The 115,343-nt window shown below is 70.7% G+C and carries 94 protein-coding genes and 2 pseudogenes (2 of these 96 cut by a window edge); 55 read left to right on the top strand and 41 right to left on the bottom strand.

Annotation, left to right across the window (positions count from 1 at the left end):
* A protein-coding gene (locus MQP27_RS11910; protein WP_242764735.1) for a copper resistance CopC/CopD family protein crosses the window boundary here: on the bottom strand, positions 1-676 show its 5' portion. Its footprint begins 641 nt before the window's first position; the window shows 676 of its 1,317 coding nt (coding positions 1-676); the start codon lies at positions 674-676; its stop codon lies off the left edge, out of view.
* A complete protein-coding gene (locus tag MQP27_RS11905) occupies positions 673-1,275 on the bottom strand; it encodes a hypothetical protein (RefSeq protein ID WP_242764733.1) in 603 nt (200 codons plus the stop codon). The genes MQP27_RS11910 and MQP27_RS11905 overlap by 4 nt, the downstream gene beginning before the upstream one ends.
* A 386-nt stretch (positions 1,276-1,661) precedes the next feature.
* Here MQP27_RS11905 and MQP27_RS11900 point away from each other — a divergent pair, with 386 nt between their 5' ends.
* The 3 genes from MQP27_RS11900 to MQP27_RS11890 all read left to right on the top strand — a co-directional run bounded on the left by MQP27_RS11900 (position 1,662) and on the right by MQP27_RS11890 (position 7,752).
* On the top strand, positions 1,662-6,191 hold the full coding sequence (locus tag MQP27_RS11900) for a bifunctional nitrate reductase/sulfite reductase flavoprotein subunit alpha (protein WP_308289926.1): 4,530 nt from the start codon (positions 1,662-1,664) through the stop codon (positions 6,189-6,191).
* A gap of 21 nt (positions 6,192-6,212) precedes the next feature.
* The gene (locus tag MQP27_RS11895; RefSeq protein WP_242764731.1) at positions 6,213-7,166 is read left to right on the top strand and encodes an XdhC family protein; all 954 of its coding nucleotides are present in this window, start codon (positions 6,213-6,215) and stop codon (positions 7,164-7,166) included.
* Between the two features lie 124 nt (positions 7,167-7,290).
* Positions 7,291-7,752, top strand: coding sequence for a molybdopterin-dependent oxidoreductase (locus MQP27_RS11890; protein WP_242764729.1), 462 nt, complete (start codon positions 7,291-7,293; stop codon positions 7,750-7,752).
* On the opposite strand, the pseudogene MQP27_RS11885 reads toward MQP27_RS11890, so the two are convergent.
* Positions 7,703-8,466: pseudogene (locus MQP27_RS11885) on the bottom strand (xanthine dehydrogenase family protein molybdopterin-binding subunit); the annotation flags it as partial. The gene MQP27_RS11890 and the pseudogene MQP27_RS11885 sit on opposite strands and share 50 nt — an antisense overlap.
* Before the next feature lie 83 nt (positions 8,467-8,549).
* On the opposite strand from MQP27_RS11885, the gene MQP27_RS51365 reads away from it, so the two are divergent.
* The 3 genes from MQP27_RS51365 (at position 8,550) to MQP27_RS11870 (ending at position 11,183) form a co-directional block, all read left to right on the top strand.
* Complete coding sequence (locus MQP27_RS51365) at positions 8,550-8,972, top strand: PucR family transcriptional regulator (RefSeq protein WP_242764727.1); 423 nt, start codon at positions 8,550-8,552, stop codon at positions 8,970-8,972.
* A 15-nt stretch (positions 8,973-8,987) separates the two neighbouring features.
* Entirely contained in the window at positions 8,988-9,917 is a 930-nt protein-coding gene (locus tag MQP27_RS11875) for a LysR family transcriptional regulator (RefSeq protein WP_242764724.1), read from the top strand.
* Positions 9,918-10,022: 105 nt separating this feature from the next.
* Positions 10,023-11,183, top strand: coding sequence for an NAD-dependent formate dehydrogenase (locus MQP27_RS11870; RefSeq protein ID WP_242764722.1), 1,161 nt, complete (start codon positions 10,023-10,025; stop codon positions 11,181-11,183).
* A gap of 19 nt (positions 11,184-11,202) precedes the next feature.
* Here the strand turns inward: MQP27_RS11870 and MQP27_RS11865 are convergent, their stop codons facing one another.
* From MQP27_RS11865 to MQP27_RS11850, 4 genes are all read right to left on the bottom strand, one after another.
* Positions 11,203-11,874 (bottom strand): class I SAM-dependent methyltransferase, encoded by a 672-nt coding sequence (locus MQP27_RS11865; RefSeq protein ID WP_242764720.1) that lies wholly within the window; start codon positions 11,872-11,874, stop codon positions 11,203-11,205.
* Positions 11,875-12,005: 131 nt separating this feature from the next.
* On the bottom strand, positions 12,006-12,632 hold the full coding sequence (locus MQP27_RS11860) for a DUF305 domain-containing protein (protein ID WP_242764718.1): 627 nt from the start codon (positions 12,630-12,632) through the stop codon (positions 12,006-12,008).
* Between the two features lie 88 nt (positions 12,633-12,720).
* Positions 12,721-13,122 carry a DUF6153 family protein gene (locus MQP27_RS11855; protein WP_242764699.1) on the bottom strand — a complete coding sequence of 134 codons (402 nt, stop codon included), beginning with the start codon at positions 13,120-13,122 and terminating at the stop codon, positions 12,721-12,723.
* A 571-nt stretch (positions 13,123-13,693) separates the two neighbouring features.
* A complete protein-coding gene (locus MQP27_RS11850; RefSeq protein ID WP_242764698.1) occupies positions 13,694-14,200 on the bottom strand; it encodes a DUF5990 family protein in 507 nt (168 codons plus the stop codon).
* A gap of 105 nt (positions 14,201-14,305) precedes the next feature.
* On the opposite strand from MQP27_RS11850, the gene MQP27_RS11845 reads away from it, so the two are divergent.
* From MQP27_RS11845 to MQP27_RS11830, 4 genes are all read left to right on the top strand, one after another.
* The gene (locus MQP27_RS11845) at positions 14,306-14,932 is read left to right on the top strand and encodes a hypothetical protein (protein WP_242764697.1); all 627 of its coding nucleotides are present in this window, start codon (positions 14,306-14,308) and stop codon (positions 14,930-14,932) included.
* Positions 14,933-14,970: 38 nt separating this feature from the next.
* Positions 14,971-15,711 carry a YcnI family copper-binding membrane protein gene (locus MQP27_RS11840; RefSeq protein ID WP_242764696.1) on the top strand — a complete coding sequence of 247 codons (741 nt, stop codon included), beginning with the start codon at positions 14,971-14,973 and terminating at the stop codon, positions 15,709-15,711.
* A 117-nt stretch (positions 15,712-15,828) separates the two neighbouring features.
* On the top strand, positions 15,829-16,539 hold the full coding sequence (locus tag MQP27_RS11835; RefSeq protein ID WP_242764695.1) for a hypothetical protein: 711 nt from the start codon (positions 15,829-15,831) through the stop codon (positions 16,537-16,539).
* 49 nt (positions 16,540-16,588) lie between these two features.
* A complete protein-coding gene (locus MQP27_RS11830; RefSeq protein WP_372511173.1) occupies positions 16,589-17,287 on the top strand; it encodes a sigma-70 family RNA polymerase sigma factor in 699 nt (232 codons plus the stop codon).
* 286 nt (positions 17,288-17,573) lie between these two features.
* Here MQP27_RS11830 and MQP27_RS11825 read toward each other — a convergent pair whose 3' ends face one another.
* Positions 17,574-18,089 (bottom strand): MarR family winged helix-turn-helix transcriptional regulator, encoded by a 516-nt coding sequence (locus MQP27_RS11825; protein WP_242764693.1) that lies wholly within the window; start codon positions 18,087-18,089, stop codon positions 17,574-17,576.
* Between the two features lie 144 nt (positions 18,090-18,233).
* Here MQP27_RS11825 and MQP27_RS11820 point away from each other — a divergent pair, with 144 nt between their 5' ends.
* On the top strand, positions 18,234-18,746 hold the full coding sequence (locus MQP27_RS11820; protein WP_242764692.1) for a YceI family protein: 513 nt from the start codon (positions 18,234-18,236) through the stop codon (positions 18,744-18,746).
* Between the two features lie 25 nt (positions 18,747-18,771).
* On the opposite strand, the gene MQP27_RS11815 is transcribed toward MQP27_RS11820, so the two are convergent.
* A complete protein-coding gene (locus tag MQP27_RS11815; protein ID WP_242765082.1) occupies positions 18,772-20,472 on the bottom strand; it encodes a hypothetical protein in 1,701 nt (566 codons plus the stop codon).
* A 256-nt stretch (positions 20,473-20,728) separates the two neighbouring features.
* Here MQP27_RS11815 and MQP27_RS11810 point away from each other — a divergent pair, with 256 nt between their 5' ends.
* The gene (locus MQP27_RS11810) at positions 20,729-21,118 is read left to right on the top strand and encodes a cell division protein SepF (protein WP_242764691.1); all 390 of its coding nucleotides are present in this window, start codon (positions 20,729-20,731) and stop codon (positions 21,116-21,118) included.
* Between the two features lie 147 nt (positions 21,119-21,265).
* Here MQP27_RS11810 and MQP27_RS11805 read toward each other — a convergent pair whose 3' ends face one another.
* Entirely contained in the window at positions 21,266-21,877 is a 612-nt protein-coding gene (locus MQP27_RS11805; protein ID WP_242764690.1) for a hypothetical protein, read from the bottom strand.
* Between MQP27_RS11805 and MQP27_RS11800 the strand changes: the two genes are divergently transcribed.
* The 3 genes from MQP27_RS11800 (at position 21,830) to MQP27_RS11790 (ending at position 23,975) form a co-directional block, all read left to right on the top strand.
* Positions 21,830-22,990 (top strand): AAA family ATPase, encoded by a 1,161-nt coding sequence (locus tag MQP27_RS11800; RefSeq protein WP_242764689.1) that lies wholly within the window; start codon positions 21,830-21,832, stop codon positions 22,988-22,990. The genes MQP27_RS11805 and MQP27_RS11800 overlap by 48 nt on opposite strands.
* Positions 22,987-23,325 (top strand): nucleotide pyrophosphohydrolase, encoded by a 339-nt coding sequence (locus tag MQP27_RS11795; RefSeq protein WP_242764688.1) that lies wholly within the window; start codon positions 22,987-22,989, stop codon positions 23,323-23,325. Before MQP27_RS11800 ends, MQP27_RS11795 begins: the two co-directional genes overlap by 4 nt.
* A 179-nt stretch (positions 23,326-23,504) precedes the next feature.
* Entirely contained in the window at positions 23,505-23,975 is a 471-nt protein-coding gene (locus tag MQP27_RS11790) for a DUF6099 family protein (RefSeq protein WP_242764687.1), read from the top strand.
* A 201-nt stretch (positions 23,976-24,176) separates the two neighbouring features.
* On the opposite strand, the gene MQP27_RS11785 is transcribed toward MQP27_RS11790, so the two are convergent.
* Positions 24,177-24,338: a hypothetical protein gene (locus tag MQP27_RS11785; protein WP_242764686.1), complete on the bottom strand. Its 162-nt coding sequence runs from the start codon at positions 24,336-24,338 to the stop codon at positions 24,177-24,179.
* A 245-nt stretch (positions 24,339-24,583) separates the two neighbouring features.
* On the opposite strand from MQP27_RS11785, the gene MQP27_RS11780 reads away from it, so the two are divergent.
* Positions 24,584-25,507 (top strand): LLM class F420-dependent oxidoreductase, encoded by a 924-nt coding sequence (locus MQP27_RS11780; protein WP_242764685.1) that lies wholly within the window; start codon positions 24,584-24,586, stop codon positions 25,505-25,507.
* Positions 25,508-25,583: 76 nt separating this feature from the next.
* On the opposite strand, the gene MQP27_RS11775 is transcribed toward MQP27_RS11780, so the two are convergent.
* Positions 25,584-27,353 carry a tannase/feruloyl esterase family alpha/beta hydrolase gene (locus MQP27_RS11775; RefSeq protein WP_242764684.1) on the bottom strand — a complete coding sequence of 590 codons (1,770 nt, stop codon included), beginning with the start codon at positions 27,351-27,353 and terminating at the stop codon, positions 25,584-25,586.
* A 229-nt stretch (positions 27,354-27,582) separates the two neighbouring features.
* On the opposite strand from MQP27_RS11775, the pseudogene MQP27_RS11770 reads away from it, so the two are divergent.
* From MQP27_RS11770 to MQP27_RS11755, 4 genes and pseudogenes are all read left to right on the top strand, one after another.
* Positions 27,583-29,256: pseudogene (locus MQP27_RS11770) on the top strand (carboxylesterase/lipase family protein).
* A gap of 98 nt (positions 29,257-29,354) precedes the next feature.
* Complete coding sequence (locus MQP27_RS51360; RefSeq protein ID WP_242764683.1) at positions 29,355-30,791, top strand: PHB depolymerase family esterase; 1,437 nt, start codon at positions 29,355-29,357, stop codon at positions 30,789-30,791.
* 119 nt (positions 30,792-30,910) lie between these two features.
* Positions 30,911-32,374: a 3' terminal RNA ribose 2'-O-methyltransferase Hen1 gene (locus MQP27_RS11760; RefSeq protein ID WP_242764682.1), complete on the top strand. Its 1,464-nt coding sequence runs from the start codon at positions 30,911-30,913 to the stop codon at positions 32,372-32,374.
* On the top strand, positions 32,371-34,914 hold the full coding sequence (locus tag MQP27_RS11755) for a polynucleotide kinase-phosphatase (RefSeq protein ID WP_242764681.1): 2,544 nt from the start codon (positions 32,371-32,373) through the stop codon (positions 34,912-34,914). Before MQP27_RS11760 ends, MQP27_RS11755 begins: the two co-directional genes overlap by 4 nt.
* 28 nt (positions 34,915-34,942) lie before the next feature.
* Here MQP27_RS11755 and MQP27_RS11750 read toward each other — a convergent pair whose 3' ends face one another.
* Together MQP27_RS11750 and MQP27_RS11745 are read right to left on the bottom strand one after the other, a co-directional pair.
* Positions 34,943-35,833 (bottom strand): diacylglycerol kinase catalytic domain-containing protein, encoded by an 891-nt coding sequence (locus MQP27_RS11750; RefSeq protein ID WP_242764680.1) that lies wholly within the window; start codon positions 35,831-35,833, stop codon positions 34,943-34,945.
* 366 nt (positions 35,834-36,199) lie between these two features.
* Positions 36,200-37,336 (bottom strand): SPFH domain-containing protein, encoded by a 1,137-nt coding sequence (locus MQP27_RS11745; RefSeq protein WP_242764679.1) that lies wholly within the window; start codon positions 37,334-37,336, stop codon positions 36,200-36,202.
* Between the two features lie 130 nt (positions 37,337-37,466).
* On the opposite strand from MQP27_RS11745, the gene MQP27_RS11740 reads away from it, so the two are divergent.
* Positions 37,467-38,690 carry an arginine deiminase gene (locus MQP27_RS11740; protein WP_242764678.1) on the top strand — a complete coding sequence of 408 codons (1,224 nt, stop codon included), beginning with the start codon at positions 37,467-37,469 and terminating at the stop codon, positions 38,688-38,690.
* A gap of 60 nt (positions 38,691-38,750) precedes the next feature.
* Positions 38,751-39,758, top strand: coding sequence for an ornithine carbamoyltransferase (gene argF / locus MQP27_RS11735; protein ID WP_242764677.1), 1,008 nt, complete (start codon positions 38,751-38,753; stop codon positions 39,756-39,758).
* Positions 39,759-39,769: 11 nt separating this feature from the next.
* Here the strand turns inward: argF and MQP27_RS11730 are convergent, their stop codons facing one another.
* The gene (locus tag MQP27_RS11730; RefSeq protein WP_242764676.1) at positions 39,770-40,222 is read right to left on the bottom strand and encodes an ATP-binding protein; all 453 of its coding nucleotides are present in this window, start codon (positions 40,220-40,222) and stop codon (positions 39,770-39,772) included.
* Positions 40,223-40,494: 272 nt separating this feature from the next.
* On the opposite strand from MQP27_RS11730, the gene MQP27_RS11725 reads away from it, so the two are divergent.
* Together MQP27_RS11725 and MQP27_RS11720 are read left to right on the top strand one after the other, a co-directional pair.
* Entirely contained in the window at positions 40,495-41,322 is an 828-nt protein-coding gene (locus MQP27_RS11725) for an enoyl-CoA hydratase family protein (protein WP_242764675.1), read from the top strand.
* A gap of 7 nt (positions 41,323-41,329) precedes the next feature.
* Positions 41,330-43,597 (top strand): bifunctional salicylyl-CoA 5-hydroxylase/oxidoreductase, encoded by a 2,268-nt coding sequence (locus MQP27_RS11720; protein WP_242764674.1) that lies wholly within the window; start codon positions 41,330-41,332, stop codon positions 43,595-43,597.
* 22 nt (positions 43,598-43,619) lie between these two features.
* Here MQP27_RS11720 and MQP27_RS11715 read toward each other — a convergent pair whose 3' ends face one another.
* The 5 genes from MQP27_RS11715 to MQP27_RS11695 all read right to left on the bottom strand — a co-directional run bounded on the left by MQP27_RS11715 (position 43,620) and on the right by MQP27_RS11695 (position 48,823).
* Positions 43,620-44,834, bottom strand: coding sequence for a sulfate adenylyltransferase subunit 1 (locus tag MQP27_RS11715; protein ID WP_242764672.1), 1,215 nt, complete (start codon positions 44,832-44,834; stop codon positions 43,620-43,622).
* 2 nt (positions 44,835-44,836) lie between these two features.
* Positions 44,837-45,739, bottom strand: coding sequence for a sulfate adenylyltransferase subunit CysD (cysD, locus tag MQP27_RS11710; protein WP_242764671.1), 903 nt, complete (start codon positions 45,737-45,739; stop codon positions 44,837-44,839).
* On the bottom strand, positions 45,736-46,287 hold the full coding sequence (gene cysC / locus MQP27_RS11705; RefSeq protein WP_242764670.1) for an adenylyl-sulfate kinase: 552 nt from the start codon (positions 46,285-46,287) through the stop codon (positions 45,736-45,738). Before cysC ends, cysD begins: the two co-directional genes overlap by 4 nt.
* 91 nt (positions 46,288-46,378) lie before the next feature.
* Positions 46,379-47,215, bottom strand: a complete 837-nt coding sequence (locus MQP27_RS11700) for a PaaX family transcriptional regulator (protein WP_242764668.1) — start codon at positions 47,213-47,215, stop codon at positions 46,379-46,381.
* 15 nt (positions 47,216-47,230) lie between these two features.
* Positions 47,231-48,823 (bottom strand): AMP-binding protein, encoded by a 1,593-nt coding sequence (locus MQP27_RS11695; protein ID WP_242764665.1) that lies wholly within the window; start codon positions 48,821-48,823, stop codon positions 47,231-47,233.
* Positions 48,824-48,946: 123 nt separating this feature from the next.
* On the opposite strand from MQP27_RS11695, the gene MQP27_RS11690 reads away from it, so the two are divergent.
* Positions 48,947-50,155 carry an acyl-CoA dehydrogenase family protein gene (locus MQP27_RS11690; protein ID WP_242764664.1) on the top strand — a complete coding sequence of 403 codons (1,209 nt, stop codon included), beginning with the start codon at positions 48,947-48,949 and terminating at the stop codon, positions 50,153-50,155.
* Positions 50,152-50,550, top strand: a complete 399-nt coding sequence (locus tag MQP27_RS11685) for a RidA family protein (protein WP_242764662.1) — start codon at positions 50,152-50,154, stop codon at positions 50,548-50,550. The genes MQP27_RS11690 and MQP27_RS11685 overlap by 4 nt, the downstream gene beginning before the upstream one ends.
* 39 nt (positions 50,551-50,589) lie before the next feature.
* On the opposite strand, the gene MQP27_RS11680 is transcribed toward MQP27_RS11685, so the two are convergent.
* Positions 50,590-50,784, bottom strand: coding sequence for a DUF5999 family protein (locus tag MQP27_RS11680; protein ID WP_242764660.1), 195 nt, complete (start codon positions 50,782-50,784; stop codon positions 50,590-50,592).
* Positions 50,785-51,015: 231 nt separating this feature from the next.
* On the opposite strand from MQP27_RS11680, the gene MQP27_RS11675 reads away from it, so the two are divergent.
* On the top strand, positions 51,016-51,474 hold the full coding sequence (locus MQP27_RS11675) for a DUF6299 family protein (RefSeq protein WP_242764658.1): 459 nt from the start codon (positions 51,016-51,018) through the stop codon (positions 51,472-51,474).
* A 171-nt stretch (positions 51,475-51,645) separates the two neighbouring features.
* On the top strand, positions 51,646-52,512 hold the full coding sequence (locus MQP27_RS11670; RefSeq protein ID WP_242764656.1) for a PaaX family transcriptional regulator: 867 nt from the start codon (positions 51,646-51,648) through the stop codon (positions 52,510-52,512).
* A 314-nt stretch (positions 52,513-52,826) separates the two neighbouring features.
* Here MQP27_RS11670 and MQP27_RS11665 read toward each other — a convergent pair whose 3' ends face one another.
* Genes MQP27_RS11665 through boxC form a run of 4 tightly spaced genes read right to left on the bottom strand, consistent with a single transcriptional unit; the run spans position 52,827 to position 58,266 of the window.
* Positions 52,827-53,684, bottom strand: a complete 858-nt coding sequence (locus MQP27_RS11665; protein WP_242764654.1) for an amidohydrolase family protein — start codon at positions 53,682-53,684, stop codon at positions 52,827-52,829.
* The gene (locus MQP27_RS11660) at positions 53,681-55,204 is read right to left on the bottom strand and encodes a benzoate-CoA ligase family protein (protein ID WP_242764652.1); all 1,524 of its coding nucleotides are present in this window, start codon (positions 55,202-55,204) and stop codon (positions 53,681-53,683) included. The genes MQP27_RS11665 and MQP27_RS11660 overlap by 4 nt, the downstream gene beginning before the upstream one ends.
* Positions 55,205-55,214: 10 nt before the next feature.
* Positions 55,215-56,636 (bottom strand): benzoyl-CoA 2,3-epoxidase subunit BoxB, encoded by a 1,422-nt coding sequence (gene boxB, locus MQP27_RS11655; protein ID WP_242764650.1) that lies wholly within the window; start codon positions 56,634-56,636, stop codon positions 55,215-55,217.
* 4 nt (positions 56,637-56,640) lie between these two features.
* On the bottom strand, positions 56,641-58,266 hold the full coding sequence (gene boxC / locus MQP27_RS11650; protein WP_242764648.1) for a 2,3-epoxybenzoyl-CoA dihydrolase: 1,626 nt from the start codon (positions 58,264-58,266) through the stop codon (positions 56,641-56,643).
* Between the two features lie 197 nt (positions 58,267-58,463).
* Here boxC and MQP27_RS11645 point away from each other — a divergent pair, with 197 nt between their 5' ends.
* Together MQP27_RS11645 and MQP27_RS11640 are read left to right on the top strand one after the other, a co-directional pair.
* Positions 58,464-59,525 (top strand): NAD(+)/NADH kinase, encoded by a 1,062-nt coding sequence (locus MQP27_RS11645; protein WP_242764646.1) that lies wholly within the window; start codon positions 58,464-58,466, stop codon positions 59,523-59,525.
* Between the two features lie 77 nt (positions 59,526-59,602).
* Positions 59,603-60,502, top strand: coding sequence for an alpha/beta hydrolase (locus MQP27_RS11640; RefSeq protein ID WP_242764644.1), 900 nt, complete (start codon positions 59,603-59,605; stop codon positions 60,500-60,502).
* Here the strand turns inward: MQP27_RS11640 and MQP27_RS11635 are convergent.
* The 3 genes from MQP27_RS11635 to nsrR all read right to left on the bottom strand — a co-directional run bounded on the left by MQP27_RS11635 (position 60,499) and on the right by nsrR (position 62,684).
* On the bottom strand, positions 60,499-60,927 hold the full coding sequence (locus tag MQP27_RS11635; protein ID WP_242764642.1) for a hypothetical protein: 429 nt from the start codon (positions 60,925-60,927) through the stop codon (positions 60,499-60,501). The two genes, MQP27_RS11640 and MQP27_RS11635, sit on opposite strands and share 4 nt — an antisense overlap.
* A 36-nt stretch (positions 60,928-60,963) precedes the next feature.
* The gene (locus tag MQP27_RS11630; RefSeq protein ID WP_242764640.1) at positions 60,964-62,163 is read right to left on the bottom strand and encodes a globin domain-containing protein; all 1,200 of its coding nucleotides are present in this window, start codon (positions 62,161-62,163) and stop codon (positions 60,964-60,966) included.
* A gap of 77 nt (positions 62,164-62,240) precedes the next feature.
* Positions 62,241-62,684 carry a nitric oxide-sensing transcriptional repressor NsrR gene (gene nsrR, locus MQP27_RS11625; protein ID WP_242764638.1) on the bottom strand — a complete coding sequence of 148 codons (444 nt, stop codon included), beginning with the start codon at positions 62,682-62,684 and terminating at the stop codon, positions 62,241-62,243.
* 105 nt (positions 62,685-62,789) lie between these two features.
* On the opposite strand from nsrR, the gene MQP27_RS11620 reads away from it, so the two are divergent.
* Positions 62,790-63,605, top strand: a complete 816-nt coding sequence (locus tag MQP27_RS11620) for an SDR family NAD(P)-dependent oxidoreductase (protein ID WP_242764636.1) — start codon at positions 62,790-62,792, stop codon at positions 63,603-63,605.
* Between the two features lie 118 nt (positions 63,606-63,723).
* Here MQP27_RS11620 and MQP27_RS11615 read toward each other — a convergent pair whose 3' ends face one another.
* Together MQP27_RS11615 and MQP27_RS11610 are read right to left on the bottom strand one after the other, a co-directional pair.
* Positions 63,724-65,253 (bottom strand): helix-turn-helix domain-containing protein, encoded by a 1,530-nt coding sequence (locus MQP27_RS11615; RefSeq protein WP_242764634.1) that lies wholly within the window; start codon positions 65,251-65,253, stop codon positions 63,724-63,726.
* Positions 65,254-65,317: 64 nt separating this feature from the next.
* On the bottom strand, positions 65,318-65,515 hold the full coding sequence (locus tag MQP27_RS11610) for a DUF4236 domain-containing protein (RefSeq protein WP_242764632.1): 198 nt from the start codon (positions 65,513-65,515) through the stop codon (positions 65,318-65,320).
* Between the two features lie 254 nt (positions 65,516-65,769).
* On the opposite strand from MQP27_RS11610, the gene acnA reads away from it, so the two are divergent.
* Positions 65,770-68,487 carry an aconitate hydratase AcnA gene (gene acnA, locus MQP27_RS11605; protein WP_308289923.1) on the top strand — a complete coding sequence of 906 codons (2,718 nt, stop codon included), beginning with the start codon at positions 65,770-65,772 and terminating at the stop codon, positions 68,485-68,487.
* A gap of 127 nt (positions 68,488-68,614) precedes the next feature.
* Here the strand turns inward: acnA and MQP27_RS11600 are convergent, their stop codons facing one another.
* Genes MQP27_RS11600 through MQP27_RS11590 form a run of 3 tightly spaced genes read right to left on the bottom strand, consistent with a single transcriptional unit; the run spans position 68,615 to position 71,309 of the window.
* Positions 68,615-69,223 carry an LOG family protein gene (locus MQP27_RS11600; protein WP_242764628.1) on the bottom strand — a complete coding sequence of 203 codons (609 nt, stop codon included), beginning with the start codon at positions 69,221-69,223 and terminating at the stop codon, positions 68,615-68,617.
* On the bottom strand, positions 69,214-70,569 hold the full coding sequence (locus MQP27_RS11595; RefSeq protein ID WP_242764626.1) for an FAD-binding protein: 1,356 nt from the start codon (positions 70,567-70,569) through the stop codon (positions 69,214-69,216). The genes MQP27_RS11600 and MQP27_RS11595 overlap by 10 nt, the downstream gene beginning before the upstream one ends.
* A complete protein-coding gene (locus MQP27_RS11590) occupies positions 70,566-71,309 on the bottom strand; it encodes an isopentenyl transferase family protein (RefSeq protein WP_242764624.1) in 744 nt (247 codons plus the stop codon). The genes MQP27_RS11595 and MQP27_RS11590 overlap by 4 nt, the downstream gene beginning before the upstream one ends.
* A gap of 169 nt (positions 71,310-71,478) precedes the next feature.
* On the opposite strand from MQP27_RS11590, the gene MQP27_RS11585 reads away from it, so the two are divergent.
* The 5 genes from MQP27_RS11585 (at position 71,479) to MQP27_RS11565 (ending at position 77,433) form a co-directional block, all read left to right on the top strand.
* Entirely contained in the window at positions 71,479-72,171 is a 693-nt protein-coding gene (locus MQP27_RS11585; protein WP_242764622.1) for a thiamine pyrophosphate-binding protein, read from the top strand.
* A 68-nt stretch (positions 72,172-72,239) separates the two neighbouring features.
* On the top strand, positions 72,240-73,121 hold the full coding sequence (locus MQP27_RS11580) for a transketolase family protein (RefSeq protein ID WP_242765080.1): 882 nt from the start codon (positions 72,240-72,242) through the stop codon (positions 73,119-73,121).
* 645 nt (positions 73,122-73,766) lie between these two features.
* A complete protein-coding gene (locus tag MQP27_RS11575; RefSeq protein ID WP_242764620.1) occupies positions 73,767-74,492 on the top strand; it encodes a response regulator transcription factor in 726 nt (241 codons plus the stop codon).
* Positions 74,489-76,024 carry a sensor histidine kinase gene (locus MQP27_RS11570; RefSeq protein WP_242764618.1) on the top strand — a complete coding sequence of 512 codons (1,536 nt, stop codon included), beginning with the start codon at positions 74,489-74,491 and terminating at the stop codon, positions 76,022-76,024. Before MQP27_RS11575 ends, MQP27_RS11570 begins: the two co-directional genes overlap by 4 nt.
* A gap of 950 nt (positions 76,025-76,974) precedes the next feature.
* Positions 76,975-77,433 (top strand): HD domain-containing protein, encoded by a 459-nt coding sequence (locus tag MQP27_RS11565; protein ID WP_242764616.1) that lies wholly within the window; start codon positions 76,975-76,977, stop codon positions 77,431-77,433.
* 6 nt (positions 77,434-77,439) lie between these two features.
* Here the strand turns inward: MQP27_RS11565 and MQP27_RS11560 are convergent, their stop codons facing one another.
* Positions 77,440-77,976 (bottom strand): Uma2 family endonuclease, encoded by a 537-nt coding sequence (locus MQP27_RS11560; RefSeq protein ID WP_242764614.1) that lies wholly within the window; start codon positions 77,974-77,976, stop codon positions 77,440-77,442.
* A gap of 252 nt (positions 77,977-78,228) precedes the next feature.
* Here MQP27_RS11560 and MQP27_RS11555 point away from each other — a divergent pair, with 252 nt between their 5' ends.
* Entirely contained in the window at positions 78,229-79,302 is a 1,074-nt protein-coding gene (locus MQP27_RS11555) for a lytic polysaccharide monooxygenase (protein WP_242764612.1), read from the top strand.
* Positions 79,303-79,607: 305 nt separating this feature from the next.
* Complete coding sequence (locus tag MQP27_RS11550) at positions 79,608-82,880, top strand: GH92 family glycosyl hydrolase (RefSeq protein ID WP_242764610.1); 3,273 nt, start codon at positions 79,608-79,610, stop codon at positions 82,878-82,880.
* Here the strand turns inward: MQP27_RS11550 and MQP27_RS11545 are convergent.
* The gene (locus MQP27_RS11545; protein ID WP_242764608.1) at positions 82,861-83,865 is read right to left on the bottom strand and encodes an acetylxylan esterase; all 1,005 of its coding nucleotides are present in this window, start codon (positions 83,863-83,865) and stop codon (positions 82,861-82,863) included. The two genes, MQP27_RS11550 and MQP27_RS11545, sit on opposite strands and share 20 nt — an antisense overlap.
* Positions 83,866-84,069: 204 nt before the next feature.
* Here MQP27_RS11545 and MQP27_RS11540 point away from each other — a divergent pair, with 204 nt between their 5' ends.
* From MQP27_RS11540 to MQP27_RS11515, 6 genes are read left to right on the top strand one after another with little or no spacing between them, the layout of a single operon-like run.
* Positions 84,070-85,035: an ABC transporter permease gene (locus tag MQP27_RS11540; protein ID WP_242764606.1), complete on the top strand. Its 966-nt coding sequence runs from the start codon at positions 84,070-84,072 to the stop codon at positions 85,033-85,035.
* Positions 85,029-85,901, top strand: a complete 873-nt coding sequence (locus MQP27_RS11535; RefSeq protein ID WP_242764604.1) for a carbohydrate ABC transporter permease — start codon at positions 85,029-85,031, stop codon at positions 85,899-85,901. The genes MQP27_RS11540 and MQP27_RS11535 overlap by 7 nt, the downstream gene beginning before the upstream one ends.
* A gap of 46 nt (positions 85,902-85,947) precedes the next feature.
* Positions 85,948-87,603, top strand: coding sequence for an ABC transporter substrate-binding protein (locus MQP27_RS11530; RefSeq protein WP_242764602.1), 1,656 nt, complete (start codon positions 85,948-85,950; stop codon positions 87,601-87,603).
* Positions 87,600-89,114 carry a GH39 family glycosyl hydrolase gene (locus MQP27_RS11525; RefSeq protein WP_242764600.1) on the top strand — a complete coding sequence of 505 codons (1,515 nt, stop codon included), beginning with the start codon at positions 87,600-87,602 and terminating at the stop codon, positions 89,112-89,114. The genes MQP27_RS11530 and MQP27_RS11525 overlap by 4 nt, the downstream gene beginning before the upstream one ends.
* A complete protein-coding gene (locus MQP27_RS11520) occupies positions 89,111-89,791 on the top strand; it encodes a hypothetical protein (protein WP_242764598.1) in 681 nt (226 codons plus the stop codon). Before MQP27_RS11525 ends, MQP27_RS11520 begins: the two co-directional genes overlap by 4 nt.
* Complete coding sequence (locus MQP27_RS11515) at positions 89,788-91,809, top strand: beta-galactosidase (protein WP_242764597.1); 2,022 nt, start codon at positions 89,788-89,790, stop codon at positions 91,807-91,809. Before MQP27_RS11520 ends, MQP27_RS11515 begins: the two co-directional genes overlap by 4 nt.
* Here MQP27_RS11515 and MQP27_RS11510 read toward each other — a convergent pair.
* Positions 91,803-93,758, bottom strand: coding sequence for an alpha-glucuronidase (locus MQP27_RS11510; protein ID WP_242764595.1), 1,956 nt, complete (start codon positions 93,756-93,758; stop codon positions 91,803-91,805). The two genes, MQP27_RS11515 and MQP27_RS11510, sit on opposite strands and share 7 nt — an antisense overlap.
* Positions 93,759-93,779: 21 nt before the next feature.
* Positions 93,780-97,583 (bottom strand): GH92 family glycosyl hydrolase, encoded by a 3,804-nt coding sequence (locus MQP27_RS11505; RefSeq protein WP_242764592.1) that lies wholly within the window; start codon positions 97,581-97,583, stop codon positions 93,780-93,782.
* Between the two features lie 370 nt (positions 97,584-97,953).
* On the opposite strand from MQP27_RS11505, the gene ngcE reads away from it, so the two are divergent.
* The 9 genes from ngcE to MQP27_RS11460 all read left to right on the top strand — a co-directional run bounded on the left by ngcE (position 97,954) and on the right by MQP27_RS11460 (position 110,061).
* Complete coding sequence (gene ngcE, locus MQP27_RS11500; protein ID WP_242764590.1) at positions 97,954-99,399, top strand: N-acetylglucosamine/diacetylchitobiose ABC transporter substrate-binding protein; 1,446 nt, start codon at positions 97,954-97,956, stop codon at positions 99,397-99,399.
* Between the two features lie 67 nt (positions 99,400-99,466).
* A complete protein-coding gene (locus MQP27_RS11495) occupies positions 99,467-100,402 on the top strand; it encodes a carbohydrate ABC transporter permease (RefSeq protein WP_242764588.1) in 936 nt (311 codons plus the stop codon).
* A gap of 15 nt (positions 100,403-100,417) precedes the next feature.
* The gene (locus MQP27_RS11490) at positions 100,418-101,353 is read left to right on the top strand and encodes a carbohydrate ABC transporter permease (protein WP_242764586.1); all 936 of its coding nucleotides are present in this window, start codon (positions 100,418-100,420) and stop codon (positions 101,351-101,353) included.
* A 225-nt stretch (positions 101,354-101,578) separates the two neighbouring features.
* Positions 101,579-102,778 (top strand): ROK family transcriptional regulator, encoded by a 1,200-nt coding sequence (locus MQP27_RS11485; RefSeq protein ID WP_242764584.1) that lies wholly within the window; start codon positions 101,579-101,581, stop codon positions 102,776-102,778.
* A gap of 133 nt (positions 102,779-102,911) precedes the next feature.
* Positions 102,912-104,012, top strand: a complete 1,101-nt coding sequence (locus tag MQP27_RS11480; RefSeq protein WP_242765078.1) for a substrate-binding domain-containing protein — start codon at positions 102,912-102,914, stop codon at positions 104,010-104,012.
* Between the two features lie 186 nt (positions 104,013-104,198).
* Entirely contained in the window at positions 104,199-104,999 is an 801-nt protein-coding gene (locus MQP27_RS11475; protein WP_242764582.1) for an ATP-binding cassette domain-containing protein, read from the top strand.
* The gene (locus tag MQP27_RS11470) at positions 104,996-106,291 is read left to right on the top strand and encodes a sugar ABC transporter permease (protein ID WP_242764580.1); all 1,296 of its coding nucleotides are present in this window, start codon (positions 104,996-104,998) and stop codon (positions 106,289-106,291) included. Before MQP27_RS11475 ends, MQP27_RS11470 begins: the two co-directional genes overlap by 4 nt.
* Positions 106,292-106,481: 190 nt before the next feature.
* Positions 106,482-108,398 (top strand): 1-deoxy-D-xylulose-5-phosphate synthase, encoded by a 1,917-nt coding sequence (gene dxs / locus MQP27_RS11465; protein ID WP_242764578.1) that lies wholly within the window; start codon positions 106,482-106,484, stop codon positions 108,396-108,398.
* A gap of 139 nt (positions 108,399-108,537) precedes the next feature.
* Positions 108,538-110,061 carry an amino acid permease gene (locus MQP27_RS11460; RefSeq protein ID WP_242764576.1) on the top strand — a complete coding sequence of 508 codons (1,524 nt, stop codon included), beginning with the start codon at positions 108,538-108,540 and terminating at the stop codon, positions 110,059-110,061.
* Positions 110,062-110,086: 25 nt separating this feature from the next.
* On the opposite strand, the gene MQP27_RS11455 is transcribed toward MQP27_RS11460, so the two are convergent.
* Both MQP27_RS11455 and MQP27_RS11450 read right to left on the bottom strand, forming a co-directional pair.
* Positions 110,087-110,461 carry a PIN domain-containing protein gene (locus MQP27_RS11455; protein ID WP_242764574.1) on the bottom strand — a complete coding sequence of 125 codons (375 nt, stop codon included), beginning with the start codon at positions 110,459-110,461 and terminating at the stop codon, positions 110,087-110,089.
* A 45-nt stretch (positions 110,462-110,506) separates the two neighbouring features.
* Positions 110,507-111,397: an NAD(P)-dependent oxidoreductase gene (locus MQP27_RS11450; protein WP_242764572.1), complete on the bottom strand. Its 891-nt coding sequence runs from the start codon at positions 111,395-111,397 to the stop codon at positions 110,507-110,509.
* 142 nt (positions 111,398-111,539) lie between these two features.
* On the opposite strand from MQP27_RS11450, the gene MQP27_RS11445 reads away from it, so the two are divergent.
* Positions 111,540-112,556 carry a DUF8189 domain-containing protein gene (locus tag MQP27_RS11445; protein ID WP_242764570.1) on the top strand — a complete coding sequence of 339 codons (1,017 nt, stop codon included), beginning with the start codon at positions 111,540-111,542 and terminating at the stop codon, positions 112,554-112,556.
* A gap of 91 nt (positions 112,557-112,647) precedes the next feature.
* Here the strand turns inward: MQP27_RS11445 and MQP27_RS11440 are convergent, their stop codons facing one another.
* Both MQP27_RS11440 and MQP27_RS11435 read right to left on the bottom strand, forming a co-directional pair.
* Complete coding sequence (locus tag MQP27_RS11440; RefSeq protein ID WP_242764568.1) at positions 112,648-114,774, bottom strand: 3-hydroxyacyl-CoA dehydrogenase NAD-binding domain-containing protein; 2,127 nt, start codon at positions 114,772-114,774, stop codon at positions 112,648-112,650.
* Positions 114,771-115,343: the final stretch of a thiolase family protein gene (locus MQP27_RS11435; protein WP_242764566.1), read on the bottom strand. Its footprint extends 648 nt past the window's final position; only the last 573 of its 1,221 coding nucleotides appear in the window; its start codon lies off the right edge, out of view — the gene reads right to left on this strand; its stop codon occupies positions 114,771-114,773. Before MQP27_RS11435 ends, MQP27_RS11440 begins: the two co-directional genes overlap by 4 nt.

The raw sequence follows: 115,343 nt of genomic DNA, 5'->3' as shown, positions 1-115,343 counted from the left end.
CCTGGGTGCCCAACAGGTCGGCGTAGGCGGCCCGTCGGAACACCGCGCCGAGCGAGCCGAGCGTCCCGTACGCCTCCTGGAGCCCCGGCGCGAGCAGGCTCGCCGCGAGTCCGGTGGCCCACGAGAGGGTGAGGACGCGGCGGGTACTGCGGTCCAGCGCGCCCTGCGGCCACAGCAGCGCGAGGAAGGCCAGGCCGCCGACGTACACGGCGAGAGCGAGGTAGCCGGCCCAGCGGACGGCGGCCCAGACGGTACGCACGGTCTCGGAGGGTTCCGGGGCCGCCGGGGCGGCGGCAGCGGGCGCGGCCTTCGCGGTGAGGCGGAAGGAGAGCGTCCCGGAGGTCGGATGCCCGTCCTCCATGTCAAGTACCTGCCAAGTTAGGGTGAGGTCGCTCCGCCCGGACGTCTTCGGGACGGTGACCTCGACGGCCCGGCCGCCCCCACCGCTGCGGGAGACGGCCAACTGCCTGCCGCCCACGGTGACATGGACGTCGTCGAGCTCCACCGGCTCGCTGAAGGTGAGCCGCACGGCGGCCGGGGTGCGCGCGAGCCGGGTGCCGTCGGCCGGGGCGGAGGACTCCAGCTCCGTATGGGCCGACGCGGCCGGCGCGGCGAGCAGCAGGGCGGCGAGGGCGGTCAGCAGGACGGTGAGGAGCGAGCGCGTACGGCGTCTCACGGCAGCACCTCCGAGAGGAGCGAGGGCGAGGCGGCCACGCCGACGCACAGGGAGGAGAGGGAGTCCGGCGACTTCGAGGGGGACGGGGAGGGGGTCGGTGCGAGCAGGCTGTCGAGGAGGCCCGTCACCGGGGTGGCCAGACCGTTCAACAGGGGCTTCACGAGCCGGACTTCGCCCTCGTCGCAGCTGTCCGTGGCGGTGGGGGAGGGGGTGGGGGTCGGCGCGGGGGAGGATGAGGACGAGGGTGAGGGTGCGGGGGCGGTCGTAGGGCCGGCGCCGTGATCGTGGCCGCCGCTGCCGCCCGTGGACGGCGTGCTGTCGGCCACGGGGATTCCGGCGGCACCGCCGCCTGCCCAGTAGCCGCCGCCCGAGGTCCCGGCGGTGGTGTCGGGCGGGCCGGTCTCGGAGCGGGACGTGGGCCGGTGGGGTGTCGGCGAGGCCCCGGATGCCGGGGGTGAGGTCGTGGTGACGGTCGTGGGTGCCGGGGCTCCGATCCCCGAGGCGTATCCGAGGACGACGACCACGGCGGCGACGAGCGCGCCCGCCACGATCTCGTCGCGATGGTCTCCTGGCCAGGACGCCCTGGCGAAGAAGGACATGGTCCCTCCTGACGCTGTGCGTGAAACGGCGGTGACCAGGAGTGCACCGACGTGACGATTCCCGTCCGCTACGCGTCAGTTAATCGGCCGTTTCATTGCCTCATTTTCGGCTGGGGGTGCGCTGTGAGAACGGACCTCCCCGCCCCAATCCGCGCATTGCATTCCGTGAAGAAAGAGCAGGGAACGTGAATTCGAACGCGCACGGCATTTCTTTCTTCACGGAATCCGCGTGAATGCATATGCGGACCTCTCACACCGCCCCTCGGGCCCCTGTGCGTCACGTGTAACCCCTGACGACGGACTCAGGAGACACCCGTGTAATGGGCATTTCGTACCGTCGGTGAAGATCCACCCGCACGGAACGAGCAGGAGAGGCAGGGGTGCCCGTGGCCGCGCCGGACTCGCGGAACGCCGACACGACGACGGTCACGAAGGTGCGCACGGTCTGCTCCTACTGCGGGGTGGGCTGCGGTCTCGTCCTCGACGTCGGCATGGGCCCCGACGGCCGCCGTACGGTCCTGAAGGCCTCCGGCGACAAGGAGCACCCGGCGAACTTCGGCCGGCTGTGCACCAAGGGCGCGACCACCGCCGACATGCTCGCCGCACCCGGCCGGCTGACCACCGCCCTGGTCCGGCCCGAGCGCGGCGAGGAGCCGGTGCCGTCCGGCGTCGGCGCGGCGATCACGGAGACGGCCGGGCGGCTGCGCGCGATCATCGACGAGCACGGGCCCGACGCCGTCGCCCTCTACGTCTCCGGACAGATGAGCCTGGAGGCGCAGTACCTGGCGAACAAACTCGCCAAGGGATTCGTCCGGACCAATCAGATCGAGTCCAACTCACGGCTGTGCATGGCCAGCGCGGGAACCGGCTACAAACTGTCCCTCGGCGCCGACGGGCCGCCCGGCTCGTACCAGGATCTCGACAAGGCCGACCTCTTCTTCGTCATCGGCTCCAACATGGCCGACTGCCACCCGATTCTTTTCCTGCGGATGATGGACCGGGTGAAGTCGGCCGGCGCCAAGCTCATCGTCGTCGACCCGCGCCGCAGCGCCACCGCCGAGAAGGCCGACCTGTTCCTCCAGATCGAGCCGGGCACCGATCTCGCCCTCCTCAACGGGCTGTTGCACCTGCTGTACGAGAACGGGCACACCGACCCCGAGTTCATCGCCCGCCACACCGACGGCTGGGACGAGATGCCCGCGTTCCTCGCCGACTACCCGCCCGCCACCGTCGCCGAGATCACCGGCATCCCCGAGGACGACATCCGCGAGGCGGCCCGGCTGATCGGCGAGGCGGGGGAGTGGACCAGCTGCTGGACGATGGGCCTCAACCAGTCCACGCACGGCACCTGGAACACCAACGCCCTGGTGAACCTGCATCTCGCGACCGGCGCCATCTGCCGGCCGGGCAGCGGGCCCTTCTCCCTCACCGGACAGCCCAACGCCATGGGCGGCCGGGAGATGGGCTACATGGGCCCCGGGCTCCCCGGCCAGCGCTCCGTCCTCGTCCCCGAGGAGCGGGAGTTCGTCGAAAAGCTGTGGGGACTGGAAGCGGGCGCGATCCGCGCCGACGGCGTCGGCAAGGGCACCGTCGAGATGTTCCGGAAGATGGCCGACGGCGCGATCAAGGCCTGCTGGATCATCTGCACCAACCCCGTCGCCTCCGTCGGCAACCGCAAGACGGTCATCGAGGGCCTGGAGGCCGCCGAGTTCGTCGTCACCCAGGACGTCTTCGCCGACACCGAGACCAACGCCTACGCCGACGTCGTGCTGCCCGCCGCCCTGTGGACCGAGACCGAGGGCGTCCTCATCAACAGCGAACGCAACCTCACCCTCGCCCGCCCCGCCGCCGACCCGCCCGGCGAGGCCATGGCCGACTGGCGGATCATCGCCGCCGTCGCCCGCGAGATGGGGTACGAGGACGGCTTCTCGTACGACAGCGCCGAGGAGATCTTCGAGGAGATCAAGCGGGCCTGGAACCCGAGGACGGGCTGGGACCTGCGCGGGGTGACGTACGAGCGGCTGCGCGAGACACCGGTGCAGTGGCCGGCGCCGAGCGCGGACGGGCCCGACCGCAATCCGATCCGGTACGTCGGTGACGACGGCACCCCGACCTTCCCGACGGCGAGCGGACGCGCCGCCTTCTTCGCCCGCCCGCACCTGCCCGCGGCCGAGATGCCGGACGACGACTACCCGTTCGTCCTCAACACCGGGCGCCTCCAGCACCAGTGGCACACCCTCACCAAGACGGCGAAGGTGCCCAAGCTCAACAAGCTCAACCCCGGGCCATTCGTGGAGCTGCACCCGCGGGACGCGGCCGAACTCGGCGTCACCGACGGCGACTCGGTGGAGGTCGCCTCCCGGCGCGGGCGGGCCGTGCTGCCCGCGGTGGTCACCGACCGTGTACGGCAGGGGAGTTGCTTCGCGCCCTTCCACTGGAACGACCTGTTCGGCGAGTACCTCAGCGTCAACGCGGTGACCAGCGACGCGGTCGACCCGCTGTCCTTCCAGCCCGAGTTGAAGGTCTGCGCGGTGTCGCTGACCAAGGTGTCGACGCCGGTGACGGTACGAACTCCGGTCGCGGAGCGGACGGTTGAGGCGACCGGGGAACTCGTGCCCGTCGCAGCCACCTCCGCCGAAGGTGTGTTCGGGCTCGAACCCGCCCCGCCGCCGGTGCTGACCGCTCAGGAACGCCAGTACCTGGTCGGCTTCCTCGCCGGCATCCCCTCCGGCGTCTCCGGCGTGCCCGTCCTCCCGCCCGACGCGCCCTTCAGCCCCGAGCACGCCCTGTGGGTGAACGGCGTACTCGCCGGGATGTACTCCAGGACGGCGACCCCGGCAGCACTGCCCACGCCGTCCACCGGAGCCGTCGTGGTGGGCCGTGAGGTGGTCGTCCTCTGGGCCTCGCAGACCGGCAACGCCGAGGACTTCGCCGCCGCGACCGCCGAGCGGCTCAAGGCCCTCGGGCACGCCCCGTCCCTGCTCGGCATGGACGAGGCCGACCCCGCGGCGCTGCCGCCCCGCGCCGACCTGCTCCTGATCACCAGCACCTTCGGCGACGGCGACGCCCCCGACAACGGCTCCGGCTTCTGGGAGACCCTCGCCGCCCCCGACGGGCCCCGCATGGAGGGCCGACGCTACGCCGTCCTGGCGTTCGGCGACTCGTCGTACGACGACTTCTGCGGCCACGGCCGCCGCCTCGACCAGCGCCTCGACGAACTCGGCGGCCTGCGGCTGGCACCGCGCACCGACTGCGAACCGGACTACGAGGACGCGGCCCACGGCTGGCTGGACCGGGTACTGACAGCGCTGTCCGGCACGGCGGAAGGGGGCGCGGGGGCTGTCGGGCCGGCGGGTGCAGGGGAAGGGGACGCGGGGGCTGTGGGTCCCGTGGGAGCGGCAGGAGGGCTGGCGGGCGCTGCGGGGCTCGCGGGTGCGCCGGAAGGGAATGCGGGCGCTGTGGGACTCGCGGGGCCGCCAGGAGGGCTGGCGGGTGCGCCGGGCGGGATCGCGGGTGCTGCGGGGCTCGCGGGTGCGCCGGAAGGGAATGCGGGCGCTGTGGGACTCGCGGGGCCGCCAGGAGGGCTGGCGGGTGCGCCGGGCGGGATCGCGGGTGCTGCGGGGCTTGCCGGTGTGCCGGGCGGGCTCGCGGGCGTGGGCGACGAGCGTGCCGGTGCGGTGGGTGGCCTTGCGCCTGCCGGGGAAGGGAGCCCCGCCCTCGCGCCGCCCGTCGCGTCGGCCCCCGCCGCCGCTCCGGCCCCCGGCGCTGCTCCGACCCCCGCCCCCCGCTCCAGGAAACCCGCCCCCGTCCTCGCCCGTCTCACCGGCAACCGTCTCCTCAGCCTCCCCGGTGCCGGCAAGGAGGTGCGTCGGTTCACCTTCGACACCCGCGACAGCGAGACGCCGCTGCTGTACGAGGCGGGCGACGCGCTGGGCGTCCGGCCGCTCAACTCCCGTGCCCTGGTGGAGGAGTGGCTGAGTGTCACCGGCCTCGCCCCGGACAGCCCGGTCGAGGTGAGCGGCGTCGGTGAACTCCCCCTCCACGAAGCCCTGTTGCGCCACCTCGACATCACCCGCATCACCCCGGGCCTCCTTCGCTTCGTCACCGAACGGGCCCGTGACCCACGGGAGTTGAAGAAGCTCATGCGCCCCGACAACAAGGACGGGCTGGCGCGGTGGTCATGGGGCCGGCAAGCTGTGGACGTCGTCGCCGAGCACGGGGTACGGGCCGAGGCGCGCGAGTGGGCGGAGGTGCTCGGCCGCCTCCAGCCGCGGCTGTACTCCATATCGTCGAGCCCGCTGACCGACCCCCACCTGGTCTCGCTCACCGTCTCCGTCGTCCGCTACGAGAACCTCGCCGGCCGGGCCCGCCAGGGCGTCTGCTCCCCGTTCCTGGCCGACGCCGAGCCGGACACCCCGGTCCCCGTCCACGTCCAGCGCTCCGCCCACTTCCGCCCGCCCGCCGACCCGGCCACCCCGATGGTGATGGTCGGCCCCGGCACGGGCGTCGCCCCCTTCATCGGCTTCCTCGAACAGCGGCGCGCACTCGGCCACCGGGGCCCCAACTGGCTGTTCTTCGGCGAACAGCACCGGGCCACGGACTTCTACTACGAGGAGGAGCTCACCGGCTTCCTCGCCGACGGCACCCTCGACCGCCTCGACACCGCGTTCTCCCGCGACCAGCGCGCGAAGGTCTACGTACAGGACCGGATGCGCGAGCACGGGCCGCAGCTGTGGTCCTGGCTCCGGGACGGCGCGCACTTCTACGTCTGCGGCGACGCCTCCCGGATGGCGAAGGACGTCGACCAGGCACTGCGGGACATCGCCATGGTGCACGGGGGGATGGACGCGGCGGGGGCGGCGGCGTACGTGAAACAGCTGTCGGCCGAGAAGAAATACGTCAGGGACGTCTACTGACCTGCGGACTACGCTGAATCCATGCGTGAACTGGCGAGGACGGCACGGCAGTGGGCGGCCCAGGGACGTACGGCGGTGCTCGCGCGGCCCGTCACCGAGCGGGGCTTCGGGGCCTGGCGCCCCGGGGACGCGCTGCTGATCGACGCCGACGGGAACTGTCACGGCACGCTCTACCGCGGCGCCTTCGACCGGCAGCTGGCCGCCGAGGGCGCCGGGCTCGCCGCCGGGCACACCGCCCGGGTGTGCGCCGTCGCCGTGCACGACCAGGGCGTACGGGACGCGGGGCTGACCTGCGGGGGACAGGCCGAGATCCTGCTCCAGCCGCTGCCCGCCGTGCCCGCCCGCTGGTGGGAGCTGCTCGCCGCCGGGGCCGACGTCGCGCTGATCACCCGGCTCGACGAGCGGCGTACGCATGCCGTCAGTACCGTCGTGACGCCCGGCGGGAGCACCGACGGGCCGGACGTGCCGCCGCAGGCCGCCGCCCAGGCCCGGGAACTGCTCGGCCGCCGGCGCGCCGGGCGCGAGGTGCACGCCACCGACGCCGGGCTCGTCCTCATCGAGACCTGCCCCGCGATCCCCCACCTCGTCATCGTGGGCGGCGGAGAACTGGCCGAACTCCTCGTCGCCCAGGCCGGGTTGCTGCGCTGGCAGGCCACGGTCACCGCGACCGCCGAGGACGCGGGCAAGCTGCTCGCCGAGCGTCCGGCCGCCGCCTGTCTGGTCATGCTGAGCCATGAACCCGACGTCGACGTGCCGACCCTCCACACCGCGCTGAGCTCCGGGATCCCGTACGTCGGCGCGCTCGGCTCCCGGCACACCCAGGAGCGCCGGGCGGCCGGACTCGTCGAGGCGGGCCTCGGCGAGGAGCACCTCGGGCGGATCCACGGGCCGATCGGCCTGGACATCGGGGCCCGTACGCCCGAGGAGACCGCCATGGCGATCTGCGCGGAGGTCCTCACGGCGCTGGTGCGCTAGGCGCAGATGCGATGTGATCGTGGCTTGTTGCTGTGCACAAGCTCGGCCGAGCCCTGTTTTGGGGGTGCAGCTGCGTTTGTCCGGTGTCGCCGTCCGGGTACCGTCTTGCGGGAGGTGGTAGCCCGTGAGCCAGACCCTGACGCAGCCCGTCGCCGAGCTCGCCCTGACCGGTGATCTCGCCCGCCCGGCCCGGCTGACCGTGCCCGATCTGCTCGGCTGGCCGCAGCACCGGGTGAAGGTCGCCTTCGAGTGCCGCACCAGCGGCACCCAGCACCACCGCTTCACCGGGCCACGGCTGTACGACGTGCTGTCGGCCGCGGGCCCCGGCTTCGACCCCGTCCGCCGCAAGGACCGGCTGCGCTTCCTGATCGCCGTCAGCGGCACGGACGGCCACCACGCGCTGCTCTCCTGGGCCGAGATCGACCCCGACTTCGCCGACGCGCCGGTGCTGCTCGCGACCGCCGTCGACGACACCCCGCTGGACCGCGCCGGCCCCCAGCTGGTGCTGCCCCAGGACCGGTGCGGGGCCCGCTACATCAGCGGGATCCGGGCGATACGGGTGGACGGACGGTATCCGCGTCCCTGAGGGCCGGCCACACCCGGTCCCGGGTCAGCGGCAGCTGGGTGAAGCGCACGCCCGTCGCGTCCCGCAGGGCGTTGGCGAAGGCCGGGGCGACCGGGGTGAAGGGGCTCTCGCTCATCGACTTGGCGCCCAGCGGGCCGACCGCGTCCGCCGTCTCCATGAAGTGGACCTCGGTGCGCGGCACGTCCGCGTACTGCGGAAGCCGGTAGCGGCGGAACGCCGCCGTCTCGACCTCGCCCCGCGCGTCGACGCGGACGTTCTCGAAGAGCGTCGCCCCGAGCGCCTGCGCGACCCCGCCCTCCACCTGCCCCCTGCACTGCATCGGGTTCATCACCTCGCCCGCGTCCGCCGCGTGCACACTGCGCAGGATCCGGATCTCACCGGTGTCCGGGTCCACGGCCAGCCGGAACCACTGCGCGTTGAAGGCGACCGAGCGCGGGGTGCCGCCGAAGTGCCCGTCGGCCGCGAACTCCATCCCCACGGCCCGCCCCGCCTCGTACAGCTCCTTCAGCGGCAGCCGCCCGCCCGGATGCAGCACCGCCTCCTCCCCGAGCCGGCACTCGGCGCGCACCACCCGCAGCTGGGCGGCGGCGAAGTCGAGGAGCTGGTCGGCGAGGGCGCGGGAGGCGCGCAGGGTCGCCTTGCCCGCGACGACCGTGCCGGTGGAGGCGAAGGCGCTGTGTCGTGGCGTACGACATCGGTGTCGGACTGGCGGACGGCGCCGGCGGGGCTGAACCGGCGGGCGGAACGCGGCGTTCGGGGGCAGTCGTGTCGGTGTTCGGGTGGGTGGGTTTCGTGGTGTGTCCGCCGGTGCTCTCGACTCGGCGCTCGCGGAAGCCCGTTACGCGCTCGCCTCCGTCCGCACCACCAGCCCCCACAGCTCCGCCCTCGGCGACGCCTCCGCGCTCAACGGGCGCTCGACGCTGCTCACCGGCATACCCGCCGAGGTGCGCGCTGCCTACAGTCACACCGTGCTCGGCCCGCTGCTCCAGCCCCGCACCTCCTCCACCGCCGTCCTGCTGGAGACCCTGGAGACCTTCCTCGGCCACGACGGCTCCTGGGCGCGTACCGCCGAGGCCCTGCATCTGCACGTCAACACCGTCCACTACCGCATCGGCCGCATCGAGCACTTCACCGGCCGAGACCTGTCCAGCCTGCGCGACCGCCTCGACCTGTGGGCCGCGCTGCTGTGCCGCACGGAGACCGTCACCCCGGCCGGATAGCCTCGCGGAGGCCGCATGCTGCTGCGCCAGCTCGAATACCTCGTCGCCCTCGCCCGCGAACGCCACTTCGCCCGCGCCGCGGCCGCCTGCTACGTCTCCCAGCCGTCCCTGTCCGCGGCGATCCGCCGTCTGGAACACGAACTGGACGTGCCGATCGTGCGACGGGGCAGACGGTACGAGGGACTGACCCCCGAGGGCGAGGTCGTGCTGGCGTGGGCGCATCGCATCCTCGCCGAACGGGACGCCCTGCGACAGGAGTTGTCGGCCCTGCGCGGCGGCCTCACCGGCACCCTGAGGCTCGGCGTCGTACCGACCGCCCTACCCGTCGCCTCCCTCCTCACCACCCCCTTCTGCGAACACCACCCGCGCGCCGGCGTCGCCATGGAGTCCCTGTCGTCCGCCGAGATCACCCACGGGCTCACGGAGTTCGAGCTCGACGCGGCGATGACCTACCTCGACGACGACACCCTGCGCCAGGTGCACCGCCTCCCGCTCTACGAGGAGCGGTACGTCCTGCTCACCCCGGTCCACGGCCCGCTCACCGGCGCCGCCCGCGCCCGCTGGTCCCAGGCCGCCGCCCTCCCGCTGTGCCTGCTCAACCCCCGTATGCGCAACCGCCGCATCATCGACGAGTGCTTCGCCGCCGACGGCGCCACCGCCGCGCCCGCGATCGAGTCGGACAGCGTCGCCGGGCTCTACGCCCACCTCCCCGGCGGCCGCTGGTCCAGCGTGATCTCACACGCCTGGCTGCACATGTTCGGCGTCCCGGACGGCATGCGGGTCGTACCGCTGGAGGGACCGGCGCACGGCCCGCGCGTCGGTCTCGTCGTCGCCGCCGGCGAACCCCGGTCCGTGCTGGCCGAGGCGCTGTTGAAGGTCGCGAGGGAGGCGGGCGTCCGGGACGCGCTGGACGAGCTGCTGCGGACCTATCTGAAGGAGAGCTGATAGCCGCGCTCTATGCCGACATAACAAAGAACGCTTTGACCAGGGCATTCGGCGGCGAGGATCGTGAACGGCACCTTCCCGCAACGCCAGTTGAGGAGCCGCGACATGGCCAAGGTGCTCTGCGTCCTGTACGACGACCCGACCGACGGCTATCCGACCACGTACGCCCGCGACGACCTCCCCGCGATCGACCACTACCCCGGCGGCCAGACCACCCCCACCCCCGAGGCGGTCGACTTCACCCCGGGCCGGCTGCTGGGCAGCGTCTCCGGCGAACTCGGCCTGCGCTCCTTCCTGGAGAAGGCCGGCCACACCCTGGTCGTCACCTCCGACAAGGACGGCGCCGGATCCGCCTTCGACCGTGAGCTGGCCGACGCGGACGTCGTGATCTCGCAGCCGTTCTGGCCGGCGTATCTGACGCCCGAGCGGATCGCCGCCGCGAAGAACCTCAAACTCGCCATCACCGCCGGCATCGGCTCCGACCACGTCGACCTGGACGCGGCCGTCGCGCACGGAGTGACCGTCGCCGAGGTGACGTACTCCAACAGCATCAGCGTCGCCGAGCACGTCGTCATGATGACGCTGTCCCTCGTGCGCAACTACCTGCCCTCGCACCAGGTCGTCCTCGACGGCGGCTGGAACATCGCGGACTGCGTGGCACGGTCGTACGACCTCGAAGGCATGCACGTCGGCACGGTCGCCGCCGGACGGATCGGGCTGGCGGTGCTGCGCCGCCTCGCACCCTTCGACGTGAAGCTGCACTACACCGACCGGCACCGGCTGCCCGAGGAGACCGAGCGCGAGCTGGGGCTCACCTTCCACGCCACCGCCGCCGACATGGTGCCGCACTGCGACGTCGTCACCGTCAACGCGCCGCTGCACCCCGAGACCGAGGGCCTCTTCGGCGACGAACTGATCGGCACGATGAAGCGCGGCGCCTATCTCATCAACACCGCGCGGGCCCGGATCGCCGACCGGGACGCCGTCGAACGCGCCCTGAGGAGCGGGCAGTTGGCCGGGTACGCCGGGGACGTCTGGTTCCCGCAGCCCGCCCCCGCCGACCACCCCTGGCGGACCATGCCGCACCACGGCATGACCCCGCACATCTCCGGCTCCTCCCTCTCCGCGCAGGCCCGCTACGCGGCCGGCACCCGCGAGATCCTGGAGTCCTGGCTCGCGGGCCGCCCGATCCGCGACGAGTACCTGATCGTCGACGGCGGCCGCCTGGCCGGCACCGGCGCCCACTCGTACTCCGTCAAGCGCTGACCCGCTCCCTCCCTCCCTCCTACCTGGCCTGGGTGATCCGCCAGAGCCTGCGCGGCAGTTCACCCTCCTCGAAGGCGTGCACGCCGTGCATGTGCCAGCCCTTGGCCAGGGCGTGGATCAGGTCCGCGTCGAAGAAGTGGACGGCGAAACCGCCGTGTTCGTAGATGTTGTCGCCGTGGGAGATCCCCGCGCCGAAGTGGGCGTCGCCGGTGTGGCGGACGGTGTACACGAGCAGCCCGCCGGGGCGCAGCACGCGGCCGATCTCGTCCACCGCCGCACGGATCTCCCGGGTGGACAGCGCCATGCACAGCAGCATGTGCGCGAACACGGCATCGACCGAGCCGTCGGGCAACGGCAGCGGTTCGCGTACGTCGTGGACCGTCGTGGTCACGCGCTCGCCGAGGCCCGACTCCTTTGCGGCCGCGGTGAGTTGGTCGAGAGCGGTGGCGCTGAAGTCGGTCGCGTGCACGGCGAAGCCCTCGCGGGCGAAAAACAGCGCGTCCCGGCCGTGCCCGGCGCCGAGTTCGAGGACCGTGCGGGCGCCCGCCGCGCGGAAGGCACCGGCCGCGTACCGGGCGGGCTCGGAGGGATCGGTGCCGTACATGCGCGGGTGCTCGGTGTAGGTCGACTGCCAGTGGGCGCGCTGGGCGTCGGCGACGGAGCCCTCGTCGGGCTGTTCCTGATCACGCATGATCGCCTCGTCGGTTCGTGAGGAAGTTCGGGAGGAAGTTCGGGAGGGAGTCCGGGAAGGAGTCCGGGAGGAAGCTCGGGAGGGGCCGGGGAGGGGCCGGCGTGGGTGCCGGCCCTTCCTGGGTCCTGGGGTCAGCTCTTGCCGAGGAGCTTGTTCATCTCCGTGATCTCGGCGGTCTGCGCGGTGACGATGTCGTCGGCCAGGGAGGTGGCCGGGCCGTACGAGCCCTTGCTCTTCTCCGCCTCGGCCATCTCCACCGCACCCTTGTGGTGCTCGATCATCATGGTCAGGAACATGGTGTCGAACTCGGCCCCGGACGCCTTCTCCAGCGCCGTCATGTCCTTGGTGTCCATCATTCCGGTCATCCCGGAGTCCGCCGAGTGGTCCATGCCGGGCATCGCCGAGGGCACCTCCTCGCCCCAGGTCTTCAGCCAGCCGGACATCGTCCGGATCTCCGGGTCCTGCGCCTTCTCGATGCGCGCGGCGAGATCCTTGACCTGGGCGGACCTGGCCCGCCCGGCGGCGAGCCGCGCCATCTCCAGGGCCTGCTGGTGGTGCGGGATCATGCCCTGCGCGAAGGACACGTCCTGGCCGTTGTGGTCGCCGGTGCTCGACGCGGACGCCGAGGAACCGTGCCCCTCGTGCCCGCTGCCGCCGCTGCCGCTGTCGTTGCCGCAGGCGGCGAGAGCGAGGGCGGCCGTGACGGCGGCGACCGCCACGGCGGTACGGCGGATCAGGGACGTACGGGAACTGCGCATGCTGGAACTCCTGCTGTGCGAAAGGGATCTGGGCGTGCCGGGGCACACCGCGCCGCCGCCGGAGCGGGACATGGTGTGCGAAGTGCCTCTAGATCCGCAGGAGTTGGAGTTCGGCGAGGTCCGGCGGCGCACGGGCGCCGTCCGGGGCGCCACCCGCGTACGGGCATGGCGTGTCGTCCGGTACGGCGACCGCGACCGGGTCGGGAACCGGCGCGGGCAGCGTCGGCCCACCGCTCACGGCGGCCGACGTACAGGTCTGGTCGGCGTGGTGCAGGTGACCACTGCCGCAGCCGTCGCCACCGCAGGCGTCGTGCGCGGCGGCCGTCACGGTCAGGTGCCGGGGCGCGGAGTGCTCCGCCATGCCGCCGCCGGGAGCCAGCCCGTGCATGCCCAACAGCCCGACCAGCAGCCCGAGCACCAACACCGCGCGCCACCGCACGGAGGGCGGCGGCGCGGTGGGTTGCTGTGCGCGCGCTGTCACGCCGCACATGCTACGCACCCCGCGACGACCACTTGCACCCGACGGCCACATCCACCCGAAGGACACCGCACCCGAGGGCCGCTGCCGCCTGAAGGGCACTGCGTGCGGCGGTCGCTTTCGCCGGACGGGCACTGTGCGGGGTGGTGGCTTGTGCGGGGTGGTGGTTTGCGGGCGCTGGGCACTACCGCGGGGAGGTGGCTTGCGCGCGGCGGTCGCGTGCGCCCGACGGGGACTGCTCGGGGTGGTGGTTTGCGCGGGGTGGTGGTTTGCGTGCGGAGGTGGCTCGCGGCGGCGGTCGCTTCTGGCCGAGGGGACTGCGCGGGGAGGTGGTTTGTGTGCGGGGGTGGCTTCCGCGGGGCGGTGGCTTGCGGGCGGCGGTCGCTTGCGCCGGACGGGGACTGCGCGGGGTGGTGGTTTGGGTGCGGGGGTGGCTTGCGCGGGGAGGTGGTTTGCGTGCGCCGGTCGCTTCCGCCGGCGGTCGTTTCCGTGCCGCGGTCGCCTCCGCGGGGCGGTCACATTCCTCCGGCGGTCACATCCCTCCGACTCTCACATTCCTCCGGCGCTCGCATCCCTCCAGGTGTCACATCCGGCCGGCGCTCGCCCCCCTCCGGCGGGCCAACCCCCTCCCCGCCGCCCACTCGATCCGCGGTGGTACGACCCGCGCGCACAGCGGAGATCCGTGCCTGTCCGTCAGGCCGAGCCGTCCGGTCAGCATGCCCTCGCGCACAGCCGCGTCGAGGACCTCCGGTGGCACCGCGTCGAGCATCAGCTTGGCCCGGCGGAACATGGTGAACGCGCCGGAGCCGTCGACCGTACCCCAGGACAGATAGACGAACCGGCTCCCCGGACGCCCCTGCACCCAGGGCCCCTTGACGTCCGTACCGGTCGGAGAAGGGACGGCCGTGCACTCCAGCGTCCAGCTGACCGAACCGGCGTCGCCGGGCTGCGGACCCAGCAGCTCGGCCGGCCGGTCGCGGCGCTGCACGGCCACATGGACGTTCGTGTACGACGCCGCGCCCCCGCCGGACCCGCAGCTGCGGCCGGGCAGGTCGAACCCCTCGACACGGATGCGCAGACCGGCCGCCATACCGTCACCGCCTCGGCTCGTCGTGCTGTGGATCTCCAGTGTCCACCTGTGTGCTTCGGGATCCGCACGGCGACCCCGCCCCGCCGCATGGCAGGATCGGGCGCCATGACGGCGTCCGCTCCGGTACGAGGGCTGCGCGCGGCGGTGTTCGCCGCGCTGTGCGTGCTGCTCGCCGCCGGCGGACACGCCCTGGCCACCGGAATGGCCCCGCCCGTGTGGGTACAGGCCGCCGGCTGCGTACCGGTGTTCGGTGCCGCGTACCTCCTCGGCGCCCGGGAGCGCTCGCTGGCCGCCATCGGCACCGGCACGCTCACCGCCCAGGGCGCGCTGCACTTCGCCTTCGGCGCCGCCTGCCCGCACGGCATGGCCTCCATGCACGCCATGGCCGCGATGAACGGCATGACCTCCACGCACGCCATGCGGATGGCCGGCCACGCCCACACCCACGCCCTGACCCCGCACGCCACGCTCGCCCATGTCGCGGCTGCGGTCCTGCTGACCTGGTGGCTGCGGCGCGGCGAGGCCGCCCTGTGGTCGCTGCTGCGCCGGACCGCCGCCCTGGTGCCGGGCCTCGCCGCGTGGTGGCAGGTGACCGGCGGGGCGCAGGCCGCTCCGGCCGCCCTGGACGTCGTACGACTGAATGCCTTCGCTCCCCGGCCGCTGCGCCGCCTCCTGCTGCGGCACGCCGTGCAGCGACGGGGGCCGCCGCTCGTGACTCCGTACCCGATCTGACCCCAACACACCTTTTCCGTACGGAGATTCGCTCACCCATGTCCTCAGCACGCATCGCCCTGCGCCGCGCCGGAACCGTCACCGCCCTGGCCGCCGGCGGAGTCCTCGCCGCGGCCGGCATCGCCTCCGCGCACGTCACCGTCCACCCCGAGAGCTACGCCAAGGGCGCCACCGACGGCGTCCTCACCTTCCGCGTCCCCAACGAGGAGGACACCGCCTCCACCACCAAGGTGCAGGTCTTCCTGCCCACCGACCACCCGGTCCTGGGCGTCCTCGTCTCCCCGCAGGACGGCTGGACCGCCAAGGTCACCAACACGAAGCTCAAGACGCCCGTCAAGACCGACGACGGCACCATCACCGACGCCGTGTCCGAGATCACCTGGACCGGAGGGAAGATCGGGGCCGGGCAGTTCGAGGACTTCAACGTGGCGTTCGGGCAACTGCCCGACGACACCGACCAGCTGACCTTCAAGACCCTGCAGACGTACTCCGACGGCAAGACCGTCCGCTGGATCGAGGAGGCGGCCTCGGGCGACGAGGAGCCGGAGAACCCGGCGCCGGTCCTCAAGCTCACCGCCAAGGGCGCGGACGAGGACGCGGCGGCCCCGGCGGCCTCCGCGTCCCCCGCGAAGACCACCGCGTCCGCCGCCGCCTCCGACAGCAGCGACTCCACCGCCCGCTCGCTCGGCATCGCCGGACTCGTCGTCGGCGTCCTCGGGCTCGCGGCGGCCGGGTTCGCCCTCGCACGCGGCCGTAACAGCGGGACGCGGCCCGAGTAGCGAGTGCGTTTCCAAGTCCTCGTGTCCTGGATCACGGGCTGTGAGTTGAGTGTGGTGCCTGTGCGTTCTCCGTACTCCCGGCCGACGGCGTGGATCCGGATGCGAGGATGAGGCGCCATGACAGCAGGGTGGTGTTCGCGCACGGTACGGGCCGCGGTCTTCGCGGCCGTCTGTGTGCTGCTCGCCGCCCTGGGGCACGTCATGATGTCCGGCGCCCACGTGCCGAGCTGGGCGCTGGCCGCCGGCGCGGCCGGGACCGGCGCCGCGGGCTGGTGCCTGGCGGGCCGGGAACGCGGCCGCGCGCTGATCGTGACCGTCGTCCTCGCCGCCCAGACGGCCCTCCACACGGCGTTCGCGCTCGCGCAGTCGACGAGCGCGAACGCCGACGGGCATGGCATGGGCTCGATGGGTTCCAGTACCTCCAGTTCCTCCAGTTCCTCGATGTCCTCCATGGACATGAGTGGCGTGGATTCCATGCAGTCCATGAGGGACATGGGGGACATGGGATCGATGCCCATGGGCGGTTCCGTGCACCTCGGCCACACGGCTGACGGCACCGCCTCCCTGGGCATGCTCGCCGCCCACCTGCTGGCCGCGCTGCTGTGCGGCCTGTGGCTGGCCTACGGCGAGCGGGCCGCGTTCCGCATCCTCAGGGCGGTCGCAGGATGGCTGGCGGCGCCGCTGCGGCTGCTGCTCGCCCTGCCGGTCCCACCGCACCGCCCGCGCCCGCGTCCGCGCCGCCGCGCCTCGGACCGCGAGCCGCGCCTGCTCCTCCTCGTCCACGCGATCACCAGTCGGGGCCCGCCCGTGGGGACCGCTGTCGCCTGACGACAGCCGGCCCGTTCCCACTCAGCGCACCCGAGAAGGACCACTGGTGATCACCCCTGCCCTGAATCCGCCGCGCCCGAAAAGCGGCGACAGCCCGGAAACCGACGACAGCTCGAAAAGGTGCGAGAGCCCGGAAAGCTGCGAGAACCCGGAACGCGGCAGCCGAAGCCGCGCCTCCCGAACCGGCGGCAAGAGCCGCACCGCACACCCGCTCGACGAGTCGACAACCGCCTGGGCGCTCGCCGGCCGCGCAGGCGACCCCGACGCCGTCGACCTCTTTGTGCGCGCCCTGCACCGAGACGTCCGGCGTTACGTCGCCCATCTGTGCGCCGATCCGCAGGCCGTGGACGACCTCGCGCAGGACACGTTCCTGCGGGCGCTCGGCAGCCTGCACCGGTTCGAGGGCCGTTCCTCGGCCCGCTCCTGGCTGCTGTCCATCGCCCGCCGCGCGGTCGTCGACGGCTACCGGCACACCTCCGCCAGACCGCGCCTGTCGGACCAGCCGGACTGGCAGGCAGCCGTCGAGCACGCCCAGCCGCGCCATCTGCCGGGCTTCGACGACGGCATCGCCCTGCTGGACCTGCTCGCCGCCCTGCCGGACGAACGCCGCGAGGCCTTCGTCCTCACCCAACTCCTCGGCCTGCCCTACGCGGAGGCCGCCGCCCTCAGCGGCTGCCCCGAGGGCACACTCCGCTCCCGCGTCTCCCGGGCCCGCGCCACTCTCGCCACCCAGGTCCGGCTGACCTAGGGCCTGTCCGGCGGATCAGGCCGCGGACGCGGGGCTTGGCACGCGCTCCCCCAGAGGGGGCACCCCCAGCCGCGTTGTCGTCGGTCGCCGACGTCCCCCAGCCTTCGGCCGGGAGGTGCCCCCACCGCGTCGCCCGCCGCGGCAGCGGCTGATGTCCACGTCTCCTCCGCCTTGCAGCTTGGGGGTACCTCCCACGCCCTTAAGGCAGTGGGGGAGCACCAAGCCCCGCTCACCGGCGCCGATGAGTCACCGTCCCCATTCCGTGCCCTGATCCGCCGGACAGGCCCTAGCCCCGGTCGCCCGACTCCTCGGTCTCCCCGGCGAGTTCCGGCAGCAGGCCGCACATCGCCTCGTGCTGGTCCGGGCCCATGACGTGGGACAGGGCCCGGGTCACCGTCGAGGCGAGGGTGCCGGAGGCCTCCTCCAGGAGGCGCCGGGCCTTGTCGGTGAGGGCGACCTCGATGCCGCGCTTGTCCCCGCAGACCGACTTGCGGGTGACGAGCCCGGCGTGCTGGAGACAGGCGATCTGGTACGTCAGCCGGGTCTTCGGGCGGCCGAGGAGCTCGGCGATCCGCGTCATCCGCACGCCCGACCTCGGCTGCTCGGCGAGCAGGCACAGGATCAGGAACTCGTCGTGCGAGACGTCCAGCCGCTCCTTCACGACGGACCGCAGCTCCTGCTCGACCGCCCCCATGGCCGCCAGCATCACCATCCACGCCCGCAGCTCCTTGGGCAGCAGCCCGCCACCCTGCGCGGACGGGCATTCGGGCAGGTCGGTGCGGTGCTCCTCGGGGTCGGCCATGCCTTCGAGTCTACCTGTAGTCCAATTTTGCACGAGATGGTTGTCCAGATTTGGATAATGGGCTAGCGTGACAGTCATCCAAATTTGAAGCACCTGTTCACCGGGCCCCCCGCTCACAGGGTCCCCCGCTCACTGGAGAAGATCATGACCGTCGCCGTCGAAACCGGTGTCTGGCAGCTCGACGCCGCCGCCTCCACCGTCGCCCTGCGCCACAAGACGATGTGGGGCCTGGTCACCGTCAAGGGCACCTTCGGTGTCGTCACCGGACACGGCGAGGTCCGCCCCGACGGAACCGCCACCGGCACCCTGACCCTGGACGCCGCCTCCCTGGACACCAAGAACGCCAAGCGCGACGAGCACCTGCGCAGCGCCGACTTCTTCGACGCCGCGAACCACCCGGAGATCACCTTCGCCGTGCGCTCCGCCGAACTGCGCGGCGACACCGTGCAGGTGAACGGTCAGCTGACCGTCCACGGCATCAGCCGCCCGCAGTCCCTCAGCGCCCGCCTGACCGGCGCGGACGCGGACGCGCTCACCCTGGACACGGAGTTCACCGTGGACCGCGCCGAGTTCGGCCTGGGCTGGAACCAGATGGGCATGATCCGCGGTCTCACCACGGTCGCCGCGACCCTCCGCTTCGTGCGCTCGGCGGCCTGACCCGACAGGGATGCGACACCGGCTCTCAGCCCGCCGGCCCCGCCCCGGCGCCGGTGCCCGGCGTGATGTGCACATACGCGCTGGACAGCGTCTGCGGCGCCGCCGTGAAGGCCCGCAGCCGCAGCCGGGTGCTCGGCTTGGTCGGCAGGGCGATCCGCCCGTGGGCCGGCCTGATCTCGATCCGCACGGTGGTGTGCGCGGGGATCGTGGCCGGGCCTCGGACCAGCGACCAGTACATGCTGGAGCCCTGGTTCGAGGTGAGCATGAAGTGCGGGGTCAGGGCCGTGCCGTCGACGTTGGTGACCCGCAGGGTCAGCCCTGAGACGACGTACGCGGAGACCCGTCGTACCGCCGTCACCCGCATCTTCAGCGGCGGCGAACCGGTCGCCGCCACCGCCGCGCTCACCAGCGCCGGCGTCACCAGGAGCGCCGACGCCACGACGAGTGCGGTACGGCGGTGCGGGCCGGCCAGGGGACGCGGGCGCGGCTGCCAGGCGCCCGCGAACTCCGCCGCGGGAGCGGTGATCGCGGCCGCCAGCCACAGCGGCGTCATCATCAGGTAGTAGCCGTCCTGGGACCGGGTCGCCAGATAGAAGGCGCACCACGGCAGGACGGTCGCCGCGGGGCCCAGCCGGCGCACGAACAGCACCAGCAGCGCGAGCAGGCCCGCGGCCAGCAGCAGGCTCGCGTGCGAGTACCAGTCGAGCCGGTCGCTGCCGTTGGTGAAGTACAGCGAGATGTCGCCCAGGCCCTGCCCGTGCAGCGTCGCGCCCTGCGTCAGCGGCAGCGCGATACCGGTGATCCAGGTGCCCGGCTCGCTGACCACGAAGTAGGTGTTGATCAGCAGCCACACGGTGGCCGCGACGCCGACGATCCGCGCCACCACCAGCGCCGCCGCCCGCCCGCCGAGTTCGCCCCGGCGCACCGCGTAGATCCCGGCCAGCAGGAACGGCGCCAGGAACCACGGCAGTTGCTGCGCCGCGCAGGCCGCCCCCAGGCAGGCGGCCCGTGCCAGCCCGGCCGCGCCGAGCCGGCCGCCCCGGCCGATCCGCGGCCAGCGCACCACCACCGGGATCAGCAGGGCCAGCGCGGTGATCGCCGGGTAGCCGAGGCGGCCGTACGTGGGCAGGAAGCCGAAGCCGAGGCAGACCATGGTCGCCGCCGAGCGCCACTGCACCGGCAGCATCCGCCACAGCAGCACCGTGCCGACGACCAGCGCGCCCGTGCTCACCGCCGTCGCCGGGGCGCCGCCGTGGCCCAGCCACAGCAGCGGCGCGGTCAGCAGCGGGGCGAGCGGGGGATAGCCGTACGTGAAGTCGTAGCCGCCGGTGACGGTCGGGGTGAGGGCGACGCCCTTGGTGAACAGCCAGGGCCAGGGGTGCCCGTAGACGGCGTGGCCCGCCACCAGCTCCCGGGCGGCCTGGGTGGTCAGCAGCGCCTCGTCGGAGCCGCCGTGGTTCATGACCCAGGTGCACAGCGCGAGCGTCACGGCGGTGACCAGGACGACCAGGTCGAGCCGCGCGAGGGACCTGGCCCGGCGGACGACCAGCGCGAGCACGCCGCACACCAGGATCGAGGCGTAGCACAGCGAGATCACACCGGCCACGACGAGGCGGTGGCTGGCGGCCTGCGTCCACACCGAGCGGGTGCCGATGAAGAGGCTGATGTCGGCCAGCAGCGTGAGCACGCGGTGCCACTGGGCGGGGGGTTCCGGAGCGGCGGACACCGCCGACTGTGTCCGCCGGCCGGGTGTCACCAGCGGGGTTTCTGCCAAGTGCACGTCAGGGACGCTAACCGGGCCCGGTGAGCGGGGCGCAGACGGAGGTGAAGAGTCCGGTGTGAGCCCGGTAAGACCTGGAATGCGTGGCTCGAAGTGCTCCCCGTGATGGTGGCCGACCGTGTCGCTGTTGGGCCGAACGGGTGACTTGGCGTAAGAATTGGCCGGTGCAGGTATTGATGGCGAGTCAGGTCGGGGGGAGCCGGTGAACAGCTACGACGTCACCGATGAACAGTGGGAGGGGCTCGCCCAGGTCGTGCCGCTGCGGGGCCGGGACGCCTGGCCGTCCGCGGTGGACCATCGCGCACGTCCCGACGTGGAGACGGAGGCCCGGCGCCGTTTCGTGGTCCTGCGGGTCAACGTCTTCGCCGACGCCCGCGAGGTCGCCGAGACCCTGATGGCCGGCATACCTGTGCTGCTCGACCTCAGCGGCGCCGAGGGCGATGTCGCCAAGCGGGTCCTCGACTTCAGCACGGGTGTCGTCTTCGGCCTGGCGAGCGGCATGCACCGCGTCGACCGGAACGTGTTCCTCCTCACCCCGTCCGGCACCGAGGTCACGGGCCTGATGGAGAGCGCGGGCGTCTCCGGCGGCTGACCCCTGGCCCGCATCCCCCGATCGTAGGAAGCGGAACCTGCCGGAACGGTTCGCCTCCCCACCCGGGCTTACGGTCCGGACATGGTCGCGTCATTCACGTCCCGGGAACCGGAGACCCGCGGGTCGTCGGAGCCGAGTGCGAGTACGTCACGCGAGGCGGACACCGAAGACCCGCCCCGCCCCGCCACCACCTGCGCACCGCCGCCGCCCGTCACCGCCGGCGAGCAGCCGGCGCTCGCCGGCCCGGGTGATCCGTCGGCTTCCGCCGCCACCGGTGAGCAGCCTGCTCGCGCTGGCGCCGGTGAGCAGCCTGCTTGCGCCGGCATCGGTGAGCAGTCGGCGCTCGTCGGCATCGGTGAGCAGCCCGCTCGCGCCGGCGCCGGTGAGCAGCCCGCTCGCGCTGGCGCCGGTGAGCGGCCTGCTCGCGCCGCCGCCGGTGATCCGTCTGCTTCCGCTGGCGCCGGTGAGCAGCCTGCTCGCGCCGCCGCCGGTGATCCGTCTGCTTCCGTCGGCATCGGTGAGCGGCCTGCTCGCACCGCCGCCGGTGAGCAGCCTGCTCGCGACGGCATCGGTGAGCGGCCCGCTCGCGCCGGCGCCGGTGAGCAGTCTGTGGCGGGCGGGCGTGTTCCGCAGGCCCGCCGTCGTGGCGGGGTGTCGTCCGCCCCCGACCCACGGGTGCCGCCCGATCGGCCTTCTCCGCCCGACCCCCGCGTGCCGCTCGCGCGGTCCGATGCCGGTTCCTTTCAGGAGCGCACCCACCCCAGCCGTCCCCGCATCACAGAGTTACGGCTCTCCGCCTTCGCCGGGCACCGGGGGGCCGGGTTCCCGCTCGGGCCCGTGACGCTGTTCGCCGGGCCCAGTGGGAGTGGGAAGACGACCGCCCTGCGGGCCTACGAGGCGCTGGCCCGGCTGGGCGGTGGGGCCGCCGTCGGGGAGGTGTTCCTCGATCCCGGTGCCTGTGTGCCCGACCGGGCCCGCCCCGACGGGCAGCGGCGCCGCGGGTTCCGGATCGGCTGCACGACCGACGGGCCCGAGGGGCCGGTCCGGCTCGACGTCGCCGTACAGGCCGAGCCCGAACTCCGCATCGTCGGCGAGCGGTTGACCTCCGGCGGACTCGTGCTCCTGGAGACCGCCCTGCGTGACCCCTCCCGCCCGACCGTGCAGGCCGCCTGGCACACCGCGGGCTCCGCGGCCGTCACCCGCGCCCCGCTCCCCGACGACCGCCTCGGCACCGCCCTGCTCCCCCTGCGCGTGGCCGGGAAGACCGACGGACAGCGCCAGGTGCTCGCCGCCGCCGAACAGACCGTCGTCGCCCTGCGCTCCGTCTTCGCCTGCGACCCGCGCCCCGACTGGATGCGCACCGCCGTGCCGACCGCCTCCGGCCGTCTGCTGCCCGGCTGCGACAACCTCGCCGACGTCCTGTGGCGCACCCGCGCCGAATGCGGCCGCAGACACGCCCAGTTCGTCGCCGCGGTCCGCGCCGGCTGCTTCGGCCCGGTGACCGACGTACTCGCCGAACCGCTCGGCGACGGCACCGTGCAGGGGCTGCTCGACCGGGGCGACGGCCTGCGGACGGCCTTCGGGCGGCTGGGCGACGGCGAGCTGCGTTACGTCGCCCTCGCCCTGGTCCTGCTGACCGGCCCCGGCGTGCTGGACGTGGACGCGGCCGGCGAGGTCCCCGAGGCGATGCAGACACTCACCGTCCTCGCCGACGCCTTCGACCGCTCCCTCGACCCGGCACAGCGCCGCGGGCTCCTCCGGCTGGCCGCGCGGATGGGCGCCCGCGGCCACATCCGCCTCGTCGGCACGGTGGGCGACGCCTCCTGGGCCGCCGGGACCGACGGGATCACAGTGGTACACCTGGACCCGTGACCGATCCCCAGCCCCAGCCCCTCGACGTGCCCCGACTCCAGCGCAGGCTGGCCGACTTCGCCGCCGCCCGCAACTGGCAGCCGTACCACACCCCGAAGAACCTGGTCGCCGCGCTCAGCGTGGAGGCCTCCGAACTGGTCGAGATCTTCCAGTGGCTGACGCCAGAGGAGTCGGCGCGGGTGATGGCCGACCCCGACACGGCCCACCGCGTGACCGACGAAGTGGCGGACGTGCTCGCCTACTTGCTCCAGCTGTGCGAGGTGCTGGACATCGACCCGCTCGCCGCGCTGGACGCGAAGATCGACCGGAACGAGCGGCGGTTCCCCGCGCCGTAAGGAGTCGTACGATCCGTTTTCACTCTCCGGAGTCGAAATCCCGCCTGAAATCGATTCGTTGTCCACAGATTTCCGTCTTCCTCTGGCTTTTCGTCCCGCAGGCACTCACTCTGGGTAGTGGACAACGGAGTTCGTCGGGCGGACGCGTGGGCAGCGCGTCGGGAAGACGGGGGCAGCGCATGGACGCGGTGCGGCTCATCGTGACGAGCAGGCGTGCCCTCGCGGGTGGCGGCGGGGCGCCGGAGATCATGACCGAGGTGTGGCAGGCACAGGCCCTGGCGCAGGCGATAGGCAGCCGCCTCGCGGTCGCCGGACCGCCCGAACTGCGGGGCGAGGCACTGGGGTTGACGGAGCTGGCGGGCCGCGGCTGCGGTGTCCTGGACACCCCGCGCCTCGCCCCCGAGGACCTGCGCGCGGCCCAGCTCACCGACCTGGGCGACGCCCGCCAGGCCCTCCTCGGCCTCGGCGGCCTGCTCGGCGAGGTCGGCATCGCCCTGGTGGGCCTCGCCTGCGCGGCGGACGACGAGGGCACGTACTGGCAGTGCATGGAGGCCATCGACGCCGCGGACGAGTCCAGGGACCGGGTCCGCGACATGCTCCGCAAACTGGCGGACCGCGAGGAGGCCCTGCCGGAACGGGAGGCGGGTTAGGGGGTTTCTGATGGATCCCCGCGGCGTCGCGACGCCCGGCACGCACTCTCGCCGCACCGGACTTCCGCCCGGCACGCCGACAGCACGCGCCACAGCCCTGATGGGGCGCGGGGCCGTATCGACACGCGGCTTCCGCCGTGCGGGCGCGACCGGTCGGGACGGCGCCCCGGCCGAATGCCGGCCACTGCTCCGGCGGAGCGCTTACGCCTCGCTCTCCTCGGCCGTGCGGCCCGCCGACTGGAGGTCCGCGTCCAGGGCGGAGAGGTCCGCGTTCAGGGCCGCCATCAGCTCCTCCATCTGCTGCAGCAAGCCCTTCGGCCGGCCGCCTCCGCCCTGCTGCGGCACGGTGGATTCTTCGGTCATGACGGCCTCCTCGGCCCCCGGCCCCGACGACTGCGAGGCCGTTGCGGGTGACGCCCCGGCGACGAACCGGCCGGTGACGGGCGCCGGGCGGTCCGGCTCCGCCCGAGCCAACGATCACCGGCGAGCTGGGTCACTCAGGCGAAGCGCCCCGCACACCGCGTTGACGCGATTTCACCCGACCGGGGACGGGAGTGCCCGGGGGGACCGGTGGGGTTGACCGGCACCGGGCCGTGCAGGATGGACGCATGGATCTTCGCATCTTCACCGAGCCCCAGCAGGGGGCCTCCTACGACACCTTGCTCGCCGTGGCGAAGGCCACCGAAGACCTGGGCTTCGACGCCTTCTTCCGCTCCGACCACTATCTGCGGATGGGCTCCGGCGACGGCCTCCCCGGCCCCACCGACGCCTGGATCACCCTCGCCGGCCTGGCCCGCGAGACGAAGCGCATCCGCCTGGGCACGCTCATGACCGCCGCCACCTTCCGTCTCCCCGGCGTCCTCGCCATCCAGGTCGCCCAGGTCGACGCGATGTCCGGCGGCCGGGTCGAACTCGGCCTCGGCGCGGGCTGGTTCGAGGAGGAGCACACGGCGTACGGCATCCCCTTCCCGAAGGAGAAGTTCGCCCGCCTGGAGGAGCAGCTGGCGATCGTCACCGGCCTGTGGGAGACCAAGACCGGCGACACCTTCGACTTCCACGGCACGTACTACGACCTCACCGACTCGCCCGCGCTGCCCAAGCCGGCCCAGGAGAAGATCCCCGTCCTCATCGGCGGCCACGGCGCGACCCGCACCCCGCGGCTCGCCGCCCGTTACGCCGACGAGTTCAACATCCCGTTCGCCTCGATCGAGGACAGCGAGCGGCAGTTCGCCCGCGTCCGCGCCGCCGCCGAGGAAGCCGGCCGCGGGGCCGACAGCCTCACCTACTCCAACGCCCTCGTCGTCTGCGTCGGCAAGGACGACCAGGAGGTCGCCCGCCGCGCCGCCGCGATCGGCCGCGAGCCCGACGAGCTCAGGGCCAACGGCCTCGCCGGCACCCCGGCCGAGGTCGTCGACAAGATCGGCCGCTACGCCGGGATCGGCTCCGAACGCCTCTACCTCCAGATCCTGGACCTGTCCGACCTGGACCACCTGGAGCTGATCTCCGCGCAGGTGCAGTCGCAGCTGTCGTAACCCTTCCGGGGCGCGCCGAGCGGCGACCTCCCGGAGCTGAACTGCCGGGAGGCCGCCGCGCTTTGGAGCGGGTTGCTCAGTTCTTGCCCTTGCTCACCACCCACTTGCCGCCGACCCAGTTGCCGACCGTCTCGTAGCCGGAGCGGAAGGAACCGAGCCAGTCGAGCTTCAGGTTCGCCTCGGCGGTGGACTTGACGGGGGTGTAGCTGCTCGCGTCGGAGGAGGAGCCGCCCGTGGTGTTCTTGGCGTAGTACGGGAAGGGGTAGACCGGGCGGGTCGCGGTCGTGTTGCCGCTGCTGTCGACCGACTTGGTCGTCAGGCTGTCCGGGGCCGTGCCCTTCGTGACCCAGTCGGTGATCGCGGTCAGCGCGTCGAAGGTGTCCGGGCCCTGGCCGCCGCCGCAGTGCGCGACGCCGGGGAGCAGGAACAGCCGGGCGAAGCTCTTGGTGGCCGCCTCGCCGCCCATGACCTTCTCAACCGCCTTGTAGTAGGCCATCGTTCCGACGGCCGGGATGTGCTGGTCGCCCAGACCGTGCCAGAGGATCAGCTTGCCGCCGGCCTTCTTGAACGCCGTGAGGTCGGGGTCGGTGGCGTCGTACATGCCCTCGCCCAGGCTCATGACCTTCTTGTAGTAGGCCGCCGTGAACTTGATGTCCTTGTACGTCAGCGCCGGCTGCGGGCTGTCGAAGATCTGGTAGCGCAGGGTCTCGCGGACGAAGCTGATGTCACCGGAGTTGGCGGTGGCCGTGGCCGGGGTGATGATGCCGGCCCAGTTCAGCTCGGAGCCGCGCAGCTGGTAGCCCGGGTAGAGCAGCTTGCCGTGCTCGTCGGTCGGGCCCGCGTAGATGCGGCGCAGGGTGGTGACCTGGTCGGCGGTCAGGCAGTAGTCGTCGGACGTCGAGGTCTGGCCGGCCTTGCACTGGATGGTGCCCGGGTCCCAGGTGCAGCTCAGCGGGTCGGCGATGATCCCGTCGGCGGGCGCGCCGCAGCCCTTGAGGACGGCCTTGTGCAGGTCCGCGAGGTCGGCGTTGGTGATGGTCGCCGGGCCGCCGTTCAGGTAGACGGACTGGGCGGTCCAGGCGTGCGAGAAGGTGTTCAGCGCGGTGAAGTTGTTGGCCGGGGCGCCGGCGATGATGCCGTCGAAGTCGGTCGGGTAGCGCTGGGCCTCGGTCAGGGCCTGGTGGCCGCCCTGCGAGCAGCCGTCGAAGTAGGAGTGGGTGGCCGCCTGGCCGTAGTACTTCTCGATGACGGCCTTGGCCGCCTGCACCAGCAGGTGGTCGGACTTGTAGCCGAAGTCGGCGCGCAGCGTCGGGTCGGTGGAGAAGAGTCCGCCGCCCTGGTAGTGGCCCTCGTCGCTGGAGGCCACGGCGAAGGCGCCGGACGTCAGCGGGACACAGCCGGTGGAGGCGGGGGCGCTGGTCACGTTGGTGTTGCCGCACAGGCCGCCGCAGCCGACCTGGAGGTAGTTGGCCTGCCAGCCGGTCTCGGGCAGCTTGATCTCGAAGTGGATCTGCGGGGCGATCACGCCCTTCACATCACAGGCGGCCCAGTTGCCGAGCGTGTTGCTGCCCGCGGCCAGCTCGGTGGCGGAGGTGATCTCGAAGGGCACGCCGGGCACGGCGCTCGCCAGGTCCAGCTGGGCGACACCGGAGCAGGACATGGCGGGCGCGATGCCGGAGGCCGTGCTGCTCACGGTCGTGGCCGTCGTCGAGGCGGACGTCTCACCGCCGCCGGTCGTCGCGTTGGCGAGAGTGATGCTCACGCCGGTCACGAGCGCGAGGGCTGCGGCCAGAGTGGCCATGAAGGCGGTCGGCGTCCACCGACACCATCTGGAGAGCATGCGCATGCTCGGACTCCCTTGTCGACTGCGGCTTCACAGGGGGCGGTACGGCGAGGAACGTAGCCCCGCGGCGATCGGGACCGCAAGGTTCGTCAACGAAATTGTTGACGATCGTGACCGGTTTTCACCCTGATTCATGGCCCCGTAAAGCAGGCCTCTGAGGGGCCTGTGAATCAGCTACCAGCGTCGACAGGATCGTTGACAATCACATTTGCAACGCCCCAGCATTGCACAAATGAACACCGAGAACTCCCCCCACTCGGCCTCCGGCCCCGCTCTGGGCCGACGCCTCTTCCTCGGCCGTTCGCTGGCGGCCGCCGCCGCGGTGACGCTGGCCGGCAGTACGAGCGCGTACGCCGCCGACGGGAAGTCGCCCGCCGCGCTGACCGGGCCCGTGCGCACCGGGACCGGCAGGGTCTCCGGGGTCGCCGCCGCGCTCACCGGGGTCACCGTCTTCAAGGGCATCCCCTTCGCCAGGTCGACCGCGGGAGCGCTGCGCTGGCGCCCGCCGCAGCCGGCCGAGCCCTGGAGCGGGGTGCTGAAGGCGGACACCTTCGGTGACATCTGCCCGCAGAGTTCCGGCCAGGGTGCCGGCGCCGCGGCCTCGATGACACAGAGCGAGAACTGTCTCAACCTCAACGTGTGGACCGCTGCGCGCAGTTCGGACGAGCGCCGCCCGGTCTTCGTGTGGATCTACGGAGGCGGCTTCAGCAGCGGCTCGGGCGCCGACCCGACCTTCGACGGCTCCGCTCTGGCGAGCCAGGGCCTGGTCGTCGTGACCTTCAACTACCGTACGGGGCCGTTCGGTTTCCTCGCCCACCCCGAGCTGAGCGCCGAGGACGCGCACGGCGTCTCCGGCAACTACGGGCTCCTCGACCAGATCGCCGCCCTGAAGTGGGTGCGGCGCAACATCGGCGAGTTCGGCGGCGACCCCGGCCGGGTCACCATCGCCGGCTAGTCGGCCGGCGCCGGATCGGTCAACGTGCTGCTCAACTCCCCACTCGCCACAGGCCTGTTCCACGGCGCGATCATGGAGAGCGGGGTGCGCGACCCGCACGACCCGGAGATCGCCGCGCTGCCCACCTCGTACCGCACCAAGGAAGCCGCCGAGAGCGCGGGCACCACCTGGGCCAAGGGCAAGAGCGCCACCACGCTCGCCGAACTGCGCGCCCTGTCGGCCACCGAGGTACTCGACGGCTCCGACACCAAGGACACGACGGTCACCGCGCCCACGCTCGGCAACCCGCCCTCCTTCCGCCCCGTCCTGGACGGCTACGTCCTGGCGCGCACCTACGAGGAGACCCTCGCGCGCGGCCTGCAGAATGCCGTACCCGTGCTGACCGGCGGAAACAAGGACGAGAACGGCGCCTCGCCCGGCACCGACACCACCGTCGCCAAGTTCCGGGCCATGGCCGGGACCAAGTACGGCGACCTGGCCGAGGAGTTCCTCGCCCTCTACCCCGCCACCACCGACGCCGAGGCGGACGAGCAGACCAACGCCAGTGCGCGGGACAGCGGGCGCGTCTCGGTGCACCTGTGGGGCACGGAGTTCGCCCGGCACGCCAACACCCCGGTGTACACGTACTGGTGGGAGCATGTGCCGCCCGGCGCGAGCAGTCAGGGCGCGTACCACACCTCGGAGATCGTCTACGTCTTCGACAGCCTCTACGCCACCGACAAGGCCTGGACCGCCGCCGACCGTGAGATCGCCAAGACCCTCTCGGCGTACGTCGTGAACTTCGTCGAGCACGGCGACCCCAACGGCCGCGGCCTCGCGCACTGGCCCGCCAACGATCCGCACCGCCCCGCGACCATGGAGGTCGGCGACCGGTTCGGCCGGATGGAACTCGCCGACGCCGAAAAGGTGGCCTTCTTCCGGCGGTACTACGCGGCTCAGCGCGCCTGGTAGCCACGCTCCTTTCCGCACGGGATGCTCCCGCTTGCGCATTGCATGAGCAAACCATCGCAGAAACTTGATCCAGCCTTGATCCAAGGAGACAACGAACCGTGAAGCGCAGGAGCGTGCTCGCCGGAATCGTCGCGACGGCCGCCGTACCCGCCGTCGCCGGCTGTTCCTCGGGCAGCGCGGCGGAGGACACCGCCGCCACCACGACCGTGGCCACGTCGGCCGGGCACATCACCGGGGCGACCGCCATCACGGAGGTCTTCGGCGACGGCCAGAAGCTCACCGCCGTGGCCCTGAAGTACGACAAGGAGATCGACCGGTCGAGCGTGTCGCTGTCCGCCTTCAAGGTGAAGGACAGGACCGTGACGAACGTCTACACCAACACGACGGCCGCCAAGGCCGGTCACGGCACCGACGGGGCCTACGTCGTCATCGAGCTCTCGCCCGCCGACGAGGCGGCCCGGGTCTACACGGACAGCTTCGCCGGCGGGTCGTCCTCGGCGGGCCGGCCCTCGAAGCAGCCGTCGGCCTCCATGAGCGCCGCGCCTTCCACGAGCGCCGCGCCCTCGGGGCCGCCGTCCGGCGGACGCAAGGGCGGAGGCATGTCGTCCGGGGCCACCCTGAAGAAGGCGGTGGCCCAGGTGACCCAGGTCGGCACGGTGAAGACGACCGGCGGCACCAGCTACGCGGCGACCGGCACGGCCGTGAGGACCAGCAAGGTCCTCAACCTGATCGTCGACGACTTCCAGCAGGGCCTGAAGTACACGGACTCCGCGACCGGCAACTCCCTGACCTACAACCTCTTCATCCCCAAGGACTACGACAAGACCAAGTCGTACCCCCTGGTCCTGTTCATGCACGACGCGGGCACCGTCAGCACGAACCCCCTCATCACGCTGACCCACGGCCTCGGCGCCGTGGTCTGGGCCGACCCGCTCTCGCAGGAGCGCAACCCCTGCTTCGTACTCGCCCCGCAGTTCACCGGCGAGTCGGACGAGGGCAGCGACGGGAACGCCACCGCGCTGAAGACCATCAAGGGTCTCGTCGACTCGGTGACCTCGAAGTACAGCGTCGACAAGAACCGCCTCTACACCACCGGCCAGTCCGGCGGCGCCATGACCTCGATCGCCCTCGACTTCACCTACCCCGACCTGTTCGCCGCGTCCTTCCTGGTGGCCGGCCAGTGGTCGGACCTCGACGCCGTCAAGCCGCTGGCCAAGCAGAACATCTGGGCCGTGGTCTCGCAGGGCGACGAGACCGCCTACCCGGGCATGACCGGGATCATGGACACCCTGGAGAAGGCGGGCGCCAAGGTCAGCCGGGCCGTGTGGGACGGCCAGCTGACCCCGGCCGAATTCGCGCCCCTCACCTCCGAGTTGCGGGCCAAGGACACCGCGGTCAACTTCGTCGCCCTGAAGAAGGGGACCGTGGTCTGGCCCGGACTGGAGGAGAGCAGCGTCGACAACCACATCTGCACCTGGCGGGCCGCCTACACCATCGACGGCATCCGGGAGTGGATCTTCGAGCGGAGGAAGTGAGCCGGCCGCCCGGAAAATGCTGAGTGCCCTCCAGCCATCCCCTGTACGTTGAGCGGACGCCGCCGAACCCGAAACGGCGCATATCCGCAGTACAGACGGCATATCGAGGCTGCCTCACCATGTTCCTGACCCTCACCACCACCGGCACGGCCGAACGCCCGGCGACCGACCTCGGCTACCTGCTCCACAAGCACCCCGACAAGGCGCAGGCGTTCTCCACCTCCTACGGCACGGCGCACGTCCTCTACCCCGAGGCGGAGCCTCAGCGCTGCACGGCGGCGCTGCTGCTGGAGGTCGATGCGGTGGCGCTGGTCAGGAAGGGCAAGGGCAAGGGACGCGGCGGGGCGCCCGACGCGGCGCTCGCGCAGTACGTCAACGACCGCCCGTACGCCGCGTCCTCGCTGCTCGCCGTCGCGCTGAGCAGCGTCTTCTCCAGCGCGATGCGAGGCGTGTGCGGCGCCCGCCCGGAGCGCGCCGCCGAGCCGCTGCCGCTGCGCATCGAGGTGCCCGCGCTGCCCGCCCGCGGCGGCCCGGACCTCGTACGACGGCTCTTCGAACCGCTCGGCTGGGCGGTCGACGTGGAGCCGGTGCCGCTGGACACCCGGTTCCCGGAGTGGGGCGACTCGCGCTATGTGCGGCTCGTCCTGGAATCCGAACGGCTCACCCTCGCCGAGGCCCTGCGCCATCTGTACGTCCTGCTCCCGGTCCTCGACGACGCCAAGCACTACTGGGTTGCCTCGGACGAGGTGGACAAGCTGCTGCGGGCCGGCGAGGGCTGGCTGCCCGAACACCCCGAGCAGAAGCTGATCACGAGCCGCTACCTCTCCCGCCGCTGGTCGCTGACCCGGCAGGCGATGGAGCGCCTCGAACTGGTGCGGCTCGCCGAGGCCGACGACAGCGAGGTCGAGGACATCGACAACGCCGTCGGGTCGGAGACCGAGACGGAGGAGAAGCCGACCCCGCTCGCCGTGCAGCGCCGGGACGCGATCCTCGCCGCACTCCAGGCGTCCGGCGCCACCCGCGTCCTCGACCTGGGGTGCGGACAGGGCCAGTTGGTGCAGGCACTGCTCAAGGACGTGCGGTACACCGAGATCGTCGGCGTCGACGTCTCGATGCGCGCCCTCACCATCGCCTCCCGGCGCCTGAAGCTGGACCGCATGGGCGAGCGGCAGGCCTCCCGCGTCAAGCTCTTCCAGAGCTCGCTCGCGTACACCGACAACCGCCTCAAGGGTTACGACGCCGCCGTGCTGAGCGAGGTCATCGAGCACCTCGACCTGCCCCGGCTGCCCGCCCTGGAGTACGCGGTGTTCGGCTCCGCCCGTCCGCGCAGCGTCCTCGTGACGACCCCGAACGTCGAGTACAACGTCCGCTGGGAATCCCTCCCGGCCGGGCATGTCCGGCACGGCGACCACCGGTTCGAGTGGACGCGGGAGGAGTTCCGCGCCTGGGCGGGGGCGGTGGCCGAACGGCACGGGTACGACGTGGAGTTCGTACCGATCGGGCTCGACGACCCGGAGGTGGGTCCGCCCACCCAGATGGCTGTGTTCACCGTACGCACGGAGAAGGAGGCGAAGGCCGCATGACCGAGACCCAGACCCGGGGACGGGTCCTGCCCGTCACCGACCTCTCCCTCGTCGTCCTCGTCGGGGCCTCCGGCTCGGGCAAGTCCACCTTCGCCCGCCGCCACTTCAAGCCCACCGAGGTCATCTCCTCGGACTTCTGCCGCGGCCTGGTCTCCGACGACGAGAACGACCAGAGCGCGACGAAGGACGCCTTCGACGTGCTCCACTACATCGCCGGCAAGCGGCTCGCCGCGGGCCGCCGTACGGTCGTGGACGCGACCAGCGTGCAGCCGGAGGCCCGGCGCCAGCTGATCGACCTGGCCAAGCAGTACGACGTGCTGCCCATCGCCATCGTCCTCGACGTGCCGGAGGAGGTGTGCGCCCAGCGCAACGCGGGCCGCACCGACCGGGCCGACATGCCCGTCCGGGTCATCAAGCGGCACATCCGCGAACTCCGCCGCTCCCTGCGCCACTTGGAGCGCGAGGGCTTCCGCAAGGTGCACGTCCTGCGGGGCGTGGAGGACATCGAGAACGCCACCGTCGTCACCGAGAAGCGCTTCAACGACCTGACCCACCTCACCGGCCCCTTCGACATCGTCGGCGACATCCACGGCTGCGCCGCCGAACTGGAGTCGCTGCTGGGCAAGTTGGGCTACACCGACGGCGTCCACCCGGAGGGACGCACCGCCGTCTTCGTCGGTGACCTGGTCGACCGCGGCCCGGACAGCCCCGGTGTGCTGCGCCGTGTGATGTCGATGGTCAAGTCGGGCAACGCGCTGTGCGTGCCGGGCAACCACGAGAACAAGTACGGCCGTTATCTGAAGGGCCGCAAGGTCCAGCACACCCACGGCCTTGCCGAGACCATCGAGCAGATGGACGGGCAGAGCGAGGAATTCCTCGCCGAGGTACGGGAGTTCATCGACGGGCTCGTCAGCCACTACGTCCTCGACGGCGGCCGGCTGGTGGTCTGCCACGCCGGCCTGCCCGAGAAGTACCACGGCCGCACCTCCGGCCGGGTCCGCTCGCACGCCCTGTACGGCGACACGACCGGCGAGACCGACGAGTTCGGGCTGCCGGTGCGCTACCCGTGGGCCGAGGACTACCGCGGCCGGGCGGCGGTCGTCTACGGCCACACGCCCGTCCCCGAGGCCACCTGGCTCAACAACACCATCTGCCTGGACACCGGTGCCGTGTTCGGCGGCAAGCTCACCGCGCTGCGCTGGCCGGAGCGGGAGCTGGTCGACGTACCGGCCGAGCGGGTCTGGTACGAGCCGTCGCGTCCGCTGCTGACCGAGGCGCCCGGCGGGCACGACGGCCGGCCGCTCGACCTGAACGACGTGCACGGGCGACGGGTCGTCGAGACCCGGCACCAGGGCCGGGTCTCGGTCCGCGAGGAGAACGCGGCCGCGGCCCTGGAGGTCATGAGCCGCTTCGCGATCGACCCGCGCCTGCTGCCGTACCTCCCGCCGACCATGGCACCGACGGCGACCTCGCAGGTGGAGGGCTACCTGGAGCACCCGGCCGAGGCCTTCGCGCAGTACGCGGCGGACGGGGTGGAGCGGGTCGTGTGCGAGGAGAAGCACATGGGCTCGCGGGCGGTGGCACTGGTGTGCCGGGACGCGGAGGCGGCGCGGAAGCGGTTCGGGGTCGACGGGCCGACCGGCTCGCTGTACACCCGCACCGGACGCCCGTTCTTCGACGACGAGTCGGCGACGGAGGAGATCCTCGGCCGGATACGGGCCTCGGTGGACGAGGCCGGCCTCTGGGCCGAACTCGAGACGGACTGGCTCCTGTTGGACGCCGAGCTGATGCCGTGGTCGCTGAAGGCGTCCGGACTGCTGCGCTCGCAGTACGCGGCCGTCGGCGCCGCGTCGGGCGCGGTGTTCCCGGGCGCGCTCGCCGCGCTGGAGGGTGCCGCCGCGCGGGGCGTCGAGGTGACCGACCTGCTGGCCCGCCAGCGTGAACGCGCCTCGAACGCGGCCGCGTTCACGGACGCGTACCGCCGCTACTGCTGGACGACCGAGGGCCTGGAGGGCGTACGCCTGGCGCCGTTCCAGATCCTCGCCGTCCAGGGCCGCAGCCTGGCCGCGCTGCCGCACGACGAGCAACTCGCCCTGCTCGACCGGCTGGTGGAGCACGACGGCAGCGGTCTGCTGCAGACCACCCGACGGCTGTACGTCGACACCGGTGACCCGGAGTCGGTGCGGGCGGGGGTCGACTGGTGGCTGGAGATGACCGGGCGCGGCGGGGAGGGCATGGTCGTGAAGCCCTTGGGCGCGCTGGTGAGGAGCAAGGAAGGGCGGCTGGTGCAGCCCGGGATCAAGTGCCGTGGGCGCGAGTACCTGCGGATCATCTACGGTCCCGAGTACACGCGCCCCGACAACCTCGCCCGGCTGCGCAACCGCTTCCTCAACCACAAGCGGTCTCTGGCGATCCGCGAGTACGCCCTGGGCCTGGAGGCCCTGGACCGGCTGGCGGAGGGCGAGCCGCTGTGGCGGGTGCACGAGGCGGTGTTCGGGGTGCTGGCACTGGAGTCGGAGCCGGTGGACCCGCGGTTGTGAGCCGAGGAAGGGCGGCTGGTCGGCTTCGCTAGCCGACCAGCCGCAGTGACCTCTCCGCCACTCCGACCCGCACCGACTGCCCCCAGGTCAACTCCAGCGCATCCCCTTCCATCCCGTCCCCGAAGGCGATCAACCGCTCGGACTCGACGGTGAGTTGGAGGCTCGCGGAGGCGGAGAGCTCGCCGGACACCAGGGTCGTGCCGGTCGCCGGGGACGGCCATGCCTCGCGTACGAACCACAGCAGGCGGTCGTCGGTGGGGCGGGGGAGTGGCAGTGTGCCGCCCCGCTCCTGCCAGACCGACCTGATCCAACCCGTCGCCCCGGTCCCGGTCCCCACCAGCACCCCGGACGAAGCCTGGGCCTCGACGACACCCCCGTCGTTCTCGAGGCCCAGGCGGTACCTGGCCGTCTGGTGTCCGGCGGCGCCCAGGTAGATCTCGTTCAGCGCGAGGATGCGCTGGGTGTCGTCGGCGACGGCCTCGACCATGGTGAGTTCGTCGACCGACCGGCTGGTGGATGTGAGCAGTGCGGCGGCGTCCCGTGGGCGGTGCCGTACCAGTACGCCGGGGTTGCGACCGGGGTCGGAGTCGATGCCCAACACGGGCTGCCCGGACAGGTACTTGGCCACGTTCGCCACCAGCCCGTCCTGGCCGACCACGACCACGACGTCCTCCGGCGCGAACAGGAACCGGTCCAAGTCGGCCCGCTCGACCCGGGTCTGACGCCAGGTCAGCGGGATCGCCGCCGTGACCTCCGCGAGCGCGCGTCGGGTACGGCGGTGCCGCTCGGCCACCTCCTCGATGTCCCGGCCCCGGGTGGAGAGGAAGAAGGCGGCCTGCCCGTGGGTGCCGTGATGGGCCACCAACTCCTCGTACTCGGTGGTGCGGTGGACCAGAACGACACGCGGCGCGAGGCTCACGGCGCCGCCTCGGAGATGCCGCCGGCCTTCGACGGAAGACGCGAACCCTCAGCCGGCCGCGAGCTCGCCCCGCTCACTGCCTGCTGCCTGTGGGCCGGCCGCGGGCTCGCCACGCTCACTGCCTGCCCCCCGTCAGTCAGATGCGCGCTCGCCCCGCTCACTGCCTGCTGCCTGTGGGCCGGCCGCGGGCTCGCCACGCTCACTGCCCGCCCGCCGTCAGTCAGATGCGCGCTCGCCCCGCTCACTGCCTGCTGCCTGTGGGGCGGACGCGGGCTCGCCACGCTCACTGCCCGCCCGTCGTCAGCCAGTCGCCCGCTCGCCACGCTCACCGCCTGCCCCCGTCAGCCGGCCACCCGCTCGCCCCGCTCACGCCCGCCCCCCGTCGCCCAGCCTCGCCAGCAGGCCCGTCAGTACGTCCGGGGAGATCGTCACGCTGTCGATGTTCGGCAGGTTCTCCGCGAGTCGCGTGCCGGTGAGGGCGTGCAGGGTCGCGACGTCCACCTCGCCGTGCACCCGGAGCCAGGCCGCCTGGGCCTGCGCCCGGGCCTCGCCGGCCTCGCGTGTGCCCTCGGCCTCGGCCCGGGCCAGCCGTACCGACCGCGCGGCCTCGGCCTCGGCGAGCCTGACCGTGCGAGCCGCCTCGGCCTCCGTGAGCCGCTCGGTCCGCCGCGCCTCCGCGTCCGCCAGCCGCACGGACCGCTCGGCCTCCGCCTCCGCGAGCTTCACCGTGCGGGCCGCCTCCGCCTGCGCCCGTACCGCGTCCGCCGCCGCGTGCTCCTCGGCCTCGCGGCGGGTGTTCGTGCCGCGCTGCTCCACCAACTGCTCCTCGCGGCGGGCCAGTTCGATCTGGCTCGCGAGCTCGTTCTCGGCGATCGCGCGCTCCCGCTCGACCGCCACCGCACGCCGCTCGTACGTCGCCCGGTCGGCCTCCTGCTGGATCTGCTCGCGCGCCGGAGTGCGCAACGCCCGCTCCACCTCGGGCTCCGGCCGCAGCGCGACCACGCGCACCGCGACCACCTCGATGCCGGTCGCCGGCAGCCGCGGCTCCGCTCCCAGCCCCGTCGCGACCCGCTCCCGCACCGCCGCCACCCCGTCCACCAGCGCCGCCGACAGCGACGTACGGGCGAGGACGTCCAGCGCATGCTGCTGAGCAGTCTCCGTCAGCAGCGTGCCGAGCTGTTCCAGCGGCGTGCCGCGCCACACGCCCGTGTCCGGGTCGACCGAGAAGTCCAGCCGGGCCGCGGCGAGCGCCGGGTCGCTGATCCGATACGTCACCGTCGCCTGCACCGCCACGTCCTGGAAGTCGGACGTACGGGCATGGAAGGTCATCGCCAACTCGCGGTCGTCGACCGGCACTTCGGACAGTGCGGCGGTCAGCGCGCGGAACCAGAAGCTGAGCCCCGGTCCGTCGTGCAGCAGCTTGCCGCCTCTGTGGTGCCGGATGTGCGCGGTCGGTGCCCCGCGCAGATGGCGCCAGCCCAGGCGCCGGGTGATGTCGGCCATCGGACCCCCTCGTTCTCGTCTCCTCGACGATAATCGCCGCACCCGATTATCGTCAAGGGGACGAGAACGGGAAATCGAAGAAACTGCCGATCGGCGGGTCAAGAAGCCGCCCGGTGGTCAGGATGGAGGCATGGCATTCCATGTCGACTCCGAGGCCGGGCGGCTGCGCCGCGTCATCCTGCACCGGCCGGATCTGGAGCTCAAAAGGCTCACCCCGAGCAACAAGGACGCCCTGCTCTTCGACGACGTGCTGTGGGTGCGCCGGGCGCGCGCCGAGCACGACGGCTTCGCGGACGTCCTGCGCGACCGCGGTGTCAGCGTCCACCTCTTCGGCGACCTGCTCACGGAGGCCTTGGCGATCCCGGCGGCCCGCACCCTCGTACTGGACCGTGTCTTCGACGAGAAGGAGTACGGCGTCCTCGCCACCGACCACCTCAGGGCAGCGTTCGAGACGCTGCCCGCGCCACAGCTGGCCGAGGCGCTCGTCGGCGGTATGACCAAGCGCGAGTTCCTGGACGCCCACCCGGAGCCCACCTCCGTGCGCTTCCACGTCATGGACCTCGACGAATTCCTGCTCGGCCCGCTGCCGAACCACCTCTTCACCCGGGACACCTCCGCCTGGATCTACGACGGCGTCTCCATCAACGCCATGCGCTGGCCGGCCCGGCAGCGCGAGACGGTGCACTTCGAGGCGATCTACCGGCACCACCCCCTCTTCCGTGACGAGACCTTCCGCATCTGGTCCGAGGGGCAGGCCGACTACCCGTCCACCATCGAGGGCGGGGACGTCCTGGTCATCGGCAACGGCGCCGTCCTGATCGGGATGAGCGAGCGGACCACCCCGCAGGCCGTCGAGATGCTCGCGCACAAGCTCTTCGAGGCGGGCTCCGCGCGGACGATCGTGGCGCTCGACATGCCCAAGCGGCGCGCCTTCATGCACCTCGACACCGTGATGACCATGGTCGACGGCGACACCTTCACCCAGTACGCGGGCCTCGGCATGCTTCGCTCGTACACCATCGAACCGGGCGTCGGCGACAAGGAACTCAAGGTCACCGACCACCCGCCCGAGCACATGCACCGTGCGATCGCCGCCGCCCTCGGGCTGAGCGAGATCCGGGTGCTGACCGCGACGCAGGACGTGCACGCGGCCGAGCGCGAGCAGTGGGACGACGGCTGCAACGTACTGGCCGTCGAACCGGGCGTCGTCGTCGCCTACGAGCGCAACTCCACCACCAACACCCATCTGCGCAAGCAGGGCATCGAGGTCATCGAGATCCCGGGCAGCGAGCTGGGGCGGGGAAGGGGCGGACCGCGCTGCATGAGTTGCCCGGTCGAACGGGGGGCTGTATAGAAATGCGGATCGTCGTATAGAGTTTCAGGGTAGATGTTCCCGTAGTCCTGGAGTGCCCCCATGGCGACAGTCCCGACCGCCCTCGTCGGCCGTCACTTCCTCAAGGAGCTCGACTTCACGAGGGAGGAGTTCCTCGGCCTGGTCGAGCTGGCCGCCGAGCTGAAGGCCGCCAAGAAGGCCGGGACCGAGACGCGGTACCTGACCGGCAAGAACATCGCGCTGATCTTCGAGAAGACCTCGACGCGCACGCGCTGCGCGTTCGAGGTCGCCGCCGCCGACCAGGGCGCTTCGACAACGTATCTCGACCCGTCCGGCTCGCAGATCGGGCACAAGGAGTCCGTGAAGGACACCGCGCGCGTGCTGGGGCGGATGTACGACGGGATCGAGTACCGCGGGCACGGCCAGGGCGTCGTCGAGGAGCTGGCCGCGCACGCCGGGGTCCCCGTCTACAACGGGCTGACCGACGAGTGGCACCCCACCCAGATGCTGGCCGACGTGCTCACCATGACCGAGCACAGCGACAAGGAACCGGCCGGGACGGCCTTCGCCTACCTCGGCGACGCCCGCTACAACATGGGCAACTCCTACCTGGTCACCGGCGCCCTGCTCGGTATGGACGTCCGGATCGTCGCGCCCCGGCTGCTGTGGCCGGACGGCACGATCGTGGAGCTGGCCCAGCAGCTCGCCGCCGCCTCCGGCGCCACCGTCACGCTCACCGAGGACGTGAAGGAGGGCGTCCGCGGCGCCGACTTCATCGCCACCGACGTATGGGTGTCGATGGGCGAGCCCAAGGAGGTCTGGGACGAGCGCATAGGGCTGCTCGGCCCGTACGCCGTGACCATGGACGTCCTGCGCGCCACCGGCAACCCCGACGTGAAGTTCCTGCACTGCCTGCCGGCCTTCCACGACCTGGGCACCGACGTCGGCCGGGAGATCCACGAGCGCCATGGGCTGACCGAGCTGGAGGTCACGGACGAGGTGTTCGAGTCCGAGCACTCCGTGGTCTTCGACGAGGCCGAGAATCGTATGCACACCATCAAGGCGGTGCTGGTCGCGACCCTCGCCTGATCACATCCGGCTCACGCGGGATTCCACTGCGGCGGTACGACCGGCAGCCGGAACCACACGGCCTTGCCGGACTCGGTCGGGCGGTGCCCGCACGACGAGCTGAGTGCGCGGATCAGCAGCAGACCGCGCCCGTGCTCCTGCCACGGGTCGGGCGCCTGGCCGTCGGGGCGGGTGAGATTGCCGGGCGGTGCCGGGTCCGGGTCGTGCACCTCGACCTGGCAGCCGGTGGGCAGCAGCTCGACGACGAGCTCTATCGGCGACTCGCCGGCGGTGTGTTCCACGGCGTTGGCGACCAGCTCCGCCGTGAGCAGTTCCGCGGTGTCGCTGTCCGCCCCGTGCTCCAGCTCGGCCAGCGCCGTGCGCACCAGCGCACGGGCCACGGGCACGGCCGCGGCGGAGTGCGGCAGCGCGATGCGCCAGGAGGCGGAGGAGGCGGGGCGTTCTTGCAAGGCGGGTCCGTTCATGAGCAGGCTGTCCTGCTTTCAACCTTATGAATGGTACGGCGCCACCGGCAGAGGCGTCCGGCGGGCACCGCGCGGGACCTTCGGCCCCGTTGCCGGGCGGCATACCCGTAGGAACGGCTTGCCTCGCGCGACAGCTCCCGTTGTTACCGCGTTATTGACGACCGGTGACAATGACCTCCGCCGACTGACTTGTATCGCCATCCTGACGACAGTCACGAATAGGTGATAACTTCGAAACGTGTCCGCGCCACCGTCCGAGGAGGCCGCACGTCATGAGTCCCTTCACCGGCTCCGCCGCCCGCACCGAGCGCTGGGAGCACCTGCGCGTCGACCTCGCCGACGGCGTCGCGACGGTCACCCTCGCCCGCCCCGACAAGCTCAACGCCCTCACCTTCGGCGCCTACGCCGACCTGCGCGACCTGCTCGCCGAGCTGTCCCGGGAGCGCTCGGTACGGGCCCTGGTCCTGGCCGGCGAGGGCCGCGGCTTCTGCTCCGGCGGCGACGTCGACGAGATCATCGGCGCCACCCTGTCCATGGACACGGCCCAGCTCCTCGACTTCAACCGCATGACCGGCCAGACGGTCAGGGCGATACGGGAGTGCCCGTTCCCGGTGATCGCGGCGGTGCACGGGGTCGCGGCGGGCGCGGGAGCGGTCCTGGCCCTGGCGGCGGACTTCCGCGTGGCCGACCCCACGGCCCGCTTCGCCTTCCTCTTCACCAGGGTCGGCCTGTCGGGCGGCGACATGGGAGCGGCATACCTGCTCCCTCGCGTGGTCGGCCTGGGCCACGCGACCCGCCTGCTGATGCTGGGCGAACCGGTCCGAGCCCCGGAGGCCGAGCGAATCGGCCTGATCAGCGAACTGACGGACGAGGGCCGGTCCGACGAGGCGGCGTCGGCACTGGCCCGCCGCCTGGCCGAGGGCCCAGCACTGGCGTACGCCCAGACAAAGGCACTACTGACCGCGGAACTGGACATGCCGCTGGCGGCGGCGGTGGAACTGGACGCCTCGACACAGGCGCTGCTGATGAACGGGGACGACTACGCGGAGTTCCACGCGGCGTTCACCGAGAAGAGGCCGCCGAAGTGGCAGGGGAGGTGAGGTCACGATGCGTGTCGCGATCATCGGTGGTGGTCCCGGTGGGCTCTACGCCGCCGCCCTCCTCAAACGCCTCGACCCGTCCCGCGAAGTCACCGTCTGGGAACGCAACGCCCCCGACGACACCTTCGGCTTCGGAGTCGTCCTCTCCGACGAAACCCTCGGCGGCATAGAACACGCCGACCGCACCGTCTTCGAGGCGATGCAGAAGCACTTCGTCCGCTGGGACGACATAGACATCGTCCACCGCGGCACCCGACACACCTCCGGCGGCCACGGATTCGCCGCCCTCGGCCGCAAACGCCTCCTGGAGATCCTCCACACCCGCTGCCGAGACCTCGGCGTGGACCTCCGCTTCCGCTCCGAGGCCCCGTACCCCGAGTGGCTCGCCGAGACGTACGACCTGGTCATCGCCGCCGACGGAGTCCGCAGCAGCACCCGCGAGGCCTACGCCCAGGCCTTCCGCCCGCACCTGACCAGCCACCATTGCCGCTACATCTGGCTCGCCGCCGACTTCGCCTTCGACGCCTTCCGCTTCGAGATCGCCGAGACCGAACATGGCGTGATGCAACTGCACGGCTACCCCTATGCCCCCGACGCCTCCACCGTGATCGTCGAGATGCACGAGGACGTATGGCGCGTGGCCGGCTTCGAGGACGCCGACGAGACCGAGTCCGTCGAGCGCTGCGCCAAGATCTTCGCGGAAGCGCTCGGCGGCCGCCCCCTGCGCTCCAACAAGTCGGCGTGGACCACCTTCCGCACGGTCACGAACGAACACTGGTCCCACGGCAACATCGTCCTGCTCGGCGACGCCGCCCACACCGCCCACTTCTCCATCGGCTCCGGCACCAAACTCGCCGTCGAGGACGCCCTCGCGCTCGCCGCCTGCATGCGGGAACAGCCCTCCCTGGACAAGGCGCTCGCCGCGTACGAGGAGGAGCGCAGGCCTGTCGTCGCCTCCACCCAGCGGGCCGCCCGGGCCAGCCTGGAGTGGTTCGAGAACCTCGGCCTCTACCTCGACCAGCCGCCCCGCCAGTTCGCCTTCAACCTCCTCACCCGCAGCCGCCGCGTCACCCACGACAACCTCCGCCTGCGCGACGCCGACTTCACCGGCGCCGTGGAGCGCGAGTTCGGCTGCCCGCCCGGCACACCCCCGATGTTCACGCCGTTCCGGCTGCGCGGCCTCACCCTGCGCAACCGGGTCGTCGTCTCACCGATGGACATGTACTCGGCGGTCGACGGCGTCCCCGGCGACTTCCACCTCGTCCACCTGGGAGCGCGCGCGCTCGGCGGCGCCGGACTCGTCATGACCGAGATGGTGTGCGTGAGCGAGGAGGGCCGGATCACCCCCGGCTGCACCGGCCTCTACACCGGCCGGCAGGCCGAGTCCTGGAAGCGGATCACCGACTTCGTGCACGCGCAGTCGCCCGGCACCGCGATCGGCGTGCAACTCGGCCACTCCGGTCGCAAGGGCTCCACGAAGCTGATGTGGGAGGGCATGGACGAACCGCTCCCCGACGGCAACTGGCCCCTCGTGGCCGCCTCCGCGCTGCCGTACAAGCCCGGCAGTCAGACCCCGCGCGAGCTGACCCGCGCCCAACTCACCGACATCCGCGAGCAGTTCACCTCCGCGGCCTGGCGTGCCGCCCGCGCCGGCTTCGATCTGCTCGAACTCCACTGCGCGCACGGCTACTTGCTCTCCGGCTTCCTCTCCCCGCTCACCAACCACCGCACCGACGCCTACGGCGGCTCCCCGGAGAAACGACTCCGCTTCCCGCTGGAGGTCTTCGACGCCGTCCGGGGCGTCTGGCCCGAGGAACGGCCCATGACCGTCCGCATCTCCGCCACCGACTGGGCCGAGGGCGGCAACTCCGCCGAGGACGCGGTGCGGATCGCCCGCGCCTTCGCCGCGCACGGCGCCGACGCGATCGACGTGTCGACCGGGCAGGTCGTGGCCGAGGAGCAGCCGGAGTTCGGGCGCTCGTACCAGACGCCGTACGCGGACCGCATCCGGCACACCGTCGGCGTCCCCGTGATCGCGGTCGGCGCGATCTCCTCCTGGGACGACGTCAACTCCCTGATCCTGGCCGGGCGTACGGACCTGTGCGCCCTCGCCCGCCCCCACCTCTACGACCCGCACTGGACCCTGCACGCGGCCGCCGAGCAGGGTTACGACGGCCCGGGCGTCGTCTGGCCAGACCCGTACCGCGCGGGCAGCCGCCGCCCCCGGACGGGACGCATGGACGCCCCCAAGCCCCGCCTGACACTGGGGACTTGAGGGCACCAGACCCAAGGGGGAGTTACGACAGCTCGACCATCCCCGCGGTCAGCGTCGCGCCGTCCGCCGGGTCGATCAGGATGAACGCGCCGGTGCGGCGGGAGACCGCGTAGTCGTCCAGCGCGAGGGGCTCGGCGGTGCGCACGGTGACGCGGCCCAGGTCGTTCGCGGTCAACTCGGCCGCTCCGCCGAGGTCCTTGACGATCGCCTTCACGGTCCGGGTGGTGTGCCGGAGCAGCACCCGGTCGCCGACCCGCAGCGGGCGGTCGGCCAGGTGGCACACGGCCGCCCGGACGTCCTGCGTCAGCATCGGCGAGCCCGTCCCCGCCGTGATCATGTCGCCGCGCGAGATGTCCCGCTGGTCGGCGAGGCGCACACTGATCGACTGCGGCGCGTGTGCCGTCTCCTGCGGGACACCGAGCGCGTCGATGCCGGTGATCTCACTGGTCTCGCCGGACGGGTGCACGACGACCCGGTCGCCGACCCGCAGCTCGCCGGAGACCAACTGCCCCGCGTAGTAACGGACTTCGCCGTGCCGGATGACGTACTGCACGGGAAAGCGGGCCGGGGCTTCCGCGTCCGCCCCGGTGCCGACGGGCACGTTCTCCAGGAACTCCAGCAGCGCCGGACCGGCGTACCAGTCCATGCGCGCCGAGCGGTCCACGACGTTGTCGCCGACGAGCGCCGAGACCGGGATCGGCGTGAAGCCGGGCAGCTTCAACTCGGCGGCGAGGCCCGCGAAGTCCTCGACGATGTGCTCGAAGACCTGCTCCTCGTAGCCGACCAGGTCCATCTTGTTGACGGCGAGGACCACGTGCGGGACGCGCAGCAGACCGGCCACGGCGGCATGGCGGCGGGTCTGCTCGACCACGCCGTTGCGCGCGTCGACCAGGACGATCGCGAGCTCGGCGGTCGACGCGCCGGTGACCATGTTCCGCGTGTACTGCACGTGCCCGGGGGTGTCGGCGAGGATGAACCGGCGCTTGGGCGTGGCGAAGTAGCGGTAGGCCACGTCGATGGTGATGCCCTGTTCGCGCTCGGCGCGCAGGCCGTCCGTCAGCAGCGCCAGGTCGGGGGCCTCCTGGCCGCGGTTGCGGGAGGCGTGCTCGACGGCCTCCAGCTGGTCGGCGAGGACCGACTTGGAGTCGTGCAGCAGGCGGCCGACGAGGGTGGACTTGCCGTCGTCGACGGAGCCCGCGGTGGCGAACCGCAGCGTGTCGATGGTCGTGCCGGTCATGACTAGAAATACCCTTCGCGCTTGCGGTCTTCCATCGCGGCCTCGGAGAGCTTGTCGTCGGCGCGGGTGGCGCCGCGCTCGGTGAGCCGGGAGGCGGCGATCTCGGCGATCACCTTCTCGATGGTGTCGGCGTCGGAGTCGACGGCACCGGTGCAGGACATGTCGCCGACCGTGCGGTAGCGCACCCGCCGCTTCTCGACGGTCTCCCCGTCCTTCGGCCCGCCCCACTCACCGGCGGTCAGCCACATGCCGCCCCGCTGGAAGACCTCGCGGTGGTGGGCGTAGTAGATCTCGGGCAGTTCGATCCGCTCGCGGGCGATGTACTGCCACACGTCCAGCTCGGTCCAGTTGGAGAGCGGGAAGACGCGGACGTGCTCGCCGGGCGCGTGCCGCCCGTTGTAGAGGTTCCACAGCTCGGGCCGCTGCCGGCGCGGGTCCCACTGCGAGAACTCGTCGCGGAGGCTGAACACCCGTTCCTTGGCGCGGGCCTTCTCCTCGTCGCGCCGCCCGCCGCCGAAGACGGCGTCGAAGCGCTCGCTCTGGATCTTCTCGGTCAACGGGAGGGTCTGGAGCGGGTTGCGCGTCCCGTCCGGACGTTCGCGCAGCACACCGCGGTCGATGTAGTCCTGTACGGAGGCCACATGGAGGCGCAGCCCATGTGCGGCGACCACACGGTCCCGGTAGTCGAGCACCTCGGGGAAGTTGTGCCCGGTGTCGACGTGCAGCAGCGTGAAGGGAATCGCGGCCGGTGCGAAGGCCTTCAGTGCCAGGTGCAGCATGACGATGGAGTCCTTGCCGCCGGAGAAAAGGATCACCGGCCGCTCGAACTCGCCCGCCACCTCACGGAAGATGTGGACGGCCTCGGACTCCAGCGCGTCCAGATGGGAGAGGCTGAACCCGCTCACACCAGCCCCCGCTCCGCCAGCACCGCGTACACGGCGTCGGCCGACTCCTGCGGCGACTGATCCTGCGTCGGCAGCACGACATCCGGGTCGACCGGCGGCTCGTACGGGTCGTCGACCCCGGTCAGCCCGCTGAGCTGACCCGCGGCCTGGCGGGCGTACAGCCCCTTCACGTCACGCTCGCTGCACACCTCGACGGGGGTCGCGACATGTACCTCGATGTACGGCGTCGAGCTGGCGTCGTGCCGCTTGCGGACCGCCTCGCGGCTGTCGGCGTACGGCGCGATGACCGGGACGACGGACAGCACGCCGTTGCGCGCGAGGACCTCGGAGACCAGGCCGATGCGCTGCACGTTCGTGTTGCGGTCCTCGCGCGAGAAGCCGAGCCCCGCCGAGAGGAAGCGGCGTATCTCGTCCCCGTCGAGGACCTCCACACGATGCCCCTCGGCCTTGAGCCGATCGCCGAGCAGTCTGGCGATCGTCGTCTTGCCCGCACTCGGCAGCCCGGTCAACCAGACCGTGGCTCCCTGAGCCCTTGCCGTGGTGGTCATCCGCAACAGTCCTCTTTCTTACCCGGCTTACGACTCGGTGCACGCTAGGTAAGAAACCTGAGAAGAGGGACTGAGGAGGCTGAGGGTTCCATTAGGGACCTGTGAAGTGTGAGAGATCACATCCGGCGAAGAGTGCCCCGGCGTCCCGCAGGCGCCCGTGCAGCCCCCGGAAGACGGCCGCCGAGCGTACCCCCGGCCAGTCCTCGGGGAGCAGCCGGGCCGGCAGCCCGGGGTCGGTGTAGGGGAGGTGGCGCCAGGAGTCGAGGGCGAGGAGGTAGTCGCGGTACGCCTCCTCGGGCGGGGTGTCGTCCCGCTGCTCCCAGGCGTGCAGCACCGGCCCGTGCCGGTCCAGGAACGCCTCGTGCTCCTTGGCGATCGCCGCCAGGTCCCACCAGCGGGCGACCGCCTCGACGGTCGCGGCGAAGCCGAGGTGCTCACCGCGGAACAGGTCGACGTACGGATCCAGGTGCAGCCTGCGCAGGGTGTGCCGGGTCTCCTCGTACAGCCGGGCCGGCGCGATCCACACGCCCGGCGCCGCCGTGCCGAAGCCGAGCCCGGCGAGGCGCGAGCGCAGCACATGACGTTTCTGCCGCTCCGACTCCGGCACCGAGAACACGGCGAGCACCCAGCCCTCGTTCTCGGGCGGTGTGCCGGCGTAGATGCGCCGGTCGCCGTCGACGAGCAACTGGCGCGCGTCCTGCGACAACTCGTACCCGGCGGCGCCCTCGGCCGTGCGGGCCGGCAGCAGCAGGCCACGGCGTTTGAGACGGGACACCGAGGAGCGCACGGAGGGGGCGTCCACGCCGACCGCGGCAAGGAGCCGGATCAGTTCCGCGACCGGTACCGGACCCGGGACATAGCGGCCGTAGGCGCCGTAGAGCGTGACGATGAGAGACCGTGGTGCATGCTGGTCGGACACGTTGATCATCTTAGGTCGTCGGCATCACTGCTGGTCACCATCGGTGCGTAGTTTGAATCGCTGAAGCTTTCCGGTCGCGGTGCGTGGCAGCGCGTCCAGGAAGACGATCTCGCGCGGGCATTTGTAGGGCGCCAGTTCGGACTTGACGAAGCCGCGCAGCGCCTCGGCGTCCCGTACGGCACCCTCCTTGAGCACCACATGGGCGACGACCACATGTCCCCGGGCCTCGTCGGGCCGCCCCACGACCGCCGCCTCGACCACGTCCGGGTGGCGCAGCAACGCGTCCTCGACCTCCGGTCCGGCGATGTTGTACCCGGCCGAGATGATCATGTCGTCGGCGCGGGCGACGTAACGGAAGTACCCGTCGGGCTCCCGGACATAGGTGTCACCGGTGATGTTCCAGCCGCCGCGGACGTACTCGTGCTGGCGCGGATCGGCGAGATAACGGCAGCCGACGGGCCCGCGCACGGCCAGCAGCCCCGGCTCCCCGTCCGCCACCGGCTCCCCGCCCGCGTCCTGCACGCGCGCGTGCCACCCCGGTACGGGAACCCCGGTCGTCCCCGGTCGTATGTGCTCGTCCGCCGCCGAGATGAAGATGTGCAGCAGCTCGGTGGCGCCGATGCCGTTGATGATGCGCAGACCGGTGCGCTCCTGCCAGGCCCGCCAGGTGGCGGCGGGCAGGTTCTCGCCGGCGGAGACACAGCGGCGGAGCGAGGAGATGTCGTACGCGTCCAACTCGTCGAGCATCGCGCGGTAGGCGGTCGGCGCGGTGAGGACGACGGAGACGCGGTGCTCGGCGACGGCCGCCAACAGCTGCTTGGGGTGGGCCTGTTCGAGCAGCAGCGCGCTCGCTCCGGCCCGCATCGGGAAGACCACGAGCCCGCCGAGGCCGAAGGTGAAGCCGAGGGGCGGGCTGCCCGTGAAGACGTCGTCCGCCTGTGGTTGCAGCACATGCTTCGAGAAGGTGTCGGCTATCGCGAGCACATCCCGGTGGAAATGTATGCACCCCTTCGGGTGACCGGTGGTGCCCGAGGTGAACGCGATCAGCGCCACGTCGTCGGCCGCGGTGTCCACGGCGGGGTACGGGGTGTCGGGCGCCGGGCGGTGCAGGAGGTCGTCGGGGGCGTCGCCGCCGTAGGTCGCTATGCGCAGGCCGGGGATCTCGGCCTTGGCGAGGTCGTCGACGGAACGGATGTCGCAGAGGGCGTGGCGGATCAGTGCTATGTCACATATCACTGCCAGTTCGTGCGGCCGCTGCTGCGCCAGCACCGTCACCGCCACACCCCCCGCCTTCAGCACCGCCAGCCAGCAGGCCGCCAGCCACGGCGTCGTCGGCCCGCGCAGCAGGACCCGGTTTCCCGGGACCACGCCCAGGTCCTCGGTGAGGATGTGCGCGAGCCGGTCCACCCGGGCCCGCAGTTCGCCGTACGTCCAGGACGGCCCCGTGGGTGTGTGGAACACCGGCCGATCGGGGTCCTGGCCGGTCAGCAGCTCGGCGGCGCAGTTCAGCCGATCGGGGTACTGGAGCTCCGGCAGCTCGAAGCGCAGCTCCGGCCAGTCCTCGGGCGGCGGGAGGTGGTCGCGCGCGAAGGTGTCGACGTGGGCCGAGACGTTCATGACGATGCGCCCCCTTGCCTTATGGGCGGGGTGGTGGGCTCGTGGATGAGCGTATCGTGTTGGTGACGACAGTCAACGGTGCGCGATACCGTCGGGGGAGACGCGGCGGAGAGGGGACCGGCGATGCCCGCATTCTCACTCGAACCGGAACAGATCGCCTGGTGCGGCGAGCTGCGCGCGGTGGCCGCGGAGCGGCTGCGCCCGCTTGCCGAGAAGGGCGAGGAGGGTCACGTCAACCGCCCGCTCGTCGCCGAGCTCGGCCGGCTCGGCCTCCTGGAGCGGCTGTTCACCTCCGGCGCCCTCGACCTCTGTCTCATGCGGGAGTCCCTGGCGTACGGCTGCACGGAGGCGGAGACGGCCCTCGCGCTCCAGGGCCTCGGCGCACACCCGGTGCACGCGCACGGCACCCCGGCCCAGCGGGAGCGCTGGCTGCCCGGGGTCACGGACGGCACGGCGGTGGCGGCGTTCGCCCTGAGCGAGCCGGGGGCGGGCTCGGACGCGGCGGCGCTGACCCTGCGGGCGGCCCCGGAGGCGCCCCTTCCCAGCACCGAACCCACCACGCCCCTTGACGCCCGCCCCTCCGCCGCCCCCCTTACCGCTACCCCCGATGGCCCCGCCCGCTGGCGGCTCACCGGTGAGAAGTGCTGGATCTCCAACGCCCCCGAAGCCGACTTCTATACCGTCTTCGCCCGCACCACCCCGGGCGCCGGTGCCCGTGGGGTCACCGCCTTCCTCGTCCCCGCCGACCGGCCCGGCCTCACCGGCACCCCACTCGACATGCTCTCGCCGCACCCCATCGGCGCCCTCGGCTTCGATGCCGTGCCCGTCACCGCGGACGACGTGCTCGGTGAGGTGGACCGGGGCTTCCGGGTGGCGATGGGGACGCTCAACCTCTTCCGGCCCAGCGTCGGCGCCTTCGCGGTCGGCATGGCGCAGGCGGCGCTGGACGCGACCCTCGCCCACACTGCCCAACGGGACGCGTTCGGAGGCAAGTTGAAGGACCTGCAGGCCGTCGCCCACCAGGTCGCCGAGCTCGCCCTGCGCACCGACGCGGCCCGCCTCATGGTCTACGCGGCGGCGACGGCGTACGACGAAGGCGCCTCGGACGTCCCCAAGCGCGCGGCGATGGCGAAGCTGCTCGCGACCGAGACCGCGCAGCAAGTCGTGGATGCCGCCGTGCAGTTGCACGGTGCGCGCGCCCTGCGCCGGGGGCATCTCCTCGAACACCTCTATCGCGAGGTGCGCGCCCCGCGTATCTACGAGGGGGCGAGCGAGGTCCAACGCGGCATCATCGCCAAGGAGTTGTACGCGAACCTGGAGGCCGGCCGATGAGCACCGAGCGCGTCAACCCGCCCGAACTCTCCCCGCCCACGGGCTTCTCCCACGCGGTCGTCGCCACCGGCACCCGCGTCGTCTTCCTGGCCGGCCAGACCGCTCTGGACACCGACGGAAAGGTGGTCGGCGACACCCTGGCCGAGCAGTTCGAGAAGTCTCTCGGCAATCTGCTGGCCGCGCTGAGCGCCTGCGGGGGCACCCCCGCCGACCTCGCCCGGATCACCGTCTATGCCACGGACGTCGCCGCCTATCGCGCCCACGCGCCCGAACTCGGCCGCATCTGGCGGGAGTTGGCGGGCCGGGACTATCCGGCGATGGCGGTCGTCGAAGTCGTACGTCTGTGGGACGACCAGGCGTTGGTGGAGCTGGACGGTTTCGCGGTGCTGCCCTAGAGCAGCCCTGGAACAGCCCTGGAACAGCCCTGGAGCCGGTCAGGCCGCGATGGTCAGGCGCTCGACCGGCAGCCGGTGCGGCGCGACGATCCGGCCGTCGGCCGTCAGCTCACCGCTGTCGTCGAAGACGATCGCGCCGTCGCACAGCAGGCTCCACCCCTGCTCGGGGTGGGCCGCCACGATGTGCGGGACACGGGCGTCGGAGGAAGGGCACGAAGGCTGGTGGGAACACATGGCGCACCTCCACGTAGGTCGGGATCCGTCCGTCCGGGTCCCGATAGGTAGACCATGCTCCCGGTGCGAACTCATCGGAACGGCCCGAGGAGAAGCGTGACAACACGCGGACAACACCCGGACGGTTCCACGACCGTCGATGCGGACTCGCCACCGAAGGGGTGACGGTCACGGCCCCGGGCCCGTGTGCCCGGTACCAGTGGAAGCCCCTACTCCCCAGGAGGTCTTCCCATGTCCCTGCATTCCCTGCGTCCCCGGCGTCCCCTGCGTCCCCTGCGTCCGGTCCTCACCGCCGCCGCGCTGCTCCTGCTGGCCGCCGCCCCGGCCGCGCCCGCCGCCGCGGACCCGTACGAGACGGTGACCGTCGACCCGACCGGCACCATCGGCCCCGACGGCACGGTCACCCTCTCCGGCACCTACCGCTGCCTCGGCAGCACGGGCCCGGTCTTCGTCAGTTCGTCCGTGAGCCAGAGCGAACCGACCATCCGCCAGGGCATCGGCGGCACGCGCGCCGTGTGCGACGGCGCCGAGCACCGCTGGGAGAACACCGGCACGCCCTCCGCGAAGAGCCTGCGGCCCGGCGCCGCGGACGTCGAGGCCACGATCATGGAGCTGCACCCGCAGGGTGGCCTGCCGCTGCCCCGCTTCCACGCCGCCGAGCGCCAGGACGTCACGCTGACCGAGGGCTGACCGCTCGGGCCCGGCCCGCTTCCCTCGCACGCGGACCTGACGTACGTGGACGTGACGCGCGCGGACCTGACGCGCACGGACTGACACTCTACTGATATGTCGCGTTCCGACAAGATATTGTGTCAGTAGGTCCGCGGAGGCCAGGTTCTGCGGCGAGGGGAGTGGGCGGGCATGGCGAAGAACGCGTCCCCGCGGCCGGTGGTCAGCCGGCGCCGGGAGGTCGGGGACACCAGCGCGCGGTCCCTGCTGATGACCGTGCTCGGCGAGTACGTCCTGCCGCGTGGCCGCCCGGTGTGGACATCGGCGCTGGTCGAGTCGCTCGCGCTGTTCGGCGTGGAGGAGAAGTCGGCGCGGCAGGCGCTCGCCCGCACCGCCGCCGAGGGCTGGCTCGCGTCGGAGCGGGTCGGCCGCCGGGTGCGCTGGGCGCTCACTCCGCCGGGGCGGCGGTTGCTCACCGAAGGCGCGCAGCGCATCTACGACTACGGCAGCGGCGAGCGCACCTGGGACGGCACGTGGCTGGTCGTCCTCGTCTCGGTCCCGGAGACCAAGCGCGACCTGCGCCACCGGGTACGCACCCGGCTCAGCTGGGCCGGCTTCGGCTCCCCGGAGCCCGGCGTCTGGATCACCCCCCACGCCGACCGCGAGGCCGAGGCGCTCGCCGTCCTCAAGGAGCTCCAACTGGCCGACGGCGCCATGTCGTTCACCGCGAACTACGGCGCCCTCGGCAGCGAGGCGGCCATGGTGGCCCGCGCCTGGGACCTCACCGAGGTGGAGGCGCGGTACGAGGCCTTCATCGACGAGTTCACCGGCCTGCACCCGGCCGACGGCGACGCCGCACTGCACGCCCTGACCCTGCTGGTCCACGAGTGGCGCCGCTTCCCCTTCCTCGACCCCCGCCTCCCACCCAAGCTGCTTCCCCCGGGCTGGAGCGGCGCGAAGGCGACGGCCCTGTTCCACGCCAAGCACGCGCAGTGGACCACCGCGGCGGAGCGCCACTGGGAGAAACTGACCGCCCAGGCACCCACGCCGACCGCCTAGGCGCCCGCCGACCACCCAGGCACTCGGTGGGCCGCGCAGGGCGCCCAGCCGGGCTGCCCGAGTCGCCCGCGCCGCCTGCCCCCGGGCGTCCGCGCCGATCGTCCAGACGTCCACGCCGGCTGCCAGCCGCCCACGCCGACCGCCCAGGCGCCCACGCCGACCGCCTTGCATTCGGTGGGCCGCGCAGTACGCCCAACCGGCTGCCACGGATGCCCGCAACGGCTGCCCGAGTCGCCCGCGCCGACAGCCCCGGACGCCCGCGCCACCCGCCTCAGACGCCCACGCCACCCGCCCGAGTCGCCCCCGCCGATCGCCTACACGTCCAACCCCGGAAAAACCTTGCCCGCGTTCCCCGACAGAACGCCCCGCAGTGTCTCCGTCGGTAGCCCCAACTCCCGTATCGCCCGTACGTTCTTGTCCGTGCCCGGCACTCCCGGCCAGTCCGTGCCGAAGATCCAGCGGGTCGCCAGGCGGGCCAGGTCGAAGCGGGCGTAGTACTCGGGCAGTTTGTGCGGGGGCAGTCCGGCCAGGTCCAGCCAGACGTTCGACCTGGCGAGTGCCAGGAACGCGGCGGTGTCGTACCACCAGCCCCGCCCGCCGTGCGCGAAGACGAACTGGACGTCCGGGAAGTCCTCCACCGCGTCCAGCATCAACTGCGGATCCCCGAACCGCGCCCGCGAGCCCGGGAAGCTGGACGTCCCCGAGTGCACGATCACCGGCACCCCGCGCTCGGCGCAGAGCCCGAACAGCGGGTACAGCTCCTTGTCGGCCGGGTCGAAACCGCCGTGCACGGGGTGGAGTTTGACGGCCACGGCGCCCAGGTCCAGCTGGCGTTCGGCCTCCGCCGCGAGCGGGTGGTGCAGATGCGGGTTGACGTTGGCGACCAGCCGGAAGCGGACCGGGTTGTGCTCGACGATCGGCAGCAGGTCCTCGATCGGCTGGATGCCGGTGGCCCGCGGGCTGTACTCGCAGAACAGCAGCGCACGGTCCACGCCCTGCGCGTCGAGCAACGCGTCGAGGCGTTCGGGCACCGGGTCGCCGTCCTCGTCGTACGCGTCCCGCCACGGCTGCCCGCGCCCGAAGACCCGCGCCCACTCGAACCAGGCGGGCTTCAGCGTGGACAGCCGCGGCACATGGACGTGCGCGTCCACCACGGTCTCGCCGTCGATCACGGCGCCTCCTCGGAGCGGACCATCTCCCTGAGCACGTTACGCCGGATCTTCCCCGTCGGCGTCCGCGGCAGCTCGCTCAGCCCGACGACCGCGCGCGGCCGTTTGAACGCGGCCAGCCCCTCCCGGCACCAGGCCACCAGCGCCTCCGCGTCGACCTCGCGCCCGGCCCTCGGCACCACGCACGCCACCGGCTTGTCGAGCCCGTCCGCGTCCCGCGCCCCGACCACCGCCACCTCGGCCACGTCCGGGTGCGCCAGCAGCCGCTCCTCGACCTCGGCCGGCGAGACCCAGATGCCGCCCGCCTTGAGCAGGTCGTTGGTGCGGCCCATGCAGGTGTACGTGCCGTCCGCGTTACGGACGTACGTGTCACCCGTGCGCACCCAGTCCCCGAGGAACACCTGCCGGCTCGTCTGCGCCCGGCACCAGTACCCGACGGCGGCCGACTCCCCGCGCACATACAGCTCGCCGGGCACACCCGCGCCCCCGACCACCTGCCCGTCCGCGTCCCGCAGCTCCACGGCGTACCCCGGAACAGGTTCGCCGGACGAACCCGGATGCACCCCGCCCCGCCGGTTGGACATGAAGATGTGCAGCATCTCGGTCGACCCGATCCCGTCGAGCACCTCCACGCCGTACCGCTCCAGCATCCCCTGGTAGATCCGCGCGGGCAGCGCCTCACCGGCCGAGACCCCGACCCGCACGCTCGCGAAGGCGTCGTCGGGGACGTCGAGGCCCGCGAGCAGTGCCCCGAGGAAGCCGGGCACGCCGAACAGCACGGTGGCCCGGTCGGTGGCCGCGCGCTTGGCGAACAGCGCGGGGGAGGGCCGCGCGGGCTCCAGCAGCGCCGTGCCGCCGACGGAGAGAGGGAAGAACATCGAGTTCCCGAGGCCGTACGCGAAGAACAGCTTGGCGACGGACAGACAGCGGTCATCCGGGCCGATGCCGAGCACCCGCTGTCCGTAGTTCTCGGCCACGAACCTGATGTCGGCGTGCCGGTGCATGGCCGCCTTGGGAGTGCCCGTGGTGCCGGAGGTGTAGAGCCACAGGGCGGGGGAGTCCGGCCAGGTGGGATACGGCTCCGGGTCCGTGCCGGCGTCGAGCAGCCGCCGCCATTCGTCGCCCAGGAGCACGTGTTCGACCTCGGGCGCCTCCCGGACGGCGGCCCGTACCGCGGGCGCGAACTCGGCCGAGCCCAGCACCACTCTGCCACGGCAGTCCGCCACCAGCCCGCCCAGTTCCGCCCCGGTGAGCATGGTCGAGGCGGGCACGGCCACCGCGCCGATGCGGAAGGCGGCCAGGATGCCGGTGAACAGCTCGACGTCGTCCGCCATGCAGAACAGGACCCGCTCCTCGGGCCGTACGCCCAGGGCGCGCAGCCCGGCGGCCACCCGGCGGACCTCGCCGGACAGCTCCTCATAGGTCAGCGACCGGGTGGGCGTGACGACGGCCGTGCGGGCGCCGGCGCCCGCTCTCACCTGCCGGTCGACCAGCCAGTCCGCCGCGTTGAACAGCTCGGGCATCAGCGCCGCCTCACACCAGTCGGACGTACTCGTAGTCGAACGGTTTGCCGTTGATTCCGTTGACCGGCGGCGCGACCCAGCTCGCGATCTTCCCGCGCTCGTACACCGGCTGCATCAACGACCGTACGAACGCCAGGTCTTCGGGCGTCGGCAGCCAGTGGCGCCGGCTCGCCTCCCAGGTCTCCTCGTCGACGATCGTGCCGTCGGGGGTGACGCGGTGGCCGGCGGCGAGGCCGACCTGGCGGTTGAAGCCGGGGTGCGGGAGCCGCAGGCGGAAGTCGATGCCGTGCTCTTCGAGGATGCGGTTCCAGCGCTTGACGCCGGTCCGGCAGTCGGCGATGTACTCGTCGCGCAGGTCCAGGTTGAGGGCGAGCAGCGCGGGCACCTCGTCGACGGCCCAGCCGCCGTCCGCGCCGGGCCGGTCCAACCGCACGCCGTCCTCGGTGAGTTGGTGGTCGTCCTCGCGCCGCTCCTCCTGCCAGCGGCCCTTGAGGCCCGCGGTGTAGTAGTTGGCCGCGTTGGTGGAGGTCTCGCTGCCGAACAGGTCCAGGGAGACCGTGTAGTGGAAGTTGATGTACTTCTGGATGATGTCGAGGGGGATGCCACCGCACGCGGCGATGTCCAAGGTGTCGTGCTCGCGCACGAGTTGGGCGCTGCGGGTCACCACCCGGTCGACACCCGTCGTGCCGACCATCATGTGGTGCGCCTCCTCCTTCAGCATGAAGGTGCAGGTCCGCGACAGCGGGTCGAAGGCGCTCTCCTTGAGCGAGCCGAGCTGGTACTTGCCGTCCCGGTCGGTGAAGTACGTGAACATGTAGAAGGCCAGCCAGTCGGCGGTCTCCTCGTTGAACGCGCCCAGGATGCGCGGCGAGTCGGGGCTGCCGGAGTTGCGGTACAGCAGCGCCTCGGCCTCCTCGCGGCCCTCCCGGCCGAAGTAGGCGTGCAGGAGGTACACCATCGCCCACAGGTGCCTGCCCTCCTCGACGTTGACCTGGAAGAGGTTGCGCAGGTCGTACAGGCTGGGCGCGCTCAGCCCGAGCAGCCGCTGCTGCTCCACCGAGGCCGGCTCGGTGTCGCCCTGGATCACGATCAGCCGTTGCAGGTCGGCGCGGTACTCGCCGGGCACCTGCTGCCAGACCGGCTCGCCCTGGTGCTCGCCGAAGGCGACCCGGCGGTCGGGGGTGGGCTCGGCGAGGAAGATGCCCCAGCGGTAGTCGGGCACGTTGACGTGGTCGAAGTGGGCCCAGCCGTCCCGGCCGACGGACACGGCGGTGCGCAGATAGACTCCGTGGTTCTCCAGAGAGGGGCCCATCTCCCCCCACCAGCCGAGGAACTTGGGCTGCCAGCCCTCCAGCGCGCGCTGCAGGCGGCGGTCGTCGGCGAGGCCGACGTTGTTGGGGATCCTGGCGTCGTAGTCGATGGCCGTGGGCATCGGGTCACACTCGCTTCCGGTCGTAGACGGCCCGTTGCCCGGTCCCGTAACGGCGCAACGCGCCTTCCGGACCCGAGGCGTTGGGCCGTACGAAGATCCAGTTCTGCCAGGCGCTCAGACGGCCGAAGATCTTGGTCTCCATGGTCTCCGGCCCGACGAAGCGGTGGTTGGCCTCCATCCCGGTCAGCGCGTCGGGACTGAGCGCGGCCCGGTTCTCCAGGACGAGACGGATCTCGTCCTCCCAGTCGAGGTCGTCGGGCGCGTCCGTGACGAGCCCGAGTTCACGCGCCCGGGCCGCTCCCACGGGCTGCCCGGCCTCGCGGCGCAGCCAGTCGAGGTGGTCCTGGTGGCCGTAGAAACGGGACTGGAGCCGGGAGAGCCCGTTGCCCATCGGGAGGAGCCCGAAGTTGGCCTCGGACAGGGCGAGTTGCGCCCGCTCGTCACTGTCCGGATCCTCGACGGGCGGCCCGTCCAGCATGTACTGCACATCGCAGGCGAGCGCCAACTCCAGCAGCAGCCCGGCGAAGCAGCTCCCCGGCTCGATCAGCGCGACGAGACTCCGGCTGGTGACGTCGAGCCGTTTCAGGGTCCGCTTGTAGTAGTGCAAGACCTCGTTGGCGAGCCAGTCGTCGTCCTTGGCCCGCAACAGCTCCCGCTCCTGGGCGAGTACGAGCGCCGGGTCGCCCTCGGTGCGCAGCACCCAGGTGCCGAGCTCCGGCTCGTTCGTCCGCAACCTCAGGATCAGGTCGTCGAGTTCACGGGTGAGCGAGAGCAGCCAGCCGTCCTCGCCGCCCGGTCCTCGTACGGTGATGCGCACGAGCCCGAGCGGCCGGTCGTACTCGGCCCGCACATACCGGTAGGAGATCCCTTCCTCGGTGATCTCCCGTTCCAGCGACGTGAGTTGGACGCCTCGGACATCCGCCGGACGCGGATCGCGCGCCGCCGCCTCCCGCGCCCGCTGCTCGACGACCGCCCGGAAGTCCCGGCGCGGCACGACCTCGTCCACCAGCCGCCAGTCGACGGCCGTCTTGCCCCGTACCCCGTCACTACGGGTCGCGAAGACGTCGGCCAGGTCCTTGCGCACCCGGCGCTTGTCCGTGAGCCGGGTGAGACCGCCGGTGCCGGGCAGCACGCCGAGCAGCGGCACCTCCGGGAGCGCCACCGACGAGGAGTTGTCGTCGATGAGCAGGATCCGGTCGCAGGCCAGCGCGAGTTCGTAACCGCCGCCCGCGCAGGAGCCGTTGACCGCGGCGATGAAGGTCAGCCCCGAGTGCTCGGAGGCGTCCTCCATGCCGTTGCGGGTCTCGTTGGTGAACTTGCAGAAGTTCACCTTCCACTCGTGCGGGGAGGCCGCGAGCATCCGGATGTTGGCGCCCGCGCAGAACACCTTCTCCTTGGCGCTGGTCACCACCACGGCCCGCACCTCGGGATGCTCGAAGCGCAGCCGCTGGACGGCGTCGTAGAGCTCGATGTCCACGCCGAGGTCGTACGAGTTCAGCTTCAGCTCGTACCCCGGCACCAGTCCGCCGCGCTCGTCGACGTCCAGCTCCAGCCAGGCGACCGGCCCGTCCGTGCGCAGCCGCCAGTGCCGGTACGACTCCGGGCTCCGGTCGAAGGAAACCTCCACCATGCCGAGCGCCTCCTCGCGCTGGTGCCGATACTCGATGGTCTACAGGAAACATGAAGTGCGTCAAGGTTCTGTAGAACAAAAAGGAGCGGCGGGATGCCGGGTTTCGGGTGGGTGTGCCGGGCGGGTGCGCCGATGATGGCCATGTCGGCTTTCGGTCTGTCGCCACGAGCTGGTGACCGCGACCCCTTGGAGCAGCGATGACGGTGAACCGGCTCGGCCTGGTCGTGCACGGCGGGCGCAGCGAGGCGGTGGCGGCGGCCCGTACCGTCCGCGAATGGTGCGCGGAACACGCGGTGCGGTGCACCGACATCGACGTGTGGCACGACCACGGGCGCCGCAACTCCCAGGAGGAGGTCGAGGCCGCGGGCGATCCCGACCTCGTGGTGACGCTGGGCGGTGACGGCACCTTCCTGCGCGGCGCCCGGCTGGCCGCGGCGGACGACGCGCTCGTGCTCGGCATCGACCTGGGGCGGGTCGGCTTCCTGACCGAGGTGCCCGCGGCGGCCGTGCGCTCGGCGCTGGACGCGGTGCGCGAGGACCGGCTGAGCATCGACAGCCGCATGCTGCTGACCCTGCGCGCCTCGCGCCGCCTCGAAGTGCCGGAGGAACTGGAGGCCTGGGCGAAGTACGGGCGCGGCCCGCTGCTGCCGCCGCCCCAGGTGCGCCCCGACTGCGAGGTCGACGCCGACTGGGGCATCCCCCTCAACGTCACGGCGCTCAACGACGTCGTCCTGGAGAAGCTGGCCCGGGACCGCCAGGTCTCGGTCGGCGTCTACGTCTCCGGCCGGCTCCTGGCGTCGTACTCCGCGGACGCGCTGCTGGTGGCCACGCCGACCGGCTCGACGGCCTACAGCTTCGCGGCCGGCGGCCCGGTGGTCTCGCCGCGCGCGGAGGCCCTCGTCTTCACGCCGGTCGCCCCGCACATGACCTTCAACCGTTCGGTCGTCACGGCCCCGGACGAGCCCATCGCGCTGCGGGTCCTCGAATGCTCCGGGTCGGCCGCGGTCAGCATCGACGGCCAGCTGCGGGGCGTGCTCGACCCGGGGGACTGGATCGGCGTGTACGCGGCCCCGCGCCGGCTGCGCGCGGTCCGCCTCGGCCCGATGGACTTCTACGGCCGCCTGCGCGAACGCATGAACCTGACCGACGCCCCGGCCGCGGTCGCCGACGGCTCCCCGGCCCCCCTCTGGTCGGTGACCACGCCACCACCCGGCGACCTCGCCCACCTGACCCTGCTGACGGCACCCATTGCGCAATGAGGACCGAGCCCCCATCATCAGGACTCCATCATCAGGAAACCTGATACTTTAACTTTGTATCGATGGGTGAGCGAGCCATGCCAATCAGCCCCGGGACCAAGGCCAGAGCGATCCAGCTGCTGCTCGGCCGCGTGATCTCCCGCGTCCACAAGGACCTGCGGTTCACCGACGTCCCCAAGCGCACCGAGCCCCTCCGGGTCGAGACCGGCGCGGGCCCGGTGACCTGCACCGTCTACCGCCCGCCGGCCACCGCCGAGACACCCGCACCGGTGTACGTCAACTTCCACGGAGGCGGTTTCGTGGTGGCCCGCCCCGAGCAGGACGACCACATCTGCCGCTACATAGCCGCCGAGGCCGGCTGCGTGGTGATCAACGTCGACTACGCCGTCGCGCCGCAGCACCAGTACCCCGTACCCGTCACCCAGGCCTACGACGTCACGGCCTGGGTCGCCCGCAACGGCGCCGCCCACGACTGGGACGGCTCCCGGCTCGCCGTCGGCGGACACAGCGCCGGAGCCAACCTCACCGCCGCGGTCTGCCGCCTGGCCCGGGAGAGCGGCGCCTTCTCGCCCCGCCTCCAGATCATCGACTCGGCCCCGCTCGACCAGCTCGCCGACCCGGCGACGAAGCGTTCCCTCGTCGCCAAGCCGCTCCTCACCCCGCAGCTGATGCGGACGTTCACCGCCGCCTACGTCCCCGACCCCGCCGACCGGGCCCATCCCCTCGTATCGCCCGGTCTGGCCGACGACCTCGCCGGACTCCCGCCCGCCCTCGTCATCACCGCCGAGAACGACCGCCTGCGCGACGAGGGCGACGCCTACGCCAAGGCCCTGGAGGCCGCCGGAGTCCCGGTCACCCACCGGGTCTTCGAGGGCGTCGACCACTACTTCACCCACGCGGGCCCGGTGGCGGCGGGCAGGGAAGCCATCGACCTGATGGCCACGACCCTGCGCACGGCGCTCGCCGCCGAGGGCTAGCGCAGGATCAGGAGGAGGCCCAGCGCGAGCAGGTCGAGGACCTTCGCGGTCTCGGTTGCCACGTAGTAGTGGTGGGCCCGGGAGCGCGGCAGGCTCTCGCCGGCGAGGACGCGGTCGGAACGGCGGTTGAGCGCGGGCCGGATCAGCAGCAGCTGAACGGCGAGCAGCAGCAGGGCGGTTGCCGCCGTCAGGGACACGGACAAGGGCGGGCCGCCGACCGCCACCGCGACGATCAGCGCGAGGGCGAGCACCGCCTCGACTCGGTTCAGCGCCCGGAAGACGACACGGCCGATGCCGAGCCCGATGGGCACGGTCACCCCAGGGGCCCGGAACTTCAGCGGGGCCTCCAGGAAGGAGATCGCCAGCACCATCCCGAGCCACAGGAAGGTGACCGCGGTGGCGACGCCCGCGGACGTGGTGTTCATGCGTGCTCCTCTCCGTCTCGTCCGTCCCGCTCCGGTCTACTCTCCGCCGAGCCAGAGGTCGGGGCCGAAGACCTCGTAGTGGACGGCGTGCGCGGGCAGTCCGTGGTGGTGGATCAGGTCGCCGCGTACGGCGCGCATGAAGGGCAGCGGTCCGCAGAGGTACGCGGTGAGCCCGTCCGGCAGTTCGAGCGAGGCGGCGTCGGCCCGGCCGACGGCGGCTTCGGCTGTGCCCCCGCCCAACTCCTCGTACCAGAGGTGCAGTCGGGCGTTCGGAAGCGCCTCGACGAGCCGGCGCTGCTCCTCGCGGTGGGGGTGATCGGCCGGGGTGCGGTCGGCGTGCAGCACGACGACGGGACGGGTCGAGCCGGTGGCGGCCAGCCGGTGCAGCATCGACAGCATCGGGGTGACGCCGATCCCGGCGGACGCCAGCAGCAACGGCCCGTCGCCCTCCGGCAGGACGAGGTCGCCGAACGGCGCGGAGACGGTGAGGACATCGCCGGGCCGGGCGCGCTCGTGCAGCCAGGAGGACACCTCGCCGTCCGGACCGGCGCCGCCCCGGACGCGCTTCACGGTGATGCGCCAGTACGGATCCCCCGGCGCGCCGGAGAGGCTGTACTGCCGTATCTGCCGGGCGCCGTCGGGGAGTTCGGCCCGGACCCCGACGTACTGCCCCGGCCGGAACGCTCCCACGGGCGCGCCGTCGGACCGGCGCAGCACGAAGGAGACCGCGTCCGGGGTCTCCTCGTGCCGCTCGGCGACGACCAGCTCCCGCCAGACCGCGCCCTCCGCGAGGCCGGACTCCTGGTAGAGCCGGGCCTCCAGGGCGATCAGGGCGTTGGCCATCAGCCAGTACACCTCGTCCCAGGCGGCGGCCACCCCGGGCGTGACCGCGTCGCCGAGGACCTCGCCGATCGCCGCGAAGAGATGCCGGTGGACGAGTTTGTACTGGTCGGAGGTGATGCCGAGCGAGGCGTGCTTGTGGGCGATCCGCGAGAGCATCGCGTCCGGCCGGGCCCCGGGGTGCTCGACCAGCATCCCCGCGAAGGCCGCGACGGAGCCCGCGAGGGCCTTCTGCTGCTCGCCGTTGGCCTGGTTCCCGCGGTTGAACAGATCGCGCAGGAGCTCGGGCCGGTCGGCGAAGAGCCGGCCGTAGAACACCTCGGCGATCTCGCCGATGGCGGCGCCGACGACGGGCAGGGTGGCGCGGACGACGGGCGCGGACTGCTCGGACAGCATGGTGACTCCTTAAGTGGTAAGTGATCTGCGTATTTAAAGCCATGGTGATCGGCGCCCGGAGAAGGGCGTGGCTGTGGTTACTCGGGGCGGCGGCCGGTCAGACCGACGAGGACGGGACCGGTGGGGGAGGTGACGAGATCGGTGACGGTCAGCGGATCGAGGGCGGCGTAGAAGGCCTCCTGCGCGTCGCGCAGCGCTCGCCGCAGCCGGCAGGCCGCGCGCAGGGGACACGGGGTCTCGCCGTCGCACGCGACGACCTCGCCCTCGCCCTCCAACTCCCGTACCAGCCAGCCGACCGACGCACGCCGCCCGAGCTCGGTCAGCTCCAGCCCGCCGCCGCGCCCCCGCCGGGCCTCCAGTACGCCCAGGTGTTGCAGGCGCGTGATCGCCTTCGCCATGTGGGTGGCGGGCACGTCCATCGCCTCGGCCACCTCCCGGGTGGTCAGGGACTCGTCCCGCTCGGAGACCGCCAGACGCATCACGGCACGCAGCGCCAGGTCGGTGAACTTCGTCAACCGCACACGAGGACGGTAGCAAATGCGCTTCCAGGATTCTTATTCAGGGGGTGCTGGGGAGTGTAGGATCACTCGGGCCTTTCACCCGGTCGACGAGGAGTCCCGACGGACATGGCTGACGAGCGAGTTGTCGTTGTCACCGGTGGCGGCAGCGGCATCGGCGCCGCGACCGCGCGGTCGCTGTGTGCCGAGGGGTGCCGGGTCGTCATCGGCGGGCGGCGCCCCGAGCCGCTGCGGCAGGTGGCGGAGGAGACCGGCGCCCTGGCTCACCCCGCCGATCTCACGGACCCGACGGCCGTCCATGAACTCGTCGAGACCACGGTCTCCCGGTACGGCAGGCTCGACGGACTGGTCCTCAACGCGGGCATCGGACGCGGCGGCGCGGTGGGAGACCTCTCGGACGAGACGTGGGAACTGGTGATGCGCACCAACCTGACCAGCCCCTTCCTGCTGTTGCGCGCGGCTCTCCCGCACCTCTTGAGGACCCGCGGTTCGGTTGTCGCGGTCGCCTCCGTCTCGGCACTGCGCAACGGCAAGGGCAACGCCGCGTACGCGACCTCGAAGGCCGCGCTGCTCCAGCTGTGCCGCTCGCTGGCCGTCGACTACGGGAGCCAGGGGTTGCGGGCCAACACCGTCTGCCCCGGCTGGGTGCGCACCGAGATGGCCGACCGCCGTATGGGCCGGTTCGTCGAGGAGTCGGGACTGGCCGGTGGGGTCGAGGAGGCGTACACGGAGGCCACGAGGCTGGTGCCCGCGGGGCGTCCCGGCGATCCGGCCGAGGTCGCCGAGGCGATCGCCTGGCTGCTGTCGCCCGCCGCGTCCTTCGTCAACGGCGCGGTCCTCACGGTGGACGGCGGGGTCACGGCACTCGACGCGGGAACGGTACCGTTCGAATTCCACCTCGCAAGCCGCGAACCGGATCACTGACGGCCTGCGCGGACGGGAGGGGAAGCCGCCCGACGCCCTGGGACCTGAGGGCGGCGAGTTCGCCAAGAGCCGCATCTCGGGAACCCCGGCCGAAGTCCACGAGACAGCGGACGGCTGCTCAGATGTCCCGGAAGATCTCGATCTGCGCCCCGATCGTGTTGAGGCGCTCGGCGAGGTCCTCGTAACCCCGGTTGATGACGTACACGTTGCGCAGCACCGACGTGCCCTCGGCCGCCATCATCGCCAGCAGGACCACCACGGCGGGGCGCAGGGCGGGCGGGCACATCATCTCCGCGGCGCGCCAGCGGGTCGGGCCCTCGACCAGGACCCGGTGCGGGTCCAGCAACTGCAGCCGTCCGCCGAGGCGGTTGAGGTCCGTGAGGTAGATGGCGCGGTTGTCGTAGACCCAGTCGTGGATGAGGGTCTTGCCCTGTGCGACCGCCGCGATCGCCGCGAAGAACGGGACGTTGTCGATGTTCAGGCCCGGGAAGGGCATGGGGTGGATCTTGTCGATCGGGGCTTCGAGCTTGGAGGGGCGGACGGTCAGGTCCACCAGGCGGGTGCGGCCGTTGTCCGCGAAGTACTCGGGTGTGCGGTCGTGGTCCAGGCCCATCTCCTCCAGGACCGCGAGCTCGATCTCCAGGAACTCGATCGGCACCCGGCGCACGGTCAGCTCCGACTCCGTGACGACCGCGGCGGCCAGCAGGCTCATCGCCTCGACCGGGTCCTCGGAGGGGGAGTAGTCCACGTCGGCGTCGATGTCCGGGACACCGTGCACGGTGAGGGTCGTGGTGCCGATGCCCTCGACCCGGACGCCGAGCGCCTCCAGGAAGAAGCACAGGTCCTGGACCATGTAGTTGGAGGACGCGTTGCGGATGACGGTGACGCCGTCGTGGCGGGCGGCGGCCAGCAGCGCGTTCTCGGTGACGGTGTCCCCGCGCTCGGTCAGCACGATCGGACGGTCGGGCCGGACGCCCCGGTCGACCTGGGCGTGGTACTGCCCCTCGGTCGCCGCGATGTCGAGGCCGAAGCGCCGCAGGGCGATCATGTGCGGCTCGATGGTCCTGGTGCCGAGGTCGCAGCCGCCGGCGTACGGCAGCTTGAAGCGGTCCATACGGTGCAGCAGCGGGCCCAGGAACATGATGATGGAGCGGGTGCGGACGGCCGCGTCGGCGTCGATGGCGCCCATGTCGAGCTCGGCCGGCGGCACGATCTCCAGGTCCACGCCCTCGTTGACCCACCGGGTGCGCACACCGATGGAGTTGAGTACCTCCAGGAGCCGGTAGACCTCCTCGATGCGCGCCACCCGGCGCAGTACGGTCCGCCCCTTGTTGAGCAGGGACGCGCACAGCAGTGCCACACACGCGTTCTTGCTGGTCTTGACGTCGATGGCCCCGGACAGCCGACGGCCGCCCACGACACGCAGATGCATCGGTCCCGCATAGCCCAGAGAGACGATCTCACTCTCCAGCGCTTCACCGATTCGAGCGATCATCTCAAGGCTGATGTTTTGGTTGCCGCGCTCGATGCGGTTGACAGCGCTCTGACTGGTGCCGAGCGCCTCCGCGAGCTGCGCCTGTGTCCAGCCGCGGTGTTGCCGGGCGTCACGGATGAGCTTGCCGATGCGTACGAGGTAATCGTCTGCCATGGGGTTGAGGCTATCTCAGATATGAGATGGGGCATCTCAAGGGGGCCGTTCGGGTGACGGTCCGTCAACGCCGCCGTTCCGTACGGGTCCGACGCCACCCGAAGGGTCCGGGCAAATCCATCGATGTCGTACGACGTCCGGAACTGCTGTGGGTGTGTCGCGGCCCGTGTCGGCCGCCGGTGGTGATGGACCAGGAGTGCCGATTGATGTTCAGTCGCACTCCGGGAAGGATCCGGAAACTCTTGCGGAACGTGAGGGGCATCGAGCCTCCTTCCGAGAGGTACTGGTTTCCCGCTCGGATACCCCGTTCGTGGAAGACGTCACAAAGAGAGTCCGGGCATGACCATCCCGGCCCCGTGTACTAGAGTTATCTCGACATCGAGATATCTGCCGAGGAGCACCGCACGCCGCCACCCGGTAAGGGTTACCTAACTTAGCCTTACCTTAGCGGATCGGCCAAGATGCCGGGGCGGCAGGATCGTGGTGAGTACGCGCACATCAATGAAGGAGACTGTCGTGTCGGCGAACAGCTTCGACGCCCGCAGCACGCTGCAGGTGGGCGACGAGTCGTACGAGATCTTCCGGCTGGACAAGGTGGAAGGCTCGGCTCGCCTTCCGTACAGCCTGAAGGTGCTGCTGGAGAACCTGCTCCGTACCGAGGACGGCGCGAACATCACCGCCGACCACATCCGCGCTCTCGGCAACTGGGACTCGCAGGCCCAGCCGTCGCAGGAGATCCAGTTCACGCCCGCCCGCGTGATCATGCAGGACTTCACCGGCGTGCCCTGTGTCGTCGACCTCGCCACCATGCGTGAGGCCGTCAAGGCCCTCGGCGGCGACCCGGCGAAGGTCAACCCGCTCTCCCCGGCCGAGATGGTCATCGACCACTCCGTCATCGCCGACAAGTTCGGCACCAACGACGCCTTCAAGCAGAACGTCGACCTGGAGTACGGCCGCAACAAGGAGCGCTACCAGTTCCTGCGCTGGGGCCAGACCGCCTTCGACGACTTCAAGGTCGTCCCCCCGGGCACCGGCATCGTCCACCAGGTCAACATCGAGCACCTCGCCCGGACCGTCATGGTCCGCAACGGCCAGGCCTACCCCGACACCCTCGTCGGCACCGACTCGCACACCACCATGGTCAACGGCCTCGGTGTGCTGGGCTGGGGCGTCGGCGGCATCGAGGCCGAGGCCGCGATGCTCGGCCAGCCGGTCTCGATGCTCATCCCGCGCGTCGTCGGCTTCAAGCTGACCGGCGAGCTCACCCCCGGCACCACCGCCACCGACCTCGTGCTCACCATCACCGAGATGCTGCGCAAGCACGGCGTGGTCGGCAAGTTCGTCGAGTTCTACGGCGAGGGCGTCGCCGCCACCTCCCTCGCGAACCGCGCCACCATCGGCAACATGTCGCCGGAGTTCGGCTCCACCGCCGCGATCTTCCCGATCGACGCCGAGACCATCAACTACCTGAAGCTGACCGGCCGCAGCGAGCAGCAGCTGGCGCTCGTCGAGGCCTACGCCAAGGAGCAGGGCCTCTGGCTGGACCCGGCCGCCGAGCCCGACTTCTCCGAGAAGCTGGAGCTGGACCTCTCCACGGTCGTCCCCTCCATCGCCGGCCCGAAGCGCCCGCAGGACCGTATCGTCCTCGCGAACGCCGCCGAGCAGTTCAAGCTGGACGTCCGCAACTACGTCGACGTCGTCGACGAGGCCGGCCAGGAGTCCTTCCCGGCCTCCGACGCCCCGGCCGTCGCCCCGAACGGCGCCCCGTCCAACCCGGTCACCGTGACCGCCCCCGACGGTTCGACGTACGAGATCGACCACGGTGCGGTGACGGTCGCGGCCATCACCTCCTGCACCAACACCTCCAACCCGTACGTCATGGTCGCCGCCGCGCTCGTCGCGAAGAAGGCCGTGGAGAAGGGCCTGACGCGCAAGCCCTGGGTCAAGACCACCCTGGCGCCCGGCTCGAAGGTCGTCACCGACTACTTCGACAAGGCGGGGCTCACCCCCTACCTCGACAAGGTCGGCTTCAACCTCGTCGGCTACGGCTGCACCACCTGCATCGGCAACTCCGGCCCGCTGCCGGAGGAGGTCTCCAAGGCCGTCAACGACCACGACCTGGCCGTGACCTCGGTGCTCTCCGGCAACCGTAACTTCGAGGGCCGGATCAACCCCGACGTCAAGATGAACTACCTGGCCTCCCCGCCGCTGGTCGTCGCCTACGCCATCGCGGGCTCCATGAAGGTGGACATCACGCGCGACGCGCTGGGCGTGGACCAGGAGGGCAAGCCGGTCTTCCTGGCCGACATCTGGCCCTCCGAGGCCGAGGTCAACGACGTCGTGGCGAACGCCATCGGCGAGGACATGTTCTCCAAGTCCTACCAGGACGTCTTCGCGGGCGACGCCCAGTGGCAGGCCCTGTCGATCCCGACCGGCGACACCTTCGAGTGGGACCCGGAGTCGACGTACGTCCGCAAGCCCCCGTACTTCGAGGGCATGACGATGGAGACCACCCCGGTCTCCGACATCACGGGCGCCCGTGTCCTCGCCAAGCTGGGCGACTCGGTCACCACCGACCACATCTCCCCGGCCGGTGCGATCAAGGCCGACACCCCGGCCGGCAAGTACCTCACGGAGCACGGCGTCGAGCGCCGCGACTTCAACAGCTACGGCTCCCGCCGCGGCAACCACGAGGTCATGATCCGCGGCACGTTCGCCAACATCCGCCTGCGCAACCAGATCGCGCCGGGCACCGAGGGCGGCTACACCCGCGACTTCACGCAGGAGGGCGGCCCGGTCTCCTTCATCTACGACGCCTCGCAGAACTACCAGGCCGCCGGCATCCCGCTGGTCATCCTGGGCGGCAAGGAGTACGGCTCCGGCTCGTCCCGCGACTGGGCCGCCAAGGGCACCGCGCTCCTCGGCGTCAAGGCCGTCATCACCGAGTCGTACGAGCGCATCCACCGCTCGAACCTCATCGGCATGGGCGTCCTGCCGCTGCAGTTCCCGGCCGGCCAGAACGCCGACTCCCTCGGCCTGACCGGCGAGGAGACCTTCTCCATCACCGGCGTGACCGAGCTGAACGAGGGCACCACCCCGAGCACGGTCAAGGTCACCACCGACACGGGCGTCGAGTTCGACGCGGTCGTCCGCATCGACACCCCCGGTGAGGCCGACTACTACCGCAACGGCGGCATCATGCAGTACGTGCTTCGCCAGCTTGTCGCTTCTTGACCTGATGTGAACGAGCGCCCTGCCCCTGCATCTCGCGCACGGGGCAGGGCGCTCGCTCGCACGAAACTCCCCTGTAGTGCTGGAGGCCGGCGGTCATCGACGCGCGGTTCGCCGTGGCTCTCGACACTCAGGGTGGCGACGCGCCCCGGGACTGTCCCACGCCACGCGTGATGCCGGGTACCGCTGACGTCCGCGTGGCGAGCAGTTGCTCGACGATCTGACGCACGTGGGGACGGACGATGATTCGCTCGGTGTCCGTATCGGTGAGGAACCCTTCCCGTACGGCGTGTTCCAGGAAGGTCAGGAGGTGCCGGTAGTAGCCGTCATTGTCGAGGACGAAGCAGGGCTTGTCGTGCAGACCGAGCTGTGACCAGGTCAGTGCCTCGAACAGTTCCTCGGCTGTGCCGAGGCCGCCGGGCAGGGCGACGAAGGCATCGCCGAGTTCGGCCATGAGGGCCTTGCGCCGGTGCAGGTCGGGGACGATGTGCAGTTCGCTGAGCTCCAGGTGGGCGATCTCGTGCGGTACCAGGCTCTCGGGCAGCACGCCGACCACAGTGCCGCCCGCCTTCAGCGCGGCGTCGGCGACCGCTCCCATCAGGCCGATGGCGGCACCACCGTAGACGATGCGGATACCGGCGCGGGCCAGGGCTTGTCCCAGTTCGGCGGCAGCACTCAGATGTGTGTCACGGTGGCCGCGCGATGCTCCGCAGAAGACCGTCACGCTGCTTATGTCCACAGGCCGTGCCCCGTCGTCAGGATGCCGTGTGGATCGTGAAGGCTCTTGGCCCGGACCAGAGAATCCCACAGTGGCCCGTAGTGCGCCTGCCAGTCGTCGGGTGTCATCGGCAGGGCGTTGATGGGGTAGGCGACCGCGCCGACGGTACGGGCCTGCTGGTAGGCACGGCGGTTGGCGGCCACCATCTGTGCGGCCTTCCGGGGGTTGTCGGCCGGCGCGGTACGCAACAGGGCGAAGAGATAGAGCAGTTGACCGGGCGGCTTGCGCAGCAGGGGGGCTCGCAGCCGGTCCGCGACGAGGGGGTAGAGCAGTACGAGTCCGTTGGTGCGCAGGTCGCGGAAGTCGTCGTCGGCGAGGAGTCGACGTACGAAGGCCGGCACCGTTTGCTCGGGCAGCAGCAGGTTCAGCCAGGGGTGGGGGCGTGACCACTCGCCGGTGACCCGGAGCATCGCTTCCTCGCGTGCGACACGGTCGGTGAACTCGGCGTACGTCAGATCGGTGATCTCCTGGGCGTCCCGGTCGTGTCGGAGGCTGTCGGGGAAGTCCCCGGCGTCCGCCGGTCCGGCCTCGGTGTGGGGGACGACGGCCTCCATCATGTAGCGCCAGTCCGGCCCGCCCGACGGCCGGGCCTGTCCCTCCAGATGCAGCACCTGCCCATGCAGGGCGAGGCGGCGCTGATCCGCGAGATAGCTGTCCAGGTCGGTGTAGTAGAGGCAGTGGCGTCGCACCAGCTCGGGCGCGGGCACGAGACGCAGAGTCGTTCGGACGATGACGGCACACTGGCCCAGCCCGGCCAGGACGGCGTGGAAGAGCCGGCGGTGCCGTCGTGGCGAACAGGTGAGATGCTCGCCGGTTCCCGTGACGACCTCGAGTTCCAGGACGGAGTCGGCCACGAGTCCGTGGCGGTGGCTGCCGCCACCGAGACCGCCGGCGCACAGCACTCCTCCCACGCTGGCGCCCAGATAGTCGGTGAGAACGGGGGGAGTGAGGCCGTACGGCAGGGTGGCGGCCAGTACGTCCCGCCATGACGCGCCGGCTTCGACGACCGCTCGGTCCTGTTCCACGGCCACGACCGTGTTCATCGTGTTCATGTCGATGACGATTCCGCCGGGCGCCTGGCCCTGCCCGTACAACGAGTGGCCGCCGCCGTGTACGGCTACGGGGATGCGCCGCGGGCCGGCGTACGCCAGCGCTTCCACCACATCCGCTGTACACCTCGGCCTCAGGACACCGAGCGGTGGACGGACCACGAGACGGCCGAAGTCCGTGGCGGCCTCGGCCAGGGCGGTGGGATCCGTGAGCAGGAGGTCGTCGAAGCGAGAGACGAGGGAATCCAGCACGGTCATGCCGCACGCACCGGGGCAGCTCCGGAAACCGGCCGCGAGAACATATGCCGGAACGCCTTTTCCTGATCTGCTCCGTGTTCGGCATGCCGTTCCGCAATCATGCGGGACAGCTCATCCATGAGTCGGCAGGGAATATTTTTGGCCGTGGCCGATTCTGGACTCAGTGAGTGCTTCGCGGACCATTCGAGTGCTGCCTCGAAACCATTGACCGATGCCGCGAACCAGCGGTTTGCGGGGTCTTTCCATAATGTTGATAGTTCGCGAAGGAGACTCGGCTGCGGAGAGGCGGGCCGGAGCATTTCGGCCGCCCTGGCGGTCAGGTCGCTCAGGTACTGGCCCGGGTCGGCCGGGCGGGTCAGAACCGTCGGGGTCACGGTCCACGGAAGGTCGTGAAGACGATCGGCCAGGAGCGTCAGCAGAGAGATCGAGCCGCCTTCCACGATGACCGGCACACCGCTGGCGTGGATCTGCTGGACATGGCCCACCAGCGCGTTCACCGCCTCCGCTGCGGGGTAGTCGCCATCGGCCACCGCCCGGTCGCACAACCAGACACGCCGTACGCCGGGCACGTCCGCCCCGGCCCTGGCGCTGGTGGTGGCGATCTCCGCGAAGCACTGCAGGCGATCCGCGACGACGACGGTCGCCCCTGTACGCCTGGCCAGATCCGTGGCCACCCGGCTCTTTCCGGTGCCGGTGGGACCCGCTATGAGATGGACGGAAAAGCTGCCTGTACTGCTCACTCATCCTCCTTCCGAGCAACTTACAGGCCCTAACATATCCACCCGCTCAAGGTTCATTCGGCACACCGGGTAAATATTGGTAAGTGCTTTCTTGCGGTTTATGAGTTTCCCGGTGTGATTCCAGTAAGAGGAGGTTCCCGTCGATGCTTTCGAGTGCAGAATCCGGGCCATGAAGACTTCCGAAGGTCTGGCCTACGAGGCCCTGTCCGGCCTCATCGCGCGGCTGTCCGGCGACGAGCGGCACGAATCGTCGTCCTCCTCCACCCTCGATGTCCTGTGGGTCCTGTACGACCAGGTGCTGAATGTGTCCCCGGCGACCGTGGACAGTCCGGACCGGGACAGGTTCCTGCTGTCGAAGGGACACGGCCCCATGGCGTACTACGCCGTCCTCGCGGCCAAGGGCTTCATCGAGCCCGGGCTGCTGGACGGCTGGGCCCGCTTCGGCTCGCCCCTCGGCCACGAACCGGACCGGACGCTGGTACCCGGCGTTGAGATGTCGGCCGGTTCACTGGGCCACGGGCTGCCGATCGCGGTGGGGTCCGTGCTCGGCTTACGCGCGCAGGACCGCACCCGGCCGCGAGTCGTCGTCCTCCTGGGCGACGGCGAACTCGACGAGGGCAGCAATCACGAGGCCATCGCCTTGGCGGGGAGGCTCGGCCTGGACCAGATCACCGCCGTCGTCATCGACAACTCCACCGCCACCCACGGCTGGCCCGGCGGCATCGACCAGCGCTTCGCCGTCGAGGGGTGGCAGACCCGGAACGTCGACGGCCACGATCACGCCGCGCTGCACACCGCCCTGACCACCGAGCACCCCGGTCGGCCGCTGGCCGTCGTTGCAAGGATCACCCCCACCTCCTGAAGGGCCAGGCAGCCATGACCACCTCGATCACGCAACTCGACACGGCGGGCCGGCGCTTCTACCCGGACATGCTCTTCGCGTTCACCGACACCGTGACGCAGGAGATGGACACCGATCCCCGCCTCGCGGTCGTCCTGGCCGACATCTCCACCCCGGAGTTCGCCGACGCGGCGGCCCGCCACCCCGGCCGGGTCGTCAACGTCGGCATCCGTGAGCAACTCATGATCGGCACCGCGTGCGGGATGGCGTTGACCGGACTGCGTCCCGTCGTCCACACCATCGCCTCCTTCCTCACCCAGCGCCCGTACGAACAGATCAAACTCCTCGGCCATCAGGGGGCTGCGGCGGTCCTGGTCGGCTACGGCGCCTCCTACGACATCACCGAACAGGGCCGCACCCACTTCGCGCCCGAGGACGTGGCTCTCTTCGAAACCCTGCCGGGCTGGACCATCCACGTCCCGGGACATCCAGATGAGGCACGTCAGGTACTGCTCGACGCGCTGCGCGGCGACGACTGCGTCTACATCCGCCTCTCCGCACGCGTGAACCACCAGGCCCATCCCACTGGCGGGTTTCGGACCATCCGGCAAGGCAGGGCGGGCACCGTCCTCGCTGTCGGCCCGACGCTCGACACCGTGCTGCGCGCCACCGCCCACCGCGACGTGACGGTGCTCTACGCCTCGACCGTCCGTCCCTTCGACGAGATCGCTCTGCGCACCGCCGTCCTCGCCGCCGACCACCCTGACGTCGTTCTCGTCGAGCCCTACCTGGCCGGCACCTCCGCCCACCATGTCGACCGAACCCTCGTCCACGTCCCGCACCGCCTGCTGGCCCTGGGCGTCAGCCGCGACACCGAACTCCACGCCTACGGCAGCCCCGAGGACCACGACATCGCACACGGCCTCGACGAGGCGGGCATCGCCAGGGCCGTCGCCGCTTTCCTCCGCTGACCCTCGTGCCCGGCCGAAGCGACGGCGGCTGTGGTCAGTGACCGCACGTTGCGCGTCACTGCGAGCGGGGAACGCGCGTGTGCCATCGGCCGGGCCCGGGCAGGGCGGCATCGCCGACATGGGCGCGGATCGGATGGACGGTCCGGGCGGGATCGAGGGTGTACCGGCGGAGTGGGATGCCGAGGCCGGTGACCCTCGATCCCAGTGCTGTCGGGACGGCCGGCCAGAGGCACCACGCCGCTCCGTCGCGGGGATGGCCAACCGCGCGCTTGCCGGAAACCCCATCCATGCCGGGCACGCCGCATGTTGGTACTCGTGCGGGATGCCGCCGAGGCCGTCGCGTCGCCGTGTGTCGAGTTGGGCGATGGCGTCCGGTTCGGTGATCGGCGGTGGCAGCGGGTGCAGCAGGCGGCGCTGGTTCCCGGACCATGCACTGGACTGAGAGCCTGCCCGGCGCAGGACGGCGACGATCCGGCCGACTTGCGCCTGTGAGGCCATCGTGTCTTCGCCTGCCCGTTTCCCGGTTCGCCGGTGGCGCGGCCCTCGTCGTGCCCGAGTCCGCGTCCGTACCGGAAAACGCCAGGTCATCACCCATCCTCAGGTGGAACACAGCATTCCCCCAGCGGACCGGGACAGTATCGAGACATGTCTGGCACCTCCGTGTCCCGCGGCGATCGAGTCCGCGTGCTCATCGTCGACGACGAGCCCGCGCTCACCGAGCTGCTCTCCGTCGCCGTCACCGAGGCCGGCTGGCGGCCCTACCCGGCCGCCGACGGCCACAGCGCGCTGCGGATCGCCCGCGGCTGCGCCCCGCACGCGGTCGTGCTCGACGGCATGCTGCCCGACCTGGACGGCATCCAGGTACTGCGCCGACTGCGGTACGAGAACCCGAAGCTGCCGGTTCTCATGCTCACCGCCCGCGACGCCCTCGAACACCGCATCGAAGGCCTCGACAACGGCGCCGACGACTACGTCACCAAGCCCTTCTCCCTGGAGGAGGTCGTGCTACGGCTGCGCGGCCTGCTGCGCCGGGCCGGCACCGAGCAGCGGCGGGCCGAGGAGTCCGTACACGTCCTCGGCGACCTCGTACTGACCGAGGAGACCCGCGAGGTGCACCGCGCCGGTACGCCGATCCAGCTCACGGCCAAGGAGTTCGACCTGCTCAGCCTGCTCCTGCACCACCCGCGCCAGGTGCTGAGCAAGGCCCAGATCCTCGACCACGTCTGGTCCAGCTCCTTCGACGGCGGCGGCAACCTCGTCGAGGTCTACATCTCCAGCCTGCGCCGGAAGATCGACCGCGGCCGGGCGCCGATGATCCACACCGTGCGCGGCATGGGCTACGCCATCAGACCGACGGGGGAGGGCAGATGAGCCCCCGGACGGGCGGACGCTCCCTGCGCACCCGCCTGTTGCTCTTCATCGGCGTCACGCTCGCCGTCGTCTGCGCGGCGATGGCCGGCACCACGGCGATGGTCCAACGCGCCTATCTGATGGGCGACCTGGACGGCAGGGTCGCCAACGCGGGCCAGCGCAGCCTGGGCGGAGCCGGCATCCACCCGGACGACACGGCCGGCCTGTCCTTCCTCATGGAGACCGGCCAGCCCGTCGGTCTGCTCGCCGCCCGCCTCGACGAGGACGGCTCGATCGTCTCCGCCGCGGTCGTCAGCCAGGACGCCCCGCCGCAGAACCTGACCACCGCCCAGCGCGCCCCCCTCAACGGCATCGCGGCCGACGGGTCCAAGCACACGGTCACCGTCCCCGGCCTCGGCACCTACCGTGTCACCGCCCTCGACTCCAACGGCATCCGGGTCCTGACCGGCCTCCCGATGGACGACGTCCAGCACATGATCAGCGGCCTGGTCATGGTGGAGGCGGGCGTGGCACTGGCCGGCCTGACGATCGCGGGTGTCGTCTGCGCCGTGGTGATACGACGGCAGCTGCGCCCCCTCGGCCGGGTCGCCGCCACCGCGGTCGAGGTCTCCCGGGCCCCGCTGGACCGCGGCGAGGTCACCGCCCTCACCCGCGTCCCCGCGCGGGACACCGACCCGGGCAGCGAGGCCGGGCAGGTGGGTGCCGCGCTGAACCGGATGATCGACCACGTGGAGTCCGCGCTCGCGGAACGCCAGCGCAGCGAGGAGCAGATGCGCCACAGCGAGGAACGCATGCGCCGCTTCCTGGCGGACGCGAGCCACGAACTGCGCACCCCGCTCGCCTCGATCGCGGGCTACGCGGAACTCATGAACCGCGGCACCGACCGCATCGAACCGGTCCTGGCCTGGCGCCGCGTCTCGGCGGAGTCGGCCCGTATGACGGGCCTGGTGGAGGACCTGCTGCTGTTGGCCCGGCTGGACGAGGGCCGCCCGCTGAACTCCGGCGAGGTCGACCTCGCGGCGGTGGTCGCCGAGGCGGTCTGGGACGCCCGGGCGGCGGGCGGCGGCCACGAATGGCACCTTGCCCTCAACCTCGACACGGCCCCCGCGCTGGTCACCGGCGACGAGTCGCGCCTCCACCAGGTGGTGGCCAACCTGTTGGCCAACGCGCGCATGCACACGCCCCCCGGCACGACGGTGGTGGCGGAGGTGGAGACGACCGCGGAGCGGTGCGTGGTCCGGGTACGGGACGACGGGCCGGGCATCCCGGGGGAGTTGCTGCCGAGGGTGTTCGAGCGGTTCACCCGGGCGGACATCTCCCGGGCCCGGGCGGCGGGCAGCGAGGGCGGATCGGGGCTGGGGCTGGCGATCGTGGCGGCGATCGTCGGCGCACACGGCGGGCGGATCGACGTACGGAGCGAACCGGGGCGTACGGAGTTCACCGTGGAACTGCCCGCGGCGCAGGACGGCCCGGCGCCGCCGCACAGGAACACGATGGTGGAGACGCCGCCGCCCAGGGCTGCCATTCTCTGAGCGACGAAAGCGAGGCCGGCCCCAGGAGGGTGTCGGGGACCGGATCCCGTATCCGCTCAGTCGAGGGCGCGCAGGACGCGGCCGTTGACCGGTCCCACGGGAACGCAGGCCCAGCGAGGCGGAGGCGCCGGGGAGGTGCCCCTCGTGCCCCCCGATGTCTCCGGTCCGGTCCAGCAGCCAGCCGAGGCCCGCATGGCTGCCGCCGGGCAGGTTCTCCTGCGGGAGGGAGCGGTGACCGTGCTGCTGGGGACAGGTGGGGGGCGAGGGAGTGGCCCCTCCCTGGTGAGACTGAGGTGAGTGAATGCCGGTCGTTGCTGAGGGGGCGGGTATGCGTGTCCGGTGCGAGGGCGAGGTGGGTGACCCGGCGGATGCCGAGGTGGGCGAGTCTGCGAGCCCGGGGCGACGGCGAGGTGGGCGGGTCTGTGTGTCGGGGCCGGGGCCGCTGCCGGGGGCGAGGTGGGTGACCGGTCGTTGTCGAGGTGAGCGAGTCTGCGAGCCCGGGTCGGCGTCGAGGCGAGAGTGGCCCAGCCGAAGCCGAAGCCGAGGTCCAAGTCCCAGTCCAAGTCCAGGCCGGGGTCGAGGTTGAAGCCGAGGTCAGGTCGAAGCCGAGGTCCAAGTCCAAGCCGAGGCCAAGGTCGAAGCCGAGGTCGAGGCTGAAGTCGAGCCCGAGCCCGAGCCCGAGGTCGAAGCCGAAGCCGAGGCCAAGGTCAAGGTCAAGGTCAAGGCCAAGGTTGAAGCCGAGGGCGAGTCCGGCGTCACCCAGGTCGCCCCCGGCCGACCAGCCCCTCACCCGCCTACCCTGACCCCGTGACGACCCCCGCCCCCCTCCACCACGCCCTCCACGACCCCGGCGACCCACCCCTTTGCCCCCTCCCCGCCCAAGTCGTAGGCCTCCTCCGCGACTTGGACGCCCCACCCGCCTCGCGGCCCACCTCCGACTGGTCCACGACGTGGCGTATCAGCTGCTGGACTGGATGACCCGCGAGCACCCGTCACTCCAACTCGACCACGACGCCGTGCTGTTCGGTGCCGCCACGCACGACATCGGCAAGGCGGTCCACGTCACCGAGCTCTCCGGCCCCGGTTCAGCCCATGAGCCCGCCGGCCGCGACCTGTTGCTGGCCCGCGGCATCGCCCCGGAGCTGGCCCGCTTCGCCGCCACCCACGCCGAGTGGACCCGCCCGGACAACGGCCTCGAAGACCTGCTCGTGTCCGTCGCCGACAAGATCTGGAAGGGCAAACGGGTCCAGGAACTGGAGGACCTGGTGGTCGCACGGCTCGCGACGGCGAGTGGACGGACGGCGTGGGAGGAGTTCCTGGCCTTCGACGACCTGCTCACGACCATCGGCGACGACGCGGAGCGGAGGCTGGCTTTTCAGGCGACGTACCCGGCCCGCCGGGCACGCTGAGACGGATCAGAATTCGAGGAGCGCGTCGAGGTCGATCTCGACAGGGAACGGAACCTCGGTGACGAGCTTGTCGTGATGCACCGGGTGCATCGGAGCGGGGATGTACGAGTGTGTGTCGGCATTGAGCCAGTACTCGTGCACGGCGAGCTTGCCGTCTCGGTCGAGTTCCACGCGCCAGTAGCACGGGACCTTGGCTCCGGCGAAGAGCGCCGGCTTGCTGACGCGGTCGGCTCGGCGGGAGCCGGGGGAGACCACTTCCACGACCATGACGTCGGGTTTGGCGACGTTCCTGTCGTCCACGATGACGCACTGCTCGTTCAAGACCCGATAGGGCTGGGTCCGGGCAGCCTTGAGCGCGCCGGCGATGCCGTCCCGTACCTCGTTGTGCCAGACGTTGGTCTGCCCACGGGCCGCGATCACTCCGTCCACGAGTTCCCAGTCGAAGGGCAGCTCAAGGTGCTTGACCTGGTCGAAGGACCAGCCTTCGGTCGGCGGGAACATCCAGGTGTCCTCGGTGGCCCGTCCCTGCTGGGGTGTGGCCATCACAGCTCCCGCGAACGCCATTACGCCTCGTGATCGTGTGCAACAAGTTTACAAGTGCCCCTCATGCCGCTACCTTCCGCAGAAGGCAGGGTGGGAGCGCTCCCATATGGGGCGGCGGACCGGAACCCGCCGCCCCTTCACGGCGCTCCCACCTCGCCCCACATCCGCACACCCGAAGCCGAACCTGAACCGAACCCGCATCTGCATCCGCATCCGCATCCGCACGGCCGTACCGAAGGAAACCCATCTGTCATGGTCCTGACATGCACGCGCCGACCGGCGCGCCGATTAAGCACCAGAACCCTCTTCCTCGTCCTGGTCTCCCTCCTCGCCACCATCCCCGCCTTCGCCCTCGTCGTCACGGCGGGCGGCAGGGCGGAGGCCCACGGCACCCCGATGAAACCCGGCAGCCGCACGTTCCTCTGCTGGCAGGACGCGCTGACCGACACCGGCGAGATCAAACCCGTCAACCCCGCCTGCAAGGCGGCCCAACAGGTCAGCGGCACAACGCCGTTCTACAACTGGTTCTCCGTGCTGCGCTCCGACGGCGCCGGCCGCACCCGCGGCTTCGTCCCCGACGGAGAACTCTGCAGCGGCGGCAACCCCAACTTCACCGGCTTCAACCTCCCCCGCGACGACTGGCCGTTGACCCACCTCACCTCGGGCGCGACCGTCGACTTCTCCTACAACGCCTGGGCCGCGCACCCGGGTTGGTTCTACGTCTACATCACCAAGGACGGCTTCGACCCGACCAAGACCCTCACCTGGGACGACATGGAGGACACCCCGTTCCTCACCGTCGACCACCCGCCGCTCAACGGCACCCCGGGCACGGTCGAGGCCAACTACTCCTGGACCGGCAAGCTTCCGGCCGGCAAGTCGGGGCGGCACATCATCTACATGGTCTGGCAGCGCTCGGACAGCGCGGAGACCTTCTACTCCTGCTCCGACGTCGTGTTCGACGGCGGCAACGGTGAAGTGACAGGGATTCACGACCCGGGCAACCCGACCGACCCCGTGCCGGGCACCTGCTCCGCCACCCGTAGGACCACGGGCAGTTGGACCGGCGGCTACCAGTCCGAGGTGACCGTCACCAACACCGGCGACGTCCCGATGCTCGGCTGGATGGTCGACTGGACCCTGCCCGCCGGCCAGAAGGTCAACAGCCTCTGGAACGGCAACCCCACCTACAACGGCCAGGACGTCATGGTCCACAACGCCGACTGGAACGGCTCGCTGAGCCCGGGGCAGAGCACGACGTTCGGATACGTCGTCTCGGGCGACGGCGGTGATACGGCAACGACCCTGCCCTGCCAGGTCGGCTGACCGCTGACCGCCGCTCAGGGCGGACCCGGTGGTGGTGTGCAGTCCACCGGGTCCGCGAGCCGGGCAGGCCGGGGGAGTACCTGTCCGGGTGGTGCGGGCTTGTGGTGACGCTGTGGTGCGACAACGTTGTCGAATTGGTCTACACATTACTCTACCGCGTCAAGGGACAACGATGTCAATCCAGTTGGCCCCGCGCGCCACCACCCCGTACGCACCCTTCCGTGGTACCGCTGGCACACGCTACTGTCCCTGCGGCTTGTGCGACCTGTGGTGCGCGACCCGTCCGAAGGAGGAGGGGCCGCGTCATGCGTTTCCGTCCTACGTCCCTGCTGCTCGCCGCCGCGCTCGCGGTCGGCGGCGCCACCCCCGCCCTCGCGGCGACGTCCGCACCCCCCGAGCTGGTCAAGGACCCGACGTCGTACGTCGACCCGCTCATCGGCACCAAGAACGGCGGCAATGTCTTCCCGGGCGCCGTGACCCCGTTCGGCATGCTCTCCTGGAGCCCGGAGAACACCAGAGGCGACGCCACCCGCACCGCCGCGCCCGGCGGTTACCTGCACGACGCCACCCGCATCCGCGGCTTCAGCCTCACCCACATGTCCGGCACCGGCTGCGCGGGCGGCAGCGGTGACATCCCGTTCTTCCCGTACGCCGGTGAGGTCACCTCCTCGCCCGCGAGCGACACCAAGGACGCCGTCTACGCCTCCGACTTCAGCCACGCCGACGAGACCGCCGAGCCCGGCCACTACAAGGTCGGCCTCGCGTCCGGCGTGACCGCGGATCTCACCGCGACACCCCGTACCGGCTCCGCCCGCTTCACCTACCCGGCCGACAAGCCCGCCTCCCTCCTCATCCGCACCGCCAACTCCGAGGTGGGCTCGGCCGATTCGACCGTCACCATCGATCCCGCGACGCGGACTGTGTCAGGGTCCGTCACGTCCGGTGACTTCTGCGGATACCTGGACCCGGAGGGCCAACGCGCCTACTACACCGTCTACTTCACCGCCCGCTTCGATCGCGCCTTCAAGTCCACCGGCACCTGGCAGGACGACAGGCTGACCCCCGGCTCGCGGGAAGCCTCCGGCGGTACCGGTGGCTTCTCCAACGGCGGGCGTCCCGTCGCAGGCAAGGGCGCGGGCGGATACGTCGAGTTCGCGCCCGGCGACGGGCCGGTCAACGTCAAGGTCGGTATCTCGTACGTCAGTCAGGCCGGCGCCGCCGCCAATCTCGCGGCCGAGAACCCGTCGTCCCGCTCCTTCGACGCCGTTCGGGAGGCCGCCGGCCGGGCCTGGCGCGACCGGCTCCGCGCCATCCGCGTCGGCGGCGGCACCGACGCCGAGCGCACCACCTTCTACACCGCGCTGTACCACTCCCTCCTGCACCCCAACGTCATCAGCGACGTCGACCGCAGATACCGCGGCAGCGACGGCAAGGTGCACTCGGTCGCGCGCGGCCACCAGGCCCAGTACGGGACCTTCTCCGGCTGGGACGTCTACCGGGACCAGGTGCAGCTGCTGACGCTGCTCAACCCGCGCACCGGGTCCGACATCGCCCAGTCCCTGTACGAACTCGCCCGGCAGAACGGCGGCATCTGGGACCGCTGGCTGCACGGCGCGAGCGGCACCCACGTCATGAACGGCGACCCCTCGCCGACCGCGCTGGCCGGCATCCGCGCCTTCGGCGGCACGGACTTCGATCTGCACGGCGCACTGGACTCGCTCGTCGAGGCGGCCACCGTACCCACCGCGCAGGACCTGTCCGCCGCCGGCAAGCCCGTGCTCTCGGTCGGCCAACGACCCTCCCTCGACAAGTACTTGAAGCTCCACTACATGCCGTCCGTCTCCAACGCCTGGGGCGGCGCGGCCGAGACCCTGGAGATGTCCGGCGCCGACTTCTCCCTCTCCCAACTCGCCACCGCGGCAGGGGAGAAGGAGACGGCAGCCGCCTTCGCCAAGCGTGCCCAGTGGTGGCAGAACAACTTCAACATCGCCGCCGACCCGACCGGCGGATACATCGCCAACCGCAAGGCCGACGGCAGCTGGGTCACCGGCTTCACCCCGGCCACGGGCAACGGGTTCGTCGAGGGTACGGCCGCCCAGTACACCTGGATGGTCCAGCACAACCCCGCCGGACTGTTCGCCGCGATGGGCGGCACCGACAAGGCGCTCGCCCGCCTCGACTCCTTCTTCCACGACGCCGACGGCGGCTGGGCCTTCACCGGCAGCGGCGGTGACAAGTCGGAGCTGGACAACGAGCCCTCGATCAACGTGCCCTACCTGTACGACTACGCGGGCGCCCCGTACAAGGCGCAGGAGACCGTACGGGCCGCGATGAAGCAGCTGTGGTCCACGCAGCCCGGTGGCATTCCCGGCAACGACGACCTCGGCGCGATGTCCTCCTGGTACGTCTTCTCCGCGCTCGGCATGTATCCGCAGGTGCCGTCCCGAGCCGAACTCGCCCTCGCCTCACCGCTGTTCCCGCGCGTCGAGATCGACCGTCCGGACGGCAACGACATCTCCATCCATGCGAGCGGCGCCGCCGCCGACGCCCCGTACATCACCTCCCTGAAGGTCAACGGCCGTACCAGCGAGCGCCCTTGGCTCCCGGCGTCCCTCGTGCGGGACGGCGGCCGACTCGACTACACGCTCTCCGGCACGCCCGACAAGGCCTGGGGCAGCGACCCCGCCGACGCCCCGCCGTCCTTCCGCCAGGGCGAGCAGCCGTACCAGATCGGTGTCGGGCCGACCACCGCGACGATCGAGCCGGGCGCGAGCACGAAGGTCGGCATCCGCGCGCTGTCGATGAGCGGCGGCACCGGCCCCGAGGTCCGCTTCAAGGTCGAGACGCCAGGCGGTGTCACCGCGACTCCCGCCGAGGGAACGGTCGTCGACGGCTCGCAGGAGATCACACTCGGCGCGGGCAAGGACGCCGAGCAGGGGTTCTACGACGCCAAGGTCACGGTGACCTCCGGCGACACCTCCTACGAGCAGCCCGTCGCCCTCACCGTCGCCGCCCCCGGCACCCTTCTCGCCGCCTACAACAACACCGGCGTCTCCGACGACCAGGGCGAGCACGACGAGGCGGACTACGACGGCGGCGGCTGGAGCTACTCCCGCCAGGCCCTCGCCGCCGCCGGTCTCACCCCGGGCGGCCAGGGGACGGTCGACGGACTGGGCTTCAGCTGGCCCGACTCGCCGAGCGCCCGCCCCGACAACGCCTCGGCCGACGGACAGACCATCCAACTGGCCACTCCCGCAAGCAAGTTGTCCTTCATCGGCAGCGCGGTCAACGGCAACCAGCAGACCAAGGCCACCGTCACCTACACCGACGGCAGCACCGACACGATCGACCTCTCCTTCACCGACTGGACCGTCGGCGGGGGCGGCGGCACCGTCCAGTACGGCAACGAGGTCGTCGCCAGGACCGCGTACCGGAACGTCGCCGGGGCGGACAAGGACCCGGTGGCCACGTACGTCTTCGCCACCAAGCCCTTCGCGGCACCGGACGGCAGGACGATCGCCAGCGTGGAGCTGCCGCGGAACACGGACCTGCACGTGTTCACCCTCGCGACGGGCTGAGCTCCAACACCTCGGCCAGCCAGTCGAGTTGGCGGCGCACATGCACCGCGTCGCCGCCCTCGTGGCCGTTGAAGGGATAGGCGTGGATCTCCTTGCGGGGGTCCACGCCGCTCAGTTCCGCATAGCGGTTGCAGGCCGCGTACGCCCCGCTCGGCGGGCACACGGTGTCCCGCAGGCCCACCCCGAAATGGGCCGGGGCGGCGGCGCGCCGCGCGAAGGAGATGCCCTCCACGTACGACAGCGTGCGGTAGGCGGCCTCCTCCTCGCCCCGGTGCACCGCGAGATACGCGCTGATCTCGCCGTACGGGCTCGCGTCCGTGAGGTCCAGGGCCCGCCGGATCCCGCAGAGGAAGGGTGCGGTGATCAGGGCCGCCGCCAGGTCCGGCACCAACCCCGCGACGGCCAGGGCGAGTCCGCCGCCCTGGCTGTTGCCGACGGCGGCGACGCGCTCTCCGTCCACACCCGGCAGCGCGCGCACCGCCGTCACCGCGCGCACCGCGTCCGTGATCAGCCGCCGGAAGTGGTAGTCGCGCGGGTTCGGCAGGCCCCGTACCGCGGGGCCCGGTCCGCCCGGCGCCGAGGCGTGCGGGTCGGGGGTCGCCCCGCCGTTGCCGTACTGGTCGCCCTGGCCGCGGTTGTCCATCAGCAGATGCGCGTACCCGGCGTTCACCCAGGTCAGCCGCTCGTGCGGAAGCCCGCGCCCGCGGCCGTAACCGGCGTACTCGACGACCGCGGGGAGCGGGTCGCGCACCCCGGCGGGCCTGCTGTACCAGGCGCGCACCGGGTCTTTGGCGAAGCCGCGGAAGGTCACGTCCCAGGTGTCGGTCAGCCGCAGCCCGGTCCGCACCGGGGTCGCCGCCGCCAACACCTCCGCCTGCGCCGCCTCCTTGAGCGTGTCGCGCCAGAACTCGTCGAAATCCGGGGGCTCCTGGACGTCCGGGCGGTACTGCTCGAGCTCCCTGATCGGCAGGTCGAAGGCGGGCACAGGACACCTCGCATGAGTCGGTCGAAACAGTGAAACTTGCGGAGTGGGCCGGGACTTGGTCTCCCGGTTCTACCCCACTCAGGTCTCAGGTATCTCCTGCGCGACCCATTGACAGCGCTTTCTTCCTACCTCTAAGTTGCCGCGAAGTTACCGGTAAGCGCTCGAAAGTTTCGGCCACTTCTCCGCCCCACGGGAGGACCGAGCATGAGCACCACCATCAAGACGGCCTCTCCGCCCGGGACTCAGGACCCGCCGAAGACCACCGGCCGTCCGGCCCGGCGGAGCGGCCGGCGCAGGGACTGGCAGCTGTACTCGCTGGCCGTGCTGCCGCTGCTGTTCTTCCTGGTCTTCCGCTATCTGCCGATGATCGGCAACGTGATCGCCTTCCGCCGCTTCGAGCCGGGTGGCTCGATGTTCGGCGAGGAGTGGGTGGGCCTGCGCTATGTGCGGATGTTCCTCACCGACCCCACCTTCTGGCAGGTGTTCCGCAACACCCTGTGGCTCGGCGGGCTCACCCTCGTCTTCTGCTTCCCGATCCCGATCGTGCTCGCCCTGCTGCTCAACGAGGTGCGCCGGCGCTCGCTCAAGCGGTTCGTGCAGTCGGTGTCGTACCTCCCGCACTTCCTGTCGATCGTGATCGTCGCCGGACTCACCCTGCAGATGCTCGCCACCGACGGCCCGGTCAACCACGCCCTCGGCTGGTTCGGGCACGACCCGATCCGCTTCATCCAGGAACCCGAGTGGTTCCGCACGATCTACGTCGGCTCGGAGATCTGGCAGACCGCGGGCTGGGGCACGATCCTCTACCTCGCCGCGCTCACCACCATCGACGAGGACCTGTACGAGGCCGCGCGCATCGACGGCGCCAACCGCTGGCAGCAGATCTGGCACGTCACCCTGCCCGGCATCCGGCCCACCATGATCACGCTGCTGATCCTCAACGTCGGCACCTTCATGGCCGTCGGCTTCGAGAAGGTACTGCTGCTGTACAACCCGCTGACCTATCCAACGGCTGACGTCATATCAACTTACGTGTACCGAGCGGGTGTCGAGTCCAACAGCTTCAGTTACGCCGCCGCCATCGGGCTGTTCGAGGCGATCATCGGCCTGGTCCTGATCACCTCCGCCAACCAGCTCTCGCGCCGCACGGTGGGGACCAGCCTGTGGTGAGGCCGAGCCGCTCCTACCGGGTCTTCCAGGGCGTCAACGGGGTCGTCCTCACCCTCGTCGTGCTGGTGACGCTGTACCCGTTCGTCAACATCGTGGCGCGGTCCTTCAGCGGGGAACGACAGGTGCGGGCCGGTGAAGTGACCCTGTGGCCCAAGGGGTTCAGCCTCACCACGTACGACATCGTCTTCCACGACTCGATGTTCTGGCGGAACTACGGCAACACCGTCTTCTACACCGTCGTATCGACCGCCGTGGCCATGTTTCTGACGGCCTGTTACGCCTACGTCCTGTCGAAGAAGCACCTCAAGGGCCGCACCGCACTCGTCGGCGTCGCCGTCTTCACCATGTTCTTCACCGGCGGGCTGATCCCCAACTACGTCCTCGTCACCAGCCTCGGCCTGAAGAACACCGTGTGGGCGATCGCCCTCCCGAACGCCATCAGCGTCTTCAACCTGCTGGTGATGAAGGCCTTCTTCGAGAGCCTGCCGACCGAGCTGGAGGAGGCCGCGCAGATCGACGGGCTGAGCACCTACGGCATCCTGCTCAGGATCGTGCTGCCGCTGTCCAAGGCGGTCGTGGCGACAATGGTGCTCTTCTACTCGGTGTCCTTCTGGAACTCCTGGTTCAGCGCCTTCCTGTACATGGACAGCAGCGATCTGATGCCGGTCACGGTCTATCTGCGCAACCTCATCGCGGGCGCCACCGGCGGCGGCAACGCGGGCGCCACCACCGAGCAGCTCAGCCAGGTCGGGGCGACCATCCAGTCCGTCGCCATCGTGCTCACCGCGCTGCCGATCCTCTGCGTGTACCCGTTCGTCCAGCGCTACTTCGTCTCGGGCGTGATGCTCGGCGCGGTCAAGGGCTGATCCCAGCAACTCGCCAGCAACTCACCTACGGAACAAGGGAGTTCCCGTGAAGAACGCAGGAGAGCTGTCGCGGCGTCAGATCCTGGCCGCCGCCGGCTTCATCGGTCTCGCCACCCTCACCGGCTGCGGCAGCGGCGACGGGGGAGGGGATTCCAAGGACCTCTCCAAGAAGCAGAACGGCGCGATGAAGCACTACCGCGCAGGACAGCAGTTCAAGGCGACCAAAGCGCTGTCCTTCTCCATGCTCCACAACGACAACCCGGTCTACCCGCTCAAGTCCGGCTGGCTGTTCTGGAAGGAGGTCACCAAGCGCACCGGCGTGACCATCAAGCCCGTCGACGTGCCCCTCGCAGACTACGAGAAGAAGCGCAGCGTCCTCATCGGCGCGGGCGACGCCCCCTTCCTGATCCCGAAGACGTACCACCCCTCCGAGGTCGCCTTCGTCTCCTCCGGGGCGATCCTGCCGGTCAGCGACTACGTGCACCTGATGCCCAACTTCCAGGACAAGGTGCGCAGATGGAAGCTCGAACCCGAGCTCGACTCCATCCGCCAGTCCGACGGCAAGTACTACCTGCTGCCCGGCCTGCACGAGAAGCCCAAGTCCGGCTACTCGCTGTCCTTGCGCACCGACGTCCTCGACAAGCACGGGCTGAGCCTGCCGACCACCTGGGACGAGGTGCACGACGTCCTCACGGCGCTCAAGCAGGAGTACCCGGGCAAGTACCCCTGGACCGACCGCTGGAGCACCAACACCCCCTTCCCGTGCGGGGCGTTGTTCCAGTACCTCGGCCAGGCGTACGGCGTGAAGGCCGGCTGGGCCTACGACAACCTCAGCTTCGACACCCGGGCGAAGAAGTTCGTCTTCACGGCCACCCAGGACGCCTACCGGCAGATGATCGAGTACCTGCGCGGGCTCGTCGCGGAGAAGCTCCTCGACCCCGAGAGCTTCACCCAGCAGGACGACCAGGCCGTGCAGAAGCTGCTCGCCGAGAAGTCGTACGTCATCAGCGCCAACCCGCAGGAGCTGGTGCAGAACTACCGCTACAACCTGAACAAGCAGGTCAAGGGCGCGACCATCGAGATGGTCCCGGTGCCGCTCGGCCCCGCGGGCCCGGTGCTGCTGAGCGGCATCCGGCTGGAGAACGGCGTCATGGTCTCCAGCAAGGCCCTCAAGAGCTCCGACTTCGTCGCGATGATGCAGTTCGTGGACTGGCTCTGGTACTCGGACGACGGCCAGAAGTTCTGCAAGTGGGGCGTGGAAGGCGTCACTTACACCGAGTCCGGCGGCAAGTACACGCTGAAGCCCGGGATCTCCCTCATGGGCTCCGACCCCGACGCCCCGAAGGACCTCCAGAAGGACTACGGCTTCTTCAACGGCGTCTTCACCTACGGCGGCAGCTGGGAGCTGGTCTCCTCCAACTTCGGCCCGGACGAGAAGAAGTTCCAGGACGCCATGTCCCAGCGCAAGGAACTGCCCGTCGACCCCGCCCACCCGCTCCAGTCCTCCGAACAGGAACAGGCGACCCTCTGGGACACCCCGCTGAAGGACGCCGCCATCCAGAACACCCTCCAGTTCGTCCTCGGCAAGCGCCCGATGTCCGAATGGGACCAGCACATCGCCGAGTTGAAGGCGAAGAACATGCAGCAACTCGTCGACCTGCACAACAAGGCCTACGAGCGCTTCCAGAAGGAGAACGGGTGAGTCCCGGGCGGGAGGGGAGCCGCTTCCCGAGCCGCTTCCCCGACGCCTGGCGCCACTGCGTGGGCACCGGCCGTGTCGAACTCGCCCTGCGCCGCGACTACCAGGACTCCCTCGCCCTGCTGCAACGCGAGATCGGGTTCCGGTACATCCGCGGACACGGGCTGCTGAGCGACGGCATGGGCGTGTACCGGCCGTACGAGTGGCAGGGCGAGCGGCGGGTGCGACACTCCTTCACCTACGTCGACCAGGTGCTCGACGCCTACCTGGCACTCGGCATCCGGCCCTTCCTCGAACTCGGCTTCATGCCCGGCGAGTTGGCCTCCGGCGATCAGACCGTGTTCTGGTGGCGCGGCAACGTCACACCACCACGCTCGCACAAGGAGTGGGCCGAGCTGGTGCGGGCCACCGTCTCCCACCTCGTCGACCGCTACGGCCTCGACGAGGTGCGCACCTGGCCGATCGAGGTGTGGAACGAGCCCAACCTCCGCGACTTCTGGCAGGACGCGGACGAGCAGGCGTACCACCGGCTGTACGAGGTGACCGCGCACGCCGTGAAGGAGGTGGACTCGGAGCTCCAGGTCGGCGGGCCGGCGATCTCGCCCGGCGCGGACGAGTGGCTGGACCGCTTCGCCGAGTTCGTCGACCGGCGTGACGTGCCGGTCGACTTCGTGTCCAAGCACGCGTACAGCTCGGGCCCGGCCCAGCACGTCCCCTTCGGCGTCCACCAGACGCTGGCCCCGGCGACGGACCTGCTGACCCAGTTCGCGTCACCGAGGGAACGCATCAAGGGCACGCCTCTGGCCGAACTCCCGCTACACATAACGGAGTTCAACTCCTCCTACCGCCCCGACAACCCCATCCACGACACGGCCTTCCACGCCGCCTACCTCGCTCCCGTGCTGGCGGCCGGCGGCGACCACGCCGACTCCTTCTCCTACTGGACCTTCAGCGACATGTTCGAGGAGGCGGGGGTGCCGACCTCGCTCTTCCACGGCGGCTTCGGGCTGCTCACCCATCGGCAGGTGAAGAAGCCGACGTACCACCTGTACGCGTTCCTGGCCGGGATGGGGGATGAGCTGCTGGCACGCGGCGACGACCATCTGGTGACACGGCATCCGGACGGCCGGGTGACCGTGCTGGCCTGGGCGCCGGTCGACGCGAGCGGTGCGACGCCGGGGCCGGACCGGCATGTCGTACGGCTGTCGGTGCCGATGCGCGCGGGGGAGGCCTTCGTACGCCGGTCGACCGTGGACGAGGAGCACGGCAACGCGCGTACGGCCTGGCAGCGGATGGGCAGCCCGCGCTCCCCACGCCCGCACCAGCTCGACGTACTGCACGAGGCGGCGGAACCGGCCCGACGGCACGGGCGCCTGCCGGTCGAGGACGGGCGGGTCGCACTGGACCTGACGCTGGCCAGGCATGAGGTGACGCTCGTCGAAGTCAGTGCGGTGGTGGAAGAGGCGCCTGAATGGGCGGACGAGCAGAGGCTGTTGGGCGGTCGGCCGACATGAGAACACCGTCCATCGGCTTCGGAGCAGGCCCCCTCTCCCGCGCCGCCGCCCTCGTCCACACCCTCCTCACCGTCGAGGCACTCCTCCTCGTCGCCGCCTCTCCCGGCCTGGTCGCCCTGCTCCTCCTGGGCCCCGACCCGTCCAACCTCCCCCTCGCCGCCGTATGCCTGCTCCCCCTCGGCCCGGCCCTCTCCGCCGCGCTCTACGCCCTCCACCACCGCACCGCCGACCTCACCGACCTCCACCCGTCCCGCGCCTACCTCCGCGGCTGGCGCCTCAACGCGGCCCCGGTGCTGAAGATTTGGGCGCCTCTGCTGGCCTGGCTCACCGTCATCGGGTTCACGCTCACCCACTTCTCCGCGACCGGTCTGCCCGGCTGGTGGGCGCTGCTGCTGGCGGTCATCGGCCTCGCCTCTCTCCTCTGGGGCGCCCACGCGCTGGTCCTCACGTCGCTCTTCACCTTCCGCGCCCGTGACACCGCCCGCCTCGCCGCGTACTTCCTCTTCCGGCACGGCCGGGCCACCCTCGCCGCGGCCTCGCTGCTCGTGCTGGCCGCCGGGCTCACCGCCCTGCGCACGGAGGCGCTGCCCGCCCTGCTGGCCGCCCCGCTGCTGCTCTCCCTGCTGCACGGCAGCCGTCCGGTGATCGCCGAGACCCAGGAGGACTTCACCGCATGACCCCGCGGACCCCCAAGATCCCGTACGGCGGCGACTACAACCCCGAGCAGTGGCCGCAGGACGTCTGGGACGAGGACCACCGGCTGTTCACGCGGGCCGGCATCGACACCCTCACCGTCGGCGTCTTCACCTGGTCCCTCACCCAACCCGCCGAGGACACCTACGACTTCACCCTCCTCGACCGCATCCTCGACCGTGCCGCCGCCGAGAACCGGCGCGTCTGCCTCGCCACCGGCACCGCCGCCCTCCCGCCCTGGCTCGCCCACCAGTATCCCGAGGTCAACCGCACCGACTTCGAGGGCCGCCGGCACCGCTACGGCCAGCGCCACAACTTCTGCCCCAGCTCACCCGCGTACCGCCGCCTCTCCACCGCGATCGCCGCACACCTCGCCGAACGGTACGCACAGCACCCGGCGTTGCTCGCCTGGCACATCAACAACGAGTACGGCGGCGCCTGTTACTGCGAGCTGTGCGCCGAGGCGTTCCGGGACTGGCTGCGCCGGAAGTACGTCACCCTCGATGCCCTCAACGACGCCTGGTGGACCGCCTTCTGGTCGCACCGCTACACCGACTGGGACCAGATCGAGCCTCCGAACGCCCTCACCGAGCACTGGCGCGGACCCGACCACACGGCCTTCCAGGGACACACCCTCGACTACTTCCGCTTCACCACCGACGCCCTGCTCGGCTGCTTCCTGGCCGAGAAGGAGGCGATCCGCCGGTACGACACGGACACGCCCGTCACCACCAACTTCATGGGCATGTTTCGCCCCCTCGACTACCACCGCTGGGCACCCCACCTCGACTTCGCCTCCTGGGACAGCTACCCGCCCCTCGACGCCCCGCCCACCTGGCCCGCCCTGGCCCACGACCTGATGCGAGGGCTGAAGGGCGGCGCCCCTTTCTGGCTGATGGAGCAGACCCCGTCGACCACGGCCTGCCGTGACGTCAACCCCTTGCGCAGGCCGGGGGAGTTGAGGCTGGCCACCTTCCAGGCCGTCGCCCACGGCGCCGACGCGGCCCTGTACTTCCAGATGCGCGCCTCACGCGGCGCCTGCGAGAAGTACCACGGCGCGGTCATCGGACACGCGGGCCGCGACGACACCCGTGTCTTCCGCGAAGTCGCCCATCTGGGAGCGGAGTTGGCGGCCCTCGGGGACGCGACGCTCGGCGCCCGCACCCCCGCCCGCACCGCCGTGCTCTTCGACTGGGACAGCTGGTGGGCCCTGGAGATCTCCGACGGCCCTTCCCGGCTGGTCAAGTACCAGGAGGTCGTCCACGCCTACTACCGCGCCGCCCGCGAGGCCGGCGCCGACGTGGACGTGATCCCGCAGACCGCCGACCTCACCGCGTACGACGTCGTACTCGCCCCCGTCCTGCACATGGTCAAGGGCGACCTCGCCACCCGCCTCGAAGCCGTCGCCGACCGCGGCGGCACCGTCCTGACCACCTTCCTCTCCGGCCGCGTCGACGAACACGACCGCGCCTTCCTCACCGACGTTCCCGGCCCGCTCGCCCCGCTGACGGGCGTCCGCGTCGACGAATGGGACGCGCGCGCACCGGAGTTCGTCCAGCACATCCCCGAACTCGGCGCGCAGGCGCGGCTCGTGTTCGAGATCGTGCTGCCGCAGGGCGCCGAGCCGGTCGCCACCTACGGCGACGACTTCTACGCGGGGACTCCGGCCGTCACCCGGCATGCCTTCGGCGAGGGCGAGGGCTGGTACGTGGCCACGGCCCTCGACCAGCCGGGCGTGGACCAGGTGGTGCGCCGGGTACTGGACCGCCACGGCCTGCTCGGCCCGTACGCCGGCCACCCCACCGTCGAGACCGCGACCCGAGTCGCCCCCGACGGCACCCGCCTCCTCTTCCTCCTCAACCACGCCGGGAAACCTGCCCACTTGACGGCCCACGCCACTGCCACGGACCTCCTCACCGGCAAGGAGACGGAAGCGGGCGACCCGCTCACCCTCGACCCGCTGGGCGTGGCCGTCCTGCGGCTTCAGGAACGCCGTCAGTAGATGACCCGCCCCCGCTCGTCCGGCACCCCGGACTTCCGCAGGAAGTAGCTGTTGATCTGATCGCGCCACTCGCGAGCGCACCGGAGCTGCTCCACGAAGAGCTCCGTCACCCGCTGGTGGCGCGCCGGCGTCACCAGCCCCGCCAGCGACTCCCACACCCGCGCGGCCTCCTCCACCTCCGCGACGCCCTCGAAGTGCGTGTCGTAGATGTGCTGGATCACGGTCTTCCCGCTCTTCAGCACATGCCCGTACGGCACATGGTGGAAGAACAGCAGCAGCTCGTCCGGGCAGGTGTCCGGCGACTCGTAGATCTCGGCCCACGGCTTCGCGTACTGCCCCGCGTATCCGGTCCCGCTCGCCACACTCCGGTCGACGCCGATTCCGTCCCGGTCGGCGAAGTGGTACGTGCCCCACGGGCTGTACTCGTACCCGTCCACGCTCGGCCCGTAGTGGTGCCCCGGCTGCACCATGAACCCGACCCCGAGTGGCGCGGTGTACTTCTCGTACGTCCGCCACGAACCGTCCAGGACCGCGTGCAGCCCCGCCGCCGGCCCCGCCCCGAAGGTCAGCCCGATCCACTCGTCGAGGATCACGACCGGATCGGCGTCCGGCTGCCAGGCGAGCCGCCCGAAGGTGTAGAGGTTGGCCTGGGCGAGGGGGTGCCCGGTCCAGAACGGGTCGTCCCCGACGTTGGACACGGCCACCAGTTCCTCGAAGGCCGGGCCCTCCTGATCCGCGGCGAACCGGAGCACCTCGCTCCACATGGGTCCCAGCCAGCAGACATGGCGTTGCTGTCCGGTGTACTCCTGCGTGGCCTGGAGCTCCACGGCGAGAGTGCTATGTGACATAGCACTGATCAACGGCGACACCGGCTCCCGCACCTGGAAGTCCATCGGCCCGTGCTTCACCTGAAGCACCGCGTTCGCCGCGAACGCCCCGTCCAGCGGCAGGAAGTGGTCGTACGCGGCCCGTGCCCGGTCCGTCGTCCGGTCCCGCCAGTCCTGCCGGTGGTCGTAGACGAAGGCCCGCCAGTGGACCGTGCCCCCGTGCGGCTCCAGGGCCGCGGCCAGCATGTTCGCGCCGTCCGCATGCGTGCGCCCGTACGCGAACGGCCCCGGCTGCCCCTCCGAGTCGGCCTTCACCACGAACCCGCCGAAGTCCGGTATCGCCTCGTACACCCGAGCGGTCGCCCCGGCCCACCATTCGCGCACCCGCTCGTCGAGCGGATCGGCCGTCTCCAGCCCGTCGAGCACGATCGGCGCGGCGAAGGTGACCGACAGGTGCGTGCGGATCCCGTACGGCCTGAACGCCCCGGCGATGTCGGCCACTTCACCGATCCGGTCGGTGAGCAGCCGTGCCTCGGTCTCGTGCACGTTGACGTTGTTGACGGACACGGCGTTGACCCCGCAGGCCGCGAGCAGCCTGCCGTACGCCCGTACCCGCTCGAACTCCCCGCGGGCCCGACCGTCGGCCCAGAACAGCGACCCGCCGGCGTACCCGCGCTCCACCTGCCCCATGACCGGGTGCACGGCCACGTTGTCCCAGTGGTTCACCATGCGCAGGCCCAACGCCGGTTCATGGAGCACCCGTTGGCAATCCCCGCCGAACGCCTCCTCCCCGAGCCGCACGACGTGGAAGAAGCCGTACAGCAGCCCCCGCTGCCCGGTCGCCGTGACCGTCGTACGCCCGTCGACGCGTTCGTAGCCGAAAGCCTCCGACGAGTCGTCGCCGGTCAGCTCCAGCACCAGGTCGTACGGCTCGGGGGCCGCGTCGCGGTCGACGCGGCCCCCGAACCTTGCGCAGGCCTCGGCCACTTCCCCGTGCACCGTCTCCACCAGTGGGCCCGATCCGCGGATCAGGGTCCGCCGGCTGCCGAGCGGCCGGAAGGCCGCGGACGGCAGCCAGGCCGGGTCGACACCCTCGGGCAGGACGGGCACGGGATGCGGCACGGGATCCTCCAACTCGGCTGCTCAGGCGAGCAGTTCGACCTCCGACACCACCGCCTCACCGGAGAGCACGAGACGGTACTTCCCGTACGTACCCGGAGACCCCACGGTGAACGCCCGTGTCTGCCTGTCCCATGTGAAGGACTCGCCGGACCGCCGGTCCAGCGTCTTCCACTTGGTCCCGTCGTCCGAGCCCTGGAGCGTCCAGCCGGTCGGCGCCTTCGTGTGGTCCGTCGACGAAGTCACCGTGTACTGGAGGCCCTTGACCGGACCGGACACCGGCAGGTCCACCGAGGTCACGGTCGCGTCCGTCGCCGAGGTGTTGTCGAACAGCGGCCCGTCACCCTTGAGCACGTCCGCACGCGGCGTCGGCACCTTGTCGTCCTGGGTGATGGAGACCGGCGCCGCGTTCTTGCCGGAACCCCACGCGGACGGCTTCGAACCCATGTCGAAGTCGAGCACCCCGCCCTTCTCCAGGAGCGAGTGAGGCAGCGAAGTCGACGTCCAGGTACGGCCGTTGACCTTCAGGCCCTGCACATAGACGTTCTTCGTGCTGTTCTTCGGCGCCCTGACGACCAGGTCCTGGCCGTTCTCCAGATGGACCGTCGCCTTCTTGAACAGCGGGGAGCCGATGGCGTACTCGCCGCTGCCCATCACCAGGGGGTAGAAGCCGAGCGCCGAGAAGAGGTACCAGGCCGACTGCTCGCCGTTGTCCTCGTCCCCGTGGTAGCCCTGCCCGATCTCGCTGCCGGTGTAGAGGCGGGAGAGCACCTCGCGGACGTTCTTCTGCGCCTTCCAGGGCTCGCCGGCCGCGTCGTACATGTAGTTGACGTGGTGGGCGACCTGGTTGGAGTGCCCGTACATGCCCATCCGGACGTCCCGCGCCTCGGTCATCTCGTGGATGACACCGGAGTAGGAGCCCTTCAGGTCCGGGGACGCCGTCTCCGGGGTCGCGAAGTACTCGTCGAGCTTGTCACCGAGAGCTTTGCGGCCGCCGTACAGGTTGGCGAGACCGCGGCTGTCCTGCGGGGCCGTGAAGGCGTAGCCCCAGCCGTTGGTCTCCGTGTAGTCGTAACCCCACACGCGCGGGTCGTACGTGGCGGAGTCCACGCGCCAGTCGCCCTTGGCGTCCTTGCCCTGGAAGAACCCGGCCTTGGAGTCGAAGAGGTTGACGTAGTCCTGGGCGCGGTTGAGGAAGTACTCGGACTCCTCCTTGTAGTGCTTCTCGCCCGTCTTGTTGTAGAGGGCCTGGCCCATCTTCGCGATGCCGTAGTCGTTGACGTAGCCCTCCATCGCCCACGACAGGCCCTCGTGCGTGTCGTCGCTCGTGTAGCCGAGGAAGGGGGAGGTGCTCATGCCCTTGCGGCCCACGCCCGAGGCCGGCGGCACGACCGTCGCGTTCTTCAGGGCCGCGTCGTACGCCGCCTTCGCGTCGAACTTCACGCCCTTGACGTACGCGTCCGCGAACGCCACGTCCGAGGAGGTGCCGGTCATCAGGTCCGCGTAGCCGGGGGAGGACCAGCGCGAGGTCCAGCCGCCGTCCTTGTACTGCTGCACGAACCCGTCGACCATCTCGCCCGCCTGAGAGGGCGTCAGGAAGGAGTACGCCGGCCAGGTGGTCCGATAGGTGTCCCAGAAGCCGTTGTTGACGTACACCTTGCCGTCGACGATCTTCGCGCCGGTGTGGGTCGGGGTGTCCGGGCCCGGCATCGGCGAGAACGGCGAGGCGTACTGGTACTTCGAACCGACCTTCTCGAAGCCGGAGTTGGGGTACAGGTACAGCCGGTACATGCTGGAGTACAGCGTGGTCAGCTGGTCCGGCGTGGCGCCCTCGACCTCGACCTTGCCGAGCAGCCTGTCCCAGGTGCGCTGGGCCTGCTTCTTCACCGTGTCGAAGGACGTGCCGTCCGGGATCTCCTGGCGGAGGTTGTCCTTGGCCTGGTCGACGCTGATGAGGGAGGTCGCCAGGCGCAGGGTCACGGTGTGGTCGGAGCCCGCGTCGAAGCGGAGATATCCCTTCACCCCGCTGGACGAGCCGTCGGTCGCCTTCTTGTCGAAGACGCCGTACACGAAGAGCCGGGTGGCACCGGCCGACTGCCCGGACTTCACGTCCGAGTAGCCGGTGACGATCCCGTTCTCCTTGTCGAGCGTGAGGCCCGCCTGCTCGGTCACGTTGTCGAAGACGACGCTCGCGTCGTCGCCCGGGTAGGTGAAGCGCAGCGAGGCCGCGTGGTCGGTCGGGGCCATCTCGGCCTTCAGGCCGTTCTCGAACGTCACGCCGTAGTAGTACGGCCGCGCCGTCTCGTTCTCGTGCCGGAAGGCCAGCTCACGGGCCTCGCGGCCGGTGTCCGGGGTGCCCGACGCGACGGACGGCATCACCTGGAAGGTCTGCCGGTCGCCCATCCACGGGCTCGGCTCATGACTCGCGCTGAACGCCTGGATCGTCGGCAGGTTGTCGTCGTTGTTCGCCCGCGCGTACTCGTACAGCCAGTCCAGCGAATTCGCGTTGGTGACCGGCGTCCAGAAGTTGAAGCCGTGTGGCACGGCGGTCGCGGGGAAGTTGTTGCCGCGCGAGAAGCTGCCGCTGGAGTTGGTGCCGCGGGTGGTCAACGCGTAGTCCGACAGATGCGCCTTCGGCTTCTCGGGAGCGACGGGCCTGATCGCGATGTCGTCCAGCCAGCCCCGGAACTTCGCCGGCCCCTTCGGGGAGTCGTACGCCACCAGGATCCGGTCGACGGTCTTGCCGGCCGCGACCGAGCCGATCCGCGACAGGACGTTGTTCCACTGGTTGACGTAGAGGATCTTCGCGGCCCCCTGTTCCTGCGGCGACAGCCCGAACCCGTGCTGGTCGGTCGCGCCCAGGTCGCTGAGGTAGGTGCCGTCCGTGAAGGCCAGGTCCACCGACACGTTCGTGGCGTCGTAGTCCCGGTCGCCGTCCGCCATCTGCGGATAGATCCGGTACGACAGCTGAGTGTCGCGGCCGACGGCCACGTTCACGTCGAAGACCTTGTTGTACGAGTACGCCCGCCCGTCGGCGGTGTGCCGGCCGGCGTAACGCAGGGCACGCTTTCCGGTGAACCCGGCCGCCGCCTTCGCCGTCGGCGAGCCGCTCGGGCCGTGGTCGACCAGCGAGAGCATGTCCTGCGGGACCGGGCCGCCGCTGCCGCCCGTGGAGAACTGCACGTCGGCGATCTGAAGGATGTCCGAGGCGCCGTTGTTCTTCGTCACGTCGAGGCGGAAGTGCTGGTACTCGGCGGGCTCGGCGAGGTCGTACGACTTCGTCTGGAACCGCTCGGAGAAGGTCTGCCCGGAGCGGGTGTCGACGGTCTTCCAGTCCTTGCCGTCGGTGGAGCCCTGCAGGGTCCAGTCCTTGGGGTCGCGCTCCTCGAAGTCGTTCGCGGACGTGATCGCGTACGTCACGATCTTCAGCGGCTTGTCGAGGTCGAACTCGACCCAGCCGGTGGGCTCGAAGGTCAGCCACTTGGTGCCGGCCTCGCCGTCGACGAGGTTCTCCTTCACCTCGCCGCCGCCCGTGTTCTCGCTGCTCGCCCGCAGATCGGTGATGTGGTCGTTCACATTGCCCGGGATGCCGCTGCTGTAGCCGCCGTCGACGCCGGAGGCCCGCTTGCCGCCGTCGGCTGACGTGTCGACCGTGTTCAGCCAGTCCGGCGCCGGGTCACCCGACTCGAACGAGGACGAGAACTGCTCGTCGGCCCCGGCCGCGGCCTCCGGCAGGGCGACCGCCGCCCCCTGTGTCCCCACCGCCATGACAAAGGCGGCCGTGAGCACGACCGCCGGACCCCATCTGTGCCGAGCTCTGTGTCGCATTGGCCCAGACCCTCCCTGCAGCTCATTCGGACAACGTTGTCAACTACGAGGCGCAGAGACCAGTAGTGGGTCAAGTGGTCAGTGATGTCAAGGGTGTTGAGTGTGGCATTCGGGGCCTATGTCGCGAATTTTTCCGGCAAGCGGTGCACAGGCCGCTCATATTTCCGCGAGGTCTCAACTCGGAAAAGACCGACGACCAACCTTGCATTCGATCTTGCTCCGTTGGCGGGAAGTGGACTATACCTGTCGGCGATTCACACGATCTGTACGGCATGATTCGCACTTCCTGCACGACCCTGCTTGACCTGACCGCGGTGCCGGGGAGGATCCGGTTCACCGCCTGAGTCCTGGAGAAGGCGAGGACTTGAGCATGGGATCCACTTCCGCCGAGAACGACGGCATCGGGGGCGTCGGCCGCCGCGATCTGATCAAGCGTTCGGCCGCACTCGGCCTGATCGCCGTACCCACGATGAGTTTCCTGTCGGCGTGTGCCAGTGGTGGCGGAGACGACAACTCCGGCAACAACGACCAGGGCAAGACCTCCAAGTCGAACCCCTTCGGCGTTGAGAAGAACAGCAAGCTCGACGTCGTCGTCTTCAAGGGCGGATACGGCGACGACTACGCCAAGGCGTGGGAGGCCAGCTTCCAGAAGAAGTGGAACGTAACTTCCACCCACACCGGCACCCAGGAGATCACCGGCAAGCTCCAGCCCCGCTTCAACGCGGGCAACCCGCCGGACATCGTCGACGACTCCGGCGCCCAGCAGATCAAGATCGACGTCCTGTACAAGAACGGCCAGCTGCTGGACCTGTCCTCGGTCCTCGACGCCCCGGCGATCGACGACCCGAGCAAGAAGGTCCGCGACCTGATCATCCCGGGCACGCTCGACGCGGGCATGCAGGAGGGCAAGACCGTCGCCCTCAACTACATCTACACGGTGTGGGGCCTGTGGTACTCCGGCAAGCTCTTCAAGGAGAAGGGCTGGGAGGAGCCCAAGACCTGGGCCGACTTCATCAAGGTCTGTCAGGCCGCGAAGAAGGAGGGCATCGGCGGTCTCGCCCACCAGGGCAAGTACCCGTACTACATCAACGTCGCCATCATGGACCTGATCGCCAAGACCGGCGGTCTGGACGCCATGAAGGCGATCGACAACCTCGACCCCAAGGCGTTCGTCGGCTCCGACGCGGCGCAGGCCGGCGTCGAGGCGATCTACGAGGTGGTGGAGAAGGGCCTGCTCATGCCGGGCACCAACGGCCTCACCCACACCGAGTCGCAGACCCGCTGGAACCAGTACAAGGCCGCCTTCATCACCTGCGGTTCCTGGCTGGAGAACGAGCAGCTCAAGCAGACGCCGTCGGACTTCGACATGAAGTTCATGCCGATGCCGCTGCTGCCGGACAGCAAGCTGCCCTTCGAGGCGATCCGGGCCGGCTCCGGCGAGCCCTTCATCATCCCGGCGAAGGCCAAGAACCTGCCCGCGGCCAAGGAGTTCATGCGCAGCATGCTCTCCAAGGAGTGGTCGACGCTGTTCGCCAAGGAGGCCAACTCCCTCACCATCCTCAAGGACGGCGTCGACGCCAGCGTCAAGCTGCGGCCCGGCACGCAGTCCACGGTCGAGGCGTCCAAGGCGGCCGGTGACAACACCTTCCGTTACCTCTACACCGAGTGGTACAGCGAGATGGGTGCCGCCATCGAGGCCGCGTCCAACGAGCTGATGTCCAAGCGCATCCAGCCGAAGGAGTGGCTGAAGCGGTGCCAGGCCGCGGTCGACAAGCAGGCCAAGGACCCGGCCTCCAAGAAGAACCACCGGGACTGACCGCAACGCCGATCCCCGGGCCGGAGCGCTCCGGCCCGGGGAAGGACCCCAGGGGCAGGAAACGCCAATGCGCAAAGGGCAGTACAGGTTCGTCGCGGGATTTCTCTTCGTTCCCGTGGCGCTCTATCTGATCTTCGTGATCTGGCCGTACATCCAGACGTTCGGCTATTCCCTGACCGACTGGAAGGGACAGTCGCAGACCTTCAAGTTCGTCGGCCTGGACAACTACAAGGCGCTGTTCCACGACGACGTCTTCATGCAGGCCATCTGGCACAACATCCTGTTCCTGATCTTCATCCCGGTGATCACCATCCTGCTCGCGCTGTTCTTCGCTTTCATGGTGAACGCGGGCGGGCGCAGCAAAGCCGGCGGAGTGTCGGGCGTCGCCGGATCGAAGTTCTACAAAATCATCTACTTCTTTCCGCAGGTGCTGTCCCTGGCGATTGTCGCGGTGCTGTTCAACGCGGTCTACCGCAGCGACGGCGGCGGTCTGCTGAACGGGTTCCTGATCAAACTGCACCTGGTCGACGCCAACAACCCCGTGGAATGGCTGAACGAGCCGAACCTGGTGCTGTGGGCGCTGCTGGCCGCCGTGGTCTGGCACGGCGTCGGCTTCTACCTGGTGCTGTTCTCGGCCGCCATGCAGTCCATCCCGAGGGACATCTACGAGGCCGCCCTCATCGACGGCGCCGGCCGCAACCAGTCCTTCTTCCGCATCACCCTGCCGCTGCTGTGGGACACCGTGCAGACCGCCTGGGTGTATCTCGGCATCGTCGCGATGGACATGTTCGTCCTGGTCTCCTCGATGACCGCGAACATGGGCGCGTACGGCGGCGGCCCCGACCACCACAGCGACGTCATGTCGACGGTGATGATGCGCAACTTCCAGTACTTCGGCAAGAGCGGATACGCCTGCGCCATGGGCGTCGTCATGCTGCTGCTCACCCTGGTCCTGTCCGTGGTCATGCTGCGTGCCACCCGCCGCGACCGCGTCGAGTTCTGAGCGGGAGATACGACGATGAGCGCACCCCTCAAGGAGACCGCCGCCCAGGGCGGCACCATTCCGCCCCAGCCCAGCGTCGCCAAGGCGTCGCCCCGCCCCGGAGACAAGCGCGGCGAGGGCGTCGTACTGAACGTCTTCTCGCACGGCTTCCTCGCCCTGTGGGCCCTGCTGATCGTGCTGCCGCTGCTGTGGCTGGTGATCAGCTCCTTCAAGACCGACGCGCAGATCGGCGGCTCCGCCTTCGGGTGGCCCCAGAACTGGACCTTCGACGTCTTCCACCGCGCCTGGAACAAGGGCATCGGCGACTACTTCCTGAACACCGTGATCGTGCTGGTGTTCTCGGTGCCGCTGACGATGCTGTTCGGCTCGATGGCCGCCTACGTGCTGGCCCGCTACCAGTTCTGGGGCAACCGGCTGCTGTACTACTTCTTCGTCGCCGGCGCGATGTTCCCGGTGTTCCTCGCCCTCGTCCCGCTGTTCTTCATGGTCAAGCGGCTGGACATGCTGAACACCTATCAGGGCCTGATCCTGGTCTACATCGCCTACTCGATGCCGTTCACGGTCTTCTTCATGCACGCCTTCTTCCGGACCCTGCCCACGGCGGTCTTCGAGGCGGCGGTCCTGGACGGCGCCTCGCACACCCGGACCTTCTTCCAGGTGATGCTGCCGATGGCGAAGCCGGGCCTGATCAGCGTCGGGATCTTCAACACGCTGGGCCAGTGGAACCAGTTCATCCTGCCCACGGTCCTGATGCAGCCGCAGAGCGGCTCCGACCCCGAGCGGTACGTCCTCACCCAGGGCCTCATCCAGCTGCAACAGCAGCAGGGCTACGCCTCCGACCTGCCCGTCCTCTTCGCCGGCGTGACCATCGCGATGATCCCGATGCTGGTGGTGTACCTGTCCTTCCAGCGCCAGGTGCAGGCGGGCCTGACCTCGGCGACGCTGAAGTGAACGGAGAGTAGCCGACGAGCCGCCCCGGCGGCGCTCCGCAACCGGCCGCGCACGCGCCGCTCCCGAGTCCGGGGAGCGGCGCGTACGTATGTACGACCGTGTGTCCAAGGACCCGGATCCGGTTCAACCTCTTGACGGGAGGCAACCCGAACGGCTCAGCTTAGAGTTCACTAGTTGGACATAGACGGGGCCTCACCGATGCGGTCCCGTGCGCAGGAGGTCGTCGTGGAGACTCCGGGGTCGCAGTCGTCACTGCACCGAGCCAACCTGGAGCGGGTCGTACGGGCCGTCCGGCTGGCCGGGTCACTCACGCAGGCGGAGATCGCGAGGACCACGGGGCTGTCCGCGGCGACGGTCTCCAACATCGTCCGCGAGCTCAAGGACGGCGGAACGGTCGAGGTCACGCCCACGTCGGCGGGCGGCCGCAGGGCGCGCAGCGTCTCGCTCAGCGGCGACGCGGGCATCGTCATCGGCGTCGACTTCGGGCACACGCACCTGCGCGTCGCGGTCGGCAACCTCGCCCACCAGGTGCTGGCCGAGGAGTCCGAGCCGATGGACGTGGACTCCTCCTCGACCCAGGGCTTCGACCGGGCGGAGGAGCTGGTCAATCGCCTGATCAGCGCAACGGGCGTCGACCGGGCCAAGATCGCCGGAGTGGGCCTGGGCGTACCGGGCCCGATCGACGTGGAGTCCGGCACCCTCGGCTCGACCGCGATCCTGCCCGGCTGGACCGGCACCAAGCCCGCCGAGGAGCTGCGGGGGCGGCTCGGCGTGCCGGTGCACGTGGACAACGACGCCAACCTCGGCGCCCTCGGTGAGCTGGTGTGGGGCAGCGGCAGAGGCGTCCGTGATCTTGCTTACATCAAGGTGGCCAGCGGTGTCGGCGCCGGCCTGGTGATCGACGGGAAGATCTACCGCGGCCCGGGTGGCACAGCGGGAGAAATCGGTCATATTACTCTTGATGAATCCGGCCCCGTCTGCCGCTGTGGAAACCGGGGCTGCCTGGAGACCTTCGCGGCGGCGCGCTATGTGCTTCCGCTCCTCCAGTCCAGCCATGGCACCGATCTGACGATGGAAGGCGTCGTGCGGCTGGCCAGGGACGGAGACCCGGGCTGTCGTCGGGTGATCGCCGACGTCGGCCGACACATCGGCAGTGGAGTGGCCAATCTCTGCAATCTGCTGAACCCGAGCCGGGTGGTCCTGGGCGGTGATCTCGCCGAGGCCGGTGAGCTGGTGCTCGGGCCGATCAGGGAGTCCGTCGGCCGCTACGCCATCCCCAGCGCGGCGCGTCAACTCTCCGTTCTCCCGGGGGCACTTGGGGGCCGTGCTGAGGTGCTCGGAGCGCTCGCTCTCGCGCTGAGCGAGATGGGCGATTCGACCCTTTTGGACGGCACGCTGGCTACCGCCACCCCTGCCTTCACTTAGAGAACGGATGGCACCGTTGCCATCTCGTTAAGGATTTACTTCTTGACGTCGCACGTGTGGCCGAGTTGACTTCCAGCCACCTCGGCCGCAACGTCGCGGCCTCGTCAGGGAGGTTTCTGAAGTGAACACGCGTATGCGTCGTGCCGCGTTCGCCGTTGCCGCTGGTGCGATGGCTGTTTCCCTCGCCGCCTGTGGCTCCGCGAAGGAGTCCGGCGACAAGGCCGAGTCCTCGAGCTCCGGCGCGAAGGGCGACAACATCAAGGTCGGTCTGCTCCTGCCGGAGAACAAGACCGCGCGCTACGAGAAGTTCGACCGTCCGCTGATCGAGAAGAAGATCAAGGAACTGACGAACAACAAGGCGACGATCCAGTACAACAACGCTCGCCAGGACGCCAGCCTCCAGGCCCAGCAGGTCGACACGATGATCACCAACAAGGTGGACGTGCTCATCCTGGACGCCGTGGACGCCAAGGCCATCCAGAACTCGGTCCAGAAGGCCAAGGACGCCGGCATCAAGGTCGTCGCCTACGACCGCCTCGCCGAGGGCCCGATCAGCGCCTACACCTCCTTCGACAACGAGGAGGTCGGCAAGACGCAGGGTGAGGCCCTGCTGACCGCCCTGGGCTCGAAGGCCACCAAGTCCTCCAAGATCGTCATGATCAACGGCTCGGTGACCGACCCGAACGCCGCCCAGTTCAAGAAGGGCGCGCACTCCGTCCTCGACGGCAAGGTCACCATCGCCAAGGAGTACGACACCAAGGAGTGGTCGCCGGACAACGCCAACTCCGAGATGGAGGCCGCGATCTCCGCGGTCGGCGCCAAGAACATCGCGGGCGTCTACTCCGCCAACGACGGCATGGCCGGCGGTATCATCACCGCCCTCAAGGCGGCCGGCATCTCCGTCCCGGTCACCGGCCAGGACGCCGAGCTCGCGGGTGTGCAGCGCATCGTCGCCGGTACGCAGTACATGAGCGTCTACAAGCCGTACGCCCCCGAGGCCGACGCCGCCGCCGAGATGGCCGTGGCGCTCGCCAAGGGCCAGAGCCTGGACTCCGTCGCCAAGGACAAGGTCTCCAGCGGCTCCGCCACCGACGTCCCGTCCGTCCTGGTCCCGGTCCAGTCCCTGACCAAGGACAACATCAACGACACCGTCATCAAGGACGGCGTCTACACCGCCGCCGACATCTGCACCTCCGCCTACAAGGCGGCCTGCGACAAGCTCGGCATCAAGTAAGCAGCGACGCGTCCCTTCCCAGGTAGGGGAATTCGCCCTTGAATTCCCCTACGGGACGCTCGCTCCGAAGGCTCCTCCGGCGCCCCGCGCATCAAACAGCCCCGCAAGCTAGCTGCGGGGCGCCGGACGGAAACTCCCCCGATTCTTTTTCTGCACTACCTTCCGCCGGGTCAGGCGGCGAAGGAGATGGTTCACGTGTCCGCTACGCCCGTGCTGGCGTTGCGCGGGGTCTCCAAGCGGTTCGGTGCCGTTCAGGCGCTCACCGACGTAGAGCTTGAGGTCCACGCCGGTGAAGTGGTCGCCCTGGTGGGCGACAACGGCGCCGGAAAGTCCACGCTGGTCAAGACGATCGCCGGCGTGCACCCCATCGATGAGGGCGTCATCGAATGGGACGGCAAGGCCGTCCAGATCAACCGGCCGCACGACGCCCAGGCCCTGGGCATCGCGACCGTCTACCAGGACCTCGCGCTGTGCGACAACATCGACGTCGTCGGCAACCTGTTCCTCGGCCGCGAACTGCGGAAGTGGGGCGTCCTCGACGAGGTCGAGATGGAGCGCCGCTCCCAGGAACTCCTGCGGACGCTGTCCATCCGCATCCCCAGCGTGCGCATCCCGATCGCCTCGCTCTCCGGCGGTCAGCGCCAGACCGTGGCCATCGCCCGCTCCATGCTCGGCGAGCCCAAGCTGGTCATCCTCGACGAGCCCACCGCCGCCCTCGGCGTCGAGCAGACCGCGCAGGTCCTCGACCTGGTCGAGCGGCTGCGCGAGCGCGGCCACGCGGTCATCCTCATCAGCCACAACATGGCCGACGTGAAGGCCGTGGCCGACAAGGTCGCAGTGCTGCGCCTGGGCCAGAACAACGGCGTCTTCGAGGTCAAGACGACCTCGCAGGAGGAGATCATCTCCGCCATCACCGGCGCCACCGACAACGCGGTCACCCGCCGTGCGGCCCGCACGACCAGCACGAACGGGGAGGTTTCCAAGTGAGCATCGACAAGACCTCCGCGACGCCGCAGGACGAGCACGCCGTCGAGAACCCCGAGGCCGCCGCTGCCGCGGTGACCGCGGTCGACCCGCGCCTCCTCGTCCGCGAGCAGGGCCTGACGGGCTACATCGGCGAGTTCAAGCGCAAGATGAAGACCGGTGAGCTGGGCTCCCTGCCGGTCATCATCGGCCTGATCGCCATCTGCGTGATCTTCCAGTCGCTGAACTCCAACTTCCTGTCCGCGCAGAACCTGAGCGACATCACCGTCACGATGGTCGGCACGGGCATGATCTCCGTCGGCATCGTCTTCGTGCTGCTGCTCGGCGAGATCGACCTGTCGGTCGGCTCGGTCAGCGGCGCGGCAAGCGCCCTGGCGGCCGTTCTCGCGGTCAACCAGGGCTGGCCCGAGTGGGCGGCCGTGCTCGTCGCGATCGCCGCCGGTGCGGCCATCGGCGCGGCCCACGGCTTCTTCTTCGCGGTGCTCGGCGCCCCCGCCTTCGCCGTGACCCTGGCCGGTCTGCTGTTCTGGCTCGGCTTCATGCTCAAGGTGCTCGGCGAGAACGGCACGATCAACCTCGACAGCGACGGCCTGATCGGCAAGCTGACCACGTACTTCTTCGCGGACGTGGCCGTCGCCTACGGCCTCGCGGTCGTCGTCGTCGCGGTGTTCTTCATCAGCTCGTTCCTCGGCAACAAGCGCCGTGAGGCCGCGGGCGTCCCGTCCCGGCCGCTGAGCGACACGATCCTGCGTACGGTGCTGCTGGCCGTGGTCTCCTTCGCGGCGGCCGCGATGTACAACCAGTACAAGGGCCTGCCGCTGGCCACGGTGATCTTCCTGGTCTTCCTGATCGGCACGGACTTCCTGCTCCGCCGTACCTCCTACGGCCGCAAGATCTTCGCGCTCGGCGGCAGCGTCGAGGCCTCGCGCCGTGCGGGCATCAACGTCACCGCGGTCCGGATCTCGGTCTTCGCGATCTCCGGCGGCTTCGCGGCGATCGGCGGTCTGTTCCTGGCCTCGAAGATCGCCTCCGCCAACCAGAGCGCCGGCACCGGCGACCTGCTGATGAACGCGATCGCCGCGGCCGTCATCGGCGGCACCTCGCTGTTCGGTGGCCGCGGCCGCACCTGGAACGCCCTACTGGGTGTCCTGGTGATCGTGTCCATCCAGTACGGCCTCCAGCTGGAGTCCATCGCCGAGCCGGTGAAGTACATGATCACCGCGGCGGTGCTGCTGACCACCGTGGTCATCGACTCCATCACCCGCAAGACCCAGAAGACGGCCGGACGCGCGTAACGGCCCGCGGAACACTGTGCCCGGCACCAACGGCGGTGCCGGGCACAGTCATGTCATAGGCAGGGCCGATCTTGGGTACAGCCGATCGCGTGACGTATCCCCCACCGCCCGGGCGCCGTCCGCAAAGGCGGAACATTAGACTCGACAAGCCCGGCAACAGCTCGATCAGCTTTTACGCAAGGAGGCACGGGTGCCGCTGCTGACCCGCATCAGGGGACCGCGCGATCTGGACCGGCTCAGCCCTGAGCAGCTGGACCAGCTGGCGGAGGAGATCCGGACCTTCCTCGTCGACGCCGTCTCCAAGACCGGCGGCCACCTCGGCCCGAACCTCGGTGTGGTCGAGCTGACCATCGCCCTGCACCGCGTCTTCGACTCCCCGAAGGACAAGGTGCTGTGGGACACCGGCCACCAGTCCTACGTGCACAAGCTGCTCACCGGCCGCCAGGACTTCTCCAGGCTGAAGATGAAGGGCGGCCTGTCCGGCTACCCCTCGCAGGCCGAGTCCGAGCACGACGTCATCGAGAACAGCCACGCCTCCACGGTCCTCGGCTGGGCCGACGGCCTCGCGAAGGCCAACCAGATCCTGAAACGCGACGACCACGTGGTCGCCGTGATCGGTGACGGCGCCCTGACCGGCGGCATGGCCTGGGAGGCGCTGAACAACATCGCCGACGGCGACCGCCCCCTCGTCATCGTCGTCAACGACAACGAGCGCTCGTACGCGCCCACCATCGGCGGCCTGGCGAACCACCTGGCGACCCTGCGCACCACCGACGGCTACGAGCGCTTCCTGGCCCGCGGCAAGGACCTCCTGGAGCGCACCCCGGTCGTCGGCAAGCCCCTCTACGAGACCCTCCACGGCGCCAAGAAGGGCCTCAAGGACTTCATCGCCCCGCAGGGCATGTTCGAGGACCTCGGCCTGAAGTACGTCGGCCCGATCGACGGCCACGACATCGAGGCCCTGGAGTCGGCGCTGGCCCGCGCCAAGCGCTTCGGCGGGCCCGTCATCGTGCACTGCCTCACCGAGAAGGGCCGCGGCTACCAGCCCGCCCTCCAGGACGAGGCCGACCGCTTCCACGGCATCGGCCCCATCCACCCGGACACCGGCCTGCCCATCAAGGCCTCCGGCGCCGACTGGACCTCCGTCTTCGGCGACGAGATGGTCCAGCTCGGCAAGGAGCGCGAGGACATCGTCGCCATCACGGCCGCGATGCTCCAGCCGGTCGGCCTGAAGAAGTTCGCCGACGCCTTCCCCGAGCGGATCTACGACGTCGGCATCGCCGAGCAGCACGGCGCCGTCTCCGCCGCGGGCCTGGCCACCGGCGGCCTGCACCCCGTCTTCGCCGTCTACGCCACCTTCCTCAACCGCGCCTTCGACCAGGTCCTGATGGACGTCGCCCTGCACAAGTGCGGCGTCACCTTCGTCCTCGACCGGGCCGGCGTCACCGGCACCGACGGCGCCTCCCACAACGGCATGTGGGACATGTCGATCCTCCAGGTCGTCCCCGGCCTGCGCCTCGCCGCCCCGCGCGACGCCGACCAGGTCCGCGCCCAGCTCCGCGAGGCCGTCCAGGTCGAGGACGCGCCGACCGTCGTCCGCTTCTCCAAGGGCGCCGTCGGCCCCGCCGTACCCGCCGTGGGCCGCGTCGGCGGCATGGACGTACTGCGCGAGCCCGGCACCGACACCCCGGACGTGCTCCTCGTCTCCGTCGGCGCCCTCGCCCCGATGTGCCTGGAGATCGCCGGGCTCCTCGACCAGCAGGGCATCTCCACCACCGTCGTCGACCCGCGCTGGGTCAAGCCGGTCGACGAGGCCATGGCCCCCCTCGCGGAGCGGCACCGGGTGGTCGTCACCGTCGAGGACAACTCCCGCGTCGGCGGCGTCGGTTCGGCGATCGCCCAGGCCCTGCGCGACGCGGGCGTGGACGTACCGCTGCGCGACTTCGGCATCCCGCCGCGCTTCCTCGACCACGCCTCGCGCGCCGAGGTCATGGCGGAGATCGGGCTCACCGCCCCCGACATCGCCCGCCAGGTGACCGGGCTGGTCTCCAAGCTGGACGGCCGGTTCGACCGCGCCGCCGCCGAGATCGAGCCCGCCCGGGACTGAACACCGCCGAAAGGACCCCTTTCACCACCCACCGCGGTGGTGAAAGGGGTCCTTTCGCGTGAATCCCCTCGCGCCGGGGCATACGCAGTACGCCCCCTCTCGATCATGTCGAGGACGACACAGCGTGGGAGGTACGCCCGTGAGCAGCACACTCTTCAGGACGAAGAACATCGAGCAGTCCATCCAGGACACCGAGGAGCCCGAGCACGCGCTCCGAAAATCCCTGTCCGCACTGGATCTGACGGTCTTCGGCGTCGGTGTCATCATCGGCACCGGCATCTTCGTACTGACCGGCACGGCGGCGAAGAACACCGCCGGACCCGCCGTCTCCCTGTCCTTCGTCGTCGCGGGCGTGGTCTGCGCGCTCGCCGCCCTGTGCTACGCCGAGTTCGCCTCCACCGTCCCGGTCGCCGGCTCCGCGTACACCTTCTCCTACGCCTCCCTCGGCGAGCTCCCCGCCTGGATCATCGGCTGGGACCTGGTCCTGGAGCTGGCGCTGGGCACGGCGGTGGTCGCCGTCGGCTGGTCCGGCTACATCCACTCGCTGCTCGACAACGCAGGCTGGCACCTGCCCGAGGCGCTCAGCGGCCGGGACGGCGCCTCCGGCTTCGGCTTCGACATCCTCGCCGCCGCCCTGGTGCTGGTGCTCACCGCGATCCTCGTCGTCGGCATGAAGCTCTCCGCGCGGGTCACCTCGGTCGTCGTCGCCATCAAGGTGGCCGTCGTCCTCGTCGTCATCATCGCGGGCGCCTTCTTCATCGAGGGCGACAACTACAAGCCGTTCATCCCCAAGTCGCAGGCCGTGGAGGCGGGCAGCAGCCTCAAGGCCCCGCTGATCCAGCTGATGTTCGGCTGGGCGCCCTCCAACTTCGGCGTCATGGGCATCTTCACCGCCGCCTCCGTCGTCTTCTTCGCCTTCATCGGCTTCGACGTCGTGGCCACCGCCGCCGAGGAGACCCGCAACCCGCAGCGGGACGTGCCGCGCGGCATCATCGGCTCGCTGATCATCTGCACCACGCTGTACGTCGCCGTGTCGATCGTGGTGACCGGCATGCAGAAGTACAGCAGGCTGTCCGTGGACGCCCCGCTCGCCGACGCGTTCAAGGCCACCGGGCACCCGTGGTTCGCGGGCCTGATCAGCTTCGGCGCGGCGGTCGGCCTGACCACCGTCTGCATGATCCTCCTCCTGGGCCAGTCCCGGGTGTTCTTCGCGATGAGCCGGGACGGCCTGCTGCCCCGCTTCTTCTCCCACACCCACCCGAAGTTCCGCACCCCGTACCGCCCGACGATCCTCCTCGGCGTGGTCATCGCGATCGTCGCCGGCTTCACCAGCCTCAGCGAACTCGCCGAACTGGTGAACATCGGCACGCTCTTCGCCTTCATCGTCGTCGCGATCAGCGTCATCATCCTGCGCAACACCCGCCCCGACCTGGAGCGTTCCTTCCGCACGCCGTGGGTGCCGGCCCTGCCGATCCTCTCGGTGCTGGCCTCCCTCTGGCTGATGCTGAACCTCCCCGCCGAGACCTGGCTCCGCTTCGCCATCTGGATGGCCATCGGCTTCGTCGTGTACTTCTTCTACGGCCGCACCCACAGCCGCCTCGCCCGCGGCGAGGCGACCCGCGCGGGCGAGGTCCTCGAGCCCCCGGGCCGTGACGCCCAGTAGCCGACAGCCGACAGCCGACAGTCGACTAGGCGGGCCGGACCGACCGCGGCCCGGTGACCTCCGCGCCCAACTCCGTGACCCGGCGCCGGAGTTCACGGTCCGCGGTCACCACGAGGACGGACCGGCCCGCCGCGCCCGCCACCAGCTCGACCATGTGATCGTCCCCGCTGCCCGGCGCCGACTCCACCCGCACGCCGGGCACCGATTCCACCCCGCGCGCCGCGCCCTCGACCACGAGCACGATCTCCACGGGCCCGGGGTGCCCCGGCAGCCCGTCCGCGGCCAGCCGGTCGCGAAGCCGCTCCGCGGCCCCCCGCCGATCCCGCCACCAGCCGTCGGGCACCGACCCGACGACGTTGGCACCGTCGACGATCACGAGCAGGGGGTCGCTCTCACTCATGCGGAAAAGGTTCGCACAGTCGGCCCCCTGCCCCTGTCGCTCGCCTCAGTCGGCCGTCTTCTCCTCGAAGCTCGCGAAGTACGCGGCGGCCATGTCCTCGTCCCCGTGCCCCTGCGCGGCGGCCCGCTCCAGGCGCTCCGCGCTCGCCTCCGCCACGTCCAGCCGTACGCCGTTCTCGCGCGCGGCCTCGACGATCAGACGGGCGTCCTTGGCGGCCGTGGTCACCGCGAAGGACGCCGGGGAGAGCCGGTCGTCGAGGATCAGGGCCGCCTTGGCCTTCAGGTAGCCCATGTCGAGCGGGCCGCCCGCGATGAGGTCGAAGAAGTTCTGCGGGTCGACGTCGAGGGCCTTGGACAGCGCCAGGACCTCCCCGGTCGCGGCGGTCGCGGCGAGCACCCAGCTGTTGGCGACGAGCTTCAGCCGCGTCGCACTCGCCGCGGCCCCGTCCTCGCCGGTCCACAGCGTCCGTGCGCCGACCGCGTCGAACACCGGCTCCACCGTCGCCCGCCCTTCGGCAGGACCGGCGGCCAGCACCGTCAACTGCCCGGCCTCCGCGGGCTGGCGGGTGCCCAGCACGGGGGCGTCGTAGAAGAGCAGCCCGTGCTCCTCGGCGAACGCGGCCAGCTCGGGGACCGCCTCGATGCCGGCGGTGGTGGACTGCACCCAGGCGGCGCCGGGGCGCAGCGCGGCGGCGGCCTCGCGCATGACGTCGAGGGCGGCGGGGCCGTCGTACAGGACGGTCAGGACGACGTCGGCGCCCTGGACGGCCTCGGCGGGGGTGTCGGTGACGTGGGCGCCGTCGGCGGCGAGCGGTTCGGCCTTGGCGCGGGTGCGGTTCCAGGCGCGGACGGTGTGTCCGGCGCGGGCGAGGTTACGGGCCATGGCGGCGCCCATGATGCCCGTGCCGAGGACGCTCACGGTGAGCTTGTCGGTCATGAGGTCGGCTTCCTTGTCGCTTGCGATGCGGTGGTTGCTGACCACCAGCCTGCCCCCTGCACCCCCGTGAACGCCCACCGGACCGCCCGATCACCCCGGCCCCCGCCCGCCGCGCCCGATCCGCCCCGCTTAGAGTGAACTGGTGAACGGCGACTGGCTTCTCCGCGGGCGTGACGGCCGGCTCAGTGTCTACCTGCTGTCGGACGACGCCGTCCTGTGCCGTGCGGAACGCGCGTCCGGCGGTCCCTGGTCGGCCCCGCGCAGGATCGGCGGCGAACAGAAACTGCGCGCCTCCGTCGCGGTCGGGCAGGGCGGCGACGGGTACGGCCATCTGGTCGCCTGGCGCCCCACCGTCTCCGGCGAGTCCGGCCTCGTCCACTCGGTCCACTTTCGCTCCCACCTCGCCGCCCTCGACTGGGCCCCGATCGGGCACCCCGACAAGAAGGGCGACCTCACCGGCCCGCCTGCCCTCGCGGTCGACGCCGAGGGCCGTGTCCATGTCTTCGTACGCAACAAGGGCGGCGGAGTGAGCATGGTCGCGCAGAAGGAGAAGGGCGGCTGGACGCCCTGGCGTGACCTCAAGGGGCGTGACGTGGAAGGGGAGTTGGCGGCGGTGACGGGTGAGTCGGGACGCGTGGAGGTGTACGCGGCCGTGCCCGGCGGGATCCTGTACTGGCGCCAGCAGGAGGCGGGCGCACAGCCCGTGCTGGAGGAGGCGATGGAGGCCCCCGTACGCCCGGACACGCTGTACGCCCTCGCGACCTCGCCGGACGCCACCACGCTCTTCTACACCGACGACTCGGGCGACCTGTGCGTCTGGCGGCCCGGCGCCAAGCCGGTCACCCTGCTGCCCTCCGCGGGGCCCGGCCCGGTCAGCGCCGTCCGTTGCGAACTCGACGGCCACGACTGCACGTTGCTCGCCCAGCGCTCGGCGAGCGGCCGGGTCGCCTTCGCCGCGTACCCCACCGAACAGGAGTCCGCGGGCGCCTGGTGGACCGAGTCGGGCCCCGGCCTCCCGGCCGACGCGGCGGTCTCCCTGGCGGTGGACGAGGACGACCGGGTGGTGGCCGCGACCCTGTCCCCGTCAACCGCCCGACTCCTCCTCACCCGACGCAAGGACGAGCCGGTCCTGGCACTGGAGGCGTGGCGCGAGGTGTGAGGCGCGCCCTGTCGGGATGCCGCCGGTGCCGAAACGAAGGAGGGCCTCCGCCCGAAAGCGGAGGCCCTCTTCACGGCCGTACGAAGGGCACTTACGCCGGAACCGACGCCAGCCCCGGAGCCAGGAACTTCTTGCCGTTCACGCGCTCGGAGACACCCTCACGGTCCAGGTACGGCGTGATGCCGCCCAGGTGGAAGGGCCAGCCGGCGCCCGTGATCAGGCAGAGGTCGATGTCCTGGGCCTCGGCGACGACGCCCTCGTCGAGCATGAGCCCGATCTCCTGGGCGACGGCGTCCAGGACGCGGTCACGGACCTGCTCCTCGGTGAGGACGGTGTCGCCCTGCTTCAGCAGCGCGGCGACCTCCGGGTCCAGCTCCGGCTTCCCGCTGTCGTACACGTAGAAGCCGCGCTTGCCCGCCTTGACGACGGCCGCGAGGTTCGGGGAGACCGTGAAGCGGTCCGGGAAGGCCCGGTTGAGGGTCTCCGAGACGTGCAGGCCGATCGCGGGACCGACCAGTTCCAGCAGGACCAGCGGGGACATCGGCAGGCCCAGGGGCTCCACCGCCTTCTCCGCGACCTCGACCGGCGTGCCCTCGTCGATGACGTTCTGGATCTCGCCCATGAAGCGGGTGAGGATGCGGTTGACGACGAACGCCGGGGCGTCCTTCACCAGAACCGCGGTCTTCTTCAGCTTCTTGGCCACCGCGAAAGCGGTCGCCAGCGAGGCGTCGTCGGTCTGCTCGCCGCGGACGATCTCGAGGAGCGGCAGGATCGCGACCGGGTTGAAGAAGTGGAAGCCCACGACCCGCTCGGGGTTCTTCAGCTTCGACGCCATTTCCGTGACGGACAGGGACGAGGTGTTCGTCGCCAGGATCGCGTGCGCCGGGGCGACCGCCTCGACCTCCGCGAACACCTGCTGCTTGACGCCGATCTCCTCGAACACGGCCTCGATGATGAAGTCGGCGTCGGAGAAGCCCTCCGCCTTGTCCAGCACACCGGTGACCAGGGCCTTGAGGCGGTTCGCCTTGTCCTGGTTGATACGGCCCTTGCCGAGCAGCTTCTCGATCTCCGCGTGGACGTAGCCCACACCCTTGTCGACGCGCTCCTGGTCGATGTCGGTCAGCACGACCGGCACCTCCAGGCGGCGCAGGAAGAGCAGCGCGAGCTGCGAGGCCATCAGGCCCGCGCCGACGACGCCGACCTTGGTGACCGGACGCGCCAGGTTCTTGTCCGGGGCGCCCGCGGGACGCTTGCCGCGCTTCTGCACCAGGTTGAACGCGTAGATGCCGGCGCGCAGTTCGCCGCCCATGATCAGGTCGGCGAGCGCCTTGTCCTCGGCGTCGTAGCCCTGCTGCAGGTCGCCGTTCTTGGCGGCGGCGATGATGTCCAGGGCGCGGTAGGCGGCCGGAGCGGCGCCGTGCACCTTGGAGTCCGCGATGAAGCGGCCCTTGGCGACGGCCTGGTCCCAGGCCTCACCGCGGTCGATCACCGGGCGCTCGACCTCGATCTCGCCCTTGAGGACGTTCGCGGTCCAGATCAGCGACTGCTCCAGGAAGTCGGCGCCCTCGAAGATGGCGTCGGCGATGCCCAGGTCGAAGACCTGCTGCCCCTTGAGCTGCTTGTTCTGGTTGAGGCTGTTCTCGATGATCACCGAGACGGCCTTGTCGGCACCGATCAGGTTCGGCAGGAGCGTGCAGCCGCCCCAGCCGGGGACCAGGCCGAGGAAGACCTCGGGGAGGGAGAAGGCCGGGAGCGCCTTGCTGACCGTGCGGTACTCGCAGTGCAGACCGACCTCGACGCCACCGCCCATCGCGGCGCCGTTGTAGTAGGCGAAGGTCGGCACGGCGAGGCCCGACAGGCGCTTGAAGACCTCGTGGCCGCCCTTGCCGATGGCGAGCGCGTCCTTGTGCTCCTTGAGGAGCTCGACGCCCTTGAGGTCGGCGCCGACCGCGAAGATGAACGGCTTGCCGGTGATGCCGACGCCGACGATCTCGCCGGCCGCGGCCTCCTTCTCGACCTGGTCGATGGCGGTGTTGAGGTTCGCCAGCGAGGCCGGGCCGAAGGTGGTCGGCTTGGTGTGGTCGAAGCCGTTGTCGAGGGTGATGAGCGCGAAGCGCCCGGCGCCGAACGGCAGGTCGAGGTGGCGTACGTGCGCGGACGTCACGACCTCGTCGGGGAACAGTTCGGCCGCGCCCTTCAGGAGTTCGGTGGTGCTCACTTGTCGCCTCCGTCGAAGTGCGGGTTCTCCCAGATGACCGTCGCGCCCATGCCGAAGCCGACGCACATGGTGGTCAGGCCGTAGCGGACGTGCGGCTGCTCCTCGAACTGGCGGGCCAGCTGCGTCATCAGGCGCACGCCGGAGGAGGCCAGCGGGTGGCCGAAGGCGATCGCGCCGCCGTACTGGTTGACGCGCTCGTCGTCGTCCGCGATGCCGTAGTGGTCGAGGAAGGCCAGGACCTGGACGGCGAACGCCTCGTTGATCTCGAACAGGCCGATGTCCTCGATGGACAGGCCGGCCTGGGCGAGGGCCTTCTCGGTGGCCGGGATCGGGCCGTAGCCCATGACCTCCGGCTCGACACCCGCGAAGGAGTAGGAGACCAGACGCATCTTCACCGGGAGGTTGTTCTCGCGGGCGAAGTCCTCGGAGGCGATCAGCGAGGCGGTGGCGCCGTCGTTCAGACCGGCCGCGTTGCCCGCGGTGACCCGGCCGTGGACGCGGAACGGCGTCTTGAGGCCGGAGAGGTTCTCCAGCGTCGTACCCGGGCGCATCGGCTCGTCGGCGGTCAC

This window comes from Streptomyces cylindrosporus (assembly GCF_022698165.1).
Taxonomy (GTDB): Bacteria; Actinomycetota; Actinomycetes; order Streptomycetales; family Streptomycetaceae; genus Streptomyces; species Streptomyces cylindrosporus.
Note: the sequence above shows the minus strand (reverse complement) of the source record. Positions and strands in the feature narration are given on the sequence as shown.

What these genes read in the sequence shown, in the direction of transcription:
- MQP27_RS11905 (WP_242764733.1), bottom strand. Translation starts at nt 1,275, where the DNA reads ATGTCCTTCTTCGCCAGGGCGTCCTGGCCAGGAGACCATCGCGACGAG.
- MQP27_RS11895 (WP_242764731.1), top strand. Translation starts at nt 6,213, where the DNA reads ATGCGTGAACTGGCGAGGACGGCACGGCAGTGGGCGGCCCAGGGACGT.
- MQP27_RS11875 (WP_242764724.1), top strand. Translation starts at nt 8,988, where the DNA reads ATGCTGCTGCGCCAGCTCGAATACCTCGTCGCCCTCGCCCGCGAACGC.
- MQP27_RS11870 (WP_242764722.1), top strand. Translation starts at nt 10,023, where the DNA reads ATGGCCAAGGTGCTCTGCGTCCTGTACGACGACCCGACCGACGGCTAT.
- MQP27_RS11865 (WP_242764720.1), bottom strand. Translation starts at nt 11,874, where the DNA reads ATGCGTGATCAGGAACAGCCCGACGAGGGCTCCGTCGCCGACGCCCAG.
- MQP27_RS11860 (WP_242764718.1), bottom strand. Translation starts at nt 12,632, where the DNA reads ATGCGCAGTTCCCGTACGTCCCTGATCCGCCGTACCGCCGTGGCGGTC.
- MQP27_RS11855 (WP_242764699.1), bottom strand. Translation starts at nt 13,122, where the DNA reads ATGTGCGGCGTGACAGCGCGCGCACAGCAACCCACCGCGCCGCCGCCC.
- MQP27_RS11850 (WP_242764698.1), bottom strand. Translation starts at nt 14,200, where the DNA reads ATGGCGGCCGGTCTGCGCATCCGTGTCGAGGGGTTCGACCTGCCCGGC.
- MQP27_RS11845 (WP_242764697.1), top strand. Translation starts at nt 14,306, where the DNA reads ATGACGGCGTCCGCTCCGGTACGAGGGCTGCGCGCGGCGGTGTTCGCC.
- MQP27_RS11840 (WP_242764696.1), top strand. Translation starts at nt 14,971, where the DNA reads ATGTCCTCAGCACGCATCGCCCTGCGCCGCGCCGGAACCGTCACCGCC.
- MQP27_RS11835 (WP_242764695.1), top strand. Translation starts at nt 15,829, where the DNA reads ATGACAGCAGGGTGGTGTTCGCGCACGGTACGGGCCGCGGTCTTCGCG.
- MQP27_RS11825 (WP_242764693.1), bottom strand. Translation starts at nt 18,089, where the DNA reads ATGGCCGACCCCGAGGAGCACCGCACCGACCTGCCCGAATGCCCGTCC.
- MQP27_RS11820 (WP_242764692.1), top strand. Translation starts at nt 18,234, where the DNA reads ATGACCGTCGCCGTCGAAACCGGTGTCTGGCAGCTCGACGCCGCCGCC.
- MQP27_RS11790 (WP_242764687.1), top strand. Translation starts at nt 23,505, where the DNA reads ATGGACGCGGTGCGGCTCATCGTGACGAGCAGGCGTGCCCTCGCGGGT.
- MQP27_RS11785 (WP_242764686.1), bottom strand. Translation starts at nt 24,338, where the DNA reads ATGACCGAAGAATCCACCGTGCCGCAGCAGGGCGGAGGCGGCCGGCCG.
- MQP27_RS11780 (WP_242764685.1), top strand. Translation starts at nt 24,584, where the DNA reads ATGGATCTTCGCATCTTCACCGAGCCCCAGCAGGGGGCCTCCTACGAC.
- MQP27_RS11775 (WP_242764684.1), bottom strand. Translation starts at nt 27,353, where the DNA reads ATGCGCATGCTCTCCAGATGGTGTCGGTGGACGCCGACCGCCTTCATG.
- MQP27_RS11760 (WP_242764682.1), top strand. Translation starts at nt 30,911, where the DNA reads ATGTTCCTGACCCTCACCACCACCGGCACGGCCGAACGCCCGGCGACC.
- MQP27_RS11755 (WP_242764681.1), top strand. Translation starts at nt 32,371, where the DNA reads ATGACCGAGACCCAGACCCGGGGACGGGTCCTGCCCGTCACCGACCTC.
- MQP27_RS11745 (WP_242764679.1), bottom strand. Translation starts at nt 37,336, where the DNA reads ATGGCCGACATCACCCGGCGCCTGGGCTGGCGCCATCTGCGCGGGGCA.
- MQP27_RS11740 (WP_242764678.1), top strand. Translation starts at nt 37,467, where the DNA reads ATGGCATTCCATGTCGACTCCGAGGCCGGGCGGCTGCGCCGCGTCATC.
- argF (WP_242764677.1), top strand. Translation starts at nt 38,751, where the DNA reads ATGGCGACAGTCCCGACCGCCCTCGTCGGCCGTCACTTCCTCAAGGAG.
- MQP27_RS11730 (WP_242764676.1), bottom strand. Translation starts at nt 40,222, where the DNA reads ATGAACGGACCCGCCTTGCAAGAACGCCCCGCCTCCTCCGCCTCCTGG.
- MQP27_RS11725 (WP_242764675.1), top strand. Translation starts at nt 40,495, where the DNA reads ATGAGTCCCTTCACCGGCTCCGCCGCCCGCACCGAGCGCTGGGAGCAC.
- MQP27_RS11720 (WP_242764674.1), top strand. Translation starts at nt 41,330, where the DNA reads ATGCGTGTCGCGATCATCGGTGGTGGTCCCGGTGGGCTCTACGCCGCC.
- MQP27_RS11715 (WP_242764672.1), bottom strand. Translation starts at nt 44,834, where the DNA reads ATGACCGGCACGACCATCGACACGCTGCGGTTCGCCACCGCGGGCTCC.
- cysC (WP_242764670.1), bottom strand. Translation starts at nt 46,287, where the DNA reads ATGACCACCACGGCAAGGGCTCAGGGAGCCACGGTCTGGTTGACCGGG.
- MQP27_RS11700 (WP_242764668.1), bottom strand. Translation starts at nt 47,215, where the DNA reads ATGATCAACGTGTCCGACCAGCATGCACCACGGTCTCTCATCGTCACG.
- MQP27_RS11695 (WP_242764665.1), bottom strand. Translation starts at nt 48,823, where the DNA reads ATGAACGTCTCGGCCCACGTCGACACCTTCGCGCGCGACCACCTCCCG.
- MQP27_RS11690 (WP_242764664.1), top strand. Translation starts at nt 48,947, where the DNA reads ATGCCCGCATTCTCACTCGAACCGGAACAGATCGCCTGGTGCGGCGAG.
- MQP27_RS11685 (WP_242764662.1), top strand. Translation starts at nt 50,152, where the DNA reads ATGAGCACCGAGCGCGTCAACCCGCCCGAACTCTCCCCGCCCACGGGC.
- MQP27_RS11680 (WP_242764660.1), bottom strand. Translation starts at nt 50,784, where the DNA reads ATGTGTTCCCACCAGCCTTCGTGCCCTTCCTCCGACGCCCGTGTCCCG.
- MQP27_RS11675 (WP_242764658.1), top strand. Translation starts at nt 51,016, where the DNA reads ATGTCCCTGCATTCCCTGCGTCCCCGGCGTCCCCTGCGTCCCCTGCGT.
- MQP27_RS11670 (WP_242764656.1), top strand. Translation starts at nt 51,646, where the DNA reads ATGGCGAAGAACGCGTCCCCGCGGCCGGTGGTCAGCCGGCGCCGGGAG.
- MQP27_RS11660 (WP_242764652.1), bottom strand. Translation starts at nt 55,204, where the DNA reads ATGCCCGAGCTGTTCAACGCGGCGGACTGGCTGGTCGACCGGCAGGTG.
- boxB (WP_242764650.1), bottom strand. Translation starts at nt 56,636, where the DNA reads ATGCCCACGGCCATCGACTACGACGCCAGGATCCCCAACAACGTCGGC.
- boxC (WP_242764648.1), bottom strand. Translation starts at nt 58,266, where the DNA reads ATGGTGGAGGTTTCCTTCGACCGGAGCCCGGAGTCGTACCGGCACTGG.
- MQP27_RS11645 (WP_242764646.1), top strand. Translation starts at nt 58,464, where the DNA reads ATGACGGTGAACCGGCTCGGCCTGGTCGTGCACGGCGGGCGCAGCGAG.
- MQP27_RS11640 (WP_242764644.1), top strand. Translation starts at nt 59,603, where the DNA reads ATGCCAATCAGCCCCGGGACCAAGGCCAGAGCGATCCAGCTGCTGCTC.
- MQP27_RS11635 (WP_242764642.1), bottom strand. Translation starts at nt 60,927, where the DNA reads ATGAACACCACGTCCGCGGGCGTCGCCACCGCGGTCACCTTCCTGTGG.
- MQP27_RS11630 (WP_242764640.1), bottom strand. Translation starts at nt 62,163, where the DNA reads ATGCTGTCCGAGCAGTCCGCGCCCGTCGTCCGCGCCACCCTGCCCGTC.
- MQP27_RS11620 (WP_242764636.1), top strand. Translation starts at nt 62,790, where the DNA reads ATGGCTGACGAGCGAGTTGTCGTTGTCACCGGTGGCGGCAGCGGCATC.
- MQP27_RS11615 (WP_242764634.1), bottom strand. Translation starts at nt 65,253, where the DNA reads ATGGCAGACGATTACCTCGTACGCATCGGCAAGCTCATCCGTGACGCC.
- MQP27_RS11610 (WP_242764632.1), bottom strand. Translation starts at nt 65,515, where the DNA reads ATGCCCCTCACGTTCCGCAAGAGTTTCCGGATCCTTCCCGGAGTGCGA.
- MQP27_RS11595 (WP_242764626.1), bottom strand. Translation starts at nt 70,569, where the DNA reads ATGACCGTGCTGGATTCCCTCGTCTCTCGCTTCGACGACCTCCTGCTC.
- MQP27_RS11585 (WP_242764622.1), top strand. Translation starts at nt 71,479, where the DNA reads ATGAAGACTTCCGAAGGTCTGGCCTACGAGGCCCTGTCCGGCCTCATC.
- MQP27_RS11580 (WP_242765080.1), top strand. Translation starts at nt 72,240, where the DNA reads ATGCTCTTCGCGTTCACCGACACCGTGACGCAGGAGATGGACACCGAT.
- MQP27_RS11575 (WP_242764620.1), top strand. Translation starts at nt 73,767, where the DNA reads ATGTCTGGCACCTCCGTGTCCCGCGGCGATCGAGTCCGCGTGCTCATC.
- MQP27_RS11570 (WP_242764618.1), top strand. Translation starts at nt 74,489, where the DNA reads ATGAGCCCCCGGACGGGCGGACGCTCCCTGCGCACCCGCCTGTTGCTC.
- MQP27_RS11560 (WP_242764614.1), bottom strand. Translation starts at nt 77,976, where the DNA reads ATGGCCACACCCCAGCAGGGACGGGCCACCGAGGACACCTGGATGTTC.
- MQP27_RS11555 (WP_242764612.1), top strand. Translation starts at nt 78,229, where the DNA reads ATGGTCCTGACATGCACGCGCCGACCGGCGCGCCGATTAAGCACCAGA.
- MQP27_RS11550 (WP_242764610.1), top strand. Translation starts at nt 79,608, where the DNA reads ATGCGTTTCCGTCCTACGTCCCTGCTGCTCGCCGCCGCGCTCGCGGTC.
- MQP27_RS11540 (WP_242764606.1), top strand. Translation starts at nt 84,070, where the DNA reads ATGAGCACCACCATCAAGACGGCCTCTCCGCCCGGGACTCAGGACCCG.
- MQP27_RS11520 (WP_242764598.1), top strand. Translation starts at nt 89,111, where the DNA reads ATGAGAACACCGTCCATCGGCTTCGGAGCAGGCCCCCTCTCCCGCGCC.
- MQP27_RS11515 (WP_242764597.1), top strand. Translation starts at nt 89,788, where the DNA reads ATGACCCCGCGGACCCCCAAGATCCCGTACGGCGGCGACTACAACCCC.
- MQP27_RS11505 (WP_242764592.1), bottom strand. Translation starts at nt 97,583, where the DNA reads ATGCGACACAGAGCTCGGCACAGATGGGGTCCGGCGGTCGTGCTCACG.
- ngcE (WP_242764590.1), top strand. Translation starts at nt 97,954, where the DNA reads ATGGGATCCACTTCCGCCGAGAACGACGGCATCGGGGGCGTCGGCCGC.
- MQP27_RS11495 (WP_242764588.1), top strand. Translation starts at nt 99,467, where the DNA reads ATGCGCAAAGGGCAGTACAGGTTCGTCGCGGGATTTCTCTTCGTTCCC.
- MQP27_RS11490 (WP_242764586.1), top strand. Translation starts at nt 100,418, where the DNA reads ATGAGCGCACCCCTCAAGGAGACCGCCGCCCAGGGCGGCACCATTCCG.
- MQP27_RS11480 (WP_242765078.1), top strand. Translation starts at nt 102,912, where the DNA reads ATGCGTCGTGCCGCGTTCGCCGTTGCCGCTGGTGCGATGGCTGTTTCC.
- MQP27_RS11475 (WP_242764582.1), top strand. Translation starts at nt 104,199, where the DNA reads ATGGTTCACGTGTCCGCTACGCCCGTGCTGGCGTTGCGCGGGGTCTCC.
- MQP27_RS11455 (WP_242764574.1), bottom strand. Translation starts at nt 110,461, where the DNA reads ATGAGTGAGAGCGACCCCCTGCTCGTGATCGTCGACGGTGCCAACGTC.
- MQP27_RS11450 (WP_242764572.1), bottom strand. Translation starts at nt 111,397, where the DNA reads ATGACCGACAAGCTCACCGTGAGCGTCCTCGGCACGGGCATCATGGGC.